The sequence below is a fragment of the Ideonella sp. genome, from assembly GCF_035254525.1.
GTDB lineage: Bacteria > Pseudomonadota > Gammaproteobacteria > Burkholderiales > Burkholderiaceae_C > Ideonella.
On the sequence record NZ_DATFAN010000025.1, the window covers coordinates 1 to 99,373 of the forward strand.

Here is a 99,373-nt window from a genome sequence, read left to right on the forward strand (position 1 = left end):
ATGCTCTTGGGCGTGTAGTACTGGCCGCCCTTCTTGCCTTCGGCCAGGGCGAACTGGCCGAGGAAGTATTCGTAGACGTGGCCGAGGATGTCCTTGCTCCTCAGGCCCAATGCCTGCCCGTTGTAGCTGGGCTGGCTGAAGTTGGTGTCTGAGAAATGGGCGATGAGGTCGGCCAGCTTGTGGCTGTCGATCTGGGTGCGCGCGAAGTCCTTGTTGAGCACGTTCTTGAGCTTGATGTTCTCGCGCTCCACGGCTTCCATGGCGTTGTCGATCAACCAGCCCACGGTGCGCATCTTGTCGGGCACCATTTCCAGCTCACCCGCCTCGTCGCGCACGTAGCGGCCGTCGCTGTCGCGCTTGGGCACTTGCCACGGCAGCTCGCTGCCCGGCGGCAGTTGGGCCAGGTCGCGCAGCGTTTGCCAGCGTGCCTCATAGGGCACCCAAAAGACGTTCTTCTCGGTGTAGTAGTCCCTCACCTCCAACTCGGCGGCGATGTGGCCTTGGTAGTCGTCGGCGTAGTCCTCGGGCGCCATGTAGTAATCGTGCTCGGTGTTCTGGAACTGCTGGCGCAGCTCGCGCTGTCGCTCTTCAAAGGCGTCGGACACGTACTTCAGGAAGATCAGGCCCAGCACCACGTGCTTGTAGACGGAGGCGTCGAGGGATGAGCGCAGCTTGTCGGCGGCGGTCCAGAGCTTCTTTTCCAGGTCGTTGAAGAACTGTTGTTCGATGGGGTTCATTCGGCGGACTCAGAGGGGAAGGGTAAGGTGGCGTTGAGCGTGGCGTCCGCTCCGCAAGATGGGCTATCTCTCAACGGTGCTGCATGCGAGCTGAGACAAACCCTCCGATGAGAGGCGCATCAAGACGCGCTTCTTCTGTTCGGCATGGGCTGGGGCACGTCCACTTGCAAGCCATGCTGACGCGCGTACTGCAGCACCAGGATCTCGATCATGGATGCCACCGAGCGCCGTTCACGCTCAGCTGCCAAGCGCAACAGCTGCTTGATTTCGACAGAAGTGCGAATGGAAAGGGTTTCGTCCTTCAGGCGTGACATGGCCACACTCCGTCAACAGTGTCGCGCCAATGTACTGCCTTTTGCAGGATCTTGGCAGCGCCAGGCCTGCGTAGCGACTTGCTCTTCGGTGTGTCGAAGGCTGCAGCGCAGGGAGCCAAGACCGACCCGCCCGCCCGCCTCGAACGCCACCTCAAACGAGCAGATGCTCCGGCGCCAGCCCCGCCTCGGCACGCTCGAACATCCGCACCAGCAGCGCCTCGTAGTCGCGCACGTAGCGGTCGGTGTCGAACAGCGGCAGCGCCAGGCGCTGGCTTTCCAGGTGTTGCTTCAGGCCGGCCAGCGTGGCCGGCTCGTTGGCCAGCGCGGCGGCCAGCGCGATGTAGCTGGCCTCGTCCGGCGCGGCGAGGTCGGGCAGGCCGCAGGCGGCCACCAGGCTCGCGGCCACGCGTGAGGCGAAGGTCGGGCCCGGCACGGTGAGCACCGGCACGCCGGCCCACAGCGCTTCGCTGGCGGTGGTGTGGGCGTTGCAGGGCCAGGTGTCGAGGAAGAGGTCGGCGGCGCGCAGCCGGGCGATGTGCTGGGCCAGGTTCTGCTTCGGTGCCCAGAAGACGCGCTCGGGGCCGATGCCGCGGGCCTGCAGCTCGCGCGTCAGGTTGGCCTGCGCATGCGGGTTCCAGGCCAGCATCCACAGCACGGCGCGCGGCGCCTGGGCCAGGATCGCGGCCCACAGGTCCAGCATGTGCGGCGAGATCTTGTAGACCTGGTTGAAGCAGCACAGCACCGCCGCGTCGTCCGGCAGGCCGAGCGAGGCGCGGGTGGGGGCGGGCGGCAAGGCACGCTGCCGGTCGTTGGGCTGGTAGCTGTGCGGCAGCTGGGCGATGCGTTCGCTGTAGTTGGCGGCGTGGGCCAGCGGTGTGACGACCGGGTCGCCGATCATGTAGTCGACGAAATCGGCCCCGGTGGTCGCCGGGTAGCCGAGGTAGGCGGCCTGCACGCGCGCCGGCCGGTATGCCAGCAGCTCGAAGCGGCTGCCGCGGGTGTGGCCCTTCAGGTCGATCGCGATGTCGATGTCGTCGGTGCGCATGCGGCGCGCGATCTCGGCGTTGGAGGCGTGCGTCACGTCGATGAAGTGCTCGCAGGCGGCGCGCACCCGCTGGCCGATCGCGCTGCCGTCGTCGATGCTGTGCGAATACAGATAGACCTCGAAGCGCGCGCTGTCGCGGCGCTCGAGCAGCTCGGTCATCAGCACCGAGGTCGCGTGCTGGTGGAAATCGCAGGACAGGTAGCCGATGCGGATCGGCCCGGGCTTGCGCGGGCCGGGCGCGGGCAGCGGCTTGATCGCGGCGGCCAGGCCCTTGACCCGCAGCGCGCCGATGCGGCGCTGCTGCGCCGGCGTGGCGTCGACCGCCAGCAGCGCGAAGGGTGAGAGCAACTGGCCGCTCGAATCGCTGGTGGCGTCGAGCGTGGCGAGCAGCTGCGCGGTGTCGTCGTCGACCTGGCGCCAGTCGCAGGTCTGGCGGCCCTCGAAGACCAGCAGCGACAGCGCGAGCGCGCGCACGGTGCCGTCATCGAGCGAGATCGCGGTGCGGAAGCACTCGGTGGCCTCGCGCGTCATCGCCAGGTCCTTGAAGGTCAGGCCGAGCCGGTAGTGGACCAGCGCGGCGTCGATCTTCAGCGCCAGGGCCTGGAAGAACACGCCGACGGCGTCTTGCAGGCGCTTGGCCTGGAACAGGGCGTTGCCGTGCGCGTTGTGGAAGTCGAAGTCGCGCGGCGCGTCGGGCGGGTAGGCATCGAAGACCGCCGCCGCCTCGTCGAAGCGGTTTTCCTGGCCCAGGTACTCGGCGAGCACCCGGCAGGCCAGCGGGCTGGCGGGGTCGAGCCGCAGCGCATCGCGCGCGGCCTCGATGGCGGGGCCGCTCTGGCCCGCGCGGGCGTGGGCCCGGGCCAGGTTCAGGCGCATCAGCGCATCCTGCGGCGCGAGCCGGGCCGCACGCTCGAACTCGGCCACCGCGGCGGCCCACTGGTTCGCCTGCAGGGCCTTCAGCCCGGCCTGGCGGTGTTGTTCGGCGCGATGACGGTCATTCTTCATGGTCCGTCCACTGTAGGAGGGCGGGTGCCCGGCCAAGGCGTGGATAAGGCCGGCGCCGGCCCTGCAATTCAGGCCGGCGCCAGCAGCGGGCGGTAGGGCGCGGCCAGCTCGGGCTGGCCCAGTTGCTCGTACAGCAGCACCAGGTTGGCGGCGGCCAGGTGGCTGCCGCGGCCGGCCACGGCGCCTTCGAGATCGGGCCGCTCGCCCAGGGCCAGGCAGCGCTGCCAGGCACTCTCGATCAGCGGCAGCAGCTCGCCGGCGCGGGCGGGCTCGTCGGCCGCCCAATCGAGCAGCAGGTCGCCCAGCGCAAAGAAGAAGTCGGGCGATTCGCCCCAGCGGCCCAGCTCGTGCTCGGCGCACTGCAGGCCCTCGGCGTGGCGGCCGCAGCGCTTGAGCGCGTGCAGGCGGCGCACCGCGAGATCGTGGCACCAGGTGGGCAGGCGGCTGCCCAGCAGCGCCTCGGCGCGGGCGAAGGCATCGAGCGCTTCGGCGTAGCGCTCGTAGACGTCGTGGTCCTTGCCGAGCTGGTAGTGCAGGTAGGCATCGGCGGGGGCGGCCTGTACGGCAGCCTCGAGCAGCGCGCGGTTGCGGCCGGCTTTCGCCGTGCGCTGGGCGCCGAGGTAGCCGTCGTGGCCGAAGCGGATGGGCAGGCGCTGCACCGCCAGCGCATGCACCGGCTGCTCGTGCACCCGGCCGGCATAACGCAGCGCACCCGGCAGCACGCGGCTGATCCAGCTGCTGGTGCGGGTGGCCAGGGCGGTGGCGTCGTCGTCGCTGTCGACCCGCACGCTGCCGACGAAAGTGGGTGCCTGCTGCCGCAAGGCCGCGATCGCCGCGCCGCCATCGGCCAGCCACTCGTCGGCATCGACGACCACGTGCCAGTCGGCGCGCGCGGCGTCCAGCGCGCCATTGCGTGCCGCGGCGAAATCGTCGACCCATTGAAAGTGTTCCACGCGCGCGCCCGCGCGCTGCGCGCGCGAGGCGGTGTCGTCGCGCGAGCCGGTGTCCAGCACCACGCATTCATCGACGAAGGGGGCGAAGCTCGCCAGCGCGCGCTCGATGCGCGCCGCCTCGTCGCGGGCAATCATCACCAGCGCCACGCGGTACACGGCAGGAGGGGAAGACGGGCTTGTGGACATTCGCATCCACTTTAGGGTTGGGTTCCGGGCCCGATGCGCCGATAAGAAGGTCGTCCCCTGGCCATTCCGCCCGGCCTCGGGCTGCGCTGCCGCGTCGGGACGACGCCGCCGCCACGCGACCCACCCCGTGCGCCAACGTCGATCCGGCGAACAGCGGCGAAAAAAAACCTCAAGTCCAGCGATACCCCGTCCGAAAAGCATGGCACGGCCCCAACGTTTCCAGCGGGGGCGCAACCCGGGACCCGGATGGGTCATGTTTCACACCCCGTAAGGAGTTTCCAAAAATGGCAGCCATCATCAACACCAACGTTGCGTCGTTGACGGCGCAACGCAACCTCTCGTCGTCGCAGGCCTCGCTGGCCCAGTCGATGCAGCGCCTGTCCTCGGGCTTGCGCATCAATTCGGCCAAGGACGACGCGGCCGGCCTGGCGATCGCCGAGCGCATGAACGCCCAGGTGCGTGGCATGAACGTCGCGGTGCGCAACGCCAACGACGGCATCTCGCTGGCGCAGACGGCTGAAGGCGCGCTGAGCAAGGTCGGCGATTCGCTGCAGCGCATGCGTGAACTGGCCGTGCAGGCCCGCAACGCGACGAACTCCAGCTCCGACAAGGATTCGCTGAACAAGGAATTCGCCGAGCTGCAGAGCGAAATCACCCGCGTGCTGGGCGGCACCAGCTTCAACGGCAAGAAGATCCTGGGTTCGGACGCCACGGCGATGACCTTCCAGATCGGTGCCAACACGACGACCGACGACACGGTCTCGATCACGACCTCGAACATGACGTCGAACACCGACATCACCGCGGTCACCGGCAGCACGACGGTCATCGACTCGTCGGCCACCTCGGGCGCCATCGCGACCGTGATCGACGACATCGACACCGCGATCGACACGATCAACGACCAGCGCGCGACCTTCGGTGCGAACCAGAGCCGCTTCGACGCCATCATCTCGAACCTGCAGTCGTCGGTCGAAGCCCAGACGGCCGCCCGCAGCCGGATCATGGACGCCGACTTCGCCTCGGAGACCGCCAACATGAGCCGTGCGCAGATCCTGCAGCAGGCCGGCACGGCGATGGTCGCCCAGGCCAACCAGCTGCCGCAGAACGTCCTGTCTCTTCTTCGATGACGGCGGGGCGGCCGCCGAAGACGTAGCCGCCTGACAAGACGTTTCGTCCCAAGACCTGCCGGCACCCTCGCGGTGCCGGCAGGCGTGAGGCGAAGAAAGTTCTCAAGGTTTCCCGACACGCATCCGATACACCAGCCAACAGGGCTCGCACACCGCGGGACCTGCGGTCCGGTGAGATGACCAAGGGCCAGGCGATACCCGAAATGGGTCGCCCGACCGGAGGAGCCCCGGCATTTGCGTGCAGTGACGCCGGTGCTTAACCGGAGCAATCAGGCAACCTTGTAGGAGTTTCGACATGCCTCAGACCATCAACACCAACGTTGCTTCGCTCAACGCGCAGCGCAACCTGACCGCCTCGCAATCGTCGCTGGCGGTGTCCATGCAGCGCCTGTCCTCGGGCCTGCGCATCAACTCGGCCAAGGACGACGCGGCCGGCCTGGCGATCGCCGAGCGCATGAACGCCCAGGTGCGTGGCATGAACGTCGCGGTGCGCAACGCCAACGACGGCATCTCGCTGTCGCAGACGGCCGAAGGCGCGCTGAGCAAGGTCGGCGACGCGCTGCAGCGCATGCGTGAGCTGGCCGTGCAGGCCCGCAACGCGACGAACTCCAGCTCCGACAAGGATTCGCTGAACAAGGAGTTCGCCGAGCTGCAGAGCGAAATCGGCCGCGTGCTGGGCGGCACCAGCTTCAACGGCAAGAAGATCCTCGGCGCCGACGCGACCGCGATGACCTTCCAGATCGGCGCCAACACGACGACCGACGACACGATCACGATGACGACCGAGAACATGACGGCGAACTCGGACATCACCGCGGTGACCGTCTCGACCGCGGTGATCGACGCCACGGCGACCACCGGCGCCATCGCGACCGTGATCGACAACATCGACACCGCGATCGACACGATCAACGACCAGCGCGCCACCTTCGGTGCCACGCAGGGCCGCTTCGACGCGATCATCTCCAACCTGCAGCAGGCCGTGGAAGCGCAGAGCGCCGCCCGCAGCCGGATCATGGACGCCGACTTCGCGGCGGAAACCGCCAACATGAGCCGCGCGCAGATCCTGCAACAGGCCGGCACCGCGATGGTGGCGCAGGCCAACCAGCTGCCGCAGGGTGTGCTGAGCCTGCTGCGCTGAGCCCGGCACAAGCCTCACCCGAAAGCCCCCGGTGGCCCGCAGCCGCCGGGGGCTTTTTGATTCCGGGGCGGGAATTGGCGGGCTCAGGTGCCGCATTTCCGGCGTTTGCCGGCGACCGCGCCTCTTCAGAATTCGTCCAACGCTTCCACAGCCATGGGGGCGTAACCCGACAGGTTACTGAAGAGGTACCCCATGCCACAGACCATCAATACCAACATCGCTTCGCTGAATGCGCAGCGCAACCTGAACGCCTCGCAGACCTCGCTGGCCACGGCGATGCAGCGCCTGTCGTCCGGCATGCGGGTGAACTCCGCCAAGGACGATGCCGCCGGCCTGGCGATCGCCGAGCGCATGAACGCCCAGGTTCGCGGCATGAACGTCGCGGTGCGCAATGCCAACGACGGCATCTCGCTGGCGCAGACGGCCGAGGGCGCGCTGAGCAAGGTGGGCGATTCGCTGCAGCGCATGCGTGAGCTGGCGATCCAGGCGCGCAACTGGACGAACTCCAGCTCCGACAAGGATTCGCTGAACAAGGAATTCGCCGAGCTGCAAAGCGAAATCAGCCGCGTGCTGGGCGGAACGACCTTCAACGGCAAGGCCATTCTCGGCGCGGACGCGACGACGATGGACTTCCAGATCGGCGCCAACACGACGACCGATGACATGATCAGCATCTCGACGTCGAACATGGTCACGGCCACCGACATCACGGCGGTGACGGTGAGCACGACGGTGATCGATGCCACGGCCACGGTCGGCGCGATCGCGACGGTGATCGACAACATCGACCTTGCGCTGGACCTGGTCAACAACACCCGCGCGACCTACGGTGCGACCCAGAGCCGCTTCGACGCGATCATCTCCAACCTGCAGCAGGCGGTCGAGAACCAGGCTGCCGCCCGCAGCCGCATCATGGATGCCGACTTCGCCGCCGAGACCGCCGCGATGAGCCGCGCCCAGATCCTGCAGCAAGCCGGCACGGCGATGGTGGCCCAGGCCAACCAGCTGCCGCAACAGGTGATGCGGCTGCTGCAAGGCTGATCGCGCCACTTCTCCACGTTTTTTGGGTCGCGCCGCCGGCGCCCGAGGGATGCACCGATAGCGCCCCGGGTCAAGGCGGCGCGATTTCATTCTCAAGTCGAGAAACGTCGCGCCGATAACCCCGACAGCAACAGGAAGGACTGTTCCCATGGCCACCATCAGTTCGCTCGGCGTCGGCAGCGGCCTCGACTCCGAAGGCATCATCTCGGCGCTGATGGCGGTCGAGCGCAAGCCGATCACGCTGCTGACGCAGGCGACCACCGACATCAAGACCCAGCTGTCGTCGATCGGCAAGATGCAGAGCCTGGTCGCCACCATGCGCGACAAGGCCTCGGCCATCAGCTCGGCCACGCTGTGGGGCCAGACCAAGCTGACCTCGGCCGACGCGACCGTCGTCACGGGCAGCTCGTCCAACGGCGCCGCCGCCGGCCGCTACTCGGTCACGGTGCAGGCCCTGGCCGCCTCGCAGACCGCGACCTCGACGATCTTCGCCTCGTCGTCCAGCACGCTGAACGAGGGCACCTTGACCCTCGAGCTCGGCGCCTGGTCGGGCACCACCTTCACGGCCAAGAGCGGCAGCTCGCCGGTCAACATCACCATCGGCGCCGGCGAGACCGACCTGGCCTCGATCCGCGACAAGATCAATGCCGCCGGGGCCGGCGTCACCGCCACCATCGTCAGCGATGCCAATGGCGCACGGCTGTCGCTGCGCTCCGACGCGACGGGCGAGGAGAACGGTTTCCGCGTCACCGCGACCGAGACCACCGACGACGGCGTCGCCAACACGGGCTTGTCGGCGCTCGGCTACGACGCCGCGGTGGCCTCGCCGATGACGCTGAACCAGTCGGCCGCGAACGCCCTGGCCACGATCAACGGCATCTCGGTCGAATCGACCAGCAACACCTTTGCCGAGGTCGCCGGCGGCATCAGCCTGACGGTGGGCAAGGTCAGCGCGACAGCGGTCGAAGTCACCGTCGAGGACGACAACGATGCGGTGACCACGGCGATCAACGATTTCGTCAGCGCCTTCAACGAGCTGGCCAACTACATCAAGGACCAGACGAAGTACAACGAGGAGAGCAAGACCGGCGGCCCGCTGCAGGGCGACCGCACGGTGATCGGCCTGCAGTGGCAGCTGCGCGGCGTGATCAACCAGGCCAGCAGCGCGTCCAGCAGCTGGAGCATGCTCAGCGAGGTCGGCATCCAGATGAAGGCCGACGGTACCCTCGGCGTGACGAGCTCCAAGCTCGACGCCGCCCTGGAAAACCCGGACGAGCTGCGCAAGCTGCTCGCCACGGACGGCGCCGACTCGGGCAGCTCCGGCTTCATGGACCGCTTCAAGGACCTCGGCAACACCGTGCTCGGCAGCGACGGCAGCCTGGAGACGCTGCAGCAGAGCCTGAATGGCCGCGTCGAGCGCAACGACGACCGCCAGGCCCAGATGGAGGATCGGCTGACGCGCACCGAGGCGCGCATCCGTGCCCAGTACGAAGCGCTCGACACCTCGATGGCCAAGCTCAACGCCCTGTCGAGCTACGTGACCCAGCAACTGGCCTCGTTGAGCAACGGCTGAACCCGCGCGGCCGACCTGAGCACGACGAAAGGCGCCTTCGGGCGCCTTTTCCGTTCTCAAGATCGCGCCGGCATGGGCCGATATGTTGAACAGTCGTCAACGTTTCCACTACGCCTCGCTGATGTTCACCTCTGCCCACTCCAGCCCCTTCGGCCGCGCCGGCGGCATGGCCAGCGCCTACGCCCGCGTCGGCGTCGAGACCAGCGTCGAAGCGGCCTCGCCGCACCGGCTGATCGCCTTGCTGTTCGACGGCTACATGGACGCCCTGGCAGCCGCCCGCGGCGCCCTGCGCCAGGGCCAGGTGGAGGCCAAGGGCAAGGCCATCAGCCGCGCCGCGCGCATCGTCGACGAAGGCCTGAAGGCCAGCCTGAACTTCGCCGAAGGCGGCCAGCTCGCCGAAGACCTGCGCTCGCTGTACGAGTACCTCGCCCTTCGGCTGACGCAGGCCAACCTGCGCAACGACGAATCCATCCTCGACGAGTGCGTCAGCCTGGTCGAGCCGCTGCGCGCCGCCTGGCGCGAGATCGGCAGCCGGGCGCCCGCGCATGCCAACTAAGACCTTCCTCAAAACGCTGTCATCGTCGAGAGTCGCCACCATGAGCCACACGCTGCTGAACTACTACGAGGCCATCGAACGCGCCAGCGCCGACATGCTGGATGCCGCCCGTACCGGTAACTGGGACGAGGTCGTCAAGCTCGAAGGCGCCTGCGCGGTGCTGATCTCGCAGCTCAAGCACGCGGCCAAGGAGCAGAGCCTGCAGGCCGAGGAGAGCAAGCTGAAGTCGCGCATCATGCAGCGCATCCTGCTCAACGACGCCGAGATCCGCCACCTCGCCGAGCCCTGGCTCGACGACCTGGACAAGATCCTGGCCGGCAAGTCCAAGACGCTGCACTGAGCCATCGCGTCGCGCCGCCATGTTCTCCGACACCCAACCCGCGAGCCTCGACGCCCACGGCGACCCGAGCGCCTTCGACGCCTTTCGCGTGCGCGAGCCGGCCGAGGTGAAATCGCTGCTGCGATCGTTGATGGACCGCAGCGTGACGATCAACCTGAACGGCTCCGACGGCTCGGCCTACGCGACCACGCTGTGGACGATCGACGGCGGCCAGGGCAAGCTCGCGTTCACGGCCGACATGATGGCGCCGGCGGTGCACCGCCTGGTCGAGGCCGACGAGGCGGTGGCTGTGGGCTACCTGGACCAGATCAAGCTGCAGTTCGAGGTCGCCGACCGCATGCTGGTGCACGGCCGCCAGACCTGCGTGCTGCAGGCGGCGCTGCCGCGTGAACTCTTCCGCTTCCAGCGCCGCAGCGCCTACCGCGTGCGCACGCTCGAGCGCGGCGCGCCGACGGCCCACTTCCGCCACCCGGCCATCCCCGACATGACGCTGGAGCTGCGCGTGCTCGACGTCAGCGTCGGCGGCTGCGCCCTGTTCATGCCCGCCGACCTGCCGATGGTCGAGCCGGGCATCGAGATCAACGACTGCACGATCGAGCTCGACGCCGGCACGCTGCTGCGCGGCACGCTGCTCGTGCACCACGTCACCTCGATCCAGCCCGAGGCCCGCGGCGTGCGCCTGGGCTGCGAACTGCTCAACCTCGAGCCCGAGGCCACGCGGCTGCTGCAGCGCTACATCGACCAGACCCAGAAGCGTCGCCGCATGATGAGCCTCGATTGACGATCCCCGCGCCCCTCCCGGGGGCGCGGGGGCCCTACACCTGCATGTTCATGACGTCGGTGTAAGCCTGCACGAAGCGGTTGCGCACGGTGAGCGCGGCCTGGAAGCCGATCTGGGCCTTCTGCATCTGGACCATCGTCTCCTCGAGGCTGACGTTGGGGTTGCCGAGCTGGAACTCGTGCTGCAGCTTCTGGGCCTCCAGCTGCTGGCCGCTCACGGCCTTCAGTGCGTCGGTCATCGCGCTGGAGAAGCTCGCCTTGTCAACACCCTCGCCGGCGCGCGTCTTGGCCAGCGGCGTGCCGTCGCGCGCCAGGCCGGCGCGGGCGACAGCCTGTGAGAAATCGAACGGTTTGAGCTTCATGTCCATGGCGCGGGCCCCTTCGTCGCCGAGCGCAGTGACGCTCAGCTTCCTGGAATCGAATGCTACGGGCGGGCCTCGGCCGCGATGGTCGGAACTGAAGGGCGTTTTTCAGGCTGTTTCCATCTTGTCGCCCGGGGGGCTTGCCAAACAATGGCCGGGTACAAGTCAAAAACCCAAGCCCTCCCATGGACGCTACTGCCACTGTGCCCGTTGCCTTGGTCCCCGAAGCCCCGCCCGGGCTGATCGGTCGCCTGACGGCGCTGCCGGCCGGCACGAAGTTGAAGCTCGGCATCGGCGTCGCCGCGCTGGCGGCCGTGGTCGTCGCGATGGCGATGTGGGCCAGCCAGGGCGACTGGCGCGTGCTGTACGCCGGCCTGCCGGACAAGGAAGCCGGCGCGATCACCGCCGAGCTCGGCACCATGGGCGTGCCCTACCGCTATGCCGATGGCGGCGGCGCGATCAAAGTGCCTGCGGATCGCCTGTACGACGTGAAGATGAAGCTGGCCGCCAAGGGCATGCCCAAGGCCAGCGTGGTCGGCAACGAGCTGCTGGATGTGAACCGCTTCGGCCAGACCGACCGCCAGGAGCGCGCCAACATGCAGCGCGCCCTCGAAGGCGAGTTGGTGCGCACGATCGTCAAGCTCGATGGCGTCGAGGATGCGCGCGTGCACCTGGCGCTGCCGAACCAGAACGGGTTCTTCCGCGAACAGCAGAAGCCCAGCGCCAGCGTGATGCTGACGCTGCACCCCGGCCGCACGCTCGATCGTGCCCAGACCGCCGGCATCGTGCACCTGGTGTCGTCCAGCGTGCCCGAGCTCTCGCCCAAGGCAGTGAGCGTGCTCGACCAGCGCGGCGCGCTGCTGTCGGCCGAGGAGGATTCGGGCAAGTCGCTCAACGAGCAGCAGCTGCAGTACGTGGCCCAGGTCGAGAAGAGCTACGTGACCCGCGTGAGCGAGCTGCTCGAGCCGGTGGTCGGGCGCGACAACCTGCGCGCCACCGTGACCGCCGATGTCGATTTCACGCAGGTCGAGTCGACCAGCGAACAGTTCCGTCCGAACCAGGGCAGCGAGCCGGCCGCGATCCGCAGCCAGGCCACCATCGAATCCAGCACGCCGGGCTCGGCCGTGCCCGCGGGCGTGCCCGGTGCAGCCAGCAACCAGCCGCCCGTGCCGGCCACCGCGCCGATCAATGGTGCTGCATCGCCGCTGCAGGCCTCGAACACCCAGACCGGCGGCGCCGGCCGGCGCGAGGCGACGACCAACTACGAGGTCGACAAGACGGTGCAGATGAAGCGCAACGCGGTCGGCGTGGTCAAGCGCCTGAACGCGGCCGTGGTGGTCAACCACCGCAGCCAGACCGATGCCAAGGGCAAGACGACGACCCGCCCGCTGAGCAACGAGGAGCTCGGGAACCTGACCGCGCTGGTGCAGGAGGCCGTGGGCTTCAACAAGGAGCGCGGCGATTCGGTGCGCGTGATCAACGCGCCCTTCAAGGCCGAGCCGGCCGACAAGGTGGATGAGCTGCCGCTGTGGAAGCAGCCCTGGCTGCTGGACCTGGTGCGTGCCGGCGCGGTGCCGGGCGCGCTGGCCTTGGTCGCACTGGGCCTGATCTTCGGTGTCGTGAAGCCGGCGCTGAAGCCGCCGGTGGTGGTGGACGCCGCCGCCGACAAGCGCGGCCACCAGCTCGACGCGGTGGTCGACGACCCCGCCGCCCTGCCGGGCGAGGGCGCGCTGCCGGCGCTGGAGCCGCCGCGCGAGAACCACAAGCTGCATACGGCACGCCAGTTGGCGAAGGACAACCCCGCGGCCGTGGCCAACATCATGCGCGAGTGGGTCAGCGGCGAAGCCGTGGCCTGATCGACCAGCGAGAACCCGGACATGGCCAGCAGCACCAATCCCGATGATGGCGTCGAGAACGCCGCGATCCTGCTGATGTCGCTCGGCGAGGAGGAGGCCGCGCAGGTCTTCAAGCACCTCGGCCCGAAGGAAGTGCAGAAGCTCGGCGAGACGATCGCCAAGCTCAAGGTCATTCCGCGCGAGCGCGTGGAGGCCGTGCTCGACCGTTTCGCCGACACGGCCGAGAAGCAGCACATCCTCGTGCCCGACACCGACGAGTACGTCAAGTCGGTGCTGCGCAAGGCGCTCGGCGAGGACAAGGCCAACCTGCTGATCGACCGCATCCTGCAGGGTTCCGACATCTCCGGCATCGAGAGCCTGAAGTGGATGGACCCGGGCTCGGTGGCCGAGCTGCTGCGCAACGAGCACCCGCAGATCGTCGCCGCGATCCTGGTGCACCTCGACTACGACCAGGGTGCCGGGGTGCTGAAGAGTTTTCCCGAGCGCCAGCGCAACGAGGTGCTGGTGCGCATCGCGACGCTGGACGGCATCCAGCCCGCCGCGCTGAAGGACCTCAACGAGGTGCTGAGCAAGGTGCTGGCCGGCGGCGACCGCCTGAAGAAGGCCTCGCTGGGCGGCGTGAAGGCGGCGGCCGAGATCATCAACATGATGGGCAGCTCGGTCGAGACCTCGGCGCTGGACTACATCCGCGAGGCCGATGGCGACCTGGCCCAGCGCATCATGGACAACATGTTCACCTTCGAGGACATGAACAAGCTCGACGACAAGGGCTTCCAGTCGGTGCTGAAGGAAGTGCAGAGCGAGTCGCTGGTCATTGCGCTCAAGGGCGCCACGCCCGAGCTGCGCGAGAAGGTGTTCAAGAACATGTCCACGCGCGCTGCCGAGACGCTGCGCGAAGACCTCGAATCTCGCGGGCCGGTGCGCGTCAGCGAGGTCGAGGCCGAGCAGAAGGAAATGCTGAAGATCGTCCGTCGCCTGGTGGACGAGGGCCAGATCGTGCTGGCCTCCGGAGGCGCGGATGACTACCTCTAAGCCGGCCGGCCCGCGCCAGGTGCCGCCGCCGGCCGGCGGCGCGGCCAAGCCGGCCAGTGCCTATGCCCGCTTCATCCCGCGCGAGGAGCTGTCGGAATTCGCGGCCTGGACGCCCGGCGCCTTCGGCGGTGGGGCCGATCCGGCGGGCGTGTCGAGCAAGCCGCAGCCCAAGGCCCCGCCGCGGCCCGAGCCGGCGCCGGCACCGGCCGCGCCGCCCGAGCCGACCGCCGAGCAATGGCTCGCCCGCATCGAGGAAGCACGCGGCCAGGGCTACCAACAGGGCTACCGCGACGGCCTCGAGGCGCTGGAGGCGGCCAAGCGCGCCTTCGCGCAGCAGCTCAGCGCGCAGATGGCGCAGATGGTGGCCGCCTTCGACGAGCAGACGCAGGGGCTGGACGCGCGCCTGGCCGACACGCTGGTGCAGACGGCCGTCACGCTGGCGCGCCAGGTCGTGCGCAGCGAGATCGCGCAGCGGCCCGAGCTGATCGTGCAGGTCGCCGAAGATGCGATCGGCGCCGTCATCCTCTCGGCGCGCCACCTGCGGCTGCGCCTGAACCCGAAGGATCTGCCGCTGGTCGAGCTGGGCGCGGCGGATCTGCTCAAGGCGCGCGGTGTCGTGATGCAGGCCGACGCCACGCTGTCGCCCGGCGGCTGCATCGTCGAATCGGACCTCGGGCAGGTGGACGCGCGCATCGAGCAGCGCTGGACGCAGGCCGCCGCGGTGTTCGGCCGCAGCGAGCCGCTGCTGGCCGAATCGGAAGACAGCGAGGTGGGCCTTTGACACCCGCGACGCGTGATGCCCGCTGGGATCGTTTCCTCGGCGACATGAAGAACTACGCCAGCCTGCCGCAGCCGCTGGAGATGCAGGGCTCGCTGGTGCGCGTGACCGGGCTGGTGCTGGAAGCGGCGGGCGTGCGCGCGCCGGTCGGCGCCGTCTGCGCGGTCGGCTCGCCCGGCGAGCAGCCGGTCACGGCCGAGGTCGTCGGCTTCAACGGCGACCGGGCGTACCTGATGCCCACCGGCGAGCTGCACGGCCTGGCCAGCGGCGCGCGCGTCGTGCCGCTGCCGGTGCCGCAGATTCCGCCGCGCTTCGGCGTCGAGAACCACCCGTTCCGCCGCAGCGAAGACCGCGGCCTGCACCTGCCGATGGGCGATGGGCTGCTGGGCCGCGTCGTCGACGCGCACGGCCAGCCGATGGACCGCCGCGGCCCGATCGGCAGCGTGCACAACGAGCCGATGGTGCGCCGTCCGATCAACGCGATGGACCGCGACCCGGTCCGCCAGCCGCTGGACACCGGCGTGCGCGCGATCAACGCGCTGCTCACCGTGGGCCGCGGCCAGCGCATCGGCCTGTTCGCCGGCACGGGCGTCGGCAAGTCGGTGCTGCTGGGCATGATGGCGCGCTACACCCAGGCCGACGTGATCGTCGTCGGGCTGATCGGCGAGCGCGGCCGCGAGGTCAAGGAGTTCATCGAGGACATCCTCGGCGAAGAGGGCCTGGCCCGGGCCGTCGTGGTGGCCGCGCCGGCCGACGCGCCGCCACTGGTGCGCATGCAGGGCGCGAGCTACGCGACCGCGATCGCCGAGCACTTCCGCGACCGCGGCCAGCATGTGCTGCTGCTGATGGATTCGCTCACCCGCTACGCGATGGCGCAGCGCGAGATCGCGCTGGCGATCGGCGAGCCACCGGCGACCAAGGGCTATCCGCCGAGCTGTTTCGCCAAGCTGCCGCAGCTGGTGGAGCGCTCGGGCAACGGCCTGAACGGCGTTGGCTCGATCACCGCCTTCTACACCGTGCTGACCGAGGGCGACGACCCGCAGGACCCGATCGCCGATGCGGCGCGCGGCATCCTGGACGGCCACATCGTGCTCTCGCGCGAGCTGGCCGAGAGCGGCCACTTCCCGGCCATCGACGTCGAGAAGTCGATCTCGCGCGTGATGACCGCCGTGGCACCGCGCGAGCACCTCGATGGCGCCCGCCGTGCCCGCCAGTGGCTGGCCCGCTTCAACAAGGCGCGCGACCTGATCCAGCTCGGCGCCTACACGCCGGGCGCCGACCCCGAGCTCGATGCCGCCGTCAGGGTGCATCCGAGGCTGGTCGCGCTGCTGCAACAGGGCATGCACGAGAGTGCCTCGCTCGAACTCAGCCGCAAGCAGCTGCTGGCGCTGAACCCCGCCGCCTGACCCCGCCCACCGACACCTCACCCGAGCACTGACCCATGGACCGCCTGAACCTGCTGAACACCCTGCTCGAACGTGAAAGGGAAAAGCGCGACGCCGCGCTGGCCGAGTGGCGCGAGGCCGAGCGCCAGGCGCTGGCCGCGCGCGAGCAGGCCGACTCGCTCGTGGCCTACCGCGGCGAGTACCGCAAGCGATGGGCCGCGCAGTTCGCCCAGCGTGCGCCGATCGAGATCCTGCATTGCTACCAGGGCTTCGTCGACCGGCTGGAACAGGCCATCGGCGCCCAGCAGGGCGTGGCCGACCAGGCGTCGACCCGTGTTCAGGCGGCCCGGGCGCGCCTGCGCCACCGCGAGACCAAGGTGGCGACCGTTCAGCGCCTGATCGAGCGCCGTGCCCAGGCGGCGACGCTGCACGAATTGCGCCGCGAGCAGAAGACCCTCGACGAGGCGGCCCAGCGCCTGACCTGGGCGCGCGTGTCGGCCTTTGCCGCCGCGGCCTGACCGGACAGCCGCTGCCGGCGCCCCCATCGACCCCCCCATGACGCGTTCCGCATGAGCCTGACTGCCCCCGCCCCCGCTCCTCAAGCCGCCGCCCCGGCCCACGCGTCCGCCGCCCGGCCGCGGGCCCCGCACGCTGCTTCGACCGGCCAGCCGGGCACGTCGCCCTTCGCGCAGCTGCTGCAAGGCGCCGCGGACGAGGAGGGCGCCTCGGCCGGCGCCGACGCGGCGGCCGAGGCACCCGACGAGCCGTCGGGCAACGAGGCCCAAGACACCGGCACGCACCGGGCCGAGCCCAAGCACCACGCGGCGCGCGATGCGGCCGACGGCGACGCCGCAGCGACCCCGCCGCAGCCGCAGGACGCGCCCGCGCCCGAGCTGAATGCCGCGCTGCGCCGTGCCGGCCTGCTGGCCGCGGCGCGCACGAAGGCCACCGTCGGCACCGCCGATGCCGCCGGCCGCCGAGGCGGCGCCGGGCTCGAATCGATCGCCGACGGGCGGGCCGACGGCAAAGCACACGGCCTCGCCCAGCTCGCCGTGCGTGACGCGCAGGCCCTGGGCGCCGGCAACCCGCCTGATTTCGCGGGCCTTCAGTCGATGCTGGGCGCGATGCCAGCCAACCTGGCGGCGAATGCCGATGCCGCGCAGGCCGGTGCCGCCGCCCATGCCGATTTCTCGCTCGCCAGCCTCGGCCCGGCCGGCGGCGCACCCACCCCGCCGCCCGAGGCCACGCCGGCCCAGGCCACGCTGGCCCCGGCGCCGGGCAGCGCCGCCTTCCCGGCCGCGCTGGGGGCGCAGCTGAACACCTGGCTCAAGGACGGCGTGCAATACGCCACGCTCGAGCTGAACCCGCAGGACATGGGCCCGATCGACGTGCGCATCGCGCTGCAAGGCGGCCGCACCGAGGTGCAGCTCGGCGCCGACGTGGCCGCCACGCGCGAAGCGCTGGCCGAGGCGCTGCCCCAGCTGGCCGAGGCCCTGGGCGATGTCGGCCTGTCGCTGGCCGGCGGCAGCGTGTCCGACCAGACCGGCCAGCACGCCCGCCAGGGCGAGGCCGAGGGCCAGCGCGCGTTCGCGCTGCCCGGCTGGCTGGCGCCGGCGCGCGAAGGCGCCCAGACGGCCGCCGCGGCGGCGCGGCCGGCACAGCGCGGGTTGATCGACCTCGTCGCCTGAGCTGACCCGGCCGGCTGTTCCAAGCGCGGGACAGCGTGGAAATCACCCGCTTATTGCCCCTTCGAGCGACCCCCTTGCTTCCAATAATGGCTGCAACCGCGAGGTCTTCGCGTGCCGCCCTGGGCGGCCGTGCCGCCCCGCCAGCGAACCGAGCAAGGAGCCGCCGTCATGTCTGCCGCTGCAGCCGCCGCCGAGGCCGTTGAAGTCGCCCCGAAGAAGGGCAAGAAGAAGCTGATCATCATCATCGCCGCCGCAGCCGTGCTGCTGGGCCTGATGGGCGGCGGCACGGCCGTCTACCTGAAGAAGAAGGCCGACGCCGCGGCGGCCGCCGAAGCCGAGGACGAAGACGGCGACGTCGCCGACAGCGGCCACAAGCCCGCCGCCAAGGAAAAGAAGAAGGGCGAGAAGCTGGCGCCGCCGGTGTTCGTGCCGCTGGACCCCTTCGTCGTCAACCTGGCCGACCGCGAGGCCGACCGCTTCGCGCAGGTGGGCATCACGCTCGAGGTGGCCGATGCCCACGTGGGCGACGAGATCAAGGCCTACATGCCGGCGATCCGCAACAACATCCTGCTGCTGCTCGCGCACAAGACCTCGCAGGAGCTGATGGAGCCCGAGGGCAAGGAGCAGCTCGCCGTCGAGGTGCGCCGCGAGGCCCTGCGCCCGATGGGATTCGAGCTGCCCGACGAGGAAGAAGCCGCCGCCGCGAAGAAGAAAAAGAAGAAGGCCAAGGCCAAGGCGGAAGACGCCGAAGAGCTGCCGATCAAGTCCGTCCAGTTCTCCTCCTTCATCATTCAATAACGAGCGAGCACTGCGGTCCATGAACCAGCAGATCCTTTCGCAAGACGAAGTCGATGCACTGCTGCAGGGCATCACCGGCGAGAGCCAGAAGCTCGAGCAGGATGAGACGCCCGAGGGCGGCATCCGCAACTACGACATCGCGAGCCAGGAGCGCATCGTCCGCGGCCGCATGCCGACGATGGAGATCATCGGCGAGCGGTTCGCGCGCAACATCCGCATCGGGCTGTTCAACTTCATCCGCAAGAGCCCGGAAGTCTCGATCAACGGCATCAAGGTCCAGAAATACTCGGCCTTCCTGCGCGAGATCGTCGTGCCGACGAACTTCAACATCGTCTCGGTGCGGCCGCTGCGCGGCTCGGGGCTGATCGTCTGCGACCCGAGCATCGTCTTCGCGGTGATCGACGCCCTGTTCGGCGGGGTCGGCAAGTTCCACACCCGCATCGAGGGCCGTGACTTCTCGGCCACCGAGCAGCGCGTGATCGAGCGGATGGTCGACTGCATCATCACCGAGTACCGCAACGCGTGGAAAGGCATCTACCCGCTGGAGCTGGACTACCAGCGCTCGGAGATGCAGCCGCAGTTCGCCAACATCGCGACGCCCAGCGAGATCGTCGTCGCCTCCTCGTTCACGCTCGAGATCGGCGAGACCTCGGGCACGATCCACTTCTGCATCCCGTACTCGACGCTCGAGCCGATCCGCGACGTGCTGTATTCGTCGATCCAGGGCGACTCGACCGAGCCGGACCGCCGCTGGGTCAACCTGCTCAAGCAGCAGATCCAGTCCGCCGAGGTCGACCTCGTGGCCGAGCTGGGCACCGCGCAAGCCACCGTCGAGCAGCTGCTCGCCTTCAAGCCCGGCGATTTCGTCGAGCTCGACCTGCTGCCGATGATCCAGGCCAAGGTCGATGGCGTGCCGGTGTTCGATTGCCACTACGGCACGTCCGACGGGCACTACGCGATCAAGATCGATCGACTGCTCTCCAGCTCGGGTCTGGGCTGGCTCGGGGAATCCAATGTCAGCTGAAGGAGCCTGCAATGGCCAATGAACAAGACGACATGGCCGACGCCTGGGCCGCTGCCCTGGCCGAGTCCAAAGGGGGCGGCAACGACGTGGCCAGCGAGCTGGCGGCGCCGGCCGAGCAGGTGGCTCCCGCGGCGTTCACCAACTTCGCGCCCACCGGGGGCACGCCAGGCCAGGCCAACGATCTCAACATGATCCTGGACATCCCCGTCCAGCTGACGGTGGAGCTCGGCCGCACCCGCATCCCGATCAAGAACATCCTGCAGCTGGCGCAGGGCTCGGTGGTCGAGCTCGAGACACTGGCCGGCGAGCCGATGGACGTGCTGGTCAACGGCTTCCTGATCGCCCAGGGCGAGGTCGTGGTCGTGAACGACAAGTTCGGCATCCGCCTGACCGACATCGTGACCCCGAGCGAGCGCATGCGCCGCCTGTCCAGGACTTGACATGCCGTCTTCGTCACTGACGCCGTTGCTGGCCTTCGTCGCCGTCGTCGCGCTGATCCCGATCGCGTTGTGGCTGCTGCGCCGCAGCGGCTACGCCGGCGCCGGCCAGGATGGGCTGATGCGCACGGTGTCGAGCCTGGCGCTGTCGCCGTCGCAGCGCGTGGTCGTCGTCGAGCTGGGGCAGGGCGCCACCGCGCGCTGGCTGGTGCTGGGCGTGACCAACGAGAGCATCAACTGCCTGACGCAGCTCGATGCCCCGGCCGAGGTGCCCGCCGCCTTGCGCACGCCGCAGGCGCACACCGTGAACCAGCTGATCGCCAAGTGGCGTTCGGGCCGCGGCCCGGCCGATGGGGGCGCGGCGAATGAATAAGCCCAGGCCCCACCAGCGCGCGCTGTACGCGGTCGCGCTGATGCTGCTGGGCGCCGTGCTGGTGCCTGGCGAAGCCCACGCGCAGGCGGCGCCGGCGCTGCCGCTGGTCATCGGCCAGGGCGCGGGCGGCACCAGCTATTCGGTGCCGATTCAGACGCTGCTGTTCTTCACCGCGCTGTCCTTCCTGCCGGCGGTGCTGCTGCTGATGACGGGCTTCACCCGCATCGTCATCGTGCTGGGCCTGCTGCGCCAGGCGCTGGGCACGCAGGCCGCACCGCCGAACCAGGTGATCGTCGGTCTGTCGCTGTTCCTGACTTTCTTCGTGATGTCGCCGACGATCGACAAGGTCTATGCCGAGGCCTGGGTGCCGTACTCGGCCAACCAGATCGCCTTCGACGAGGCCCTGAAGCGTGGCGAGGTGCCGATGCGCGCCTTCATGCTCAAGCAGACGCGCCAGGCCGATGTGCAGCTGTTCGCCAAGCTGGCCAAGCTGGACCCGTCGGTCAAGGGCGAGGACGTGCCGTTCAAGGTGCTGGTGCCGGCCTTCGTGACCAGCGAGCTCAAGAGCGCGTTCCAGATCGGCTTCCTGATCTTCGTGCCCTTCCTGATCATCGACATGATCGTCGCCAGCGTGCTGATGTCGCTGGGCATGATGATGCTGTCGCCGGTGCTGGTGGCCCTGCCGTTCAAGCTGATGCTGTTCGTGCTGGCCGATGGCTGGAACCTTCTGCTCGGCTCGCTCGCGGCGAGCTTCGCGACGTGAGAATCCGATGGACGCAAGCCAAGTCTTCACCTACGGCCAGCAGGGCCTGATCATGCTGCTGACGGTGTCGGCACCGATGCTGATCGTGATCCTCGTGGTCGGCGTGCTGGTCAGCATCTTCCAGGCCGCCACGCAGATCAACGAGGCCACCCTGAGCTTCGTGCCCAAGCTGCTCGCCGCGGTGGCCGTGTGCGCGGTCGCCGGCCCGTGGATGATGAGCACGCTGGTCGACTACCTGCGCAACATGCTGCTGGCGATCCCGGGCGCCGCTGCCTGATCGCTGCCGGTGTGATCACCCTCACCGAAGCCCAGTTGCTGGCGTGGATCACGCCGGTGCTGTGGCCCTTCCTGCGCGTGCTGGCGCTGTTCCAGGCGATGCCGGTCATGGGCCAGCGCCTGGTGCCGATGCGGGTGCGGGTGGCCCTGGCCTTCCTGGTGGCGGTGTGCGCGAGCAACGTGGCGCCGCCCATCCCGCCGGTCGCGCTGGATTCGGCGCCGGCGGTGCTGCTGGTGGTGCAGCAGCTGCTGATCGGGCTGTCGCTGGGCTTCGCGGTGCGCATCGTGTTCGCCACCGTCGAATTCGCCGGCGAGATCGCCGGGCTGCAGATGGGCATGAACTTCGCGGGCTTCTTCGACCCGATGACGGCCACTCAGACCACGGCCGTCAGCCGCTTCTTCGGCACGCTGGTCGCCTTCCTGTTCATCGTCGTCAACGGCCACCTGACGGTGATCGCCGCGGTGGTGCAAAGCCTCACCGTCTTCCCGGCCGGGCCCGAGCCGTTTGCCTTTCTCACCGCCACGCTGCCGCACCAGTGGGGCGCCGAGGTCTTCAAGATGGGCCTGTGGATCGCGCTGCCGCTGATCGCGATCATGATGTTCGTGAACCTGGTGCTGGGCGTGATCTCGCGCGTCGCCCCGCAGACCCACATCTTCTCGATCGGCTTCCCGATCACGATGGGCGTCGGCCTGACCAGCCTGCTGTTCATGCTGCCGCTGATGGAAACCCCGTTCCTCGCGACGCTGGAGCGGATGCTGTCGCACTTCCAGTGACGCGGCCTCCCGGCTGATGTCCTGATTCGACCCGATTTTCCGTATTCATCAGCAAGACCCTGAACGAAGCGGCGCCGCCTCCAAACGGTGGCGCGCCGCGTATCAGAGGCTGTGCAAGATGCTGGACCGTGGAGGTCGATCATGAACACGAGCACCCACGCAACGACGCCGCCCGACGGCGATTGTTACGAACTGCGCTTCATGTCCCTTTTCCGCGAGGGCCGCGGGCTGAGCTTCCCCTGCGGCCCGAGGGGCGAGGTGTGCCTGGACGAGCTGAGCGAACGCGCCCGGGCCAACTACTTCTACGCCAGGGCGGTGGTGGGGCGGGAGTTCTCGGTTCCGGCGGTGGTGGCGCACTGAGCCTGGCGGCGGTCTGTTCGGGATCAGGGAGTCGGGGCGTTCCGCTACGCTCGTGTCCCCCGCCGCCGGCCTGTCGGCCGACGGCTCCTCCGATGCCAATGCCCGACCCGAGGGCGACAGGGCGTCAGCCGTTCGCCGACAACAGCTTCGCCGCCGACTGCTCCTGCTTCTCGGAGGTCTGGATCAGCTTCATCTGGTGCTCGAACTGCCGGGCGGCCGAGATCATCGCGATCATGGTCTCGACCGGGCTGACGTTGGAGCCTTCGAGGGCGCCGTCCTGCACCTGGGCGGTGGCGTCGGCGGGCAGGTCGCCGCCGGCGCTGCGGAACAGGCCGTCGGTGCCGCGGGTGAGCTGGCTGTCCGTTTCGGGCGTGACGAGCTTGAGCTTGCCCACCGACTGCGGCTTGCCGCCGTCGACCGTGGCACTCACGGTGCCGTTGGGCGCGATCTGCACTTCGGCGCGGTTGGGCAGGGTGATCGGGCCGCCGTCGCCCATCACGGGCAGGCCGCTGCGGGTGACCAGCAGCCCTTCGGCATTCACTTCGAGCGCGCCGGCGCGGGTGTAGGCCTCGGTGCCGTCCAGGCCCTGCACGGCCAGCCACGAGTTGCCCTTCATCGCCACGTCGAGGCTGCGGCCGGTGGCCTGCACGTCGCCCGAGGCCGACTTGTAGCCGACCGTGGTCTCGAGCGAGTAGACGCGGGTCGAGGCGCCGTCGCCGCGCACCGGCACCGCGCGCGAAGCGGCGAGCTCCTCGCGAAAGCCGGTGGTCGAGGCGTTGGCCAGGTTGTGCGCGAGCACGTCCTGGCGGTCCATCGCGGCCTTCGCGCCGGACATCGACAGGTAGATCATGCGGTCCATCGCGGCCCCTCGGTGGCGTCAGTCGTTCGGGTCAGGGTCAGCGCAAATTGACGAGGGTCTGCATCACCTGGTCCATCGTCTTGATGGTCTGGGCGTTGGCCTGGTAGTTGCGCTGCGCGGTGATCATGTTGACCAGCTCGCCGGTCAGGTCGACGTTGGACTCTTCCAGCGCGCCGGCCTGCAGCGCGCCGAAGGCGCCCGAGGCGGGCACGCCGACGATCGGGTCGCCCGAGGTGTAGGTCATGCGCCAGCCGTTGCCGCCGAGCGGCTGCAGCCCCTGCGGGTTGCGGAAGTTGGCCAGTTGCAGCTGGCCGGCCGGCTTGGTCTGGCCGTTGGTGTAGCGGGCCATCACGGTGCCCGACGAATCGAAGGTGATGCCCGAGAGCGAGCCGGCCGAGTAGCCGTCCTGCGCGAGGTCGGTCACGGCGAAGGACGACTTGTACTGTGTCGAGCCGTCGAAGCCCAGGTCGATGCCGCTGATGGCCAGGGTCTCGGCACCGTTCGAGGCGGTCGTGGCCGGCACGTTCAGCGTGCTGTTGCTCGAGGTGAAGGTCGAGCCGTCGCTGTCGAAGGTGAGGGTGGTCACCGGCTGCGGGTCGGCGTTGGTGCCGCCCACCGAGTTGCCGTTGGCGGTGACGAACACGTCCCAGGTGTCGGTGGCCGTCTTCTGGAAGTAGTAGCTCAGCGTGACCGGCGCGCCCTTGGCGTCGTACACCGTCATCTCGGTGGCTTCCGAGTAGGTGGAGGCGGCGGTGAAATCGATGCGCGGCGTCGCGTTGGGGATCACCGCGTCGCCGGAGTCGAGGTTCATCTCCAGGTCGATGCTGGTCGTCGGGTTCGGCTCGATGCCAGCGGTGGGCAACTGCAGCGGCACGGCGGCACCGGGCTGGATCACGCCGTTGCCGTCGGCCATGTAGCCCATCAGGCGTGAGCCGCCGTTGTTGACGATGTAGCCGTTCTGGTCGACCTTGAACTGGCCGTTGCGGCTGTAGGTCGTGCTGCCGCTGGTGTCGCTGAGCTGGAAGAAGCCGGAACCGTTGATCGCCAGGTCCATCGGGTTCTCGGTGGCGGTGATGCCGCCTTGCGTGAACTGCTGCGACACCGAGGCCAGGCTGACGCCGATGCCGATCTGGTTGGTGCCCGCGCCGTTCAGCGCCGCGGCATACATGTCGGCGAACTCGGCGCGCGAACCCTTGGCGCCGTAGGTGTTCGCGTTGGCGATGTTGTTGCCGATCACCTCCAGGCTCTTGGACGTGGTGTTCAAGCCGGAAAGACCTTGCTGGAAGCTCATGGGGGGCTGCTCCTGGGGAAGAAGGGGAGGTGTCGCGTTCGGATCAGAGGAAGGCCCAGACCGCGTCGTAGGCCACGCGGTCGCCGTTGACCAGCTCGAGCGCGAGCGTGTTGCCGAAGCTGCTGACGGCCTGGATGCGCTGGTGGGCCAGCGTCATCGCCTCGACCGACGTCGAGCCGTTGGTGGCGGTGACCTTGAAGCTCAGGTCGCTGCTGCGGTAGGCCTCGGGCACGGCGTAGCTGAAGTCATGGCGGCCGGCCTCGAGGTCGGTCAGCTCGACGGTGCCGATGGTCGTGCCGGCGGCGTTCTGGATCTCGACCTTGACGTTGCGCGCGTCGCTCGACAGCTCGAAGCCGCCGTCGCCGGTGCCGTCCTGCACGCGCAGCGTGTTGCCTTCGATCGCCACGTCGTGGCCGATCAGTGCGGCGCTCTGCATCGCCTGCAGCTGCACGAACTGGCTGTTCAGGCCGGTGACGGTGGTGTTGAGCTTCTCCAGGCCGGTGACGGTGCTGATCTGCGCCATCTGCGTCGTGACCTGCGCGTTGTCCAGCGGGTTCAGCGGATCCTGGTTCTGCATCTGCGCGACCAGCAGCTTCATGAAGCGGTCGGATTGCTCCTGCGCGCTGGTCGTCTCGCTGGTGAGCTGGCTGCTGGTGTTGGTATTGGTGTTGCTGACGCCGCTGACGCTCATGGCCTATGTCCTTTTCAACCTTGGCCGAGCTGCAGCGTCTTCTGCAGCAAGGTTTTCGCGGTGTTCATCACCTCGATGTTGTTCTGGTACGAACGCGAGGCGGAGATCATGTTGACCATCTCCTCCACCGGGTTCACGTTGCTGAAGGTCACGTACCCTTCCGCGTCCGCGGCCGGGTGGCCGGGCATGTGCAGGCGCTTGCCGGGGGCCTGGTCTTCGGTGATCGTCGAGACCCTGACGCCCGCGCTGCCGTCGGTCGGCGCACCGGGGTCGCCGCCGGCGGCGCTGCCGGCCGCGCCCATCAGCACGGTCTGGAAGACGACCTGGCGCGCCTTGTAGGCCTGGCCATCCGGGCCGGCCACGCTGTCGGCGTTGGCGAGGTTCGAGGCGACGACGTTCAGGCGCTGGCTTTGCGCCGACACGGCGCTGCCGGAAATATCGAAAACCTTGAACATGCTCATGTCAGCGCTCCGTCATCGGCTCGGGGTTCAACCCTGGGTCGGGCTCTTCATCGCGTCCAGCATCTCGCGCACGTGGCCGTTGATGAAGCGCAGCGTGGCCTCGTACTTCACCGAGTTCTCGGCGAAGCTGGCACGCTCGCGGTCCATGTCCACGGTGTTGCTGTCGAGGTTGGTCTGGCTCGGCGTGGCGTAGCGCAGCGCGGCTTCGGTGGCGGTCGCGCCGCCGGGCAGCGCCAGGTGGCCGCGCTGCGTGGTGGCCATCTGGGCGGTGGCCGGCAATTCGCCGGTGGCGGCTTTCAGCGCAGCCGAGAAATCGAGATCACGCGCCTGGTAGCCGGGCGTGTCCGCGTTGGCGATGTTGCTGGCGATCACGCGCTGGCGTTCGGCGCGCAGCGTCAGCGCCTGCGCTTGGAAATCCAGCGTGCTGGTCAGGCGGTTGACGTTCATGGCGGCGAGTTCCTTCAGGTTCGGTGCGGTGTGGCCGATAACCGGGGGGAACACCGCGTTCGCCGATTGTGGAAGTCGGTCCGGGCGCGAAAGGCCCGAATAGCGGGCCGCACCCCCTGCATTTCCCGTCTTGGCGGCGAGCGGGCCTGCATAAAGTCACAGGCCATGAGATGCCATCCCCTCTTGCCTGCCTGGCGTGCCGCGGCGCGGTGCCTCGGTGCGCTCGCGCTGCTGGGTGCCGCCGTCGTGGCCCGGGGCCAGGGCGTGGGCGCCGGGGTGGGCGGCGAGGCCGAGATCGCGGCCGTCGGCGCCCAGGTGCAGCAGCTGGCGCGCGACAGCGCCGGTCGCGCCGGGCTGCGCGACGCCCGCATCGAGGTCGAGGTGGGCCAGTTGGACCCGCGCCTGAAGCTGGCGCCGTGCCAGCGTATCGAACCCTATCTGCCGCCCGGCCTGCCGGTCTGGGGGCGCACCCGCATCGGCCTGAAGTGCACGCAAGGGCCCAAGCCCTGGAACGTGACGCTGCCGGTGACGGTGCACGTCTATGCGCGCTCACTGGTGACCCAGGCCGCGCTGGCCGCCGGCACCACGCTGGCGCCCGAGCATTTCACCGAAGCCGAGGTCGACCTGGCCGCGGCGCCAGGCCTGCCGATCGGCCAGCCGGGGCTGGCGGTCGGCCGCACGCTGGCCCGCCCGCTCGCAGCCGGCAGCGCGTTGCGCGCCGCCGACCTGAAAGCGCGCCAGTTCTTTGCCGCCGGCGAGACCGTGCGCGTCGTGGCCGGTGGCCCGGGCTGGCAGGTCGTCACCGAGGCCGAGGCCATGAACCCGGGCCTGGAAGGCCAGACGGTGCGGGTGCGCACCGAATCGGGCCGGCTGCTGCAGGGTCGCCCGGTGGGCGATCGGCAGGTGGAGGTGATGCTGTGATAAATAGTCCTAAAGTTCGCTCGGCGGCTGTCGAAACCCGATCCATGGCGAAAAGAACCTACCGGGTTTTCCCTTTCGCCGTGGTATCCAGGAGAGCATCATGAAAATCGGTCCGCTCGAATCCAAACCCGCCGTGGCGACGTTGCAGAACGACCGCAGGTCGGGCAGCGCCGAGAAGTCGGCCACCGGTGGCGGCGCTGCCGAACCGAGCGCGACGGTGCAGATCTCGTCCACCGCCAGCCTGATCAGCAGCGCAGACACCGACGGCACCTTCGATGCCGAAAAGGTCCAGCGCATGGCCCAGGCCATCCGCGACGGCAAGTTCGAGGTCAACGCCGACAAGATCGCCGACAAGCTGATTGCCAACACGCAAGAGCTGCTGCGCAAGTACTCGTCGTAGTTCGCACGCCGTGATCGCGGTGGCGGCCTGAAGCCGCTCCGCCCAGCCCTTCGTCTTCCTGCTGCACGCCCCCGGGGCGCGCGGCAGGATTTGTCTCACCCTGGCCCGACCCCACCGCACCATGCTGAGCTCCTCCGCCGAACAACACGTGCTGCGCGAGACCGCCGATCTGGAATCGGCGCTCGCCGCGGTGGAAGCGCGCCTGGCCGAACTGGCCGAAGCCCTCAAGGCGCACGACGCCGATGCAACCGAGGCCGCGTCCGGCGCGCTGCACCGTGCGTTGACCCTGGCGGTCGACCGCTCGACCCGCGCCGCCCGCAACGGCGGCATGCCGCCTGCGCTGCGCCGCCGCCTGGCCATCGCCGGCGGCCAGGTCGCGGCGCTGCGCGAAGCCATTGCCCGCGCCAGCGTGTCGCTCGACAAGTCGATCGAGATCCTGCTGCCCGAGGCCGCCAAGGCGCCGGTCTACGGCGCCCAGGGCAACCCCTGGCGTGCCGCATCCAGCGGCGTGGCGGAAGCCTGACCCACTGACGCGCGAATAGGGCGGCACAAGACCCCGCTATTCCACGCCTCAGACCGCTCAAGTCGAGCGGATCATCGGTGCCAGACCCCTCAATGCGGGAGCACCCCACATGATTCGCTCGCTCTGGATCTCGAAGACCGGGATGGAAGCCCAGCAAACCCAGCTGGACCACATCTCGAACAACCTCGCCAACGTGGCCACCAGCGGCTACAAGCGGGCGCATGCGCAGTTCGAGGACCTGATCTACCAGAACCTGCGGCAATCCGGCGCCGCCAGTTCCGACCAGACGCAATTGCCCACCGGCCTGCAGGTGGGCCTGGGCACGCGTGCCGCGGCCACCGCCCGCAATTTCAGCCAGGGCAACCTGCAGCAAAGCGGCGGCAACCTCGACGTGGCGATCAAGGGCAACGGCTTCTTCCAGATCCAGCTGCCCGATGGCGGCACGGCGTACACGCGCGACGGCTCGTTCCAGCTCGATTCGCAAGGCCAGCTCGTCACCAACACCGGCTACCTCGTGCAGCCCGGTATCACGATCCCGGCCAACGCGCAGAGCGTGACGATCGCCGCCGACGGCACCGTCACCGTCGCACTGCCCGGCCAGTCCACGCCGCAGTCGGTAGGGCAGCTGCAGCTCGCCAGCTTCGTCAACCCCGGCGGCCTCGAGCCGCGCGGCGGCAACCTGTTCGGCGAAACGGCCTCGTCGGGCACGCCGAACAGCGCCTCGCCCGGCAACTCCGGCCTCGGCAGCCTGCAGCAGGGCTTTCTCGAGACCAGCAACGTCAACGTCGTCGAGGAGCTGGTGTCGATGATCCAGACCCAGCGCGCCTACGAACTGAATTCGAAGGCCATCTCCACCTCCGACCAGATGCTGCAGCGTCTGTCGCAGCTGTGATCGGCACGATGATGAAGAAGCTGCTTCGCACCGTGGTGGCGCTGCTGCCGCTGGCCTGGCTCGCGGCCTGCGAGGTCATGCCGACCGAGGCCAAGGTCGACTTCCCGACCGCCACCGCGCCGGCCCTGCCCGAGAACGGCCCGACGGCGATTCCGCCGCTGACCCCCGTCACCCAGAACATGGTCGCGCAGGCGCCGGTCACCGGCTCGATCTACCAGGCCGCCGCCTACCGCCCGCTGTTCGAGGACCACCGTGCGCGCCTGGTCGGCGACACCTTGACGATCCAGATCGTCGAGAAGATCTCCGCCAGCCAGAGCGCCAACTCGACGGTCGACAAGACCGGCGATCTCTCGGCCGGGATCAGCGCCTTGCCCGGCGTGAAGCTCAGCCACCTGGCGGGCGCGAAGGCCACCGCGTCGAGCAGCAACACCTTCGAGGGCAAGGGCGCCACGACGAGCAACAACGACTTCACCGGCACCATCACCTCGACGGTGGTCGGCGTGCTGCCCAACGGCCACCTGCTGGTCGCCGGCGAGAAGCAGATCGGCGTCAACCAGCACGTGGACGTGCTGCGCTTCACCGGCCAGGTCGACCCGCGCGCCATCCAGCCCGGCAACGTGGTCCCGAGCGCGCAGGTCGCCAACGTGCGGGTCGAGAAGCGCGGCCGCGGCGCGATGGCCGACGCCCAGGGAACTGGCTGGTTGGCTCGATTCTTTTTGAGCCTTTGGCCCATCTGAGCCTGCACAGAATCCTTCACCATGAACACCCCTGCCGACCGAATCCTGCGCGCCGCGATGGCCCTGGCCACCGTGGTCGCCAGCGCCGCCCTGTGGTGGCCCTGGCCCGCGAGCGCGGCCCAGCGCATCAAGGAAGTCGCCTCGGTGCAGGGCGTGCGCTCGAACCAGCTGATCGGCTACGGCCTGGTGGTGGGCCTGGACGGCACCGGCGACCAGACCCAGCAGACCCCGTTCACCCAGCAGGGCATCACCTCGATGCTGCAGCAGATGGGCATCACCGTGCCGCCCGGCAGCCAGATGCAGCTGAAGAACATCGCGGCGGTGCTGGTCACGACCCAGTTGCCCGCCTTTGCCCAGCCGGGCCAGCAGATCGACGTCAGCGTCAGCTCGATCGGCAACGCCAAGAGCCTGCGCGGCGGCACGCTGGTGGCCACGCCGCTCAAGGGCGCCGATGGCCAGGTCTACGCCGTCGCCCAGGGCAACCTGATCGTCGGCGGCGCCGGCGCCTCGGCCGGCGGCTCGAAGGTGCAGATCAACCACCTGTCCGGCGGCCGCATCCCGCAGGGCGCGACGGTCGAGCGCGCCGTGCCCACCCCGCTGAACCAGGGCGATTCGATCCAGCTCGACCTGAATTCGGCCGATTTCGCCACCGCCCGCTCGGTGGCCCAGGCCATCAACGCCGCGAAGGGCGCGGGCACGGCACAGGCGCTGGACGGCCGCGTCGTGCGGGTGAAGGCGCCGATGGACAGCGATTCGCGCATCGCCTTCCTGGCCGACATCGAGAACCTGCCGCTGGACCTGGCCAAGCCCGCGGCCAAGATCGTGCTCAACCCGCGCACCGGCTCGATCGTGCTGAACCAGGCCGTGACGCTCGCGCCCTGCGCGGTCGCGCACGGCAGCCTGTCGGTCACGATCAGCTCGACACCGGTCATCAGCCAGCCGGGCGCGCTGTCGCCGGGGCAGACGGTCGTCAGCGAGAAGGCCGACATCTCGATCCAGCAGCAAGGCGGCTCGATCATCGCGCTGCCCGCCGGCGCCCAGCTGGCCGACGTGGTCAAGGCGCTCAACTCGCTCGGCGCGACGCCGCAGGACCTGCTCGCGATCCTGCAGGCCATGAAGTCGGCCGGCGCGCTGCAGGCCGAGCTCGAAGTGATCTGACGACAGCCGCGACAGCGATGGCCGCCAACCCGATCAACAACCCCGCCTTGCTGGCCCGCACCAGCTATGGCGATGCGCGTGGCATCGAGAACCTCAAGCAGCGCGCCGCGCAGGACCCGAAGGCCGCGGTGCGCGAGGCGGCGAAACAGTTCGAGTCGCTGTTCATGCAGCAGCTGCTGAAGACCATGCGCGAATCCGCGCAGTCGACCGGCATGCTCGACAACGAGGCCACCAAGCTCGGCTCCGAGATGCTCGATACCCAGTGGGCCGGCAAGCTCGCGGGCCAGCCGGGCGGGCTGTCCGACATCATCGCCCGCCAGCTCGAGCGCCAGATGGGCCTGAATCCCGGCCCGATCCCGAAGAACGACAGCGCCAACCACACGCCGGTCAACCCCTTCAAGCCGAACGCCGACGTGAAGATTCCGCAGCAGGCGGCGGCGGGCTTCGTGCAGCAGCACCAGGGCGCGGCCGCGCAGGCCGAGGCCAGCACCGGTATCCCGGCCTCGTTCATGATCGCCCAGGCCGCGCACGAGACCGGCTGGGGCCGCAAGGAAATCCGCCACGCGGACGGCACGCCGGCCTACAACCTGTTCGGCATCAAGGCCGGCAGCAACTGGAACGGGCCGACCGCCGACGTGGTGACGACCGAGTACACCAACGGCCAGGCCCGCAAGGTGGTGCAGAAGTTCCGCGCCTACTCCAGCTATGCCGAGAGCTTCGCCGACTACGCGCAGCTGATGAAGAACAACCCGCGCTACGAGCAGGTGCTGGCCTCGCGCGGCGACGCGCACCGCTTCGCCCATGGCCTGCAGCGTGCGGGTTATGCCACCGACCCGGCCTACGCCGAGAAGCTGTCGAAGGTCATCAACACCACGTTGCGCCTGCAACGCAGTGCCACCGCGTAAGGGCGCAGGAGACATCGCATGGCCGGATCCACCCTCATGTCGATCGGGATGCGGGCGATGTTCGCCAACACGGCGTCGCTCAACGTCACCGGCCACAACATCGCCAATGCGAACGTCGAGGGCTACTCGCGCCAGGAAGTCGAGCTGGCCACCGCGAACGGGCAGTTCACCGGCGCGGGCTTCTTCGGCAAGGGTGTCAATGTCGTCAACGTCAAGCGCGCGCACGACCAGTTCCTGACGATGCAGGCCGCCGCGGCCCGCTCGGTGGCCGCGTCCGATGCCGCCCGCCATGGTCAGCTCAGCCAGCTCGAGAACCTGTTTCCCACCGGCGAGGCGGGCCTGGGCTATGCGATGGGCGATTTCTTCGCCTCGATGGTCGACCTGGCCAACGCGCCGGCCGACAACTCGGCGCGCCAGGCGGTGCTGGCCCGCGCCGCCGACGTGAGCGACCGTTTCGCCAGCACGGCGGCCCGGCTGGACATGATGCAGGCCGGCGTGCGCAGCGACATGCAGAACTCGGCCCGCACCGTGACCGCGCTGGCCGCGCGCGTGGCCGACCTGAACGCGCAGATCTCGGCCAACCGCGGCCAGACCCAGCAGCCTAACGACCTGATGGACCAGCGCGACCAGCTGATCTCCGAGATCAGCGGGTACGTCAACGTGACGACGATTCCCGCGTCCGACGGCACGGTCGGGGTCTTCCTGGCCGGCGGCCACCGGCTGGTGCTGGGCGCCGAGGCGGCCGAGTTGACGGTGCGCCCCGACGATCTCGATGCCTCGCGCGTCGCGCTGTCGGTCACCTCCAACGGGCAGTCGCTGGACCTCGGCGGCGATCTGATCACCAGCGGCTCGATGGCCGGCCTGCTCAAATTCCAGAACGAGGACCTCGTCGATGCGCGCAACCGCGTCGGCCAGATGGCCATGGCCTTCGCCACCAAGGTCAACGAGGCGCAGTCGCTCGGCGTCGACCTGAACGGCAACGCGGGTTCCGACATCTTCGCGGTGGGCGCGCCGCAGGCGCTGCCCTCGGCCGACAACGCGCGCGACGCCAGCGGCAACCTGATCTCGTCGGTGAGCCTGGACATCGCCGACGCCAGCCTGCTGCAGGCCAGCGACTATTCGCTGCGCGCCGACCCCAACAACCCCGGCCAGTACGAAGTCGTGCGCCTGTCCGATGGCGTCTCCCGCAGCGTGGCCGACGGCGACACGATCGACGGCTTCACGGTCCACATCGGCACGCCTGCGCCGGCCGCGACCGACCGCTTCCTGCTGCAGCCGGTGGGCCGCGCGGCCAGCGGCATGCACCGCCTCCTCGACGACCCGGCCGGCATCGCTGCTGCCCAGCCGGTGCAGGCCACGGTGGGCGTCAACAACACCGGCACGGCGACGATCGACCAGCTGCGCATGACCGACGGCAGCGTCGACCCGAACCTCACCGCCACCATCACCTTCAGCGACGACACCGGCGCCTACACCTGGGAGCTGCGCGACCGCACGAGCGGCACGCTGGCCAGCAGCGGCACCGGCCAATGGACGGCCGGCGAGCCGATCGAGCTGAACGGCTTCGCGCTCTCACTCAACGGCGTGCCGGCGACCGGCGACACGGTGACGGTGGACAAGACGCTGTTCCCGCAGACCAACAACGGCAACGCGCTGGCCCAGTCCGAACTGGCCGACGAGCGCTTCGTCGGCCGCACGCTGGACTCGAACGGCAACTACATCAACGGCGCGACGGTGACCGATGCCTACGCCGACACGATGGCCGACGTCGGCGTGCGCGTGCAGGGCGCGCGCGTCTCGGCGGACATCTCCGGCGCCTCGTCGACGCAGGCCGCCGAGGCACTGGCCTCCAAGACCGGCGTCAACCTCGACGAAGAGGCGGCCAAGCTCATCCAGTACCAGCAGGGCTACCAGGCCGCAGCCAAGGTGCTGCAGGTGGCGCAGTCCGTTTTCGACACCATGCTGCAGATCGCCGGATAACCATCATGTTGCGCACGTCCACCTTCCTCGCCTACGCCAGCTCGATCGCCAACCTGCAGCGCCGCCAGGGCGACATGACCGACGCGCAGCAACGCCTGACCAGCGGCCTGCGCGTGCTGCACGCGAGCGACGACCCGACGGCCGCGGCGCGCGCCGAGCGGGCCCGCGCGCTGATGCAGCGCGCGGAGTCGACCCAGCGCGCGGTCGACGCCAGCCGCAACTCGATGACGCTGACCGAATCGGCGCTGGCCAATGCCGGCGAGCTCATGCAGCAGGCGCGCGAGCTGATCGTCTCCGCTGGCGACGCGAGCTACAGCGACGCCGAGCGCGCCGACCTGGCCAACCAGCTTGCCGAGATCCGCAAGCAACTGATGGGCGTGGCCAACCGCAGCGACGGCGCGGGCGGCTACGTCTTCTCGGGCCAGGGCTCGGGCCGGCCGCCCTTCCTCGACCGGCCGGGCGGCGTGGACTACGTCGGCACCGGCGGCGCGGTGCGCGTGGCGTCCGACGAGCCGCTGCCGCTGACGCTGGACGGCGGCGAAGTCTGGCTCAAGTCGCCCAGCGGCAACGGCGTGTTCGAGACGCGTAACGTCAACTCCGCCGGTGCCTGGGTCGACGCCGGCCGCGTGACCGCGCCCGACCAGATCACCGGCTCGACCTATTCGATCAATTTCACGGTCTCCGGCGGCACGACGTCCTACTCGATCCTGAAGGACGGCGTGGCGACGGCGGTCAGCGGCGCGCCCTACGTCTCCGGCCAGGCGATCGAGATCGACGGCATGGCCGTCGCGGTCAGCGGCAACCCGGCCGATGGCGACAGCTTCGAGATGGCGCCCTCGGCCGACGACCTGAGCGTGTTCGATGCGCTCGACCGTGTGGTGAGCGAGCTGAAGACGCCCTCGCGCACCGGCGCCCAGGTCACCCAGACCGTGCAAAATGGCCTGCGCGACATCGATTCGCTCAGCGATCATCTGCAGTCCACGCGCAGCATGACCGGCGAGATCCTCAACCGCATTGACGGGGTGGCCGGGCGGCTCGATGATCTCAAGCTCTTCGGCGAATCGACCCGGTCGGACGCCGAGGATCTGGACATGGTCCAGGCGATCTCCGATTTCCAGAACCAGCAAACCGGCTACGAAGCCGCTCTGCAGACTTACTCGACGATGCAGCGCATGTCGCTGTTCGACTACATCAAGACTTAGGTAAACATGACGGCCGTCCTCGAACACGTGATCCTGGGCTGCGGTGCGATGTTCGATGCGCGCCGCCAACCGGTGACGACCCGACTGACGGTGCACCCCGCCCACGAGGGCGCCGTGCCCGACCCGAACGGCCTGCTGGCCGCGCTGGCGGACGCCTGGCCGGCGGATTCCGGCGCGATGTCGCTGAACCTGACCAGTGAGCAGTGGCTGGCGGCGCTGATGGATGTCAAGACCCCGGCCCACCTGATGGTCGAGGTGCCGGCCTTCCTGGCCGGCGAGCCGGTGTGGGCCGACCGCATCCGCCAGCGCGCAGCCGACGGTCTCGCGATGGTGCTCAAGGGCCGTCCGCTGACGCCGCTGCCGCCCGACTTGATGGGCTGCTTCAAGCTCGCGATCGTCGACCGCGCAGACGACCGCCGGCAGTCCGCCGCGCCCGGCGCCGGCGCGGTGCGTTCGCTGCCGTTCGTGCAATCTGGCAACGCCAGCCCGGCGGAAGCGGGTGACAGCTTCAAGCGCGGCGCGCAGGCCGTGCTCGGCTGGCCGCTGGGCGATGCGCCCGACGGCAGCAAGCCGAAGAAGGGCGTGCCGGGCAGCGTGGCGGTCGTGATGGACCTGATCCAGCGCGTCGACCGCGAAGAGCCGGCAGCCAAGCTCGAAGCCGTGCTGCGTGGCGACCCGTCGCTCGCCTTCCGCCTGATGCGTTACATCAACTCACCGGGCTTCGGGTTGTCGGTCGAGATCAACTCCTTCTCGCACGCGCTGATGATGCTGGGCTACAACCGGCTCAAGCGCTGGCTGGCGCTGCTGATGACCAGCGCGGTCGATGATCCCGACCTGAAGCCGATGATGTTCCTCGCGGTGCGCCGCGGCCTGTTCATGGAAGAGCTGGCCCGCCAGCACGGCGACGAGACGATGCGCAACGAGGTGTTCCTGTGCGGCGTGTTCTCGCTGCTCGACCGCATGCTGGGCCAGACCTTCGGCCAGTTGCTCGGCTCGCTGCCGGTGCCCGAGCGGGTGCAGCAGGCGCTGGTCGACGGCGAAGGGCCGTACCAGCCGTCGCTGGATCTGGCGATCGCGGTCGAGGCGGAGTCGCCGATCGACATCCGCGAGCACACCGAGGCGATGATGCTCTCACCCGGCGAGGTCAACCGCGCCGCGCTGAAGGCCATGGGCACGGCGCGGCAGCTGCGGGGGGATTGAGCCCCCACGCCCCCTCCGGGGGCTGCCCCCCGAGGGGGCTCGCGCAGCGGCCCGGCAAAGCCGGATCCGCGCACGCCACTTGAAGAGCGGCAGCTCCTTCGGAGCGCCTTGCCGGAGCCGAATCCGCGCGAGGCCTTGGTTGGTCGGTACCGTTCTACACTCGACAGGTTGTACCCGTTTTGCCATATGCCGTCGATCTTCTCGTCCCGCCGCCCGCCGACCCGACCGCCGCAGGACGAGAGCATGGATGCTTCGGCCGAGTTGCGGGCCCTGTTCGAGCTGAGTCCTGCGGGTCTGGCGCTGGTTGACCCGAGCGGGCGGCTGCTGCGCCACAACGCGCCCTGGGCGGCGCTCAGCCCGGCCGGGGCGGACCCGCGTGGCCTGGTGGCGCTGCCACAGAGCTGGCACCAGCTGCTCGGCTGGGAAGGCCAGGGCGAATGGTCGCCGGGCGTGCCGGTCGATGCCCCTGCCGAGGCCTGGGTCGACGGGCCCGGTGGCCGCAAGCTGCACCTGCGCGCCCGTGTGCGGCGCCTGGGCGGCGCCACGCCGGCTGCGCCCGCGCGCTGGCTGCTGCAGATCGAGGACCTCGGGCTCGAGGACGATGCGGCCCGCTCCGCGCTGCAGATCACCGCGCTGATGGGCACGGCCGGGGTCGGCGTGGCCACCTGGGATGCGGAACAAGGCTGGAGCTCGGCCGCCTCGCGGCGGCCGCCGCCGGGTGTGCAGGCGGCGACCACCGCGGCCGGCAACGGGGGCGGAACGCAGCTGTCGCAACTGTCCATCGGCCGCGACGTGGTCGAGACCGAATCGCTGCCCGACTACGGCCGCCTGCAACAGGCCCTGCGCCAGCGCGAGCGCGCCGAGGTGCGCTACGCGGTGCGCCACCCCGACACTGGCCGCCGCTGGCTGCTCACCCGCGTCGAGCCGGCCGAGCTCGGCCCGGGGCGGCCGGCGATGAGCGTGGTCACGCTCGACATCACCGACGAGGAGAACGCGCGCCGCCACAACGAGCTGCTGCTGCAGGAGCAGGCGAGGGCGCGCGAATCGCTGCTGCTGCAGACCGACCGCACGCGCGCGGTGCTCGATTCGGTGCTGGTCGGCATCGTCACTGTCGGCGCGAACGGCATCGAGTGGATGAACCGCTCCGCGCGCCGCATGTTCGGCGGCGAGCTGGCCGATTTCCAGGGGCAACCGATCGCGGTGGTCGCCTCGCCGGAGCCGGGGCACCCGCTGCGCCGCACCGATTGGGCCAGCGTGCTGGCCGAGGGCCAGGCCGAGACCTTCGAATGCAAGCTGGTGGCGCGTGACGGGCGCGACTTCTGGGTCGTCGGCAACGCGGTGCTGACCGGCAGCGATGCCGGTCCGAGCCAGCTGACCTTCGCCCTGCTCGACATCGAGCGCCGGCGCCAGGCCGAGAACCAGATCGCGCAGGCCCAGGCCAGCCTGCAGCGCATCATCGAGACCGCGCCGCTGGCGATCGCGCTGTTCGACGGCCGCGGCCTGCAGGTGCTGCAGCTCAACCAGATGCTGTCGGCCTTCGCGCGCCGCCCGGCGGCCGAGATCCAGGGCCGGCCGCCCTCGCTGTGGCTGCCGGGGCCGGAAGCCGCGGCGCTGTCGGCCGACTTGCACCAGGCGGTGGCCAGCCGCGAGATGCTCCGCCGCGAGCTGCACCGCGACGCCGACCCCGAGACGGGCGAGCCGGCACGCGAGTGGGACGTGCGCATCGTCTCGCTGCGCGACGTGGGCGACAGCCACGAGGAGCAGCTGCTGCTCGTCGCGAGCGACGTGACCGAGCAGCGCGCCGCCGAGCAGGCACGCTTCGAGGCGGCCATCGCGCAGCGCGAGATGCTGGTCAAGGAAGTGCACCACCGCATCAAGAACAACCTGCAGGGCGTCGCCGGCCTGCTGCAGCAGAACGCGCAGCGCCACCCCGAGGCCGCGGGCGCGCTGGCCGAGGCGGTGGGCCAGGTGCACGCGATCGCGCAGGTCCACGGCCTGCAGGTCGGCATGACCGGGCCCTTGCGCGTGCGCGGCGTGATCGAGGCGATCGCGCAATCGGTGCAGCGCATGTTCGGCCGGCCGATCCGCTACGAGGTCGAGGGCCCGGCGCCGCACCGTTTCGCGCTGACCGAAGCCGATTCGATCCCGATCGCCCTGACCGTCAACGAGCTGCTGACCAACGCCATCAAGCACAGCACCCACCACGGCGCGACGGGCGACGTCTGCTGCCGCCTCCTTTGCGAAGACGCCGCGGTGCGCATCTCGGTGGCCAGCGCCAGCCAGCTGCCGGCGGGCTTCAGCCTGGCCCAGGTGCCGCCCGGCATCTCGGGCCTGGGCCTGGTGCGCGCGCTGCTGCCGCGCAAGGGCTCGGCGATGACGTTGGAGCAGCAGGGTGAACAAGTGGTCGCGATGCTGCGGCTCGAGCCGCCGGCCGTGACCGTGCTGGAACCCCTGTGAGCGAGAATCGGGCCGAGGGAATGCAGATGAACGCCGCCAGCAAAGGAAAGATCCTGGTCGTCGACGACGACCGGCTGGTGCTCGCCACCGTCACGCACGGCCTGGCCCGTGCCGGCTACGAGGTCATCGATGCCGACAACGGCGACGATGCGATCCTGCTGGCGCGTGAGCACAGGCCCGACCTGGCGCTGCTGGACATCCGGATGGAGGGCAAGTCCGGCTTCGACGTGGCGGCCTACCTGCGCGCCTCGCTGGGCACCCCGTTCATGTTCCTGTCGGCCTTTGCCGACGACGCGACGGTGGCGCAGGTCAAGGCGCTCGGCGCGGTGGCCTACCTCGTCAAGCCGCTGGACATCGCGCAGATCGTGCCGACCGTCGAGGCCGCGCTGTCGAGCGTGCGCGCGCGCCGCGCGCAAGTGCCCGCCAGCCCGCGGCCCGGCACCACCCCGACGCTGCCGGCTGCCGGCATCGACCCCCTGGCCGACCCCGTGCCCGTGGCCGTGGGCATCCTGATGCACCGCTACTCGCTGCCGCGCGGCGAAGCGCTGGCCCGGCTGCACCGCCTGGCCGAAGCCGATGGCCGCTCGCTGCACGCGCAGGCGACCGCGTTGCTCGACGCCGTCGAGCTGCTATCTCGCCCGGCTGCAGGATAAGGCGCTCCGAAGGAGCCGCCGCCCCCAAGTGGCGTGCGCGGATCCGGCTTCGCCGGTCCGCTGCGCGAGCCCCCCTTGGGGGGCAGCCCCCGGAAGGGGGCGTGGGGGCCTAACTCAAGGTGAAGTAGAAGCGGGCGCCCTTCCCGACCTCGGCCTCGGCCCAGATGTCGCCGCCGTGGCGGCGGATGATGCGCCGCACCGAGGCCAGGCCGACGCCGGTGCCCTGGAAGTCGTTGGCGCTGTGCAAGCGCTGGAAGACGCCGAACAGGCGGTCGGCGAAGCGCATGTCGAAGCCGGCGCCGTTGTCGCTGACCATCAGCACCCGCTGGCCCTGGTGGGTCTCGTGACGGAAGTCGATCCTGGTCACCGGGCACTGGCCCGAGTATTTCCAGGCGTTGCCGAGCAGGTTCTCGAGCGCGATGCGCAGCAGCGTCGGGTCGCCCTGGACCAGCATGCCGGGCTCGATCTGCACCTCGGCCACGCGCTCGGGGTGCTCGCGCCGCAGGTCCTCGACGATGTAGGTCGCGAGTTGCGACAGGTCCACCGGCTTGCGAGACAACGGCTGCTGCTGCAGCCGCGACAGCGCCAGCAGCGCGTCGATCATGCTGTTCATGCGCGCGGCGGCGGCCAGCACGCGCTCGAGGTGGTCATTACCGATGCGATCGAGGAAGCGCCCGTAATCCTCTTTCAGGATGCGGGCAAAGCCCTCGACGACGCGGATCGGCGCGCGCAGGTCGTGCGAGACCGAATAGGCGAACGAGGCCTGCTCCTCGACCGCGCTGACGTCCACCGGCTCGGCCGCGGCCTTGGGCCGCATCAGCAGCAGCCGGCCGCCCGCGGCGCCGTCGTCGCCCACGGGCAGCAGGCTCAACGTCCAGTCGCCGGCCTCGCGCGTCTGGCCGGGCTCGAGCGAGGCGGCGACCTCGGCCAGCGGTGCGGGCAGGCGTTCGCGTGCCTCGGCCCAGCTCGGCAAGGCGGCGTCGCCCGGGGTGGCGATCTTCAGCAGGCGCGCCGCATCGGGCGACACGGCCGCCACCTGCCACGGCCCGCGGGCCGCCGGCTCGGCCGACAGGCCATCGTGGCGCAGCGCCAGCGCCGGCAACTCCAGCTCGGGCCAGACCTTCGACAGCAGCGCCTGCGCGAAGCGGCGCTGCTCTTCGTCACCCTGCGGCACCGCGGTGCCGAGGTAGCCGGTGAAGCGGCCTTCGCCATCGAACTGCGGGTAGGCGCGCAGCAGCCAGGCCTGCGCGTCGCCATGGCGGCGCACGCGCTGCGGCTCCAGCGGCGCCTGGGCCTCGAGCCGCGCCTTCAGTGCATGGCCCTGGGCGTCGCCGAGCTCGAACTCGTCCCACAAGGGGCTGCCGAGCGGGCGGCTGTCGGCCCAGTCGGCCGCGGTGCCTGCCGGCGGCGGGCGCCATTGGCGCAGGCGGTGCTGGGCGTCGGTTTCCCACAACCAGGCATCGACCAGCTGCGAGGCCAGTTGCTGGCGTTGCCGCGCTTCGCGCAGGCGGCCGGCGGTGCGCTGGTGGCCCCACGCCAGGCCCGCACCGGCACAGGCCGCGCCGAAGGCCAGCATCGCGAGCCAGGCATAGGCGGGGGCGGGCGCACCCGTGGCCGTGGGCACGGCAAGCTGCCACAGCAGGGCGACGGCGGCCGAGATCAGCGCCGAGGCGACCAAGGCCATCGTCAGGCCGCGCCCAAGGCACCGGAATCTGGCTGGCAGGGGGGGGCGGGCCATGCAGCGCATTGTACGGAGCGGCCTGCCTGCCGATGACGGCCTGGGCGCCTCCATCGCGAAGCCGCGGCGAGGCGGCAAAAAGCCCGCCAACGCTGGATTTCTCGGCCCTGTGCGCACTTGACGCGACACCTCGGCGCGACCGATGCTTGCACGATGTATATTGGGTCCGCTGCCGCTTTTGGAACCATGTTGGAAGCCCGGCCCACGCCCTCCGTCGACAACCCGAACCGCTCCGTGCTGGACCCGAGCAGCCTCGACCAGCTGCGCCAACTGGATCCCACCGGCGGCAGCGGCTTTGTCGTTCGCGTGCTGGGCACCTACATCCGCTCGCTCGAGCGCCACGAGGCCGAGGCCCGCCAGGCGCACAGCGCCGGCCAGTGGGACGTGCTCGCGCGTGCCGCCCACACCCTGAAGTCCGCGTCGGCCAGCGTCGGTGCGCTGACCTTCTCGGAGATCTGTGCCGACATCGAGGGCCGCATCCGGCGCCAGGAGATCGACCAGATCGAGCGCCACCTCGATCGGTTCTTCAGTGAGGCGGCCCTCGTTCGCGATGCGGTCCAGGCGCAACTCGACGGCTCGGCAGCCTCATGACGGCGGCGGCGGGTCCCAGCCTGGGCTTCAGCCACGCCGAACGGCCGCGGGTGCTGCTGGTCGACGATGACGAGGTGAACCTGATGCTGGTGTCGGCCGCGCTGACGCAGCACGGCTTCGACATCACCGAGGCGACCGATGGCGAATCGGCGCTGCGCCTGCTGCGCGACTGGACGCCCGACCTCGTCGTGCTCGATGCGCGCATGCCGGGGCTCGACGGCTTCGAAACCTGCCGCGAGCTGCGGCGCATGTACGGCTTCGAGAACATCCCGGTGCTGATGCTCACCGGCCTGGACGACGAAGGCTCGATCAACAAGGCCTACCAGGCCGGCGCCACCGACTTCTTCGTCAAGTCGAACCAGTGGAGCCTGCTCGCCGGCCGCCTGCGCTACATGCTGCGCGCCTCGCGCACCAACCTCGAGCTGGCGCGCAGCAAATCCAAGCTGGCCCGCGCGCAGGACCTGGCCCGCATGGGCAGCTTCGACTGGTGGTACGACCCGAGCGTGCCGTTGGGGCGCGGGCTCGATCTCTCCGAAGAGGCGCTGCGCGTGTTCGGCTTCGGGCCGGACGACCAGCCGGGGCTGAACTACCTGATGCGCTCGATCCCGCCATCCGATCGGCGAGCCCTGCTGCGCTCGGCGCGCGAGGTGCTGCAGCAGGTGTCGGTGTTCGCGACCGACGTGCCGATGAACCTGCCGGACGGGCGCTTCCGCATCCTGCACGTCGAGGCCGAGCCGGAGTTCGCCGAGCACGGCCACTGCGTCGGCTACACCGGCATCGTGCAGGACGTGACCGACCGCCGACAGGCCGAGGACACGGTGCGCCGCCTGGCCAACAACGACGCGCTGACCAGCCTGCCGAACCGGCGCCAGCTGGTCTGGCGCACCGAGCGCGCGCTCGAGTACGCGCGCCGGCTGGGCCACCAGGTGGCCTTGCTGATGATCGACCTCGATCGCTTCAAGAACATCAACGACACGCTGGGCCACACGGCCGGCGACGAGCTGCTGATCGAGGTGGCCGCGCGGCTGCGCAGCTGCGTGCGCCACTCCGACCAGATCGTCGAGGGCGTGGTCGAATCCGCCGGCACGCGCACCCACCGCTCGCTGGAAGCCGTCGGCCGTCTGGGCGGCGACGAGTTCATCGCGCTGCTGCCCGAGGTCGGCGACGAGCGCGATGCCGAGCGCGTTGCCCAGCGCATCCTCGATGTGCTGCGCGAGCCGGTCTATGCCGGCGGCCAGGAGTGCTTCGCCACCGCCAGCGTCGGCATCGCGCTGTACCCGCGCGACGGCACCAACGTGCACGACCTGATGCGCAACGCCGATGTGGCGATGTACCGCGCGAAGGACGACGGCCGCAACCGCCTGTCGGTCTACAGCCCCCAGGGCGCCACCCGCGGGCGCGAGAAGCTCGAGCTGGAGACCGCGCTGCACAAGGCGATCGAGCGCGACGAGCTGGTGCTGCACTACCAGCCGCAGGTCGAGATCTCCACCGGCCGCATGGTCGGCGTGGAAGCGCTGATGCGCTGGCGGCGCGGCGAGCAGCTCGTGCCGCCGAACGAGTTCATTCCGCTGGCCGAGGTGACCGGCCTGATCGTGCCGATGAGCGAATGGGTGCTGCGCGAAGCCGCCAAGCAGGCGCGCGAGTGGCAGAAGGAATTCGGCTTCGACGGCACGGTGGCCGTCAACATGCCTTACCGCATGTTCCTGCAGAAGGACATGGTCGAACTGGTGCACGGTGCGGTCAGCCCGCACGGCCTGCCGCACCGCATGATCCAGCTCGAGATCACCGAGGAAAGCCTGGTCAAGGACCTGCAGAGCATCCAGCCGACGCTGCAACGGCTGAACGAGATGGGCGTGCAGATCTCGGTGGACGACTTCGGCACCGGCTACTCGTCGCTGTCGCGCCTGACCGACCTGCCGATCTCGGAAGTGAAGATCGACCGCTCCTTCATCAAGAACATGGCGGTCACCCACAAGGGCACCGCGGTCGCGCGCACCATCATCGCGCTGGCCCAGGTGCTGGAGCTGCGGGTGATCGCCGAAGGCGTCGAGACCCTGGCCCAGCAGCAGGCGCTGGTCAACGAGGGCTGCGACCTGATGCAGGGCTTCCTGTATTCGCGGCCGGTGCCCGGCCACATGATCGGCCCGTGGAACCAGCAGCAGATCATCGCCGGTCAGGGGGATTGGCAGCGCAGCGCGCCGCCCCCGCCGCCGATGCGCACACGGCGCGAACACGGCGCCTGACGGCCCGCCCCCGACCGGGGCCGCAGTACTCCCATGAAAGACGCCGCTTCCGCCCTCACGCCGGCGCAGATCGCGAAGGCCGCATTGCGCCGCCTCGCGCTGGCCAAGCTGGAGCCCACTCCCGAGAACTACGCCCAGGCCTGGGCCGAGGAAAGCGGCGAGGCGCGCGCCACCGGCGGCCTGCCGCCGCGCGCCAAGCCTTTGGCCGAGCGCATTGCACAGCGCCTGTCCGACGATCCGGCGCAGCGTGCCGAGCTCGTGCAGCAGCTGCTGCAAGGCCAGTGGGACGAGGCCCAGCGCTGGGTCGAGCGCAGCGGCGAATCGGCCGCTTCGCAATCGCAGGCCTGGGCCCAGCTGATCGAGCGTCTCACGCGCGGGCTGGAGCGCGGCGGCAAGCAGTGGACCACCGCCCGCAAGAAAGACAGCCTGCAACGCGTGCTCGATTCGAGCCGCGGCGACATGCAGCGCCTGCTGCACCGCCTCAGGCAGCTCGTCGGCTCGTGGGATTCGGACGAGGCGCCGTCCAGCACGATGGAGCCCGGCGAAGCGCAGTTGGCCGATGCGCCGGTCGCCGAGCCGTGGGGGGCCACGCCGGCAAGCCAGGACGCAGGGGCGTGGCCCGACATCGTGGCCCCGCTGCAGGCCACGGTGCAGGCCGCATTGCCCGCCGATTCCGCGCGGGCCGCCGAGCTGGCCGACGAGCTGAAGGCGGCCGCCGACCGCATCGCCATCGAGGGCGCCACGCCCGAGCTCGCGGCCGAGACCGACGCGCTGTGCCAGCGCGCACGCCGCCTGCTGGCGCACCGGCACCACCTGCTGGACCAGGTGCACCAGTTCAGCCGCGAGCTGACCGAAGGCCTCACGGAGCTCGCCGAGGACGACAGCTGGGTCCAGGGCCAGGTGGCCAGCCTGCGCGAGCGCCTGGCCGGGCCGCCGAGCGCGCGCGCCGTGCATTCGGCCGGCCTGTTGCTCGCCCAGGCACGCATGCGCCAGCGCGAGCTGCGCGGCGACCGCGACCAGGCCCGCGACGCGCTGAAGGAGCTGATCCACCGCATGCTGGCCGAGCTGGGCCAGCTCGACCAGCACACCGGCCGCTTCAGCGACGGCATGCTGCGCTATGCCGAGACGATCGAGCGCGCCGATTCGCTGCAATCGCTGGCCGGCGTGGTGCGCGAGATGGTCGACGAAAGCCGCGCCGTGCACGGCCTGGTCAGCAGCACGCGCGAGCGCCTGGCCGGCGAGCACCAGCGTGCGACCGAGCTCGAGCAGCAGGTGCGCTCGCTCGAGGCCGAGCTGCGCAAGCTCTCCGACGAGGTGGCCACCGATGTGCTGACCCAGGTCGCCAACCGGCGCGGCCTGATGCAGGCCTTCGAAGCCGAGAAATCGCGCCTGGAGCGCGACGGCGGCCCCTTGGCGGTCGGCCTGCTCGACATCGACAACTTCAAGCGCCTGAACGACAGCCTGGGCCATGCGGCGGGCGACCAGGCGCTGATCGCCCTGGCGCAGCACGTGCGCCGCTCGCTGCGGCCGGTGGATGTGGTGGCGCGCTTCGGCGGCGAGGAGTTCGTCGTGCTGCTGCCCGGCACGCCGGTCGACGAGGCGCAGAAGGTGCTGACCCGGCTGCAGCGCGAGCTCAGCGCCAGCCTGTTCATGCACGACGGCAAGGAGGTCTTCGTGACCTTCTCGGCCGGCGTGACGCCCTACCGCCTGGGCGAGAAGGTCGAGGAGGCGCTGGAGCGCGCCGACGAGGCGCTGTACGAGGCCAAGCGCACCGGCAAGAACCGGACATGCATCGCCTAGCCTCGGCAGGAGACGGCGGCACGCCGCCGCTCGGGTGGCTCGATGCCACGGTGATCGGGACGGTGCGAGCGATCGAGCTGGCCGATGGCCCGCTCGACGACGACGAGGCCGTCCGCACGGCGGCCGCGACGCGGCGCGGCCATGCCGCGCGCGCCGCTGCCCGTGCATGGCGGCTGGCCGAGCGGGTCGGCGTCGTCGACGAGGTCGAGCGCTGGCGCTCGATGCTGCCCTGGTTGATGGTGGGCATGGCGCTGCTGATCGGGCTGGTGTCCTACGAGATCCTCGCCGCGGTCACCGGCGAAGACCGCCATATCAACGCGCTGGGCGCACTGGCCGCGGTGCTGACGCTGCCCACCCTGAGCCTGCTGCTCTGGGGCCTGGGCCTGGCGCTCGGCGGCGGCCGCACCGGCGGTGGCATCGTGCGAGGGGCCCTCGGCCTGGCGGCGCGCCTGCCGGGCTGGCGCACACCGCACAGCCTGCGGCTGCTTCGTGCCGGCGTGCAGAGCCTTCAACAGGCCCGCCTGGCCGGGTGGGTGCTGGGTGGCGCCAACCACCTGGTCTGGATCGGCGCCTTTGCCTGCATCCTTGTCGGGCTGCTGGTCGCCTTCTCGTTCCGTGCCTACACGCTGAGCTGGGAGACCACGATCCTGAGCCCGGCGTTCTTTGCCGACGCGATCGCTGCCACCGGCTGGCTGCCGCGGCAACTCGGATTTCCGGTGCCGGACACCGCCAGCGTGCTGGCCGCCAGCGCGCCGGTCGGCGACCAGCGGCCCTGGGCCTGGTGGCTGATCGGCTGCACGCTGGTCTACGGCCTCGTTCCCCGGCTGCTCGCGATGGCCTGGTGCGGCGTGCTCTGGCGCCGGCGCCGCGGGGCTTTCGCCGCGATCGATGCGCACGATCCGTACTTCGGCGCGCTGATCGACCGGTTCGTTGCCTGGGACCGGACGGCGGGCGGGCAAGCCACCGCGCCGCAGCGAGGCGCTGCCGAGGTCGTTCCGCGGCTCATTGCCACGATCGTGGGCTTCGAGTTGGACGAGCAAGAGGCCTGGCCGCCGGCCGGCCTGCTGTTGCCCGACGGTGGCGCCACCCGCATCGCGGGCACCGCGGCCGAGCGCCGCCAGACGCTGGACCGGCTCGCGCAGGCGCGGCCTCGCCGCGTTCTCATCGTCTGCAACGCCCTGGCCACGCCGGACCGCGGTACGGCGCGCTTTCTTCAGGGCGCCTGCGCCGCGGCGCAGGATGCGGCCCTCTGGCTGCAAGGCGAGGAGGAATCGCCGCCGCTGTGGCGGGACTGGCTGGCCGCGAACCGGCTCGAGGGCATGTCCCTGCTGCCCGATGCCGCCGCGGCCAACGCCTGGCTCGAGGAGCCCGCCGGTGGCTGAGGCGCCGCCGATCCGCCTGGCCGTGCTCGGCCACGTGAACGCCGGCAAGACGAGCCTGGTGCGGGCACTCGCGCGCCGCACCGACATCGGCCGGGTCGACCCGGCGCCCGGCACGACCGAGCAGGCGCAGGTCGTGCTGCGCGCCATGCCCGGCGCACCGCCGCTGGCCCTGGTCGACACGCCCGGGCTGCAGGATCCCGTGACGCTGGCGGAGCTGGTCAGGGCGGTGCCGCACGGGCACACGGCGCTGGAACGGCTGCGCTGGTTTCTCAAGCGTCCCGACGCGCAGTCCGAGTTCGAGCCGGAATGCCGGGCTCTGCGGACGGCGCTCGAGGCCGATGCGGTGCTCTACGTGCTGGATGCGCGCGAGCTCGTGCTGCCCAAGTTTCGCAGCGAGATCGAGCTGCTGCAGGCCTGCGCCAGGTCCACGCTGGTGGTGCTGAACCGGCTCGACCACCCACACAGCCGCGCTGCCGATTGGAACGCGGCCCTGGCCGGCCACGGCCTGACGGCGGTGTGCGGCTTCGACCCGATCGCGCCAACGCCGCAGGCGCAGGCGCAGTTCGTGCGGCTGCTCGCGGGCGTGCTGGCGACCACGCGGCCCGATGCCGATGCACTCGGCCCGGCGCTGCGCGCCGAGGACCAGGCGCGCCGCCGCCGGCAGCAACAGCTGATCGCGTCGACGCTGGTCGGCCTGGCGGCGCTGCGCCACACCGTGGGCCGTGCCGAGGTGGCCGACGAAGCGAAGCGCGCCGAGCGCGTCGAGGCCTTCCGCCGCCAGGTGGTCGACCAGGCGCGCGCTGCGCGACGCGCGCTGGCGGATCTCCACGGCTTCCCGGGCCTCGAATCGGCGCTGGGCGAGCTGCCCGGCGTCAACGGCCGCTGGGACGAGGACCTGTTCGACCCCGAGGCCCTTCGCCTCTCGGCCCAGAAGCTCGGCACCGGTGCCGCCATCGGCGCGGCGATCGGGCTCGGGCTGGACATCGCGCTGGCCGGCCTGTCGCTCGGCGTGGGCACGGCGGTCGGCGCCGCGATCGGCGGGGTGGCCAACCAGGGCTTCGGGCCGATGGGCCGCGCGCTGGTCAACAAGGTGACCGGGCAGCAGGACCTGACGCTGGAGGGCCCGGTCATCGTGCTCGTCGCGCAGCAGCTGATCGCCCTCGACGCGGCATTCGAGCGGCGCGGCCACGGCGCGACCGGGCCACTGGCGGCGGCATTGGCGGCCGGTGAAGCGCCGGCGATCGACGCGGCCGCGGCCGAGGCGCTGGTCGAGGCGCTGTCGGCCGCGCGGCACCATGCGGATTGGGCCATCGGCCACGAACGCGACGACAGCTCCGGCCAGCGCCGGCAGGCGCTCGTCGACAGGCTGGCCGCCGCGCTGGAGCGGGCGGCGACGGCCCCGCCGGCGCTGCCGCAGGAGCCCGACCGTGCCGCCCTGCCTCCGGGTTAGCGCCGACGCCGCTGCTGCCACGCCAGCAGCTCGCCGACGAAGCCGCGCCGGAAGGCGACCACGCAGACGACGAAGATCGCGCCGATGATCACGGTGACCCACGACCCGACGCGATCGGCCAGGAAGTTCTGCAGGCCGATGATCGTGAAGGCCCCCAGCACCGGGCCGGCGAAGGTGCCCATGCCGCCCAGCAGCGTCATCAGCACCACCTCGCCCGAGAGCGACCAGTGCGCGTCCGACAGCGTCGCGAAGCCCAGCACCAGTGTCTTCATCGAGCCGGCCAGGCCCGCCAGCGCGGTGGACAGCACGAAGGCCAGCAGCTTGTAGCGGTCGACGTTGTAGCCCAGCGAGATCGCGCGCGCCTCGTTCTCTCGGATGGCCTTCAGCACCTGGCCGTAGGGCGAGTGCACGACGCGGATCACGAACAGGAACACCGCGACGAAGACGGCCAGCACGACGAAGTACATCACCCGGTCGTCGGCCAGCGGCAGCAGGCCGAACAGGGCACCGCGCGGCACGCCCTGCAAGCCGTCTTCGCCGCCCGTGAAGGGCGATTGCAGGAAGACGAAATAGACCATCTGCGCCATCGCCAGCGTGATCATCGCGAAGTAGATGCCCTGGCGGCGGATCGCGATCGCGCCGACCACGAGGCCGGTGGCGGCGGCGATGGCCGTGCCGGCCAGCACCCCCAGCTCGGGCGACCAGCCCGCGCTGCGCACGAGCCAGCCGGTGGCGTAGGCGGCCGCCGCGAAATAGGCCGCGTGGCCGAACGACAGCAGCCCGGTGAAGCCCAGCAGCAGGTTGAATGCGCAGGCGAAGATCGCGAAGCACAGCGCGTTCATCATGAAGATCGGGTACACGCCGATGAACGGCGCCGCGACCAGCAGGGCCAGGCCGACGGCCCAGGCGATGCGCGCTCGGCGAACAGCGTCCATCAGCGCTCCTTCCCGAACAGGCCGGCCGGCCGGATCATCAGCACGATGGCCATGATCACGAAGACGACGATGTTCGAGGCCTCGGGGTAGAACACCTTGGTCAGGCCCTCGATGATGCCGAGCACCAGCCCGGTCAGGATGGAGCCGAGGATGGAGCCCATGCCGCCGATCACCACCACCGCGAAGACGACGATGATCAAGTTGCTGCCCATCAGCGGGGTGATCTGGATCACCGGCGCCGCGAGCACGCCGGCGATCGCCGCCAGGCCGGCGCCGGCGGCGTAGGTCAGCATCACCATCACCGGCACGTTGATGCCGAAGGCCTGCACCAGCGCCGGGTTCTCGGTGCCGGCGCGCAGGTACGAGCCCAGCCGCGTGCGCTCGATGACGAACCAGGTGCCGAAGCACACCACCAGCGAGGCCAGCACGACCCAGGCGCGGTAGTTGGGCAGCACCATGAAACCCAGGTTGGTGGCGCCCTGCAGGGCCTCCGGCACCGGGTATTGCTGGCCCGACACGCCGAACTGGTCGCGGAACACGCCCTCGGCGATCAAGGCCAGGCCGAAGGTCAGCAGCAGGCCGTAGATCGGGTCGATCTTGTACAGGCGCTTGAGCAAGGTCCGCTCGATCAGCACGCCGAGCGTGCCGACCGCCAGCGGCGCCAGGAGCAGCGCGACCCAGTAACCCAGCCCCAGGTACTCGAGGCTGGCCCAGGCCACGTAGGCGCCGATCATGTACAGCGCGCCGTGGGCGAAGTTGACGATCCCCAGCAGGCCGAAGATCACGGCCAGGCCGAGGCTGAGCATGGCGTAGAACGAGCCGTTCACCAGGCCCAGCATCAGCTGGCCGAGAAAAGCCTGCAGGGGGATGCCGAAGATCTCCACGGGCGCCTCCAGCCGGGCTCAGCCTACTTCCAGAGCGCGCACTTGGTGTCGGCCTTGGTCGTCCAGGGCGCTTCGCCCTTGATCGTCTCGACCACGTTGTAGTAATCCCAGGGCTCGGCCGAGGTCTCGGGCGTCTTCACCTGCATCAGGTACATGTCGTGCACCATGCGGCCGTCGGCGCGGATCCAGCCCCCCTTGGCGAAGACGTCGTTGATCTTGGTCTTGCGCATCTGGGCCAGCACCTTGTCGCCGTCGTCGCTGCCGGTGGCCTTGACGGCCGCCAGGTACTGCGTCACGGCCGAGTAGTCGGCCGCCTGCAGCGACGAGGGCATGCGCTTCATCTTCTCGAAGAAGCGGCGCGCCCAGGCGCGGGCCTCGGCGTCCTTGTTCCAGTACCAGCTGTCGGTCAGGTACATGCCCTGGGTGGTCTTCAATCCCAGCGAGTGGATGTCGTTGATGAACACCAGCAGGCCCGCGAGCTTCATGGTCTTGGTGACGCCGAATTCGTTGGCGGCCTTGATCGAGTTGATCGTGTCGCCGCCGGCGTTCGCCAGGCCCAGGATCTGCGCCTTGCTCGATTGCGCCTGCAGCAGGAAGGACGAGAAGTCGCTCGCGTTCAGCGGGTGCTTGACCGAGCCGACGATCGTGCCGCCGGCGGCCTTGACGACGTTGCTGGTGTCGTTCTGCAGCGCGGCGCCGAAGGCGTAGTCGGCGGTCAGGAAGTACCAGCTCTTGCCGCCGGCCTTGACCACGGCGTTGCCCGTGCCCTTGGCCAGTGCGACGGTGTCATAGGCCCAGTGCACCGTGTAGGGCGTGCACTGGTCGTTGGTCAGCGCCGAGGTGGCGGCGCCGACGACGATGTAGGGCTTCTTCTTCTCGGCCGCGACCTTGGCCATCGCCAGCGCGGTGCCCGAGTTGGTGCCACCGACCAGCATGTCCAGCCCTTGCGTGTCGAACCATTCACGCGCCTTCGCGGCGGCGATGTCGGCCTTGTTCTGGTGGTCGGCGAACAGCACCTCGACCTTCTTGCCGGCCACCGTGCCGCCGGCATCGGCGATCGCCATCTTGATCGCCTCGACGCCGCCCGCGCCGTCGAGATCGGCGTAGACGCTGGACATGTCGGTGATGATGCCGATCTTGATCACGTCGCCCGAGACCTGGGCCTGCACGGTGGGTGCGCCGGCCAGCGTGGCCAGGGCCAGGGTGCAGGCGGAAGCCAGTTTCAGCGGTTTCATGCGGTTCTCCTTCGTGTGAAAGGCAAGGGGTTTCAGACGCCGAGGTACTCGTGCAGCCGCTCGATGCGCGACGGCAGCTCGGCCTGGCTGAACTGCTGGATGACCTGGCCGTGCTCCATCACGAGGAAGCGGTCGGCCAGCGGGGCGGCGAAGCGGAAGTTCTGCTCCACCATCACGATCGTGTAGCCCTGCTTGCGCAGCGCGACCACCATCTCGGCGAGCTTCTGCACGATGACCGGCGCGAGGCCTTCCGAGATCTCGTCGAGCAGCAGCAGCTTGGCGCCGGTGCGCAGGATGCGCGCGACCGCGAGCATCTGCTGCTCGCCGCCCGACAGGCGCGTGCCCTGGCTCGCCGCGCGCTCCTTCAAGTTCGGGAACATCGCGTAGATCTGCTCGATCGCCATGCCACCCGAGCTCAGCACCGGCGGCAGCATCAGGTTCTCCTCGGCCGACAGGCTGGCGAAGATGCCGCGCTCTTCCGGGCAGTAGCCGATGCCCAGCCGGGCGATGCGGTGGGTGGGCAGCGCGATCGCCTCGGTGCCGTGGACCTTGACCGAGCCCTTGCGCGTGCCCGTCAGGCCCATGATCGCGCGCAGGGTGCTCGTGCGGCCGGCGCCGTTGCGGCCCAGCAGCGTGACGACCTCGCCCTCGTCGACGTGGAAATCCACGCCATGCAGGACGTGCGATTCGCCGTACCAGGCGTGCAGGCCCCGAACCTCGAGATACCGCTTTGCCATCATCAGTGCTCCATCGAGCAGGCGCGCGAAGCGCCGCCGCCTCCACGTGGCGTGCGCGGATCCGGCTTTGCCGGTCCGCTGCGCGAGCCCCCTCGGGGGGCAGCGACCGGAAGGGAGCGTGGGGGCATCATCTCGCGGTGCCCATGTAGGCCTCGATCACCGCCGCGTTCTTCGAGACCTGCTCGTAGGGGCCCTCGGCCAGCGTCGCGCCGCGCTCCAGCACGGTGATGGTGTCGGCGATGCTGGCCACCACGCTCATGTTGTGCTCGACCATCAGGATCGTGCGGGCGGCGGAGACCTTCTTGATGAGCTGGCGGATGCGGTCCACGTCCTCGAGCCCCATGCCCTGGGTCGGCTCGTCGAGCAGCATCAGCTGTGGGTCCATCGCCAGCGTGGTCGCGATCTCGAGCGCGCGCTTGCGGCCGTAGGCCAGCTCGACGGCCGGCGTGGCGGCGTAGCTGCCCAGGTCCACCGCGCCGAGCAGTTCCATCGCGCGGCCGTTCAGCGAATCGAGCGTGCGCTCGCTGCGCCAGAACTGGAACGAGTTGCCGAGCTGGCGCTGCAACGCGACGCGCACGTTCTCGAGCACCGTCAGGTGCGGGAACACGGCGGAGATCTGGAAGGAGCGGATCACGCCACGGCGCGCGATGTGCGCCGCCGACTCGTGGGTGATGTCATGCCCGTCGAAGACGATGCGGCCGGCGCTCGGCGTGAGGAACTTGGTCAGCAGGTTGAAGCAGGTGGTCTTGCCGGCGCCGTTGGGGCCGATCAACGCGTGGATGTGGCCGCGCCTGACGCGCAGGTTGACCTTGCTGACCGCGACGAAGCCCTTGAACTCCTTGGTCAGGTCGTGGGTCTCGAGGATGTACTCGTTCATCCGGCCCCCTGTGCGCGCGCGCCCAGCCGCTGGCTCAAGGTGCGCGCGGCCTGAATGACGACCTGCCGCTGGCGCTCGATCTGCGCGTCGTTCAGCACTGCCTTGTTCAGGCACACGCCCAGCCCCGCCACCGGCTGGCCCGAGGCGTCGAAGATCGGGGCGGCCAGCGCCACCACCCCTTCGCGGATGCCTTCGTCGTCGATGCTGTAGCCCTGTTCGCGGCAGCGCGCGAGTTCGCCCATCAGCTCGTCCGGCGTGGCCGGGCCGCGGCCGGTCAGGCGCGGCAGCGGGCCGCGCGGGAACAGCGCGCGCACGGCGGCCGGCGGCAGGTGCGCCAGCATGGCCTTGCCGGTGGCGGCCAGGTGGGCCGGCAGCCGCATGCCGATCGTGAAGGCCAGCCCGAGCGGGCGCGAGCCGTTGCGCACCGCCACGTAGACCACCTCGGCGCCGTTGAGCACCGACAGGATCAGCGTCTCGTCCGGCGCTGGCGAGCTGCGCCACAGCGCATCGAACTCGCCCGCGACACTGGTGCTCGCGACGAAGGCCTCGGCCAGGCTCATCACGCTGGGGCCGATCAGCAACGCGCCGTTGCCGGCCCGGCGCAGGTAGCCGAAGCTGAGCAAGGTATTGCACAACCCGTGCACGCTGCTCCTGGGCAGGTCGAGCGCGGCGGCCACGCGGGCCATGCTCAGCGGCGCGCGCTCGCGCGCCAGCAGGTCCATGACCGCCACGGCGCGCGCCACCGCCGGGACGAGGCCGGCGGCGCGGGAGGGGTGGGCAGGCGGGGTGGGCACCATGTGTTCGACTGGCTGAACGCTGTCCAGCTGATCGAACGCTCAGTCTTGGGCTTCGTGGTCGGCCGGTCAATCGTTCGCGCCCTCGGTCGAGGGAAAACACCGAGCCTGCACAAGAAGCGGGTGATCGGTCCGCTTGTTCCGCAGATCGGCTGCGTGCCGGCTTCCTAGCATCGTCGGGGATGAAGCAGGCGACGAGCATGGCCATGGAAGCGCCCGGGGCGGCGGCCGGTCAGGCGCGCGGCCTCGGCCTGCGGCCGGCTGGCGCGCTGCTGCTGTGGGGGCTGGCCGGCCTGGCCGACCAGGCCGCGGACGCGGCCCCGAACCTGCGTTCGTCGGCCGCCTGGCAGGTCGCCGGGCTCGCCTGCATGCTGCTGTCGCTGCTCGGCTGCGCGCTGGGGCTGTGGCGCATTGCCGGCCAGTTGGAAGACCGCCGCCGCGGCCAGGCCGGCCTGGCACTCAAGGCGGCGATCGTGGTGCTCGGCATCGCGGCCGCGGGCGGCGTCATGTTTCGGCACCTGGGCGAGCAGGCGCTCGAAATGGGCCGCATCGCCCTGGGTGACGACCCGCTGGCGGCGGTGCAGGTCCAGCTCGATGCCAACGGCCAGGTGCTGCGCCTGCACGGCCTGCTCGGCGCCGGCTCCGCGGAGCGGGTGCACCGTGCCTTGCAGATGGCGCCGTCGGTGCGCCTGGTCCGCCTCGATTCCGCCGGCGGGCGTGTCTTCGAGGCGCAGCTGATCGCCAACGAGATTCGCCGCTACGCGCTGGACACCTATGCCGAGGGCTTGTGCGCCAGCGCCTGCACGATGCTGCTGCTGGCCGGCCGCGGGCGCGGCGCCGCCGAGGACGCCCGCATCGGCTTTCACCGCCCGCAGTTCGCCGGCATCGATGACGAGCAGGTCAGCGATGCGCATGCACTGCTGCGCAGCTACCGCGACGCCGGCCTGGGCGCCGACTTCCTCGCCCGGGTGCGCGCGACGCGCAGCGACGCGATGTGGTACCCGGCTCGCAGCGAGCTGCGGCGCCAGCGGGTGCTGACCCACTGAGCCTGCCGCGGTCTTCGCCGCGCCGCTATGCTCGGCGGCTCTTGGGGAGCCTCGGCATGACAGCAGACACTTCGGCGATTCGCGTCGGCATCGGCGGCTGGACCTTCGAGCCCTGGCGCGACAACTTCTACCCACCCGGCCTGCCGGCCAGCCGCGAGCTGGAGTACGCGAGCCGGCGCCTGACGGCGATCGAGGTCAACGGCACCTACTACAGCAGCCAGAAGCCCGCCACCTTCGCCAAGTGGCGCAGCGAGACGCCCGATGGGTTCGTCTTCTCGCTGAAGGCCTCGCGCTTCGCGACCAACCGCCGCGTGCTGGCCGAAGCCGGCGAGTCCATCGAGCGCTTCGTCACCAGCGGCATCGCCGAGCTGGGTGACAAGCTCGGCCCCATCGTCTGGCAGTTCGCGCCGACCAAGCGCTTCGAGCCGGCCGACTTCGAGGCCTTTCTGCAGCTGCTGCCGGGCGAGGCCGGCGGGCTGCCGCTGCGCCACGTGATGGACGTGCGGCACGAGAGCTTCGAGACGCCCGAGTACCTGGCGCTGGCGCGTCGCTACCGCGCGGCCACGGTGTTCACCGATTCCGACGACTATCCGTCGTTCGCCGACCTGACGGGCGACTTCGTCTACACCCGCATGATGCGCACCGACGCCTCGCTGCCCGAAGGCTGCCCGCCCGAGGCCCTCGACGCGCTCGCCGCTTGCGCGCAGGCCTGGCGCGACGGCGGCGAACCAGCCGATGTGCCGCGCATCGAGCCGCCACAGGGGGCCTCGCAACCGCGCGACGTGTTCATGTTCTTCATCAGCGGCGCGAAAGAGAAGGCCCCGGCTGCCGCGATGGCGCTGCGCGAGCGGATCGATCGAATTGCCGGGTGATTCGACCGGGGTGCTTCAGGATGTAGGCCCGCTGCCCGGGGCGGGGCGGGGCGCTGTGACATGCGAATACACCCAGCCGGCCGAACCCCCCTATCTTGTCGACCTGCGAAGACTCTCGGCCCACGGCAGGCAGCACATGACTTTGATCAATTCCCTCTCGACAGCCGCGCGCGGCGCCCCCTCGCGGCTGGCCTTCGTCACGCTGGCCATGGCCGGCTCGGCCTGGGCCGCGGTGCCCGGCACCGGCAACCCCAACGGCAATTGCGCGGTGCCCACGGCAGCGCGTGCCGACAGCATCGCCAACCCCAACCACGTGATCGGCAACGGCACGCCGTCGAGTTGCACCTCCGCGGCCTTCGTCAGCGCGGTCGCGCAGGGCGGCGTGATCACCTTCAACTGCGGGCCCGACCCGGTCACGATCACGCTGCAGCAGACGGCCAAGCTGTTCAACGACAAGCCCAACGTCGTGATCGACGGCGGCGGCAAGGTCACGCTCAGCGGTGCGGGCGTTCGGCGCATCCTCTACATGAACACCTGCGATCCGGCGCAGCACTGGACCAGCGAGCGCTGCGACATCCAGGACTACCCGCACCTGACGGTGCAGAACATCACGCTGACCAAGGGCAACTCGACCGGCCAGAGCTACGGCCAGTCCGAGGTCTACGGTGGCGGCGCGATCTTCGTGCGGGGCGGCCGGCTGAAGGTCGTCAACGCCCGCTTCTTCAAGAGCACCTGCGAGTCGACCGGTCCCGATCTCGGCGGCGGCGCGGTGCGCGCCTTCGTGGCCTCGCCGCAGGCACCGATCTACATCACGCACAGCACCTTCGGTGGCGGCCAGTACTACGGCAACAGCTGCTCCAACGGCGGCGCGGTCAGCGGCCTGGGCAGTACCTTCGCCATCTACAACAGCCTGTTCAGCTACAACAAGGCGGTTGGCTACGGCGCCAACCCGCCGCGCAGCGGCACGCCCGGCGGCGGCAGCGGCGGCGCGATCTACCAGGACGGCAACACCATCGGGCTGACCTCGTGCGGCAACAAGGTCCAGCACCACCACGCCAACGAAGGCGGCGGCGCCTTCTTCTTCGTCAGCAACGACCGCACCGGCACGATGGCGATCACCGACTCGACGCTGTTCGACAACCCGAATGACGGCTTCGAGACCAGCGGCCTGCCGGGCATCTTCATCCTCGCGAAGGCCGGGCAGCCGGTCGTGACCAACTCGGTCATCAAGCCCTGAGAGCCTGAGAACAAGGCGTCGGCCGCATCGGCCGACGCCGACACGGGGGTAATCCAGCGGGCGGCTTACATTCTAAGAATCATTAGAATGTTGGCATGAGAGAACTCAAGAACCGGCTCTACGAGCAGGTCGCCCGGATCGGGAAGGCCGTCTCCAGCCCGAAGCGCCTCGAGCTCATCGAACTGCTGTGCCAGGGCGAGAAGACCGTCGAGGCGCTGGCCGCGCAGGCCGACATCAGCGTGCAGCTCGCCAGCGCCCACCTGAAGGAGTTGCGGCTGGCGCGCCTGGTCGACACCCGCAAGGACGGCAAGTACGTGCTGTACCGGCTGGCCGGCCCCAGCGTCGCGGCGCTCTGGGTGAACCTGCGTTCGGAAGCCGAGGAGCGCCTGGTCGAGCTCCAGGTGGCCCTGGCGTCCATGGTCGAGCACGGCGACGAGCTGAAAGGGGTCGACCGGGCGTCCATCCTCGAGAAGGCCTCCACCGGCGAAGTCGTCGTGCTCGACGTGAGGCCGCAGGAGGAGTTCGCGGTGGCCCACCTGCCGCATGCACGCTCGCTGCCGGTCGGCGAGCTCAAGAAGCGGCTGGCCGAGCTGCCCAAGGACGTGCCGGTCGTCGCCTACTGCCGCGGCCCGTTCTGCCTGATGGCCAAGGAAGCGGTGGAGCTGCTTCGCAAGAAGGGCTACCGGGCCTTCCATCTCACCGACGGGGTGGCCGAGTGGCGGGCCCGCGGACTTCCCGTCGAAGCGTGACGGAGCCCTGGCCATGAGGACGTTGCTGATCCTGAACGACGCGCCCTACGGGAGCGAGCGCACCTACAACGGAGCCCGACTCGCCGGCGCGCTGGCCAAACAGCCCGGGAGCGAGGTGAAGGTGTTCCTCATCGGCGACGCAGCTGCAGCCGCTCACACGAAGCAGAAGGTCCCCACCGGCTTCTACAACCTCGAGGTGATGCTGGGTTCGGTGGTGAATCGCGGCGGCGTCATCGGCGTCTGCGGCACCTGCATGGACGCGCGCGGTGTCGGGGTCGACGACCTCATCGCGGGGGCCCATCGCAGCAGCCTGGACGAACTCGCGCAATGGACGGCCTGGGCCGACAAGGTCCTGGTGTTCTGACCCGGAGACAGACATGTTCTTTCGCCAACGCGCCGCCGCCAACGCGACCCTGTCGTACTTCTTCGGTTGCGCCGGCCTGTCGAAGGCCGTCGCCGTGGATGTGGTCGCCGGCGACGAGGACTGGTTCGTGGCCGAGGCCGAAAAGGCCGGCGTGCGTATCGCCCATGTCATCGACACCCATGTCCACGCCGACCACTACTCGGGCGGCCCGGCGCTGGCGCGTCGCGTCGGCGCGCCGTACTACCTGCACGAGAGCAACGAGGGCCGGGCCCGGTTCGAGTTCGTCCCGCTCGCGGACGGCCAGCGACTCGAGAGCGGCAACGTCCTCGTCGATGTCGTCCATACCCCGGGCCACACGCCCGACAGCGTATGCCTCCTGGTGCGTGACCTGCGCCGCGGCGACGAGCCCTGGTTCGTCGTCACGGGCGACACGCTCTTCGTCGGTGCCGTCGGGCGCCCCGACCTCGCCGGCCACGAACGCGAGATGGCCGGCCAGCTGTACGACACGCTGCACAGGAGGTTGCTGACCCTCCCGCCCGAGCTGGAGATCTATCCCGGCCACCAGGCGGGCAGCGCCTGCGGTGCCGGCCTGTCCGGCAAGCCTGCGTCCACCATCGGCTTCGAGAGGCGCTTCAACCCGATGCTGTCGATGTCGCGCGACGCCTTCGTGGATGCGCTGACAGCCGAGATTCCCCCGCAGCCCGCCGACATGGCGCGCATCGTCGAGGCGAACCTTCGCGGCGCCGCGCCGGAGCCCGCACGCACATGACCGGGGCCAGAGAATTCGGCATCCGGGTCAACCTGGGGCAGGTCCTGCAGCAGCTGCTGCAGGTGCTGCTGGTGGGCATGACCATCGGGATGATGCGCAACGTCGTTCCGGCGCTCGCCGAAGCGGAGTTCGGCGTACCGCGCGGCTCGTTCATGTTGCTCGTCGCGTTCGTCGTCGCCTTCGGCTTCGTCAAGGGGGCCATGAACTTCGTGGCCGGCCGGCTCGCGGAGCGAATCGGCCGGCGGCTGGTGCTGCTGATCGGCTGGCTCGTCGCCCTGCCGATTCCGCCGCTCGTCTACTGGGCGCCATCCTGGGGCTGGATCGTCCTGGCCACCGTCCTGCTCGGCATCAACCAGGGGCTGACCTGGTCGATGACGCAGACAGCCAAGCTCGACCTCACGCGCGCCGACCAGCGCGGCCTGGTCATCGGGCTCAACGAGTTCGCCGGCTACGTCGGCGTGGCCGTGGCGGGCGTGCTGACGGGCTACGCCGCCTCGGCGCTCGGCCCCAGGGCGGGCTTGCTGTGGTTCGGCGCCGCCGTCATCGGCCTGGCCACGTTGCTGGCCTGGCTGGCCGTGGCCGAGACGCTGCCCTGGGCCCAGGCCGAGACGAAGCGGCACGCGACGCCGTTGGCCCAGGCCGCGCGGCCGCGCTATCCGGCCGGCGTGAGCGACCGGCCCTCGACCGGCGAAATGTTCGCGCTGATGAGCTGGCGCGACCGGAGGATGGCCGCGCTGTGCCAGGCCGGCCTCGTGGAAAAGTTCGTCGATGCGCTGGTCTGGGCCTTCTGGCCGGTCTACCTGCATCAACGCGGCGTCGGCCTGCCCGGCATCGGCTGGATCGTCGGCGTCTACGGCTTCACCTGGGGCGCGGCCCAGTTCTTCACCGGCAGGCTTTCCGACCGGCTGGGCCGGCACCACCTCAACGCCTGGGGCATGTGGGTCTGCGGCGCCGGCGTGGCGCTGATGCCGTTCGGCGGCAGCGCCGGCTGGTGGAGCGCCTCGGCCGCCATCGCCGGCCTGGGCATGGCCATGCTGTACCCGAACCTCAGTGCGGCCGTGGCCGACATCGCCCACCCGAACTGGCGAGCGTCCGCGATCGGCATCTACCGCTTCTGGCGTGATCTGGGCTACGGCGTCGGCGCGCTCGGCCTGGGCGCAGCGGCCGCGCTCGGTGGCCGGCTCGAGAGCGCCTTCTGGTTCGTCGCCATCGCGATGGCGATCTCGGGCGCCGTCCTCTATCGCTGGGGGGAGGAAACCCATCCTCGCCTCAACCCTGCCACTTGAACCTGGCGGAAGCGGTGAGATTCGAACTCACGGACGGGATGAACCGTCGCCGGTTTTCAAGACCGGTGCCTTAAACCGCTCGGCCACGCTTCCGTTGGAGGAAGGGCGCTACTTTAGCGCAGCGCCTTCGGCCTCCTCCCTCCACGCTACAACTTGGCCTTGAATTCGATCTGGATGCGGCGCGGCTCGGTCAGCCCGGCGTAGTAGGGCGAGCCGACGACCGACGACAGGTTGCTCAGCCAGTTCACGTACTGCTTGTCGAACAGGTTGCTGACGACCAGCGCGACGCCCCATTGCTTCGAGGCCGCATCCCAGCCGAGGCGGGTGTCGACGCGCTGGCGGGCCTCGCCGACGGTGAAGGTCGGCGCCCTCAGGCAACTGCCCTGGGCCACCGAATCGTCGTTGCAGCGTGTGGCGCCGAGGTACGAGCCTTGCAGCGTCCAGTTCGCGCTGCCGTCCCCCATCGCCCACTGCACGTCGACGCCGGCGGTCAGCGAGGTGGTCGGCGTGCCGTAGGGCTGGCCGCTCAGGTCGTTGGCATCGCCGGCGCGGTTGCGCTGCGCCTTGTAGGTCTGGTCGATGAACTCGGCCGCGCCGAACAGGCGCAACTCGCGAGAGACCTGCCACTGCGCTTCGATGTCGAGGCCGTTGGCCTGCACGTCACTCGTCGTCACCACGTAGGCCGGGATGGCCAGGCTGTGGTCCAGCACCACGTTCTGCAGGTTCTTGAACAGGTAGTGGAACGCCGAGGCGCCGTAGCTCAGCCCGGTGCCGGCCAGGCGGCCCTTGATGCCGAGCTCGTAGTTGGTGATCGTCTCCGGCTCGAAGGCGCCGCCGTTCACGTCGGTGCTGACCGAGTTGAAGCCGCCGGCCTGGTAGCCGCGGGTGACCGAGGCGAAGACCATCGTGTCCTGGTCCAGCTTGTGGTCGAGCACGAGGCGCGGGCTGACGTTGTTCCAGCTCTTGCTGGCGTAGGCCGGCGCGGCCATCCAGGCGGGGTTGTTGAACTCGATGTTGCTGGCCTGCAGGAAGCCGGCCAGGCCGGCCAGCGCGTCTGCCGTGGCCTGGTCGAGCGCGCCGGCGGCGACGAGCTGGGCGAAGAAGTCGGGTGAGAACACCGCGAGCTGCGGGTCCAGCCCCGGTGCCGAGCGCAGCGGGCTGTACCAGCTGAACTTCTTCTCGTCGCGGGTGAAGCGGATGCCGGTGGTCAGGTTGGTGGCTGCGCCGAGGTGCCAGATGGTGTCGGCGAAGAGGGCGTAGGCCTTGAAGTCGCCGGTGTTGTTCATGCCTTCCTGCCAGGTCTGGCCGAGCAGGTCGATCTGCGGCAGGCCGGCGGCCAGGGCGAGGCGGTTGAAGGTCAGGAAGGGCGGCGGCGGGATCTCGCAGGGGTCGTGCGGCTCCGGGGTCGCCAGGCACTGCCGGTACGCCGCCATCGGCAGCAGCGTGTCGAGCGAATCGGTGTACGTGTTGACCTGGCTGGTCTGCCGCGCCTTCTCGCGCGACAGGCTCAGGCCCACCAGCCAGTCGACGGTCGGGGTGTTGCCGGCCAGGCGGAATTCCTGCTGCCAGCTGGTGTTCTTCTCGAAGTTGCCGGTCGACAGGTGCGAGGCGATGTTGTCGGTGCCGTCGTTGTCTTGCAGGTTGGCGGTGTCGAAGTGGCGCCAGCCGGTCAGGCTGGTGAAGCTCATCGGGCCGAAGTCGTGCTCGATGCGCAGCGTCAGCCCGTCGAGCAGGCGCTCTTCGCGGCCGTTGACCGGGTCGTTGCGCAGCGGCTGCTTGCGCGGGTCGACGAAGGACGAGGTGTCGGTGGGGAAGACCGGGGTCGTCGGCGTCACGGCCCAGACCGGGCGCGGGCGCTGGTCCAGGTCTTCGTGCTCCCAGCTCAGCACGGCGCTGGTGGCGTCGCCGGGCGTCCAGCCGAGCGACAGGCGCGCGCCCCAGGCGTTGTCCTGCGGCGCGCGTTGGCCGGTGGTGACGTTGGTCGTCCAGCCCTCGCGGCGCTGGGTGACCGAGGCGAAGCGCAGCGCCAGCTCGTCGCCGAGCGGCTGGTTGACCATTGCCTCGGTGTGCAGCGAGCCCTGGTTGCCCAGGCGCACCAGGCCGCTGGCGGCAAAGCCGGGCGTCGGGTCGTTGGTGATCACCGAGATCGCACCGCCGGCGCTGTTGCGGCCGAAGAGCGTGCCCTGCGGGCCCTTGAGCACCTCGACGCGCTTGATGTCGTTGAAGTTCAGCAGCGCGCCACCGGTCTTGCCGGCGTACAGGCCGTTCACGTACACGCCGACCGGTGAATCGGTACCGATGCCGAAGTCGGCGGTGCCCAGGCCGCGCAGCGTGAAGTTCGGCTGGGTCGGCTCGGTCGCATCGATCTGCAGGCCCGGCGTGAAGCTGGAGACCTCGGCGATGTTGACCGCGCCGAGCTTGGCGATCTGCTCGGGGCTGACCGTCTGGATCGCGATCGGCACCTGCAGCACCTCCTGCTTGCGGCCCTGGGCGGTGACCTCGATCACCTGGGGCGCGCTGTCGTCCGCCGCGGCGGCCTGGGCTGGCAACGTGGGCAGGCCGGCGGCGGCGCAGGCAGCGGCGAGGGCAGTGCGGCGCAGCGTGCCGGGCAGGGGCGGGCGTCGTGACATGGTCGGTCTCCTCCGGAGCGGTTCGTGGTCTTCAGGGCGACGTGCAGCGGCCGGGCAAGGAGGCGATCCATTGGCGGACCAGCTGCAGGCCCTCTTCGTGCACGGTGTTTCGGCCGAGCTCGGGCATCATCACGCCGCCCTCGGTGCTGGCCATCCGCCAGGCCATGATCGAGGCGTCGGGCTGGCCCGGCACGATGCCGTAGAGGCGGTCGCCCGTGCCCTTGCCCGCAGCGACGGGCGACTTGCACACCCCCATGTGCCAGTCGACCGGGGCGAAGGCGTCGAGGCGCAGCGCCGTGTTGCTGGCGGTCGCGTTGGCCTGGTGGCAATGCGCGCAGTTGATGTCGAGGTAGGCGCGGGCACGCTCGGCCAGCGGCGCGCGTTCGTCGCGCCAGTCGGCCGCGCGCGGCAGCTCGGTGCCTGGCACGCCGGCGAGGTAGCCCTCGCGCATCCAGCGCGCGAGCTGGTTCTCGCTGCCGTCGGCATAACGCAGCGCGCGGTTCAGGTGGCGCGCCTTCGGCCCGATCGGCGTGAAGACCTTCTGCTTCAGGTTCACCACATGGCACGAGGCGCACTGGTTCTCGTTCGGCACCACGTAGGTGAAGCGCTGGCTGCGGCCGGCATCGTCGACCAGCTCGAGCGCTCTCTGGTCGCCGGTGCGCTCGAGCACGGCGTCGGTCTGCTCGTCGTTCCAGACGTAGGGCAGGGCGTCCCAGCCGGTGTCGCGGCGCACCAGCACGCGGGTCTCGATCAGGCGCACCTTGCCCAGATCGAGGCCCTCGGCGGGCGATGCGGCGTCGGCGGCCGCGGTCTGGCGCACCATCGGCGAGCCGGCGGCGGCGCCGTCGACCTTCGGGTAGTAGAAGGTCTTGGTGATGATCGTGCCGACGGGGAAGTCGAAGGCCTGCTCGGCGTCGTACCGGGCGGGCTGGCCCGCGGGCATCCACACCGTGCGCAGCTTGTGCGCGTGGTCGCTGAACAGCGGCGTGTTCAAGTCGTAGGGCAGCACGCCGGCATTGAGCCGCAAGCGCGCGCCGTCGGCCTCGACCACGTGCCAGTCGGACAGCTTGGCCGGCTTGCCCTCGGCGATGTAGTTCACCGGCGGCTGCGCGCGCTGGCAGCCTGCCAGCGCCGTGGCGAGCGCGATGCAGGCCAGTGCCCCAACCAAGGGGTTTGCGCGGATCCGGCTTTGCCGGTCCGCTGCAAAAGCCCCCTCGGGGGGCAGCGACCGGAAGGGAGCGTAGGGGCTCACAGGTTGACTTGCGACAGCCGCGGCAGATCGCAGCGCAGCTCGTCGGTGACCATGCGGGGGTTCTTGTACTTGCCGGGGCCGTCGGCGTTGAGCACGCCGGCCTGGCCGTTGTTGACGCACAGGCGGGCCTCGGCCGCGCCGGTGGCCTTGGGGTCGGCGTAGCCGTCCCACAGCACGTCGGGGAAGCGGCCGCTCAGGCCGAACATCGCCGTCTTCAGCACCTTCAGGTCGACGCCGTCGGGCGAATCGCCACCGCCCGAGAAGCGGTTGCCGTGTACGTAGATCGCCTTGGGGTACGGGTCGTAGCCCGGCTCGACGCCCTTGTCGCTGTAGTAGCCGGTCGAGAAGTAGCTCGAGATGATGACGTTGGCGGTGCGGTTGTCGAGCACGTCGTTGTCGAAGATCTCGACCTTGGTGTTGGAGTTGACGACCACGCCCGAGCCGGCCGGCACGCTGGCCACCGCGGTGCCCTTGGCGCCGAAGTTGCCGAGGTTGTTCTGCTCGACGCGGTTCTTGTAGACGCGGGTCGAGTGCCCCGGCTGCGACAGGTTGGGCATGTTGAAGACCAGGATGCCGCCGGTGTTGCCGGTGGCGACGTTCTCGTAGACGTCGGCATCGATCGTGTTCTCGATCTCGATGCCCGCCACGTTCTGCTCGGCGCGGCAGCGGCGCACGATGACGTTCTTCGACTGGCCGACGTAGATGCCGGCGTCCGACGCGCCGAAGGACTGCGAGTCCTCGATCAGCACGTTCCTCGTCTTGACCGGGTAGATGCCGTAGGCGCCGTTGCTGGTCTTGGGGCCGTCGGTCCAGCGTATGCGCACCGCGCGGATGGTGATGTTCTCGCCGTCGTTGACCTTCAGCCCGTCGCCCTGGCTGTCCTCGATCGTCAGGCCCTCGATCGTGAAATCGCTCGCCTGGACCAGCAGGCCTTCAGGGCCGGCGACCTGGCCGCGGAAGGACAGGATGGTCTTGTCCAGGCCCGCGCCGCGCAGCGTGACCCCGCTGGCGCGCAAGGACAGCCCGCGGTCGAGGTGCCAGCTGCCGGCCGGGATCTCGACCACCGTGCCGGGCTTGGCGTCGAGCAGCTGCTCCTGCAGCTTCTTCTGGAAGGCCGTGTCGACGGCCAGGTCGCCGGCGCGCTGGCCGCCATCCGGCGCAGTCCTGCTGCAGCCGACGAAGGCGAATGCCGCCAGGAAGGCGGCGGCCGCCGCGTGGCGACCGGCACGGGGAATGCGCATGGATTGACCTCGCTCAAGCACCCTTCTGCCGAAGAATGTAGCAAAGACTATCTTTAGCGAGCTTGCGGGGTTTCCCCCGGTGACGCGGCCGCCGGTTGCGTCACCCCCGGGCATGCGGCCGTCAGAACGGCGACTGGGCCTGCGCGCAGCGGACCTGGGTGACCTCGCGCCGGCCGCCGTCGACCCGCACGGCGGTCAGCTCGCCGCCCCAGACGCAGCCGGTGTCCAGCGCCAGCAGGTCGGGCCGGTTGATCAGGCCCAGCGTCGACCAATGGCCGAAGGCGATCGGCTGGCCGGCACTGGCACGGTTCGGGTGCTCGAACCAGGGCTTGAAGCCGGGCGGGGCGGTATCGGCCGAATCCTTGCTCTCGAATTCGAGCGTGCCGTCGGCGCTGCAGAAGCGGATGCGCGTCAGCACGTTGATGATGAAGCGCAGCCGCTCGACGCCGCTGTGCGCCTCGTCCCAGCGGCGTGGCTCGTTGCCGTACATCTGCGGCAGGAAGTCGCGCAGGCCGGGGCCGCGCAGCATGGCCTCGACCTCGGCGGCCAGCGCCAGCGTGCGTGCGGTGTCCCACTGCGGCACCACGCCGGCGTGCACCAGCAGCCAGCCCTCGGCCTGCGCCGCCATGCGGCCCTGGCGCAGCCAATCCAGCCAGGCGTCGCGTCGCGGGTCGTCGAGGATGTGGGTCAGCGTGTCGCGCTTGTGCGGCGGGCGCACACCCGCCGCCACGGCCAGCAGGTGCAGGTCGTGGTTGCCCAGCAGGTAGCCGGCACTGCTGCCGAAACCCTCTAGCCGGTGCAGCACCTGCAGCGAGCCGGGGCCGCGGTTGACCAGGTCGCCCAGCACGTGCAGCTTGTCGCGCGAGGGCGAGAAGCCGATTTCGGCCAGCAGGCGTTCGAAGGCGTCGCAGCAGCCTTGCAGGTCGCCGATGAGGTAGTGCATCGCACGATTCTGCTACGCTCACGCCCCATTTCTGCCTCCCCGCGCGGCGCGAACATTGCTTCGCCCGCACCACATGGACGTCGCGCTCTTAGTCTTCCTGATCCTTCTCAACGGCCTGTTCGCCATGTCCGAGATGGCCTTGTCGGCCAGCCGCAAGGCGCGCCTGCAGGTGATGCTGGAGGCCGGCGAAGGCGGCGCCCAGGCGGCGATCGATCTGCACGACAACCCGACGAAGTTCCTCTCGACGGTGCAGATCGGCATCACCTCGATCAGCATCCTGAACGGCATCGTCGGCGACGCGGCGTTCTCCGGCCCGCTGTCGGCTTGGCTGATCGAGATGCTGCCGCTGTCGCAGCGCGCCGCGGACGTGTCCGCCACCGCGCTGGTCGTGCTGATCATCACCGTGCTGTCGATCATCTTCGGCGAGCTGGTGCCCAAGCGTCTGGGCCAGATGTACCCCGAGACGGTCGCGCGGCTGGTGGCGCCGCCGATGGAGTGGCTGTCCGCTGCAACGCGGCCGCTGGTGGCCGTGCTCGCCTTCTGCACCGAGGGCATCCTGCGCCTGATGGGGGTGCGGGGCGGCCCGGCGCGCAGCGTGACCGAGGAGGAGATCGCCGCCAGCCTCGAAGAGGGTCTGGACGCCGGCGTGATCGAGGCGCAGGAGCACCAGATGGTGCGCAACGTGTTCCGCCTCGACGACCGCCAGATCGGCTCGATGATGATCCCGCGCGCCGAGATCAAGTGGCTCGACGCCAATGCCACGCTCGAGGACGTGGTGCGTGTCATCGCCGACGAAGAGCACTCGCGCTACCCCGTCTGCCGCGACGGGCTCGACGACGTGATCGGCGTCGTCTCTGCGCACAGCCTGCTCAAGCCGCTGGCCGAAGGCCGGGGCACCTCGCTGGCCGACCATCTGCAGCCGCCGGTGTTCGTGCCCGAGACGCTGTCGGGCATGGAGCTGCTCGAGCACTTCCGCACCTCGGGCGCCGAGCTGGTCTTCGTGGTCGACGAATACGGTGCGGTGCAGGGCGTGATCACCGTGCGCGACGTGCTGGAGGCGATCACCGGCGAGTTCGGCACGCCTGCCGGCGACGATGCCTGGGCCGTGCAGCGCGCCGACGGCAGCTGGCTGGTCGACGGCCTGATCCCGGTGCCCGAGCTGAAGGACCGGCTGGAGCTCAAGGAACTGCCCGAGGAAGACCGCGGGCGCTACAACACCCTGGCAGGCATGATCATGCTGCTGCTGGGCCGGTTGCCGCACATCACCGATCAGGTGGAGTGGGAAGGCTGGCGTTTTGAGGTGGTGGACCTCGATGGAAAACGGGTCGACAAGGTGCTGGCCACCCGACGCCCCGAAGACTCTGGAGACTAGTGAAGTGATCAACCCCGAGCTGCACAAGAAGCCCGTCGCGCTGGACCGTGTGGCGCACCGCAACCTCAGGATCCGCCGCGAGCACAGCGCGCTGGACGCCACGTCCGGCCTGAACGCCTTCTTCGTCACCGCGGCCGAGTTCGTCGACGCGTGCAAGGAATACCCCATCCTGTTCCTGCGCGCCGGCAAGGACGAACAGGGCCGCGAGCTGTGCGCCCCGGTCACCGTGTTCGGCATCCGCAAGGGCGAGAACCTGGTGTACCGCCACGGCCGCTGGAACGCGCGCTACGTGCCGGCGCTGCTGCGCGCCTACCCCTTCGCGATGGCGCCCACGCCCGACAAGCAGTACGTGGTCTGCTTCGACGAGACCTCGCCGGTGTTCTCCACCGAGGAGGGCGAGCGCCTGTTCAAGGACGACGGCGAGCCGACGCCCTACCTCGAGGATGTGCGCGCCTTCGTCGAGAAGATCGAGGTCGAGGTCGACCGCACCCGCAACGCTGGCCGCATGCTGATGGAGATGAAGCTGCTGCAGGACAAGCGCTTCGATGCCAAGCTGCCCGACGGCACCCCGGTGTCGATGGACGGCTTCATGGCCGTCGACGAGGAGCGCCTGAAGAACCTCACCGATGCCGAGATCATCGAGCTGCAGCGCACGGGCCTGCTGGCGCTGGTGCACTTCCACATGGCGTCGATGAGCAACATGAGCCAGTTGCTCGAGACCTACGCCGAGAAGCGCGCAGGCGAGACGGCCTGACCCCTGCCGCGCAGGCCCATGCTTGCGCGGCATAGCAGCTATCGTCCGGGCTTGCCGGAATCGGGTAGTTCCCCGCTTGGGCGGGTGGGTGCCGCGGCGTAAGCTGCGGCGCCAACGCCCCCGAGGACCGAGGAGATTCCCGATGAAGACGACGCCCCGTTCGTTCGCCAGGCTCGCTGCCCTGGCCGCCGCCGCGATGCTGGCATTGCCGGCCGGCGCCCAGGAAGTGACGCTGAAGTTCCACCACATCTGGAACCCGCAGGCCATGGCCTCGGTGAACCTGATCCAGCCGTGGTGCGACAAGATCGCGAAAGAGTCGGGCGGCAAGATGAAGTGCCAGATCCTGCCGGCGATGTCCGGCGGGGGCACGCCGCCGCAGCTGGTCGACCGGGTCAAGGACGGCGTCGACGACCTCGTCATCAGCTTGCCCGGCTACACGGCCGGTCGCTTCCCGGCGATGGAGGTCTTCGAGCTGCCCTTCATGTGCAACTCGGCCGAGGCCGGTGCCCGCGCCGCCTGGGATTACCTGCAGAAGTACGCGCTGAAGGAATTCCCCGGCACCAAGATCCTGGCGACCTGGGTCCATGACGAAGGCTACATCCACACCCGCGACAAGCAGGTGAAGACGATGGCCGACTTCAAGGGCCTGAAGATGCGCGCGCCCACGCGGCAGACCAACAAGCTGCTCGCCATCCTGGGCGCCTCGCCGGTGGGCATGCCGCTGCCGGCCATTCCCGATGCGGTGAGCAAGGGCACGATCGACGGCTTCCTGCTGCCCTGGGAGGTGATGCCTTCGCTGAAGCTGCAGGAGCTGGTCAAGTACGACAGCGAGACCGACCCGAGCCGCCCGGCGCTCTACAGCGCGGTGTTCATCTTCGCGATGAACCAGGCGAAGTACGACAGCCTGAGCCCGGAGCTGAAGAAGGTCATCGACGACAACAGCGGCGCGGCGTTCTCGCAGTCGATCGGCAAGATCTGGGACAACAGCCAGGCCGCGGGCCGCAAGGCTGCGCAGGAGCACGGCAACGTGCTCTACACGATCCCGGCCGCCGAGCTGGACAACTGGGTCAAGGCCGCGGCGCCGCTGTACACCGGCTGGGTGGCCGACATCGAAGGCAAGGGCATGCCGGCCAAGCAGATGCTGCAGGACGCCAAGGACCTGCTGGCCAAGTACAAGACGGTCAAGTGAAGTCGCCGTTGGGCCGCGCACTGCGGCAGTCGTCGCTGCTGTTCGCGGTGCTCGGCGGCGGCGTCGCCTGCATCGTCGCCGGCATGACGGTCACCTCGATCGTGATGCGCGCGCTGCTGTCGCGGCCGATCGGCGGTGACGTCGAACTCACGCAGTTCGGCATCGCGCTGACGATCTCGCTGTGCCTGCCCTGGGCCCAGCTGCACGGCGCGAACATCATCGTCGACTTCTTCACCCAGGCCCTGCCCGAGCGGGCCACGCGCCGGCTCGATGCGGTCGGCGCGCTGCTGCTGGCCGCGATGTGCGCCCTGCTGTCGTGGCGCACTTCGGTCGGGGCGATCGCCGTGCGCGAGGCGGGCGAGACCACGATGATCCTGGACCTGCCGATGTGGTGGGCTTATGCCTCGCTCGCACCGGGGCTGGCGCTGACGGCGCTGATCGCGCTGGTGCAGGCCGCGCGCTGCCTGCGCGGCGGCGACCTGATCGAGAACTAGAACGCCAGATCGCGAGGGGTGATGGATCCGCTGATGATCGGCCTGCTGATGTTCGCAGGCATGCTGGGCTTGATGGCGCTGCGGGTGCCGATCGCCGCCGCGATGTTCATCCCCGGCGCGCTGGGCTACTGGGCGATGACCAACGACCAGGCGCTGCTGAACCAGTTGAAGGGCAGCGCCGTCGCGCGGCTGACGGTGTACGACCTGTCGGTGATCCCGCTGTTCCTGCTGATGGGGCAGTTTGCGACGCAGGGCGGCCTGTCGCGCTCGCTGTTCCAGGCCGCGGCGGCTTTCGTCGGCCACATCCGTGGCGGCCTGGCGATGGCGGCGGTGCTGAGCGCTGCGGCCTTCGGCGCGGTCTGCGGCTCGTCGGTGGCGACCTCGGCCACGATCACCCAGGTGGCCTACCCCGAGATGAAGGCCCACGGCTACAGCGGCCGGCTGGCCACGGCCACGCTGGCCTCGAGCGGCACGCTGGGCATCCTGATCCCGCCGTCGGTGCCGCTGGTCGTCTACGCGATCCTGACCGAACAGAACATCGCCAAGCTCTTCGCCGCGGCGATGGTGCCGGGCATCCTGGCGATGCTCGGTTACCTGCTGGTCATCGCACTCGTCTGCCGCTGGCAGCCGAGCCAGGCCACGCCGAGCGAGCCGATGCCCTGGAGCCGGCGCTGGCGCGCGCTGGCCGGGATCTGGCCGATCGTCACGATCTTCCTCGTCGTGTTCGGCGGCATCTACGGCGGCCTGTTCTCGCCCACCGAGGGGGCCGCGGTGGGCGCGGTGGGCACCTTCCTGGCTGCCGTGGCGCGGCGCGAGCTCGACCGCGCCGGCATCGTGCGCAGCTTCGTCGGCACCGCCGAGACCTCGGCGATGGTCTTCATGATCTTCCTCGGCGCCGACATGATGAACGCCTCGCTGGCGCTGACGCAGATGCCGCGGCTGCTGGCCGACTGGGTGGCGCACCTGCACGTGGCGCCGCTGGCGATCGTCGGCGCGGTGATGGTGTTCTACGTCGTGCTCGGCTGCGTGATGGACGAGCTGTCGATGATGCTGCTGACGATTCCCGTGCTCTTCCCCGCGATCATGGGGCTGGATCTGTGGGGCCTGAATCCCGAGATGAAGGCGATCTGGTTCGGCATCCTGGTGCTGATGACCGTCGGCATCGGCATGACGGCGCCGCCCGTCGGCCTGAACGTCTACGTGGTCAACAGCGTCGCGAAGGACGTGCCGATGAGCGAGACCTACAAGGGCGTGTTCCCCTTCCTCGCGACCGACGTGCTGCGCACGCTGGCGATGCTGTTCTTCCCGGTGCTGTGCCTGGGGCTGGTGGAGCTCTTCTACTGACGGGGCCTCTGCGCCCCGCGCCACTCGAAATTCAGGCGCGAGGCCACGGTCTCGAAGCCGCAGCGATGCATGTTGGCCAGCGACGGGTTCGGCTCGTCGCCGATCGGCTCGCCGGTTTCGGTGACGGCCCAACGGCAGCCGGCCGCCGCGGCATCGGCAATGCGATGCGCCATCAGCGCCTGCTGGCCGCCTTGCCGGCGATGTGAGGGCAACACGGCACCCATCCCCAGCCACCCGGTGTCGCCTTGCACGAACAGGCATGCGCCGCCCACGACGGTGTCGCTGGCGCGGGCGGCGTAGAGCGTCCAGCCGGCCCGCGCGGCGAGCGCGGCGAGCCAGTCGGCCATGAAAGAAGGCATCTCGAAAGCGGTCCTCACCGCCTCGGCAATGGCCCGGGCTTCGCCAGCTCGCGCAGGCCCGATCTGCAGAGCGGTCGGGGGCGGATCCGGCGCGGGCGAGACGGCGCGCATCACCTTGGCCCACCTGCGCCGCGCCGGCGGCACGAATCCCCAGGCCACCAGCCGCTCGCCGAAGCCGGCGGGCGACGCGGCCGGGTTCCAGTGCAGCCACCACGGCGCGCTGCCGGCCGCGCGGTAGCGCTCGATCCAGTGATCGACGGCGGCCTGGTCGGCCGGCGCCCGCCAACCCAGGCCCATCACGCGGTTGAACATCGCCGACGGGATGGCCGGGGCGAACAGCGCGGTCGCACCGGCATGCTGCTCGACGCGCAGGTCGAGCCGGGCGGCGAGCGCCGGTGGCGCGGCGGCGTACAGGTCGGCGAAGGCGGCGGCCTCGATCTCGTCGGCGCGCCGGGCAGCGTCGGGCGGCAGCATCGCGTGCATGTTGCGCTGCCGTCAGGCAGGGTTCGCGGCCACGTCGCGGCTGCCGCGGCTCGCGGGGCCGTACAGGCGGGCGTTGGCGTCGCGGCCGACCAGCATCGGCGTGATGCGAGCCGTGGGCTCGCCTTCGAAGCCGACCTGGCCGTGGAACTCGCGCGGGTTGCGCCAGGTGCCCATCAGCATGTCCCAGGGCGGGAAGTCGGAGTAGTTGTAGGCGTGGAAGCCGCGCCGGTGGTGCACGCCATGCGCCTCGGGCCGCTGGATGAACCAGCCCAGCCAGGTCGGCGTGCGGATGTTGAAGTGTTGGAACAGGCCGTAGAAAGCCGTCAGCGCGCCGAGGATGGCCGCGGCGAGCGGATCGAGGCCGAGGATGAAGACCACGACGAGCTGGAACAGCGCGACGTTGAACACCACCTCCTGCGGCGTGAAGACCACGGCGCCGGCCACGTCCAGCCGCTGCGGCGCGTGGTGCAGCTGGTGCACCCAGCGCCACAGGAGGTCGACGTGGTGATACAGGCGGTGCAGCAAGGCGGTGGCGAGCGTGAACGCCGGCAGCCCGAGCAGCACGCCGCCGACGACGCCGAGCCGGCGGCCGTCGACCAGGTGGTGCTCGGTCAGCCCGGGCGGCAGCAGGCTGGGCAGCACCGCATTCAGGCCCATCAGCATCACGAAGAAGGCGAAGGACTTCGTGCGCCACCAGCGGATCACCGGCCAGGGCCGGGCGGGGGCGATGGCCTCCCAGGCCAGCATGGCCAACCACATCATCGGGATCATCAAGCCGATCAGGTCTTCGGTCGACATGGCCGTCTCCTGCGAAGGTGAGGGTATGCGTCGGTCGCGTGGCCGGGATCCGGCCTTACACCGTAAGGTCAATCTAGCGATTTCACTTTACGCTGTAAAGTAGGGGCATGTCCCGAGTCGCCAGACCCGCCGCCCCGCGCACCGCGCTGAGCCCCGAGCGCATCGCCGAGGCGGCGCTGCAGCTGATCGACGACGAGGGGCTGGACGGCTTCTCGATGCGCAGCCTCGGCGCCCGCCTGGGGGTCGAGGCGATGGCGATCTACCACCACTATCCGTCCAAGGGTCACGTGCTGGACGCGGTGATGGACCATTTGCTGGCCGACTGGCGCTGGCCGCCGTCCGGCAGCGCGACGGCGCTGGAAAGGCTGCGCCGTGCGATGCACGGCTACCGCGGCATCGCGTTGGCCCACCCGCATGCGTTCCCGCTGCTGGTGGGGCGCCGATTCAACAGCCCGGGTGTCTTCGCCGTGTACGAGCGGCTGCTGCAGCTGTTCGCCGAGCTGGGGCTGGATGCGGCGGCCACGGCGCGCTGGTTCCGCACACTGGGCTACTTCGTCAGCGGCGCCGGCATGGCCGACATCGCCAGCCGCGAGATCGAGCCCGACGCGACCAGCCTGCGACTGCAGCATGCGCCGCAGTCGGTGACGCTGCCGCACGTGGCCGCCGTCGCGCCGCACCTGCGGGTGGATCAGCTCGACGCCGTGTTCGACTTCGGGCTGGAGACGCTGCTGTCGGCCCTCGAGCGCCAGGCTCGACCGCCGCGCTCGGCCCGGCCGCGGGTCGGACGCTAGAATCGCGCGCTCTTCGTCATTGGGGAGTAGCCACGCCGCACAGCTCCGCGCGGCGGCTGTTGTCAACACACTTGGCGCCACGCGCGCCATGGCAGCAGCAGCCTCGGCGCGACACGCCCGTGTCGCCCAGGCCCGGCCAGACCTTTGACCATGCACCTTCGCGCGGGCCGGGAGGGTGTTTTGGTCATCGGCTCGTGCCGGCCCCTGGACTCCCCTGTCATGGAAGCATTTCTCGTCTCCACCGGTATCGTCGCCCTGGGCGAAATGGGCGACAAGACCCAGCTGCTCGCGCTGCTGCTGGCCGCGCACTTCAAGCGGCCCTGGCCCATCATGGCCGGCATCCTCGTCGCCACCCTGGCCAACCACGCCGCGGCCGGCTGGCTGGGCGCCGGCATTGCCGCCTGGCTCGGCCCCCAGTGGCTGCGCTGGGTGATCGGCGGCTCGTTCATCGCGATGGCGGGGTGGATGCTGATCCCCGACGAGGCTGACGAGGCGCCGGGCGGCACCGGCCGTTTTGGCGTCTTCGGCACGACCGTGATCGCGTTCTTCCTGGCCGAGATGGGCGACAAGACGCAGATCGCCACCGTCGCGCTGGCCGCGCGCTACGAAGCGCTGGCGGCCGTGGTCGCCGGCACGACGCTGGGCATGATGATCGCCAACGTGCCGGCCGTGCTGCTGGGTGACAAGGTCGCCAAGAAGGTGCCGATGCGCCTGGTGCACGGCATTGCCGCGCTGATCTTCGCGGTGCTGGGCGTGCTGACGCTGGTCGCCTGAGCAGCCCGGTGCCGATTCGGGTTAGCCCCGACCGGCGAAACGTAGGTGCCGCAGCGGCAACAACGACAATCGTCGGGTGTTCATCGACCGATCGGTCGATGAATGGCCGAACGCTCCATTTGCGGGAGAGATCCATGTCCGAACCCCTCGTCCTGGTGGCCGATGCCGGCCCCGTGCGCACGCTGACGCTGAACCGCCCGGCCGCGCTGAACAGCTTCACCGGCGCGTTGCACGCCGAATTGCGCGCGGCGCTCGACGACGCGGCGGCCACCGCCTCGGTGCGCGCGCTCATCCTCACCGGTGCCGGCCGCGGCTTCTGTGCCGGGCAGGATCTGAACGACCCCGGCATGGCGGCGGGCGCCGACGGCAAGGTCGACATCGGCGCGGTCATCGAGGCCAACTACAAGCCGCTGGCGCTGAAAGTGCGCGCGATGCCGGTGCCGGTGATCGCCGCGGTCAACGGTGTGGCCGCCGGCGCCGGCGCCAACCTCGCGCTGGGCTGCGACATCGTCATCGCTGCGCGTTCGGCGAGCTTCATCCAGGCCTTCTCGAAGATCGGCCTGGTGCCCGATTGCGGTGGCACCTGGCTGCTGCCGCGCCTGCTCGGCCGCGCGCGCGCGCTGGGCCTGGCGCTGACGGGCGACAAGCTGCCGGCCGACGAGGCGTGGCGCATGGGGCTGATCTGGCAGTGCGTCGAGGATTCGGCGCTGGCCGACGCAAGCATGGCGCTCGCGCAGCGCCTGGCCGCGATGCCGGTCAAGGCGCTGGCGGCAACGCGCCAGGCCTTCGACGCCGCCGCCCTGATGGGCATGGACGATGCACTGGCGCTCGAGGCGCGCGTGCAGCGCGAGCTCGGCCACCAGACCGACTTTGCCGAGGGCGTGGCGGCCTTCCAGCAAAAGCGTGCACCGCAGTTCAAGGACCGCTGAATGACCCGCCCCGCGATCGACCCCCAGCGCGTGGCCGAGGCCGTGCGTGAAGCGATGTGGCGCGACGACCGTGCTTCCAAGGCCCTGGGCATGCAGGTGCTCGCCATCGGGCCCGGCACCGCGACACTGACGATGACGGTGCGCGACGACATGCTCAACGGCCACGACATCTGCCACGGCGGCCTTGTCACGACGCTGGCCGACTCGACCTTCGCCTTCGCCTGCAACGCCTACAACGAGGTCACCGTGGCCTCGGGCTTCGACGTCAACCTCGTCGCTGCGGCCAAGCTGGGCGACGTGCTGACGGCCACCGCGAGCGAGGTCAACAAGGCTGGCCGCACGGGTGTCTACGACATCGACGTGCGCAACCAGCGCGGCGAGCGTGTCGCGGCGTTCCGCGGCCGCTCGTACACGATGAAGGGCCGCCACGTGGTCGACCCTTCATCCATCGCATGAGCAAGAAGCCCGTTGCCCTTCTGCTCGCCGCGGCGCTGGCGGTCGGCGCGGCCAGCGCCGCCGACGAGCCGCTGACCGCGCTGCCCTACACGCCGGGGCTGGACCTGCAGGCGATGGACACCCGCGCCGCACCCTGCGAAGACTTCTACCAGTACGCCTGCGGCGGCTGGATCGAGCGCAACCCGATCCCGCCCGACCAGGCGCGATGGGATGTCTACGCCAAGCTGGCCGACGAGAACAAGCGCTTCCTCTGGGGCATTCTCGATACCCTGGCTATCCAGCGCGAAGGACGCTCGCCACCGCAGCAGCAGATCGGCGATCTGTTCGCGTCGTGCATGGACGAGTCGGGTGTCGACGCCAAGGGCATGCAGCCGCTCGCGCCCTGGCTTCGCCGCATCGACGAGTTGCAGGGCGTGAAGGAGCTGCCCGCGCTGCTGGCCGCGCTGCACCTGGCCACCGGTGACGAGGGGCTGCTGTTCGGCTTCGGCCAGAACCAGGATTTCGGCAATTCGAGCCGCGTCATCGCCTTCGTCATGGCCGGCGGCCTGTCGCTGCCGGACCGAGACCACTACGTGCAGACGAGCGCCAAGATGCGCCAGCTGCGGGCCGGTTACACGGCCCACGTCGCGCGCATGTTCGAGTTGCTCGGCCACCCGGCCGAGGCGGCACGGCGCGAGGCCGCGGCGGTGCTGCGCATCGAGACCGAGCTGGCCCGGCCGGCGCTGACGCGCGTGCAGCAGCGTGACCCGAAGCGCCTCTATAACAAGGTCGATGCGCGCGGCCTGCAGCGCCTGGCGCCGCGCTTCGACTGGGCGGCCTACCTGCAGGCGCTGGGCGTGCCGGCGCTGCGCGAGTTCAACATCACCGAGCCGGCTTTCGTGCGCGCGCTCGACCGCGTGCTGCGCCGGCATTCGCTCGCCGACCTGAAGACTTATCTGCGCTGGCACGCGGCGCATGCGCTCGCGCCCCAACTGGCGGCGCCGTTCTTCCAGGAGGACTTCGCCTTCTTCGGCAAGGCGCTGCGCGGCATTCCCGAGCCGAGCCCGCGCTGGCGCCGCTGCGTGACGCTGGTCGATCACCAGCTTGGCGAGGCCCTGGGCCAGGAGTTCGTGCGGCGTGCCTTCGGCCCCGAGCAGAAGCGCCAGACCGAGCACGTGACCGCGCAGGTCGAGGCCGCCATGGCCGCCGAGATCAACGCGCTGGACTGGATGAGCCCGGCGACGAAGACGAAGGCGCTCGAGAAGCTCGCCGCGGTCGTCAACAAGGTCGGCTACCCCGAGCGCTGGCGCGACTACGGCCCGGTGCGCATCGTGCGCGACGACCTGGTCGGCAACGTGGTCCGCGCGACCGAGTTCGAGCAGCGCCGTCAGCTCGCCAAGATCGGCCAGCCGGTGGATCGCGGCGAGTGGAGCATGACGCCGCCCACCGTCAACGCTTACTACAACGCACAGACCAACGACATCAACTTCCCCGCCGGCATCCTGCAGCCGCCGCTGTTCGACCCGAAGATGGACGACGCGCCGAACTACGGCAACACCGGCGCGACCATCGGCCACGAGCTGACCCATGGCTTCGACGACGAGGGCCGCCAGTTCGACGCCGAGGGCAACCTGAAGAACTGGTGGACGCTGCGCGACGAGAAGGCCTTCAACCGGCGCGCGCAGTGTCTGGTCGACCAGTACGGGAAGTACACGGTGGTCGACGACATCCGGATCAACAGCCGGCTGACGCTCGGTGAAGACCTGGCCGACCTGGGCGGCCTGGTGCTGGCCCTGATCGCCTGGAAGACCGAGGTCGCCGCCAAGGGCCTGCCCCCGGATCGCGACGGCCTGACGCCGATCCAGCGCTTCTTCGTCGGTGCCGCGCAATGGGCCTGCGAGAGCGTGCGACCCGAGGAGCTGCGCATCAACGCGCTGACCGACCCGCACTCGCCGGGCAAGTACCGCGTCAATGGCCTGGTGGCCAACTTTCCCGAATTCGCCCAGGCCTTCGCCTGCAAGCCGGGCCAGCCGATGGCGCCGCTCAAGCGCTGCAAGGTCTGGTGAAGCGCGCTCGCTCTTTCGGCCCGTGACCTCGCACTCGTGACCTTCGTCCGGTTACATCCTGGTACATCGCTTGCATTCGGGTAAATCGCGATGCCCGGCGGCGCTGCGCCGGGCGATACCCCTGCCCGGGCGCGGCAGCCTCCACGAGGGGCCGCCGCGGGTTGGCCGAACGCGAAGGAGCGAGAAGAATGACGAGTGCAAGCCGTTGCCGCAGCGTCGCACCATGGCGCCGCCTGGCTGAGGGGGCGGCCCGGGCCGCGGTGGCCGGGGCGCTGGCCCTGGGCAGTGCGGCCGAAGCCGGCCCGGCGCCGACCCTCGGCGCCATCGTGCCCCTGAGCTGGCCCAGCGCCACCGAGGGCGAAGAGATCGTCCAGGGCATGCAGCTGGCGATCAAGACCTGGCCCGGCCAGCCCGCACCGACGTTGATCGTCAAGGACAGCGCCTGCGACCCGCGCCGCGCCGATGACGCGGCGCGCGAGCTGGTGGCGGCCAAGGTCGACCTGGTGCTGGGCAGCTGGTGTGTCCTCGGCCAGGTGCCCAAGCTGGTGGCCGATGCCGGCCTGCCATTTGTCTCGGCCCATGCCGAGCGCCTGGCCAAGCCGCCCGAAGGGGTGCTGCAACTGGGCCGCATCGAGCTCTACGCCGCCGAGCGCATCGCCGCCGCGCTGCGCGGGGAGACGGGCCTGCGGATCTCGGCCCGCACCTCCTGCTGGATGGACTTCGAGCCGGTGCTGCGCGACACCTACGACGCCGTGCTGTGCCCCGTTCTCGGCTACGACAAGGCGCGCTGGGAGCAGGCGCAGGCCACCTACACGGCGGCCTATCGCAAGCCCTTCACCCACTCGGTGGCACGCGGTTATGCGGCGATGGAGGCGGCGCTGGCGCAGCTGCGGCGCGTGCGCAACGGGCAACGCAACAGCACCGAGCCCATCGTCACCGTGCTGGGCCGCGTGCCCGCCGCCGATACGCCGGCGCCGCCCGATGCGATGCAGCTCGTGCTGTCGCCTCGCCTGCCCAAGCTCTCGCCGCGCGAACAGGCGGTGGTCAACCAGCTGCTGCAGACCAAGGGCTGCTGCGCGCCGGACGGCACCTGCGCAAAGCCCGGGCCCTGGGCCGACCAGCCGTTCGTGGTGCGGGGCCACGCGCCAACCTGCCCGGCGCTGTCGTCCGGCGTGCGGCGCTGAGAGCCTCAAGCGCGCCGATGGGAGATCGCTTCAGCGCGGTGGCACCGGGTCGCCGTAAAGAATGCCCCGCCCGTGCGTGCCGACATAGACGCGCCCGAAGGTCTTGGGGTCGCCCGCGACCTGCAGTACCAGTCCCCACTGGTGGCCGTCGTCGTTGATGCGGACCCAGCTGGCCGCGCTGTCGGTAGAGCGGTGGATGCCGGGCTGGCCGTTTACCGTGCCGGCGATGTAAAGCGTCGGGTAGCCCCCGTCGTGCTGGGCGCGGCCGAACCCGAAGGCCAGCAGTCGCTCGACGCTTGGCATGCGCTGCAGGCGGCGGCCTGCCGGGCCGCGGTACAGGCCGTCATGGGCGGCCAGCCACAGGTCGCCCTCGGCGCCCGGCGTGGCGTACAAGCGGTCCTGGCCGCCACGGTCGTCGCCCCGGTCGGTGGCGTTGTGGGCACCGGTCTGGCGGCGCACGGGCCCGGCGCCCGGCAGGACGAGTTCACTGGCCTGGAAGCCCACCGCGCCGTCGGTGCTCTCGAAAAAGCGCCCGCCCGACAAATCGATGGCGTAGAAGCGCCGCGGGTTGACCCGATCGGCCACCACGCGCACATCCTGCGCCAGGCCGCGGCAGGCCTGCCAGGAGGCGCCCTGGTCGCGCGTCACGTACGGGGGCTGGCCCTGCGGGGTCCACACCCACGTGGCGCCATCGGCCGACACCGCCACGTGCCCGGCAGCGGCCCCCGCCACCGGCACGCTCGCCGGCTGCCGCCAGGTGCTGCCTCCGTCCAGTGAGAAGCCCAGGCCGGTGCCTTCGCGCGGCTTGCCCACGCGCACGATGATCTCCGGCCTCAGCTCGGCGCCGGTCACGTCGTGCGTGTTGCCGAAGAACGGCGGCTTGGGGTTGCCGGCGGGGGGGGCAACATCGAGATCGTGGTGGACGAAGCCGGAGTAGTCGCCGATGGCGCTGACCAGCGGCACGCCGCGCGTCGGGCTGTGCAGCGCCAACGCCACGGTCTCTTCGATGCCCGTGCCCAGCAGCGTCCAGTGGGTGGGCCGGCCGGCGTCGGCGTTCGACAGGTCGTGCGTCTCCCAGCCGCCGTAGCCGGTCGTGAACATCGCATGGTCGGGGTCGGCCGGGTCGATCTCGATGTCGAACAGCCAGTGCAGGCCGGTGTCGCGCACGTAGGGAGCCCGGCGATGGTCGAACACCGCGCCGGCGCTGAACACCGGGCGCCAGCTCGCGCCGCCGTCGGTGCTTCGAAACAGCTCCTCGCCACCCGGCCGGCCGAAGCTGCTGGCGATGATCCGGCGCGGGTCGCGTGCATCCACCGCCACCGCGGCATAGCCGAAGCGTCGCGTGGCGGTGGGCGGCTCGGGGGTGATCTCGCGCCAGGCGCCGTTGCGCGTGTCGTGCCGCCAGACGGTGCCGCCAGTCGTCTTCGACGGCCCGGGGTCGCTGCCGTAGCTGACGTAGAGCACGCCGTCGGCCGCCAGCACGCCGTGGTTGGGGCGGTACGCGGTCGGCTGCCCCGGCGGCGCGCGCCAGGTGCGGCCGCCGTCGTCGCTGCGGTAAAGGCCGGGCTGGCCCTGCACCGACACGCCGGCATAGACCGTGCGGCTGGGCTGCCCGGCCGTGCCGCTGGCCGGATCGAACAGCACGAACACGATGCCGTCGCGCCCGTCGCCGCTCCAGCCGCCCGGCCCGGCGGCCGCGGGGCCACCCGAGCGGGCCACGGCGGGAAAGCTGGCGACGCGAGAGAAACTGGCCCCGCGATCCCGGCTGACCCAGAGGCCATCGTTGCGCGTGCCCAGGAACAGGATGCGGCCGTCGTTCGGGTCGACGCCCAAGCGCTCGCCATTGCCGCGGCCGTTCTCGTTGCCGCCCAGCTTGAACGGCAACGCGGTGCGCTCGAAGCTGCGCCCGCCGTCGGACGAACGCAGCAGCGCGCCGTCGGGCACGCCAGCCGCGGTGTAGGTGCCGGCAGCGATGTAGACCCGCTCGGGGTCCGACGGGTCGAGCGCGAGGCTCTCCACCCCCATCAGGTTCACATCGTCGTGCGACACCCAGTCGAGCAGCGGCTGCCAGGTGCCACTGGCCGTATCGCGCCGGTAGGCCCCGCCCATGTCGGTGCGGGCATACGCCACCCCGGCTTTCGAGGGATGAAGGATGAAGCCGGAGATGAAGCCGCCACCGACGATCTGCACGTTCTTCCAGGCATAGGGCGGCGAGGCCTGCGCACCGAACGCCGGGGGCGTTCCCAGGGTGGTGGCGAGCAGCGCGCTGCCTAGGACCGGTGCGACGACGATCCTGGAAAGCATGGATCTCATGGGGGACCTGGGGTTGTCCGAAACGTCAATGAAGGTCAATCTGCAGCCGTGCGGTCTCGAGGCCCGCGCCGCTGGCCGTCACCACGGCCCGGCCGGTGGCGCCGGTGGACTGCACGATGAGTTGCGCGCGGCCGTTGAAGACGCGGCGCTGCCAGGGGCCGGCCGGGGTCGTCACGCGCAACTGGGCCCAGCGGGCGCCTGCCTGCGCGGCGTCCACCAGCGGCTGCAGGCCGCTGGCCGGGGCCTTCAGGTGCCAGAGCAACTCGTTCTCGTCCTTCAGGCGCGCGGGGTCGATCTCCACCAGCACCCGGCCGTCACCGGTGGGCCGCGTGGCGACGGCGGCGCCGTTCAGGTAGAGCTGCTGGCCCGGCACGATCTCGGCCACGAACAGCTCCATGCGCTCGCCCGCCGCCATGGCCGGCCGCGGGAAGCGCATGCGCAGCGCGTGGTAGGGCGCGGGTGCCGGGCGCTTGTCTTCGGGCAGCCACTGGAACGGGTCGCGCCAGGCCTTGGCGTCGGCGGCGCGGGCGGCGTCGGCCAGCGCTTCCGGCCGGGCCTCGTCGCGGATGGCCCAGTCCCGCAGGGGCGCGAAGCGGTATCGATCGGCGGGCTTGTCGGCTTCGTGCGAGCCGGGGTCGCCGTTGCCCATGCCCAGCAGGCGCAGCGGGCCCGTGGCGTCGAAGCGCAGCTCGTTGTCGGCCAGCGGCACGATGCGGCCCTGTGCGTCACGCACGGTGAGCTCCAGCACGGCCACATCACGCCCGTCGGCGCGCAGCGTCGTGCGGTCGGTGGTCATCGACACGGTGTGCGCCGGGCCGGTGGTGGCCACGGTCTGGCTGGCGACCAGGCGGCCGCCATTGAAGCCGCGCGCGGTCAGCTCGCCGGGGGCATAGGGCACGCTCCATTGCAGGTGGCCGTAGCGGGCCAGCGGTTGGCGGCCCAGCGAGCGGCCGTCCTGCAGCAGCTCGATCTCCTCGGTGTTGCCGTACACCCGCACGTCGATCGGCTGCCCCTCCTTGCCGGGCCAGTTCCAGTGCGGCAGCAGGTGCACCACCGGCGCCTTCGTCCAGGCGGCCTTCAGGTACCAGCCGCTGTCCTTGAAGGCGCCGGTGGTGTCGAGCATGCCGAACTGCGACGAAATCGCCGGCCAGCCGTAGGGGGTGGTCTCGCCGCGGTAGTCGAAGCCGGTCCAGACGAACATGCCGGCGATGTAGGGGCGCTCGGCGTTGAAGCGCCAGGCCTGCTCGATCGACGCCGTGCTGGCGCCGCCCGAGGGCTTGTCGTAGGCCGCCACGTGCACGCGCGCCGGGTCGTCGGCGTAGATGCCGCGCGTGGCGAAGGTCAGGCCTTCTTCGGTGACGACCACCGGCCGCTCGGGAAAGCGCTTGTGCATGGCGTCGATGTCGTGCTGGGCCTTGTAGTTGAAGCCCAGGATCTCGGAACCCACGGCGGTGCCTTCGGGGCCACCGGAGCTGGACGCGGCCAGCGTCAGGCCGCGCGTCGCGTCCATGCGCTTGACGATGGCCTGCATCTCGCGCGCGAGCCGGGTGCCGATCTCGGTGTTCTCGATCGCCCACTCCTCGTTGCCCACCGACCAGAGGATCACCGAGGGGTGGTTGCGGTCGCGGCGGACCAGGCGCTCGAGCTCGTGGCGGATCTCCGGCGCCGTGCCCATCACGCGGTGCTCGTCGATGACCAGCAGCCCCAAGCGGTCGCAGGCGTCCAGCAGCTCGGGCGTGGCCGGGTGGTGGGCCGAGCGGATGGCGTTGACGCCCATCTCCTTCAGGCGGCGAAGGCGCCAGTCGTGCAGGGCGTCGGGCAGTGCGATGCCGACGCCGGCATGGTCCTGGTGGTTGTCGGTGCCGTGCAGCTTGACCTGCTCGCCGTTGAGGAAGAAGCCCTGGTCGGCGTCGAAGCGGAGGGTGCGGATGCCGAACGGCGTCTCGTAGCGGTCGACGACCTGGCCGCCGCGGCGCACGCGCGTGACCAGGGTGTAGCGCTGCGGGGTCTGCAGCGACCACAGGCGCGGCGCGGGCACGTCGATCTGCACACGCGTGTCCTGCTTCGAGTCTGCGCCCACCGCCTGCGCCGGCAGGCGGCGCGTGGCGACCCGGCGGCCATCGGGATCGAGCACCTCGTGGTCGAGGGCGAAGCGCTCGCCTTGCGGGCCGTCGTTGACGACCGTGGCGTCGACCGTCAGCGTCGCGCGCTGGTCTTTCACCTCGGCGCGCACGAAGGTGCCCCAGTGGCCGACGTGCAGCGGCCCGGTCTTGCTCAGCCACACGTGGCGGTAGATGCCGGCGCCTTCGTACCACCAGCCTTCGGTGCCGGTGGCGTCCACGCGCACCGCCACCACGTTGCGGCCTCCGTAGTTCAGGTAGCTGCTGATGTCGTAGCGCACGCTGGCGTAGCCGCTGTGCTCGCGCCCGATGTAGTGGCCGTTGACCCACACCACGCTGTCGCGGAACACGCCGTCGAGCTCGATGGCGATTCGCCGGCCCTGGTCGGTCGCAGGGATGGCGAGCTCGCGCCGGTACCAGCCGACGCTGTTCTCGGGGAAGGGGCGGCCCAGCGCCTTGGAGCCGTGGTTGGTGTCGCCGCGCGAGTCGAAGGGCAGTTCCACCGCCCAGTCGTGCGGCAGGTCCAGCCGGCGCCACGCCCGGTCGTCGAAGTTCGGTTCGGCCGGGCCGTCGCCGTAGCCGGCCTTGGCGAAGAAGAAGGCCCGCAGGCCATGGCGGAAGTCCTTCTCGGCGTCCCACGCGTGCCCGTAGGCGAAGCGCCAGCCGTCGTCGATGAGCAGGCGTTCACGCGGCTCCGCCTCGGCGGCCAGCGCGATGGACGGTGCGATGGCGGCGACGCACAGCAGCGTGCGCAGGGACAGGCAGAGGGTTTGGAAGAGCATCCGCATGAAGAGTGTCATTTCGAAGGCGGGGTATGGATCCACTCGATGGCGTCCTCGGCACCGTGGTCGGTGACGACACGCAGGGTGTTGGCGCCCGGCTGCAGCACCACCCCGGGCCAGACGGCCACGTGGTCCTGCACGGCGCTCGCGGGCTGGGCCACGCCGTTGACGTACAGCGTGGCGGCCCGCCCGTTGGTGTAGACCTTCACGTCGACCGGCGACTGCGGGCGCGGCGTGAAGCGCCGGCTGGTGATGTAGGCCATGGGCCGGGCCGACCAGTTCGCCTGGTACCAGTGGTAGGCATCCTTGCGGGTCTGCCGGTCGTAGGTGACCAGGCCCTTGTCGTTGATGCCGGCGCGGTCGCCCTCGTCCCGGCCGGCCGAGGCGAGGTCGAAGCCCACCCACACGAAGCTGCCCCACAGCCACGGCCGCGCGCGGATCTGGCGCCAATAGGCTTCATGGAACAGCGCCTGGTAGTGCTCGGGGTGCCAGTGGCTCTTGGGCTCGGGGCGTTGCGGCGGATCCTGCTGGTGCATCACGCTGGCGCCGGCACCGTATTCGCTGATCGCCATGGGGCGCCGCGGTGTCTGCGCCCGCGCGGTGTCGGCCCAGGGGCCGAAGTCGGCGAACTCGCGGTCGTACCAGCCGAAGTAGCGATTGAAGCCCACGAGGTCGGTCTGCATCGCCATCGGGTGGTCGTCGGCGGCGCAGCAGTGCGCATAGCTGGTGGGGCGGCTCGGGTCCAGCTCGTGCGCGCGCCGGTGCAGCGCGGCCAGCAGCTCGACGATGGGCGCATCGGAGCGGTAGACCTCGTTGCCCAGGCCCCAGGTGATCACCGACGGGTGATTGAAGTTCTGCTTGATCAGCTCGCGCAGCTGCTGGTCGAGGTTGGCGCGAAAGGCCTCGGTCTCAGCCATCGCGGCGTTGAGCGGGATCTCGGTCCACAGCAGGTGGCCGAGGCGGTCGGCGTTGTCGTAGGCCCGCTGCGGGTGCTGGAAGTGCACCAGGCGCAGGCCGGTGACGCCAAGGTCCTGCAGGATGCGGAAGTCTTCGTCGATCTGCGCGTCGCTCACCGCCAACCCCTGGCCGGGCCGGGCGCTGTGGAAGAGGTTGACGCCGTGCAGCGCGTAGTGGCGGCCGTTGAGCATCAGCCCGCGCTGCGCGTCGATCTGCACGGTGCGCAGGCCCACCGGCACGGTGGTGCTGTCCAGCACCGTGCTGCCTTGCAGCAGCTCGGCCGCCAGTGAGTAGAGGTAGGGGTCGTGCACGCCCTGCCACAGGTGCGGTCGCGGCACGCCGAGCTTCTGTTCCACCGTGCGTGTGGCGCCGGCCGCGGCGCTCAGGGCTTGCTGCACGCGCCGCACCAGCCGGCCGCGGGCGTCGCGCAGGCTCAGGCGCAGCTGCAGCTTGGCGCTGTCGTCGCCGGCGTTGCGCACCCGCGCGTGTACCTTCAGCTGCGCGTGGCGCGCCGATACCTCTGTCGCGCTGACGTACACGCCGGGGCCGCCGTCATCGAGCAGGTCGATGTGCGTCGGCGCCACGCTGATCAGCTGCACGCCGCGGTGCAGGCCGCCGAAGACGGTGAAGTCGCCGCCCAGTGGCGCGACGTCCGGCTGGGGGCTGTTGTCCACGCGCACCGCCAGCAGGTTGCGCCCGGGCAGCAGCCAGGGGGTGATGTCGAGCCGGAAGGCCGCATAACCGCCTTCGTGGCGGCCGGCGAAGTGGCCGTTGACCCAGACCTCGGCCGTCAACGCCGCGCCGTCGAATTGCAGCAGGTGCCGGCGCGGCGTGGCCGGCGCCGGCAGCATCAGCTCGCGCCGATACCACGCGGGGCCGCGGTGGTAGGCGCCGCCGGCCTCGCCGTCACTGCCGTTCCAGGTGTGCGGCAGGGTCACCGTGCTCCACGCGGCGTCGTCGAAGTCGGCCTGGCTGGCCGCCGGCAGGTCTGCGCGGTGGAAGCGCCAGTGGTCGTTCAGGGCGAGCGTCTGGCGTGCGGCGTAGGCGCACAGGGCGCCGAGCAACAAGGCCAGCACGGCTGCGGCGCGCAGCAGGCGGGTCCAGGCAGGGTGGTCGACGGGCCGCGGAAGGGGTGACAGCATGAGGAGTCTCTCGCACGAGGCGGCCGGCCGAGACCGGCCGCTCGTGCCGGTTTACTTCGCCGCGTTGACGATGGTGCTGATCACGCCGGAATGCACCTGGGCGCCGGTGGACCGGTTGAACAGCCCCGAGCCGTGGTCGCCGGTGTAGCCCGCATCCCAGTAGACCGGCACCACGCCGCGCGAGAAGGCGGCCCGGGTGATGTACTGGTCCCAGTAGGTGCGGTACTTCTGCGCGCTGTCGACGTTGTTGCGCAGGGCGGCCGAGTACTCACCCATGATCACGCCCATGCCGAGGCCATCGATGAAGCGCGACTTCATCTTGTTCATCTGGGCGTCGACGTAGCTTTCGTTGGCCCAGGTCTCGGTGTTGGACGCACTGGTGGCGATGTTGCCCCATTGCCAGATCGTGTCGTTGTCGGTGTTCAGCGTGAAGTTGTACGGGTCGTAGTAATGCATCTCGACCATCAGCTTCTTGGTCGCCGAGTCACTGGGCACGGTGAAGAAGTTGTAGGTGTGGTCGACGTTGGTGTTGAAGCCCTGCACGACCAGGTGGCGCGAGGCGTTGTAGCCGCCGGTGGCGCGCACGGCATTCACGAAGGTCTGGTTGAAGCTGTTCTGGACGGTGCAGTACTCGACCGTGGGCGTGCCCCAGTCGTTTTCCATCATCACCTCGTTGGTGCCGGCGAACAGCAGGTAGTCGTCGTAGGTCTTGAAGTTGTTCGCGATCTGCGTCCAGAACTTGGTGATGCGCGCGTTGATCGTGGCCTGCTGCGCATAGGTGGGCTGGTTCATCCAGCCACCGTCCCAGTGGATGTTGATGATGGTGTACAGGCCTGCGCTGCGCGCGTAGTTCACGACATCGGTCACGCGGGCCATCCAGGTCGCGCTGATGTTGTCGTTCGCGTCGGCGTACTGCTTCCACGACACCGGGATGCGGATGCTCTTGAAGCCGGCGGCCTTGATGCCGTTCATGATGGCCTGGTTGGCCAGCGGGTTGCCCCAGTTCGTCTCGCCGCCGATGGATTCGAGCGTGTTGCCCAGGTTCCAGCCGGGCGACATGTTGGCCGACAGCTGCAGGCTGGTCAGGTTGCGCATGCCGGCGCGCGCGGTGGCGGCGGGGTTGGAGTTGTAGCTGCCGCTGCCAGTGGTGAACTTGACCCAGTACCAGTAGGGGGTGCCGGAGACCGCGCTGCTGTCGGTGTAGCTGCGTGCCGAGGCGCTCAGCACCGCGAGCCGGCCGCGGCCGTTCGCGTCGCTGTCGGTGTCACGGTAGACCTGCAGGCCGGTGACGGTGCCGCTGACCGTCCAGCTCAGCTGCACGTTGCTGGAAGTGCCGGTGGCCGTCAGGCAGACGGTGGCACCCCCACTGGTGGCGCAGCCCTGGGCATGCGCCAACGGCCCCGCGCACAGCGCGAGGATGAACAGGACCGCTGATATCAACGACTTCATGTCTGCCTTTCGGTTTTGAAGTGCTCGGCACGGTTGTCTCCTCCGGGCGCGAGCGGTTGGGGAAGTCAGCTCAGTTGCCAGTACAGGTGGTAGCGCTCGTGCGCGATGCGGTGAAAGGGGATGAGCTCGAGCTCGGCGGCCGGGGCCGTCGCTCGCAGCGTGAATGAAAGGCGTGGCCCGGCGTTGCGCTGCACGACGGCTTCCAGCGCGCGCGTGCCGACCGGTAGCGTGGGCAGGTCCATCGGCCGGTTGAGCACGTCGCCGTAGGTGCGCTCGTTGACGATCAGATCGGCACCGGGCGCCATGCCCTCGCTGCCCAGGCGGGCTGCCAGCACGACCGGGCCGAACATCAGCGCCGCGATGTCGGGCGCGTTCGGCAGCGGTTGCAGGTGCAGGTGCATCGGCAGCGCGATGCGGACGACGTCACCCGGCCGCCAGATCCGGTCGATGTCGATGTAGCGGCCGGGCTCCCGGCTGTGGGCGGCCACCCGGCCGTTGACCGTGACGGTGGCCTGGCGGCACCAGGCGGGGTGGCGGATGCGCATCGTCAGGCGCGTCGGCTCGGCGGCGTGCACGGTGAGGCGCGCCGCCTCGTCGTCGGGCCATCGCGTGTCGAGGCGGATGCGCAGGCGCTTGTCGCTCCAGTTCAGCTCGGAGGCAATGAACTGGTTGACGAACAGCGTGTCGCCTTCGTGGAAGTAGATCGAGTCGCCGTACTTGGCGTGGTTCTCCATGCCGGTGCCGGTGCAGCACCAGAACGAGTTCTCGGGTGTGCAGTACAGCTTGGGGTAGCCGGGGCGGGTGGCCTGGAAGTAGGTCATCATCCCGCTGGCCGGGTCCTGCGAGGCGAGGATGCCGTTGAGCAGCGCGCGCTCGTGGTAGTCGGCGTAGGCGGCGTTCGGCTCGTCCATGAAAAGCTCGCGCGTCAGGCGCAGCATGTTGTGCGTCGAGCAGGTCTCCATCGTCTTGGCCGAGAACAGGTGTTGCCGTGTCTCGCCAGGCGGGAAGAAGTGCTCGCCGTCACCGTTGCCGCCGGTGGCGAACGAGCGGTTCCCGACCACCGTGCCCCAGAAGTAGCTGGCCGCGCGGCGATAGCGCGGCTGGCCGGTCAGCTCGTGCAGCCGGGCGAAACCGATGACCTTGGGGATCTGGGTGTTGGAGTGCAGGCCATCGAGCGGGTCGCGGCCCTCGACGAGCGGGTCGAGCAGTGCACGGTGGTTGAAGCGCTCGGCCAGGGCGAGGTATCTCGCCTCGCCCGTCAGTGCATGCAGGTCGGCGAGCACCTCGTTCATGCCACCGTGCTCGACGCCCAGCATCTGCTGGAACCGGGCGTCGTCGCAGCCTTGCGCGGCCTCGTCGATCCAGTCGGCCAACCGGCGCAGCACGGCCAGTGCGGGCGCGCTGCCGGCATGCAGGTGGGCATCGCGCAGGCCGGCGAGAACCTTGTGCAGCGTGTACCACGGCACGCCGGCGACGGGCCGGCCGCGCAGGCCGTTCAGCAACTGGGCGTCGTCGTCGGGGAAGGCGCAGACCAGGCCACGCCGGCGCGCATCCTGGCAGGCCGCCAGCTCGGCGACGATGTAGTCGACGCGCTGCCGGTAGTCGGCCTCGCCCGTGGCGGCCCACATCAGCGCGCAGGCGCTGAGGTAGTGGCCCAGCGTGTGGCCATGGCAGCGGATGCCGACCCAGGGTTCCTGCGACTCCCAGCCGCCGTACACCGGCGCCTTGGGCGGCAGGCCGGCATTGAGGTGGAAGTTGTGCAGCAGGCGGTCGGGGTTCAGCGACAGCAGGTAGCGCCCGTCCAGCTCCTGGGCCGTCTTGAACTCGCCGGGCAGCAGGCGCACGTCGCGCAGGGCAAACGCTTGCAGGCGCGGGCGAGCCGGGTCGCCCGCCTCGGCGGACGCGGACGCGAGCGAACCAGCCAGCCAGGGTGCCAGCGCCAGGGCTTGCAGCAGGCTTCTGCGCGGACCCTGCGGCGTGCTCACGTCTCGATCCCCCGGTAGACGAAGTTGCGCACGCGCACCTCGCCCGGGCCGGCGCTGAACAGCGCCAGCCTGAGGCTGAGGAAGCCGCCGAACACGTTGTGGTGCAGGCCCGAGACCTCCATCTGCCACGGGTGCTGGACCCAGGTGCGCCCGTCGTCGTGCGAGTAGCGAAAGGTCACCACGTGCTCGCGGTTGGTCAGTTGCAGCCGGACCCGGCGCGTGGTGATGCCCTCGCGCATCCAGTCGTGCTCGGCGCCGTACCCGTAGGTGAGCATCTGCGTGCGGCTGAAGCCGATGCCGACGTGGCCGCGGTGGTCGTAGAACAGGCCCAGGCCACCATGGCCGTCGCCGAGGATCTCCAACTCCACCGAGGCCTCGTAGCTGCGGTCGCCGACCACGCAGGTCAGCGGCGAGCAGTCGGCCATGGCCGTGCCCTTGCCGCGGATCACGAGGCCGTCGGGCTCGAAGCGCAGGCGATCCGGCTCGCCCGGGCCCGGCGCGTGGAAGCTCCACTGCAGGCCCAGGTGGTCGCCTGAGAAGGCGTCCGACAAGGCGATGCCGGCAGGGCCGGCCTGCCCCCCCTTGGGCTTGGGCAGCGCCGCGGCCAGCGTGCCGCCCTGGGCGCGGAACCAGCCGTCGCGTGTCCACTCGATCGGCTCCAGCAGGGCCTGGCGGCCCAGCGTGCGAAAGCCGTTCTCGTAACCGTGGTAGACCATCCACCAGTCGCCCGCCGGCCCCTCGACCACGCTGGCATGGCCGCGCGACCACCAGGGCTCGTCGGCGCTGCGGGTGCGCACGATCGGGTTGTGCGGGCAGTGCTCCCACGGGCCGTGGACCGAGCGTGAGCGCGCCAGCGTGACCATGTGGCTGGTGGGCGGCCCGGCGGTGCCGCCTACCGCGGAGACGAGGTAGAACCACTCGCCGCGGCGGAAGACCTTGGGGCCTTCGGGCGCGAACATCTCGACGACCCAGTCCTTCGGGTACTGCCAGGGCTCCCAGGCGGCGGGCTGCAACCCGCCCACGGTGGCCAGCCCATCGTCGGTGAGCAGCACGCGGCGGCCCCCGTTGACGAAGAGGTAGCGCTTGCCGTCTTCGCCCACCACGTGGCCCGGGTCGATGCAGCCGGCCAGCCTCAGGTCGACAGGCTCGCTCCAGCGGCCGCGGATGTCGTCGGTGTGAATGACGTGGATCGCGGTGCCCGCGTCGGTCAGCGACGGGATGTAGAGGTAGTAGCGGCCCTGGTGCTTGACGAGGTCCATGGCCCAGACCGAGCCGATCGGCGTCGTCAGTGCGGCGCCGATCGGCGACCAGTTCACCAGATCACGCGAGTGCCAGATGACGGCCCCGGGGTAGGACAGGAAGGACGAGAACGTCATGTAGTAGTTCTCGCCGTCCTTCAGGATCGTCGGGTCGGCGTGGTCGCCGGGCACGATCGGGTTGCGGAAGCGGCCGTTGCCGAGGTCGGCCCGGCGCTGGCCTTCGATGCCGCGGCCGAAGGGCGGCAGCGGCGCGGGGCAGGCCGCGTGCACAGAGGCGACCAGCGGGCTGGCGGCGGCGCCGGCCAGGGCAGCCTTGAAGGCTTGGCGTCGAGACAGGGAGCTCATGGAAGGTCGCAGGTCAGGTGGGTGAGGGCGGCCGCTGGCGCCGCCGGGCGTTCATTGGCTGCCGGCCATCGCGCCGCGGCCGGGTTGTCGGATGCGCAGCATCAGCACGCCGTGCGGCGCCACCGTGCCGCCGACGCCGCCATGTACGTCCTTGCTGACCTGCCCGGTCCACAGGTCCTTGACCTCGGCCCGCAGGTCGGCGGGCAGGTCCAGCTGGTTCCAGCTGACCCGGATCCCGGCCGCTGCCGCGCCGCGGTTGAAAAGGACCACCGCGCGGTCACCGCCCTGCAGCGGGCGCGCCCATACCTCGTGGTCGCCTTCCTTCCACACGCGGCGCGCCTGCTGGCCCAGCGGGTCCTGGTCGACGGCGATGACATCGGCGTTGGTCAGGATGCGCCGCGTGTCGGCGTCCATGCGCGACAGGTCGTTGCCGGCGATCAGCGGTGCGGCCAGCATGGCCCACAGCGAGAAGTGCGACTCGTACTCGGTGGTCGTCATGCCGCCGTTGCCGACTTCCAGCATGTCGGGGTCGTTCCACTGGTTGGGCCCTGAGTAGCGCCACTGCTCGGCCTGCAGGTCGAGGATGTTCACCATGCCGATCGGCCAGTCCTTCTTGCTTTCCCAAAGGTCGGAGATGTCGCCGGTGGTGCGCCACAGGTGGCCCGCCTTCGGGGCCCAGCGCGCGGGTTGGTTGGTGCCCCATTCGCAGATCGACAGCACGATGTCGCGCCCCGACTCGCGCAGCGCCTTGGCCATGATCGTGTAGGCGGCTTCGGCGTCGCGCGTGCCGGTGTGGCACCAGTCGTACTTCAGGTAGTCGACCCCCCACTTCGCGTACTGGCGGGCATCCTGGAACTCGCGCCCGGCGCTGCCGGGACGGCCGCCGCAGGTCAGCGCGCCGGCGTCCGAGTACAGGCCGAACTTCAGGCCCTTGCCGTGCACGTAATCCGCCAGTGCCTGGATGCCGCCGGGAAATCGCTCGGGGTCGGCCTGGATGTTGCCGTCGGCGTCGCGGCTCTTCTGCCAGCAGTCGTCGATCACGATGTACCGGTAGCCGGCGGCCTTCAGGCCGGAGGCGGCCATGGCGTCGGCCTGGCTGCGCACGATCCGCTCGTCGATGTTGCAGCCGAACTTGTTCCACGAGTTCCAGCCCATCGGGGGCGTCGGCGCCAGGTCGGGCTTGGGTGCGTCGAGCTTGAGCGTCTCGTGGGCCGACGCCGTGCCGGCCAGGGCGCAGCCCCACAGCAGCCCGGCGGCCACGGCGCGGAAGAACCGGACGGGGAGGGCTTGGCGGTTCATGGTCAGACGATGGTGCGGGTGCGCATCACCTCGGCGTAGTAGCGGGCCGAGAGCTTGGGCGTGCGGGCCTGGGTCGCGAAATCGCAATGCACGATGCCGAAGCGGCGCTCGTAGCCGTCTTCCCACTCGTAGTTGTCGATGAAGGACCACAGGAAGTAGCCGTCGATCGGCACGCCGTCGGCGATCGCGCGGTGCACTTCGCGCAGGTGGTTGCGCAGGTAGTCGCGGCGATGCAGGTCGATCACCTCGCCACCGGTTTCGCGGTTCACCACGGGCTCCACGTTGTAGCCGCAGCCGTTCTCGGTGATGAAGATCGACTTGTGTCCGTACAACTCGTGGCACATGCGCGGCGCCCAGTAGATCGCCTGCGGCACGAGGTTCAGCCAGGGGCTGTCGGCACGCGGGTAGCTGGGCGGCAGCGCAAGGGCCTCGTAGGGCTGGCCGTCGCGTCCGGCGCGCACATAGGTGGCGGTGTAGACGTTCAGGCCGAGGAAGTCGGTCGGCAGGCTGATCAGGTCGAAGTCGCCCGGCAGCACCTGCGGCGCATCGGCGCCGACGCGATCGAGATAGGCCTGGGCGTAGCCCTTGCCGTGGATGGCGCCGAGCAGGTGCAGGTTCTTGTCGAGGAACCAGGCCTTGGCGGCGGCGATGTCCGCGGGGGTTTCGGTCACCGGCACGCTGACATCACAGTTGTCGGTCAGGCCCACGCGGGCACCCGCGCCGCCGAACTGGCGCACGGCGCGCACGCCGTGGCCATGGCACAGCAGCGCGTGGTGGTAGGTCTGGTTCACGACGGCCGCGCTCTCCTTGCGGCCGGGGGCCTTGGTGCCGAACTCATAGCCGAGCATCGTGAAGCAGCGGATCTCGTTGAGCGTGATCCAGTTCTTCACCTCGTTGCGGAACTCCTTGACCACGGTGTCGGCATAGCGGGCGAAGGCATCCACCGTGACGCGCGACGTCCAGCCGCCGCGGTCTTCGAGCGCCTGGGGCAGGTCCCAGTGAAAGAGCGTGACCCAGGGCGTGATGCCGTGCCGGGCCATGCTCGCGAACAGGCGGTGGTAGAAGTCGAGCCCGGCCTGGTTCGGCGCGCCGTCGCCCTGCGGGTAGATGCGGGGCCACGAGATCGACAGTCGGTAGTGCTTGACGCCGAGCGAGGCCATCAGCGCGAAGTCCTCGTCGAAGCGGTGGTAGTGGTCGCAGGCGACATCGAGGTTGTCGCCGCCGGCGACCTTGCCGGGCGTGCGGGCGAAACGGTCCCAGATGGACTCGCCCTTGCCGTCGATGAAGGCCGCGCCTTCGATCTGCGCGGACGCGGCGGCAACCCCGAAGACGAACGAGGCAGGGAAGGGGCTCGAGTAGGTGAAGGTGCTCATGGGAAATACAGGGTTTGGGGTGTTCATCGTCATGGGCTCAGCGGGCCGTGAGGTCGGCGGCCAGGCGCCTGGATGTGCCGGGCTGGAGGTGGAGTTCGGCCAGCTTGCCGAGGTAGCGGACCTTGCCGCCGCCGGGCCCCGCCACGGACCGGATCGTGGCTTCGGTGAGCTTGCCGTCGGCCCACGCGAGATCCACCTCGAAGCCGCCACGCGCGCGCAGGCCCGTCACCGAGCCTTGTTTCCACGCGGCAGGCAGGGCCGGCAGCAGATGGATCTCGCCATCGTGCGACTGCACCAGCATCTCGGCGACGGCGGCGGTGGCGCCGAAGTTGCCGTCGATCTGGAACGGCGGGTGCGCATCGAACAGGTTCGGGTAGGTGCCGCCGGCGTTGTTGGTTTCGCTGCCCGGGCCGCTTTGCTGGGCGGCTCGCGCGCCCGGCTGGGCCAGCAGGCCGCGCAGCATGCGGTGGGCACGGTCGCCATCGAGTAGCCGGGCCCAGAAGGCCATCTTCCAGGCCATGGACCAGCCGGTGCCGGCGTCGCCCCGGCCTTCGAGCGTCTTGCGTGCGGCGGCCGCGAGTGCGGGCGTGCGCGCGGGCGAGATCTGCCGCCCGGGGAACAGCGCGAACAGGTGCGAGACGTGGCGGTGCGTGTCGTTCGGCGTGTCGAGCACCGGGTCGTTCTTCTCGTCCAGCCACTCCAGCAGCTGGCCCCAGCGGCCGATGCGCGGCGGGGCGAGCCGGTCGCGCAGGCCGGCGATGTGGTCCCGGAAAGGCTTGTCGACGCCGAGCGCGTCGGCCGCTTCGACGGTGTTGTTGAACAGGTCCCAGATGATCTGCTGGTCGTAGCTCACGCCGTCCTCGATCGGCCCGTGCTCGGGCGACCAGCCCTTCGGGGCCACGAGCCGGCCCTTCATCGGGCCGTCGGCCACGGGCTTGAGGCTGTCCTCCCAGAAGGCGCAGACCTCCTTCATCAGCGGGTAGGCGACGCTGCGCAGGAAGGCCTTGTCCTGCGTGAACGCGTAGTGCTCCCAGAAGTGCTGGGCATACCAGGCGTTGCCGGTCTTGTTCCAGAGGTAGCCCATCCCGCCGAAGGGGTTGGATTCGGTGCGCACCGTCCAGCCGCGCACCGGCTTGCCGTCGGCGCCCAGGAACGGTTCTTCGGCCGTGCGCTGGCGATAGATCGGCACCTGGCTTTGCACGAAGGCGAAGAAGGGCTCGGCCAGTTCCGACAGGTTGGCCGGCTCCGCCGGCCAGTAGTTCATCTGGACGTTGATGTTGGTGTGGTAGTCCGAATTCCAGGGCGGCGTCGGGCTGTTGTTCCACAGGCCCTGCAGGTTGGCCGGCAGTGAGCCGCGCGAGCTCGAGATGAGCAGGTAGCGGCCGAACTGGAAGTAGGTGGCCTCCAGCTCGGGGTCGTCGCCACTGCGGGTGTAGGCCTCGATTCGCGCATCGGTGGGCAGCGCGCGGCGCGTGGGCGCGCTGGCGCCGAGGTCGAGCGCGACGCGGCCGAACAGCGCGCCGAAATCCTTCTCGTGCTCGGCGCGCAGGTCGCCGAACGGGCGCGCCGCCGCGGCGGCCACCTGGGCGCGCACGTGCGGCAGGGGGTCGTCGCCCTGGAACTGCCGCGTGTGATCGGCGACATAGCTGGTGCCGGCGCCGAGGATGAGCGTCAGCGCATCGCAGCCGCTGAACGCCAACGACTGGCCTTCGATGCGCACCGAGCCGCCCTCGTGCAGCACCTGTACCTGGCTGGCGTAGCGCATGCCGTTGGCCGAGGGGCCCTGGCCTGCCAGCGAGCCGGTGGCGGTCAGGCGACCGGCCTGCGCCGTGATCTGCGCGCCGTGCATGTCGGTGAGCCGGATGGCGCCGGTGTACTGGCCCGGGCGGTCGGCGCTGAAGCGCACGACGATCACCTGCGCCGGGTGGCTCGCGAAGGCCTCGCGCCGGAAGCCCACGCCGCCCAGCGTGTAGCTGACGCTGTGGCGGCCTTGCGCGAGATCCAACTCGCGCCGGTAGCCGCTCGCCGGCTGGTCATGCCGGGCCAGTTCGACGAGCACATCGCCGAAGGGCTGGTAGGCGCCCATCACCTTGTCGGTGCCGGTCCACAGCGTGATGTCGTTGAACTGGATGCGCTCGCGAGCGACCTGGCCGAAGAGCATCGCGCCGAGGCGGCCGTTGCCGATCGGCAGCGCTTCGCGCTCCCAGCCGGGATCCGTGTCGGGGGCGGGCTTCAGGTAGTGCAGCGTCGGGGCGGCAGCGCCAGCGCCGGCTGCGGCGGCGCCGAGGCCGGCGCAGGCGCAAACCAGGGTCAGCAGACAGCGCATCAAACGCTTCATGACGCTGCCCTCGGCCGGCCGACGAGGATGCCGCGGCCCTGCGCGGCGAGGTAGACCACGCCGTGCTCCAGCGGGTCGGCGGCCAGCGACAGCAACCGGCCGAAGCGGTGGCGGTCGTCGTTGATGCGCTTGAAGTTCGCGCCGACGTCGTCGGAGCGGAACAGGCCCTCGGTGAGGGTGCCGTTCACGATCACCTTGCCCCACACGTAGACGCTGTGGTAGCTGGCCCCCGGCGCGGCCTTGCCCAGCGCGATCAGCCAGGGCTCGGCCACGCCCTTGATGGTTCGGCCGCGCTTGTCCGGGCCGGCCAGGTACACCAGGCCATCGGGCACCGCCAGCCAGAGGTCGCGCAGGCTGCCCGGGGCGCTGATGAGCTGCGCGGATTGCCACGCGTCCAGCACCGGCAGGCCGGTGATCGACGGCTTGAAGCTGGCGCCGCCGTCGATGCTGATCAGGATCTTGCCGCTGCTGCGGTCGTACACGTAGAACACGCCGTCGACCGCGCGGTCGGCCACGGGGGTGAGCGTCACGTCGCGCGTGGCGGGCCAGCCGGCGCATTCCTTCCAGGTCGCGCCCAGGTCGCGTGTGCACAGCGCAGGCTGCCGGTCCGGCGCCCAGACCATGAAGTTGCCCTTGGCCGAGACGGCGATGCGGCCCGCGGTCAGGTAATCGCCGTTGGGCGCCTTGGTGAGCCGCGCCGTCGGGCCGAAGGGGCGCCAGGTGATGGCGCCATCGACCGACACGTAGCCGCCCGTGGAGGCCTGGTCGGCCGTGCGGGCGATCAGCACCGGCAGCAGTTCGGCGTGGTCGACCGACCGGTTGTTTTCGCCGAACGGCATGAACAGCCCGGCGCGCGGGGGCTTCTGGATGCTGTCCCAGCCCGCGCCGGAAATGTCGTTCATCGCGCCCAGCAGCGAGGCCCCCTCCGAGGGGCTCTTGATCTCCACCGGAACGGACAGTTCGAGCCTGTCGACGGCGAAGGTCCAATTCACGATGCCGCCCGGCTGTTGCGCGGCGAGCAGGTTGTCGGCCATGTACAGGCCGAAGCCGGTGCCGTAGACGGCGCGATCGCCGTTGAAAGGGTCGATCTTGATGTCGCAGATCTGCCCGCCCATCTGGCCGCTTCCGCGCACCTGGTTGGACAGCGCCCAGGCATAGGCGCCGACCTGGTGCTTCGAGCGCCCGCTCAACGGCGTCCAGTGGGCACCGTCGTCGGTCGACAGGAAGAGGTCGTCGCCCTGGTCCCAGCGCTCGAAGGTGGACACCAGGATGCGGCCGGGCACCCGCCGGTCCACGTCCAGGCCCGAGTAGCCGAAACCCTTGCTGTTCTGGCCCGGCACCACCGGCGTGATCTCGGTCCAGCGGCCCTTGGGATCGCGCTTCCACACGCTGCCGGACTTGGCGTTGCCGGGGTTGCTCGCGGCGTCGGAGTAGCTGACGGCGAAGCTCGCGTAGAGCGTGCCGTCGGGGCCGAGCACGGCCCGCTGCGGCGCCTGCTCGGGGGCGCCGGGCTCGCGCGTGAAGCTGGCGCCACCATCGCGCGAGACATACAGCCCCGGCTTGTCGTGGCTGCCCACGTACACCGTGCTGCTGGGCGCGCCTGGCGCGCCGCCGGCGGCGTCGACCAGTACCAGCGACACGTGCCTGGCCGGGAAGTCGAGCCGGCGAAAGCTCTGGCCGCGGTCAGCGCTCTTCATCAGGCCATCGCGCGTGGTGCCCAGCCACAGCACGTCGCCCTGGTTCGGGTCCACCTGCAGGCGCTCGCCCGAGCCGCGGCCCGCGTCGCGGCCGCCCAGCTTGATGCCCAGCTCGGTGATCCGCCAGGTCGCGCCGCGGTCGCTCGATGCCAGCAGCGCGCCGTTGCGGGACCACTCGCCGAGGTACTGGCCGCAGGCGGCGTACAGCCGGTTGGGATCCTGCGCGTCGACCGCCAGGCTGAGCACGCCCATCAGGTCGGCGTCGGCATTGGACAGGTGGTCCAGCAGCGGCACCCAGGACGTCGAAGCCGGGTCGAAGCGGAACGCGCCGCCGGCATCGGTGCGGGCATACAGCAGGCCGGCCTCGCGCGGGTGGAACACCAGGCCGTCGACCAGGCCGCCGCCGCCGAAAGGCACGCTTCGCCAGTCGCAGACCTCCGCCGCTGGCGAGGGCGTGGCCGCCCAGGCGGCCGGCATGCCGGCCGCGCCCAACGCGCACAAGCCGGTGGCCTTGATGAGGTGGCGCCGTTGCATCGCTTGTCTCCAATCGTCTTCTTGGTGCTGTCAGTACCGCCCCATCCGCACCTTCAGGACGGTGGGGCGCCCGGTGAAGTTCAGGCCCCAGTCGATCTGGTCACCGTTCCAGCGGCGTTCCATGCGCCAGTGGCCGGTGTCGTCGAAATGGCCTTCTTCGACACTGGCGGCCATGGCGCCGTGGCCGTCGGCGCTCGCAACGGGCTCGATCCGCACCCGCGCGTACTGGCCCACGATGACGAATTCGTCGTCACCGATCTGGGCGAGGG

90 protein-coding genes, 1 tRNA gene and 1 riboswitch are annotated in these 99,373 nt (G+C 70.1%); of the genes, 56 read left to right on the forward strand and 35 right to left on the reverse strand.

Annotated elements, in window-relative coordinates:
* From VJ693_RS02180 to VJ693_RS02195, 4 genes are all read right to left on the reverse strand, one after another.
* A partial coding sequence (locus VJ693_RS02180) for a type I restriction-modification system subunit M N-terminal domain-containing protein (protein WP_324151824.1) occupies positions 1–737 on the reverse strand: 737 nt, incomplete at its 3' end.
* Between the two features lie 119 nt (positions 738–856).
* Complete coding sequence (locus tag VJ693_RS02185; RefSeq protein WP_324151825.1) at positions 857–1,051, reverse strand: hypothetical protein; 195 nt, start codon at positions 1,049–1,051, stop codon at positions 857–859.
* Positions 1,052–1,202: 151 nt separating this feature from the next.
* Positions 1,203–3,101: a tetratricopeptide repeat protein gene (locus VJ693_RS02190; RefSeq protein ID WP_324151826.1), complete on the reverse strand. Its 1,899-nt coding sequence runs from the start codon at positions 3,099–3,101 to the stop codon at positions 1,203–1,205.
* A 68-nt stretch (positions 3,102–3,169) separates the two neighbouring features.
* Positions 3,170–4,240 (reverse strand): glycosyltransferase family 2 protein, encoded by a 1,071-nt coding sequence (locus tag VJ693_RS02195; protein ID WP_324151827.1) that lies wholly within the window; start codon positions 4,238–4,240, stop codon positions 3,170–3,172.
* Positions 4,241–4,524: 284 nt separating this feature from the next.
* On the opposite strand from VJ693_RS02195, the gene VJ693_RS02200 reads away from it, so the two are divergent.
* The 7 genes from VJ693_RS02200 (at position 4,525) to VJ693_RS02230 (ending at position 10,802) form a co-directional block, all read left to right on the forward strand.
* Positions 4,525–5,370: a flagellin domain-containing protein gene (locus tag VJ693_RS02200; protein WP_324151828.1), complete on the forward strand. Its 846-nt coding sequence runs from the start codon at positions 4,525–4,527 to the stop codon at positions 5,368–5,370.
* A gap of 295 nt (positions 5,371–5,665) precedes the next feature.
* A complete protein-coding gene (locus VJ693_RS02205; RefSeq protein WP_324151829.1) occupies positions 5,666–6,511 on the forward strand; it encodes a flagellin in 846 nt (281 codons plus the stop codon).
* A 192-nt stretch (positions 6,512–6,703) separates the two neighbouring features.
* Positions 6,704–7,552, forward strand: a complete 849-nt coding sequence (locus VJ693_RS02210) for a flagellin domain-containing protein (protein ID WP_324151830.1) — start codon at positions 6,704–6,706, stop codon at positions 7,550–7,552.
* Positions 7,553–7,700: 148 nt separating this feature from the next.
* Positions 7,701–9,125: a flagellar filament capping protein FliD gene (fliD, locus tag VJ693_RS02215; protein ID WP_324151831.1), complete on the forward strand. Its 1,425-nt coding sequence runs from the start codon at positions 7,701–7,703 to the stop codon at positions 9,123–9,125.
* 121 nt (positions 9,126–9,246) lie between these two features.
* Positions 9,247–9,681 (forward strand): flagellar export chaperone FliS, encoded by a 435-nt coding sequence (fliS, locus tag VJ693_RS02220; RefSeq protein ID WP_324151832.1) that lies wholly within the window; start codon positions 9,247–9,249, stop codon positions 9,679–9,681.
* Positions 9,682–9,721: 40 nt separating this feature from the next.
* Complete coding sequence (locus VJ693_RS02225; protein ID WP_324151833.1) at positions 9,722–10,021, forward strand: flagellar protein FliT; 300 nt, start codon at positions 9,722–9,724, stop codon at positions 10,019–10,021.
* Between the two features lie 19 nt (positions 10,022–10,040).
* Complete coding sequence (locus VJ693_RS02230) at positions 10,041–10,802, forward strand: flagellar brake protein (RefSeq protein WP_324151834.1); 762 nt, start codon at positions 10,041–10,043, stop codon at positions 10,800–10,802.
* Between the two features lie 34 nt (positions 10,803–10,836).
* On the opposite strand, the gene fliE is transcribed toward VJ693_RS02230, so the two are convergent.
* Complete coding sequence (gene fliE, locus VJ693_RS02235) at positions 10,837–11,163, reverse strand: flagellar hook-basal body complex protein FliE (RefSeq protein ID WP_414652216.1); 327 nt, start codon at positions 11,161–11,163, stop codon at positions 10,837–10,839.
* Between the two features lie 185 nt (positions 11,164–11,348).
* Here fliE and fliF point away from each other — a divergent pair, with 185 nt between their 5' ends.
* From fliF to VJ693_RS02305, 14 genes are all read left to right on the forward strand, one after another.
* Positions 11,349–13,019, forward strand: coding sequence for a flagellar basal-body MS-ring/collar protein FliF (fliF, locus tag VJ693_RS02240; protein ID WP_324151836.1), 1,671 nt, complete (start codon positions 11,349–11,351; stop codon positions 13,017–13,019).
* Positions 13,020–13,040: 21 nt separating this feature from the next.
* Complete coding sequence (fliG, locus tag VJ693_RS02245) at positions 13,041–14,051, forward strand: flagellar motor switch protein FliG (protein ID WP_324151837.1); 1,011 nt, start codon at positions 13,041–13,043, stop codon at positions 14,049–14,051.
* Positions 14,038–14,832 (forward strand): FliH/SctL family protein, encoded by a 795-nt coding sequence (locus tag VJ693_RS02250; protein WP_324151838.1) that lies wholly within the window; start codon positions 14,038–14,040, stop codon positions 14,830–14,832. Before fliG ends, VJ693_RS02250 begins: the two co-directional genes overlap by 14 nt.
* Positions 14,833–14,876: 44 nt before the next feature.
* Positions 14,877–16,235 carry a flagellar protein export ATPase FliI gene (gene fliI / locus VJ693_RS02255; protein ID WP_324151912.1) on the forward strand — a complete coding sequence of 453 codons (1,359 nt, stop codon included), beginning with the start codon at positions 14,877–14,879 and terminating at the stop codon, positions 16,233–16,235.
* Positions 16,236–16,270: 35 nt separating this feature from the next.
* Positions 16,271–16,732 carry a flagellar export protein FliJ gene (gene fliJ, locus VJ693_RS02260; RefSeq protein ID WP_324151839.1) on the forward strand — a complete coding sequence of 154 codons (462 nt, stop codon included), beginning with the start codon at positions 16,271–16,273 and terminating at the stop codon, positions 16,730–16,732.
* 51 nt (positions 16,733–16,783) lie between these two features.
* Positions 16,784–17,902: a flagellar hook-length control protein FliK gene (locus VJ693_RS02265; protein ID WP_324151840.1), complete on the forward strand. Its 1,119-nt coding sequence runs from the start codon at positions 16,784–16,786 to the stop codon at positions 17,900–17,902.
* A gap of 168 nt (positions 17,903–18,070) precedes the next feature.
* Positions 18,071–18,700, forward strand: coding sequence for a flagellar basal body-associated FliL family protein (locus tag VJ693_RS02270; protein WP_324151841.1), 630 nt, complete (start codon positions 18,071–18,073; stop codon positions 18,698–18,700).
* A gap of 19 nt (positions 18,701–18,719) precedes the next feature.
* Positions 18,720–19,724 carry a flagellar motor switch protein FliM gene (fliM, locus tag VJ693_RS02275; protein WP_324151842.1) on the forward strand — a complete coding sequence of 335 codons (1,005 nt, stop codon included), beginning with the start codon at positions 18,720–18,722 and terminating at the stop codon, positions 19,722–19,724.
* A gap of 11 nt (positions 19,725–19,735) precedes the next feature.
* A complete protein-coding gene (gene fliN / locus VJ693_RS02280) occupies positions 19,736–20,164 on the forward strand; it encodes a flagellar motor switch protein FliN (RefSeq protein ID WP_324151843.1) in 429 nt (142 codons plus the stop codon).
* Position 20,165: 1 nt separating this feature from the next.
* Positions 20,166–20,534: a flagellar biosynthetic protein FliO gene (gene fliO / locus VJ693_RS02285; protein WP_324151844.1), complete on the forward strand. Its 369-nt coding sequence runs from the start codon at positions 20,166–20,168 to the stop codon at positions 20,532–20,534.
* 40 nt (positions 20,535–20,574) lie between these two features.
* On the forward strand, positions 20,575–21,297 hold the full coding sequence (fliP, locus tag VJ693_RS02290) for a flagellar type III secretion system pore protein FliP (protein WP_324151913.1): 723 nt from the start codon (positions 20,575–20,577) through the stop codon (positions 21,295–21,297).
* Between the two features lie 7 nt (positions 21,298–21,304).
* The gene (gene fliQ / locus VJ693_RS02295; protein ID WP_324151845.1) at positions 21,305–21,574 is read left to right on the forward strand and encodes a flagellar biosynthesis protein FliQ; all 270 of its coding nucleotides are present in this window, start codon (positions 21,305–21,307) and stop codon (positions 21,572–21,574) included.
* Positions 21,575–21,585: 11 nt separating this feature from the next.
* Entirely contained in the window at positions 21,586–22,347 is a 762-nt protein-coding gene (gene fliR / locus VJ693_RS02300) for a flagellar biosynthetic protein FliR (protein WP_324151846.1), read from the forward strand.
* 141 nt (positions 22,348–22,488) lie between these two features.
* Positions 22,489–22,707 carry a hypothetical protein gene (locus tag VJ693_RS02305; protein WP_324151847.1) on the forward strand — a complete coding sequence of 73 codons (219 nt, stop codon included), beginning with the start codon at positions 22,489–22,491 and terminating at the stop codon, positions 22,705–22,707.
* Positions 22,708–22,831: 124 nt separating this feature from the next.
* On the opposite strand, the gene flgF is transcribed toward VJ693_RS02305, so the two are convergent.
* Genes flgF through flgB form a run of 5 tightly spaced genes read right to left on the reverse strand, consistent with a single transcriptional unit; the run spans position 22,832 to position 26,456 of the window.
* Positions 22,832–23,566, reverse strand: a complete 735-nt coding sequence (gene flgF, locus VJ693_RS02310; protein WP_324151848.1) for a flagellar basal-body rod protein FlgF — start codon at positions 23,564–23,566, stop codon at positions 22,832–22,834.
* Between the two features lie 37 nt (positions 23,567–23,603).
* Positions 23,604–24,857 carry a flagellar hook protein FlgE gene (gene flgE, locus VJ693_RS02315; RefSeq protein WP_324151849.1) on the reverse strand — a complete coding sequence of 418 codons (1,254 nt, stop codon included), beginning with the start codon at positions 24,855–24,857 and terminating at the stop codon, positions 23,604–23,606.
* Between the two features lie 43 nt (positions 24,858–24,900).
* Positions 24,901–25,548: a flagellar hook assembly protein FlgD gene (locus VJ693_RS02320; RefSeq protein WP_324151850.1), complete on the reverse strand. Its 648-nt coding sequence runs from the start codon at positions 25,546–25,548 to the stop codon at positions 24,901–24,903.
* Positions 25,549–25,562: 14 nt separating this feature from the next.
* Complete coding sequence (gene flgC, locus VJ693_RS02325) at positions 25,563–26,009, reverse strand: flagellar basal body rod protein FlgC (RefSeq protein WP_324151851.1); 447 nt, start codon at positions 26,007–26,009, stop codon at positions 25,563–25,565.
* A gap of 27 nt (positions 26,010–26,036) precedes the next feature.
* A complete protein-coding gene (flgB, locus tag VJ693_RS02330) occupies positions 26,037–26,456 on the reverse strand; it encodes a flagellar basal body rod protein FlgB (protein ID WP_324151852.1) in 420 nt (139 codons plus the stop codon).
* Between the two features lie 165 nt (positions 26,457–26,621).
* Between flgB and flgA the strand changes: the two genes are divergently transcribed.
* From flgA to VJ693_RS02390, 12 genes are all read left to right on the forward strand, one after another.
* Positions 26,622–27,377, forward strand: coding sequence for a flagellar basal body P-ring formation chaperone FlgA (gene flgA / locus VJ693_RS02335; protein ID WP_324151853.1), 756 nt, complete (start codon positions 26,622–26,624; stop codon positions 27,375–27,377).
* Between the two features lie 100 nt (positions 27,378–27,477).
* Positions 27,478–27,777: a flagellar biosynthesis anti-sigma factor FlgM gene (flgM, locus tag VJ693_RS02340; protein ID WP_324151854.1), complete on the forward strand. Its 300-nt coding sequence runs from the start codon at positions 27,478–27,480 to the stop codon at positions 27,775–27,777.
* Positions 27,778–27,898: 121 nt separating this feature from the next.
* Complete coding sequence (locus VJ693_RS02345) at positions 27,899–28,300, forward strand: hypothetical protein (protein WP_324151855.1); 402 nt, start codon at positions 27,899–27,901, stop codon at positions 28,298–28,300.
* Positions 28,301–28,409: 109 nt separating this feature from the next.
* Positions 28,410–29,192: a flagellar basal-body rod protein FlgG gene (gene flgG, locus VJ693_RS02350; RefSeq protein WP_324151856.1), complete on the forward strand. Its 783-nt coding sequence runs from the start codon at positions 28,410–28,412 to the stop codon at positions 29,190–29,192.
* Positions 29,193–29,203: 11 nt separating this feature from the next.
* Entirely contained in the window at positions 29,204–29,929 is a 726-nt protein-coding gene (locus VJ693_RS02355; protein ID WP_324151857.1) for a flagellar basal body L-ring protein FlgH, read from the forward strand.
* A 21-nt stretch (positions 29,930–29,950) separates the two neighbouring features.
* Positions 29,951–31,087, forward strand: coding sequence for a flagellar basal body P-ring protein FlgI (locus VJ693_RS02360; RefSeq protein WP_324151858.1), 1,137 nt, complete (start codon positions 29,951–29,953; stop codon positions 31,085–31,087).
* 17 nt (positions 31,088–31,104) lie between these two features.
* Positions 31,105–31,992, forward strand: a complete 888-nt coding sequence (flgJ, locus tag VJ693_RS02365) for a flagellar assembly peptidoglycan hydrolase FlgJ (protein WP_324151859.1) — start codon at positions 31,105–31,107, stop codon at positions 31,990–31,992.
* 18 nt (positions 31,993–32,010) lie between these two features.
* Positions 32,011–33,972: a flagellar hook-associated protein FlgK gene (gene flgK, locus VJ693_RS02370; protein ID WP_324151860.1), complete on the forward strand. Its 1,962-nt coding sequence runs from the start codon at positions 32,011–32,013 to the stop codon at positions 33,970–33,972.
* Between the two features lie 5 nt (positions 33,973–33,977).
* On the forward strand, positions 33,978–35,174 hold the full coding sequence (gene flgL / locus VJ693_RS02375) for a flagellar hook-associated protein FlgL (RefSeq protein ID WP_324151861.1): 1,197 nt from the start codon (positions 33,978–33,980) through the stop codon (positions 35,172–35,174).
* Between the two features lie 6 nt (positions 35,175–35,180).
* Complete coding sequence (locus tag VJ693_RS02380) at positions 35,181–36,374, forward strand: EAL and HDOD domain-containing protein (RefSeq protein WP_324151862.1); 1,194 nt, start codon at positions 35,181–35,183, stop codon at positions 36,372–36,374.
* A 243-nt stretch (positions 36,375–36,617) separates the two neighbouring features.
* Positions 36,618–38,831, forward strand: coding sequence for a PAS domain-containing protein (locus VJ693_RS02385; protein WP_324151863.1), 2,214 nt, complete (start codon positions 36,618–36,620; stop codon positions 38,829–38,831).
* 26 nt (positions 38,832–38,857) lie between these two features.
* Positions 38,858–39,484 carry a response regulator gene (locus tag VJ693_RS02390; protein ID WP_324151864.1) on the forward strand — a complete coding sequence of 209 codons (627 nt, stop codon included), beginning with the start codon at positions 38,858–38,860 and terminating at the stop codon, positions 39,482–39,484.
* A gap of 109 nt (positions 39,485–39,593) precedes the next feature.
* Here VJ693_RS02390 and VJ693_RS02395 read toward each other — a convergent pair whose 3' ends face one another.
* Entirely contained in the window at positions 39,594–41,168 is a 1,575-nt protein-coding gene (locus VJ693_RS02395; RefSeq protein WP_324151865.1) for a sensor histidine kinase, read from the reverse strand.
* Positions 41,169–41,411: 243 nt separating this feature from the next.
* Here VJ693_RS02395 and VJ693_RS02400 point away from each other — a divergent pair, with 243 nt between their 5' ends.
* The 5 genes from VJ693_RS02400 to VJ693_RS02420 are packed head-to-tail and all read left to right on the forward strand — an operon-like array spanning position 41,412 to position 48,688.
* Entirely contained in the window at positions 41,412–41,813 is a 402-nt protein-coding gene (locus tag VJ693_RS02400) for an Hpt domain-containing protein (RefSeq protein ID WP_324151866.1), read from the forward strand.
* Positions 41,810–44,056, forward strand: coding sequence for a putative bifunctional diguanylate cyclase/phosphodiesterase (locus tag VJ693_RS02405; protein WP_324151867.1), 2,247 nt, complete (start codon positions 41,810–41,812; stop codon positions 44,054–44,056). The genes VJ693_RS02400 and VJ693_RS02405 overlap by 4 nt, the downstream gene beginning before the upstream one ends.
* A gap of 33 nt (positions 44,057–44,089) precedes the next feature.
* Positions 44,090–45,856: a GGDEF domain-containing protein gene (locus VJ693_RS02410; protein ID WP_324151868.1), complete on the forward strand. Its 1,767-nt coding sequence runs from the start codon at positions 44,090–44,092 to the stop codon at positions 45,854–45,856.
* A complete protein-coding gene (locus tag VJ693_RS02415; RefSeq protein ID WP_324151869.1) occupies positions 45,844–47,238 on the forward strand; it encodes a DUF2868 domain-containing protein in 1,395 nt (464 codons plus the stop codon). Before VJ693_RS02410 ends, VJ693_RS02415 begins: the two co-directional genes overlap by 13 nt.
* Positions 47,231–48,688: a DUF3482 domain-containing protein gene (locus tag VJ693_RS02420; RefSeq protein WP_324151870.1), complete on the forward strand. Its 1,458-nt coding sequence runs from the start codon at positions 47,231–47,233 to the stop codon at positions 48,686–48,688. The genes VJ693_RS02415 and VJ693_RS02420 overlap by 8 nt, the downstream gene beginning before the upstream one ends.
* On the opposite strand, the gene VJ693_RS02425 is transcribed toward VJ693_RS02420, so the two are convergent.
* From VJ693_RS02425 to VJ693_RS02450, 6 genes are all read right to left on the reverse strand, one after another.
* Complete coding sequence (locus VJ693_RS02425; RefSeq protein ID WP_324151871.1) at positions 48,685–49,623, reverse strand: branched-chain amino acid ABC transporter permease; 939 nt, start codon at positions 49,621–49,623, stop codon at positions 48,685–48,687. The two genes, VJ693_RS02420 and VJ693_RS02425, sit on opposite strands and share 4 nt — an antisense overlap.
* Entirely contained in the window at positions 49,623–50,507 is an 885-nt protein-coding gene (locus VJ693_RS02430; RefSeq protein ID WP_324151872.1) for a branched-chain amino acid ABC transporter permease, read from the reverse strand. Before VJ693_RS02430 ends, VJ693_RS02425 begins: the two co-directional genes overlap by 1 nt.
* A gap of 23 nt (positions 50,508–50,530) precedes the next feature.
* Positions 50,531–51,742: an ABC transporter substrate-binding protein gene (locus VJ693_RS02435; RefSeq protein WP_324151873.1), complete on the reverse strand. Its 1,212-nt coding sequence runs from the start codon at positions 51,740–51,742 to the stop codon at positions 50,531–50,533.
* 32 nt (positions 51,743–51,774) lie between these two features.
* Positions 51,775–52,479, reverse strand: a complete 705-nt coding sequence (locus VJ693_RS02440; protein WP_324151874.1) for an ABC transporter ATP-binding protein — start codon at positions 52,477–52,479, stop codon at positions 51,775–51,777.
* A gap of 127 nt (positions 52,480–52,606) precedes the next feature.
* The gene (locus VJ693_RS02445) at positions 52,607–53,356 is read right to left on the reverse strand and encodes an ABC transporter ATP-binding protein (RefSeq protein ID WP_324151875.1); all 750 of its coding nucleotides are present in this window, start codon (positions 53,354–53,356) and stop codon (positions 52,607–52,609) included.
* Complete coding sequence (locus tag VJ693_RS02450; protein WP_324151876.1) at positions 53,353–54,150, reverse strand: IclR family transcriptional regulator; 798 nt, start codon at positions 54,148–54,150, stop codon at positions 53,353–53,355. Before VJ693_RS02450 ends, VJ693_RS02445 begins: the two co-directional genes overlap by 4 nt.
* A 182-nt stretch (positions 54,151–54,332) precedes the next feature.
* On the opposite strand from VJ693_RS02450, the gene VJ693_RS02455 reads away from it, so the two are divergent.
* From VJ693_RS02455 to VJ693_RS02485, 7 genes are all read left to right on the forward strand, one after another.
* The gene (locus VJ693_RS02455; protein ID WP_324151877.1) at positions 54,333–55,196 is read left to right on the forward strand and encodes a hypothetical protein; all 864 of its coding nucleotides are present in this window, start codon (positions 54,333–54,335) and stop codon (positions 55,194–55,196) included.
* Between the two features lie 56 nt (positions 55,197–55,252).
* Positions 55,253–56,068, forward strand: a complete 816-nt coding sequence (locus tag VJ693_RS02460) for a DUF72 domain-containing protein (protein WP_324151878.1) — start codon at positions 55,253–55,255, stop codon at positions 56,066–56,068.
* A gap of 136 nt (positions 56,069–56,204) precedes the next feature.
* Positions 56,205–57,305 carry a hypothetical protein gene (locus tag VJ693_RS02465; protein WP_324151879.1) on the forward strand — a complete coding sequence of 367 codons (1,101 nt, stop codon included), beginning with the start codon at positions 56,205–56,207 and terminating at the stop codon, positions 57,303–57,305.
* Positions 57,306–57,400: 95 nt separating this feature from the next.
* Positions 57,401–58,054 (forward strand): metalloregulator ArsR/SmtB family transcription factor, encoded by a 654-nt coding sequence (locus tag VJ693_RS02470; protein ID WP_324151880.1) that lies wholly within the window; start codon positions 57,401–57,403, stop codon positions 58,052–58,054.
* A 13-nt stretch (positions 58,055–58,067) separates the two neighbouring features.
* Positions 58,068–58,418, forward strand: coding sequence for a DsrE/DsrF/TusD sulfur relay family protein (locus tag VJ693_RS02475; RefSeq protein WP_324151881.1), 351 nt, complete (start codon positions 58,068–58,070; stop codon positions 58,416–58,418).
* 13 nt (positions 58,419–58,431) lie between these two features.
* Positions 58,432–59,187: an MBL fold metallo-hydrolase gene (locus VJ693_RS02480; protein WP_324151882.1), complete on the forward strand. Its 756-nt coding sequence runs from the start codon at positions 58,432–58,434 to the stop codon at positions 59,185–59,187.
* The gene (locus tag VJ693_RS02485) at positions 59,184–60,473 is read left to right on the forward strand and encodes an MFS transporter (protein ID WP_324151883.1); all 1,290 of its coding nucleotides are present in this window, start codon (positions 59,184–59,186) and stop codon (positions 60,471–60,473) included. Before VJ693_RS02480 ends, VJ693_RS02485 begins: the two co-directional genes overlap by 4 nt.
* 3 nt (positions 60,474–60,476) lie before the next feature.
* On the opposite strand, the gene VJ693_RS02490 is transcribed toward VJ693_RS02485, so the two are convergent.
* From VJ693_RS02490 to VJ693_RS02510, 5 genes are all read right to left on the reverse strand, one after another.
* Positions 60,477–60,566, reverse strand: a tRNA-Ser gene (locus tag VJ693_RS02490).
* A 53-nt stretch (positions 60,567–60,619) separates the two neighbouring features.
* Entirely contained in the window at positions 60,620–63,103 is a 2,484-nt protein-coding gene (locus VJ693_RS02495; RefSeq protein WP_324151884.1) for a TonB-dependent receptor, read from the reverse strand.
* 31 nt (positions 63,104–63,134) lie between these two features.
* Complete coding sequence (locus VJ693_RS02500) at positions 63,135–64,271, reverse strand: SO2930 family diheme c-type cytochrome (RefSeq protein ID WP_324151885.1); 1,137 nt, start codon at positions 64,269–64,271, stop codon at positions 63,135–63,137.
* Positions 64,272–64,351: 80 nt separating this feature from the next.
* A complete protein-coding gene (locus tag VJ693_RS02505; protein WP_324151886.1) occupies positions 64,352–65,596 on the reverse strand; it encodes a parallel beta-helix domain-containing protein in 1,245 nt (414 codons plus the stop codon).
* 121 nt (positions 65,597–65,717) lie between these two features.
* Positions 65,718–66,539, reverse strand: coding sequence for a symmetrical bis(5'-nucleosyl)-tetraphosphatase (locus tag VJ693_RS02510; RefSeq protein ID WP_324151887.1), 822 nt, complete (start codon positions 66,537–66,539; stop codon positions 65,718–65,720).
* A 73-nt stretch (positions 66,540–66,612) separates the two neighbouring features.
* Between VJ693_RS02510 and VJ693_RS02515 the strand changes: the two genes are divergently transcribed.
* From VJ693_RS02515 to VJ693_RS02535, 5 genes are all read left to right on the forward strand, one after another.
* Complete coding sequence (locus VJ693_RS02515) at positions 66,613–67,911, forward strand: hemolysin family protein (RefSeq protein WP_324151888.1); 1,299 nt, start codon at positions 66,613–66,615, stop codon at positions 67,909–67,911.
* A gap of 4 nt (positions 67,912–67,915) precedes the next feature.
* The gene (locus VJ693_RS02520) at positions 67,916–68,665 is read left to right on the forward strand and encodes a SapC family protein (RefSeq protein WP_324151889.1); all 750 of its coding nucleotides are present in this window, start codon (positions 67,916–67,918) and stop codon (positions 68,663–68,665) included.
* Between the two features lie 142 nt (positions 68,666–68,807).
* The gene (locus tag VJ693_RS02525; RefSeq protein ID WP_324151890.1) at positions 68,808–69,854 is read left to right on the forward strand and encodes a TRAP transporter substrate-binding protein; all 1,047 of its coding nucleotides are present in this window, start codon (positions 68,808–68,810) and stop codon (positions 69,852–69,854) included.
* Complete coding sequence (locus VJ693_RS02530; protein ID WP_324151891.1) at positions 69,851–70,348, forward strand: TRAP transporter small permease; 498 nt, start codon at positions 69,851–69,853, stop codon at positions 70,346–70,348. The genes VJ693_RS02525 and VJ693_RS02530 overlap by 4 nt, the downstream gene beginning before the upstream one ends.
* A gap of 21 nt (positions 70,349–70,369) precedes the next feature.
* Entirely contained in the window at positions 70,370–71,692 is a 1,323-nt protein-coding gene (locus tag VJ693_RS02535; protein ID WP_324151892.1) for a TRAP transporter large permease, read from the forward strand.
* Here the strand turns inward: VJ693_RS02535 and VJ693_RS02540 are convergent.
* Complete coding sequence (locus VJ693_RS02540) at positions 71,686–72,534, reverse strand: GNAT family N-acetyltransferase (RefSeq protein ID WP_324151893.1); 849 nt, start codon at positions 72,532–72,534, stop codon at positions 71,686–71,688. The two genes, VJ693_RS02535 and VJ693_RS02540, sit on opposite strands and share 7 nt — an antisense overlap.
* 12 nt (positions 72,535–72,546) lie before the next feature.
* The gene (locus VJ693_RS02545; protein WP_324151894.1) at positions 72,547–73,332 is read right to left on the reverse strand and encodes a sterol desaturase family protein; all 786 of its coding nucleotides are present in this window, start codon (positions 73,330–73,332) and stop codon (positions 72,547–72,549) included.
* A 107-nt stretch (positions 73,333–73,439) separates the two neighbouring features.
* Between VJ693_RS02545 and VJ693_RS02550 the strand changes: the two genes are divergently transcribed.
* The 6 genes from VJ693_RS02550 (at position 73,440) to VJ693_RS02575 (ending at position 79,511) form a co-directional block, all read left to right on the forward strand.
* Positions 73,440–74,123: a TetR/AcrR family transcriptional regulator gene (locus VJ693_RS02550; RefSeq protein ID WP_324151895.1), complete on the forward strand. Its 684-nt coding sequence runs from the start codon at positions 73,440–73,442 to the stop codon at positions 74,121–74,123.
* A 9-nt stretch (positions 74,124–74,132) separates the two neighbouring features.
* A riboswitch (yybP-ykoY riboswitch) is annotated at positions 74,133–74,256 on the forward strand.
* Positions 74,257–74,342: 86 nt separating this feature from the next.
* The gene (locus VJ693_RS02555) at positions 74,343–74,897 is read left to right on the forward strand and encodes a TMEM165/GDT1 family protein (RefSeq protein WP_324151896.1); all 555 of its coding nucleotides are present in this window, start codon (positions 74,343–74,345) and stop codon (positions 74,895–74,897) included.
* A gap of 134 nt (positions 74,898–75,031) precedes the next feature.
* Positions 75,032–75,826 (forward strand): enoyl-CoA hydratase-related protein, encoded by a 795-nt coding sequence (locus VJ693_RS02560; RefSeq protein ID WP_324151897.1) that lies wholly within the window; start codon positions 75,032–75,034, stop codon positions 75,824–75,826.
* Positions 75,827–76,282 carry a hydroxyphenylacetyl-CoA thioesterase PaaI gene (paaI, locus tag VJ693_RS02565; protein ID WP_324151898.1) on the forward strand — a complete coding sequence of 152 codons (456 nt, stop codon included), beginning with the start codon at positions 75,827–75,829 and terminating at the stop codon, positions 76,280–76,282. It abuts the gene before it with no gap.
* On the forward strand, positions 76,279–78,327 hold the full coding sequence (locus tag VJ693_RS02570; protein ID WP_324151899.1) for a M13 family metallopeptidase: 2,049 nt from the start codon (positions 76,279–76,281) through the stop codon (positions 78,325–78,327). Before paaI ends, VJ693_RS02570 begins: the two co-directional genes overlap by 4 nt.
* Positions 78,328–78,515: 188 nt before the next feature.
* Positions 78,516–79,511 (forward strand): ABC transporter substrate-binding protein, encoded by a 996-nt coding sequence (locus VJ693_RS02575; protein ID WP_324151900.1) that lies wholly within the window; start codon positions 78,516–78,518, stop codon positions 79,509–79,511.
* 30 nt (positions 79,512–79,541) lie between these two features.
* Here VJ693_RS02575 and VJ693_RS02580 read toward each other — a convergent pair whose 3' ends face one another.
* From VJ693_RS02580 to VJ693_RS02630, 11 genes are all read right to left on the reverse strand, one after another.
* The gene (locus tag VJ693_RS02580) at positions 79,542–81,824 is read right to left on the reverse strand and encodes a hypothetical protein (protein WP_324151901.1); all 2,283 of its coding nucleotides are present in this window, start codon (positions 81,822–81,824) and stop codon (positions 79,542–79,544) included.
* Between the two features lie 25 nt (positions 81,825–81,849).
* Positions 81,850–84,732 carry a beta-galactosidase GalA gene (gene galA, locus VJ693_RS02585; protein ID WP_324151902.1) on the reverse strand — a complete coding sequence of 961 codons (2,883 nt, stop codon included), beginning with the start codon at positions 84,730–84,732 and terminating at the stop codon, positions 81,850–81,852.
* A gap of 8 nt (positions 84,733–84,740) precedes the next feature.
* Complete coding sequence (locus VJ693_RS02590) at positions 84,741–86,825, reverse strand: glycoside hydrolase family 2 protein (RefSeq protein WP_324151903.1); 2,085 nt, start codon at positions 86,823–86,825, stop codon at positions 84,741–84,743.
* Between the two features lie 51 nt (positions 86,826–86,876).
* A complete protein-coding gene (locus VJ693_RS02595) occupies positions 86,877–88,274 on the reverse strand; it encodes a glycoside hydrolase family 5 protein (RefSeq protein ID WP_324151904.1) in 1,398 nt (465 codons plus the stop codon).
* A 65-nt stretch (positions 88,275–88,339) separates the two neighbouring features.
* Entirely contained in the window at positions 88,340–90,259 is a 1,920-nt protein-coding gene (locus tag VJ693_RS02600; RefSeq protein WP_324151905.1) for a glycoside hydrolase family 127 protein, read from the reverse strand.
* On the reverse strand, positions 90,256–91,863 hold the full coding sequence (locus tag VJ693_RS02605; RefSeq protein WP_324151906.1) for a family 43 glycosylhydrolase: 1,608 nt from the start codon (positions 91,861–91,863) through the stop codon (positions 90,256–90,258). The genes VJ693_RS02600 and VJ693_RS02605 overlap by 4 nt, the downstream gene beginning before the upstream one ends.
* A gap of 51 nt (positions 91,864–91,914) precedes the next feature.
* The gene (locus VJ693_RS02610) at positions 91,915–93,162 is read right to left on the reverse strand and encodes a glycoside hydrolase family 27 protein (RefSeq protein ID WP_324151907.1); all 1,248 of its coding nucleotides are present in this window, start codon (positions 93,160–93,162) and stop codon (positions 91,915–91,917) included.
* Between the two features lie 2 nt (positions 93,163–93,164).
* The gene (locus VJ693_RS02615) at positions 93,165–94,535 is read right to left on the reverse strand and encodes a GH1 family beta-glucosidase (RefSeq protein WP_324151908.1); all 1,371 of its coding nucleotides are present in this window, start codon (positions 94,533–94,535) and stop codon (positions 93,165–93,167) included.
* A 37-nt stretch (positions 94,536–94,572) separates the two neighbouring features.
* Positions 94,573–96,861 carry a glycoside hydrolase family 95 protein gene (locus VJ693_RS02620; RefSeq protein ID WP_324151909.1) on the reverse strand — a complete coding sequence of 763 codons (2,289 nt, stop codon included), beginning with the start codon at positions 96,859–96,861 and terminating at the stop codon, positions 94,573–94,575.
* Between the two features lie 8 nt (positions 96,862–96,869).
* Positions 96,870–99,104 carry a hypothetical protein gene (locus VJ693_RS02625; RefSeq protein ID WP_324151910.1) on the reverse strand — a complete coding sequence of 745 codons (2,235 nt, stop codon included), beginning with the start codon at positions 99,102–99,104 and terminating at the stop codon, positions 96,870–96,872.
* A gap of 30 nt (positions 99,105–99,134) precedes the next feature.
* Positions 99,135–99,373: DUF5597 domain-containing protein (locus VJ693_RS02630; RefSeq protein WP_324151911.1), on the reverse strand; the 239-nt coding region annotated here is incomplete at its 5' end.

Coding starts and splice junctions, on each gene's coding strand:
- VJ693_RS02185 (WP_324151825.1), bottom strand. CDS start 1,051: ATGTCACGCCTGAAGGACGAAACCCTTTCCATTCGCACTTCTGTCGAA.
- VJ693_RS02190 (WP_324151826.1), bottom strand. CDS start 3,101: ATGAAGAATGACCGTCATCGCGCCGAACAACACCGCCAGGCCGGGCTG.
- VJ693_RS02195 (WP_324151827.1), bottom strand. CDS start 4,240: ATGTCCACAAGCCCGTCTTCCCCTCCTGCCGTGTACCGCGTGGCGCTG.
- VJ693_RS02200 (WP_324151828.1), top strand. CDS start 4,525: ATGGCAGCCATCATCAACACCAACGTTGCGTCGTTGACGGCGCAACGC.
- VJ693_RS02205 (WP_324151829.1), top strand. CDS start 5,666: ATGCCTCAGACCATCAACACCAACGTTGCTTCGCTCAACGCGCAGCGC.
- VJ693_RS02210 (WP_324151830.1), top strand. CDS start 6,704: ATGCCACAGACCATCAATACCAACATCGCTTCGCTGAATGCGCAGCGC.
- fliD (WP_324151831.1), top strand. CDS start 7,701: ATGGCCACCATCAGTTCGCTCGGCGTCGGCAGCGGCCTCGACTCCGAA.
- fliS (WP_324151832.1), top strand. CDS start 9,247: ATGTTCACCTCTGCCCACTCCAGCCCCTTCGGCCGCGCCGGCGGCATG.
- VJ693_RS02225 (WP_324151833.1), top strand. CDS start 9,722: ATGAGCCACACGCTGCTGAACTACTACGAGGCCATCGAACGCGCCAGC.
- VJ693_RS02230 (WP_324151834.1), top strand. CDS start 10,041: ATGTTCTCCGACACCCAACCCGCGAGCCTCGACGCCCACGGCGACCCG.
- fliE (WP_414652216.1), bottom strand. CDS start 11,163: ATGAAGCTCAAACCGTTCGATTTCTCACAGGCTGTCGCCCGCGCCGGC.
- fliF (WP_324151836.1), top strand. CDS start 11,349: ATGGACGCTACTGCCACTGTGCCCGTTGCCTTGGTCCCCGAAGCCCCG.
- fliG (WP_324151837.1), top strand. CDS start 13,041: ATGGCCAGCAGCACCAATCCCGATGATGGCGTCGAGAACGCCGCGATC.
- VJ693_RS02250 (WP_324151838.1), top strand. CDS start 14,038: ATGACTACCTCTAAGCCGGCCGGCCCGCGCCAGGTGCCGCCGCCGGCC.
- fliI (WP_324151912.1), top strand. CDS start 14,877: ATGAAGAACTACGCCAGCCTGCCGCAGCCGCTGGAGATGCAGGGCTCG.
- fliJ (WP_324151839.1), top strand. CDS start 16,271: ATGGACCGCCTGAACCTGCTGAACACCCTGCTCGAACGTGAAAGGGAA.
- VJ693_RS02265 (WP_324151840.1), top strand. CDS start 16,784: ATGAGCCTGACTGCCCCCGCCCCCGCTCCTCAAGCCGCCGCCCCGGCC.
- VJ693_RS02270 (WP_324151841.1), top strand. CDS start 18,071: ATGTCTGCCGCTGCAGCCGCCGCCGAGGCCGTTGAAGTCGCCCCGAAG.
- fliM (WP_324151842.1), top strand. CDS start 18,720: ATGAACCAGCAGATCCTTTCGCAAGACGAAGTCGATGCACTGCTGCAG.
- fliN (WP_324151843.1), top strand. CDS start 19,736: ATGGCCAATGAACAAGACGACATGGCCGACGCCTGGGCCGCTGCCCTG.
- fliO (WP_324151844.1), top strand. CDS start 20,166: ATGCCGTCTTCGTCACTGACGCCGTTGCTGGCCTTCGTCGCCGTCGTC.
- fliP (WP_324151913.1), top strand. CDS start 20,575: ATGCTGCTGGGCGCCGTGCTGGTGCCTGGCGAAGCCCACGCGCAGGCG.
- fliQ (WP_324151845.1), top strand. CDS start 21,305: ATGGACGCAAGCCAAGTCTTCACCTACGGCCAGCAGGGCCTGATCATG.
- VJ693_RS02305 (WP_324151847.1), top strand. CDS start 22,489: ATGAACACGAGCACCCACGCAACGACGCCGCCCGACGGCGATTGTTAC.
- flgF (WP_324151848.1), bottom strand. CDS start 23,566: ATGGACCGCATGATCTACCTGTCGATGTCCGGCGCGAAGGCCGCGATG.
- flgE (WP_324151849.1), bottom strand. CDS start 24,857: ATGAGCTTCCAGCAAGGTCTTTCCGGCTTGAACACCACGTCCAAGAGC.
- VJ693_RS02320 (WP_324151850.1), bottom strand. CDS start 25,548: ATGAGCGTCAGCGGCGTCAGCAACACCAATACCAACACCAGCAGCCAG.
- flgC (WP_324151851.1), bottom strand. CDS start 26,009: ATGAGCATGTTCAAGGTTTTCGATATTTCCGGCAGCGCCGTGTCGGCG.
- flgB (WP_324151852.1), bottom strand. CDS start 26,456: ATGAACGTCAACCGCCTGACCAGCACGCTGGATTTCCAAGCGCAGGCG.
- flgA (WP_324151853.1), top strand. CDS start 26,622: ATGAGATGCCATCCCCTCTTGCCTGCCTGGCGTGCCGCGGCGCGGTGC.
- flgM (WP_324151854.1), top strand. CDS start 27,478: ATGAAAATCGGTCCGCTCGAATCCAAACCCGCCGTGGCGACGTTGCAG.
- VJ693_RS02345 (WP_324151855.1), top strand. CDS start 27,899: ATGCTGAGCTCCTCCGCCGAACAACACGTGCTGCGCGAGACCGCCGAT.
- flgG (WP_324151856.1), top strand. CDS start 28,410: ATGATTCGCTCGCTCTGGATCTCGAAGACCGGGATGGAAGCCCAGCAA.
- VJ693_RS02355 (WP_324151857.1), top strand. CDS start 29,204: ATGAAGAAGCTGCTTCGCACCGTGGTGGCGCTGCTGCCGCTGGCCTGG.
- VJ693_RS02360 (WP_324151858.1), top strand. CDS start 29,951: ATGAACACCCCTGCCGACCGAATCCTGCGCGCCGCGATGGCCCTGGCC.
- flgJ (WP_324151859.1), top strand. CDS start 31,105: ATGGCCGCCAACCCGATCAACAACCCCGCCTTGCTGGCCCGCACCAGC.
- flgK (WP_324151860.1), top strand. CDS start 32,011: ATGGCCGGATCCACCCTCATGTCGATCGGGATGCGGGCGATGTTCGCC.
- flgL (WP_324151861.1), top strand. CDS start 33,978: ATGTTGCGCACGTCCACCTTCCTCGCCTACGCCAGCTCGATCGCCAAC.
- VJ693_RS02380 (WP_324151862.1), top strand. CDS start 35,181: ATGACGGCCGTCCTCGAACACGTGATCCTGGGCTGCGGTGCGATGTTC.
- VJ693_RS02385 (WP_324151863.1), top strand. CDS start 36,618: ATGGATGCTTCGGCCGAGTTGCGGGCCCTGTTCGAGCTGAGTCCTGCG.
- VJ693_RS02390 (WP_324151864.1), top strand. CDS start 38,858: ATGAACGCCGCCAGCAAAGGAAAGATCCTGGTCGTCGACGACGACCGG.
- VJ693_RS02395 (WP_324151865.1), bottom strand. CDS start 41,168: ATGGCCTTGGTCGCCTCGGCGCTGATCTCGGCCGCCGTCGCCCTGCTG.
- VJ693_RS02405 (WP_324151867.1), top strand. CDS start 41,810: ATGACGGCGGCGGCGGGTCCCAGCCTGGGCTTCAGCCACGCCGAACGG.
- VJ693_RS02410 (WP_324151868.1), top strand. CDS start 44,090: ATGAAAGACGCCGCTTCCGCCCTCACGCCGGCGCAGATCGCGAAGGCC.
- VJ693_RS02415 (WP_324151869.1), top strand. CDS start 45,844: ATGCATCGCCTAGCCTCGGCAGGAGACGGCGGCACGCCGCCGCTCGGG.
- VJ693_RS02425 (WP_324151871.1), bottom strand. CDS start 49,623: ATGGACGCTGTTCGCCGAGCGCGCATCGCCTGGGCCGTCGGCCTGGCC.
- VJ693_RS02435 (WP_324151873.1), bottom strand. CDS start 51,742: ATGAAACCGCTGAAACTGGCTTCCGCCTGCACCCTGGCCCTGGCCACG.
- VJ693_RS02440 (WP_324151874.1), bottom strand. CDS start 52,479: ATGGCAAAGCGGTATCTCGAGGTTCGGGGCCTGCACGCCTGGTACGGC.
- VJ693_RS02445 (WP_324151875.1), bottom strand. CDS start 53,356: ATGAACGAGTACATCCTCGAGACCCACGACCTGACCAAGGAGTTCAAG.
- VJ693_RS02455 (WP_324151877.1), top strand. CDS start 54,333: ATGAAGCAGGCGACGAGCATGGCCATGGAAGCGCCCGGGGCGGCGGCC.
- VJ693_RS02460 (WP_324151878.1), top strand. CDS start 55,253: ATGACAGCAGACACTTCGGCGATTCGCGTCGGCATCGGCGGCTGGACC.
- VJ693_RS02465 (WP_324151879.1), top strand. CDS start 56,205: ATGACTTTGATCAATTCCCTCTCGACAGCCGCGCGCGGCGCCCCCTCG.
- VJ693_RS02470 (WP_324151880.1), top strand. CDS start 57,401: ATGAGAGAACTCAAGAACCGGCTCTACGAGCAGGTCGCCCGGATCGGG.
- VJ693_RS02475 (WP_324151881.1), top strand. CDS start 58,068: ATGAGGACGTTGCTGATCCTGAACGACGCGCCCTACGGGAGCGAGCGC.
- VJ693_RS02480 (WP_324151882.1), top strand. CDS start 58,432: ATGTTCTTTCGCCAACGCGCCGCCGCCAACGCGACCCTGTCGTACTTC.
- VJ693_RS02485 (WP_324151883.1), top strand. CDS start 59,184: ATGACCGGGGCCAGAGAATTCGGCATCCGGGTCAACCTGGGGCAGGTC.
- VJ693_RS02495 (WP_324151884.1), bottom strand. CDS start 63,103: ATGTCACGACGCCCGCCCCTGCCCGGCACGCTGCGCCGCACTGCCCTC.
- VJ693_RS02505 (WP_324151886.1), bottom strand. CDS start 65,596: ATGCGCATTCCCCGTGCCGGTCGCCACGCGGCGGCCGCCGCCTTCCTG.
- VJ693_RS02510 (WP_324151887.1), bottom strand. CDS start 66,539: ATGCACTACCTCATCGGCGACCTGCAAGGCTGCTGCGACGCCTTCGAA.
- VJ693_RS02515 (WP_324151888.1), top strand. CDS start 66,613: ATGGACGTCGCGCTCTTAGTCTTCCTGATCCTTCTCAACGGCCTGTTC.
- VJ693_RS02525 (WP_324151890.1), top strand. CDS start 68,808: ATGAAGACGACGCCCCGTTCGTTCGCCAGGCTCGCTGCCCTGGCCGCC.
- VJ693_RS02535 (WP_324151892.1), top strand. CDS start 70,370: ATGGATCCGCTGATGATCGGCCTGCTGATGTTCGCAGGCATGCTGGGC.
- VJ693_RS02540 (WP_324151893.1), bottom strand. CDS start 72,534: ATGCACGCGATGCTGCCGCCCGACGCTGCCCGGCGCGCCGACGAGATC.
- VJ693_RS02545 (WP_324151894.1), bottom strand. CDS start 73,332: ATGTCGACCGAAGACCTGATCGGCTTGATGATCCCGATGATGTGGTTG.
- VJ693_RS02550 (WP_324151895.1), top strand. CDS start 73,440: ATGTCCCGAGTCGCCAGACCCGCCGCCCCGCGCACCGCGCTGAGCCCC.
- VJ693_RS02555 (WP_324151896.1), top strand. CDS start 74,343: ATGGAAGCATTTCTCGTCTCCACCGGTATCGTCGCCCTGGGCGAAATG.
- VJ693_RS02560 (WP_324151897.1), top strand. CDS start 75,032: ATGTCCGAACCCCTCGTCCTGGTGGCCGATGCCGGCCCCGTGCGCACG.
- paaI (WP_324151898.1), top strand. CDS start 75,827: ATGACCCGCCCCGCGATCGACCCCCAGCGCGTGGCCGAGGCCGTGCGT.
- VJ693_RS02570 (WP_324151899.1), top strand. CDS start 76,279: ATGAGCAAGAAGCCCGTTGCCCTTCTGCTCGCCGCGGCGCTGGCGGTC.
- VJ693_RS02575 (WP_324151900.1), top strand. CDS start 78,516: ATGACGAGTGCAAGCCGTTGCCGCAGCGTCGCACCATGGCGCCGCCTG.
- VJ693_RS02580 (WP_324151901.1), bottom strand. CDS start 81,824: ATGAGATCCATGCTTTCCAGGATCGTCGTCGCACCGGTCCTAGGCAGC.
- galA (WP_324151902.1), bottom strand. CDS start 84,732: ATGCGGATGCTCTTCCAAACCCTCTGCCTGTCCCTGCGCACGCTGCTG.
- VJ693_RS02590 (WP_324151903.1), bottom strand. CDS start 86,825: ATGCTGTCACCCCTTCCGCGGCCCGTCGACCACCCTGCCTGGACCCGC.
- VJ693_RS02595 (WP_324151904.1), bottom strand. CDS start 88,274: ATGAAGTCGTTGATATCAGCGGTCCTGTTCATCCTCGCGCTGTGCGCG.
- VJ693_RS02605 (WP_324151906.1), bottom strand. CDS start 91,863: ATGAGCTCCCTGTCTCGACGCCAAGCCTTCAAGGCTGCCCTGGCCGGC.
- VJ693_RS02610 (WP_324151907.1), bottom strand. CDS start 93,162: ATGAACCGCCAAGCCCTCCCCGTCCGGTTCTTCCGCGCCGTGGCCGCC.
- VJ693_RS02615 (WP_324151908.1), bottom strand. CDS start 94,535: ATGAGCACCTTCACCTACTCGAGCCCCTTCCCTGCCTCGTTCGTCTTC.
- VJ693_RS02620 (WP_324151909.1), bottom strand. CDS start 96,861: ATGCGCTGTCTGCTGACCCTGGTTTGCGCCTGCGCCGGCCTCGGCGCC.
- VJ693_RS02625 (WP_324151910.1), bottom strand. CDS start 99,104: ATGCAACGGCGCCACCTCATCAAGGCCACCGGCTTGTGCGCGTTGGGC.